This is a genomic window from Spiroplasma litorale (assembly GCF_001267155.1).
Lineage (GTDB): Bacteria > Bacillota_I > Bacilli_A > Mycoplasmatales > Mycoplasmataceae > Spiroplasma_A > Spiroplasma_A litorale.
In genome coordinates this window covers 115,344-230,686 of sequence record NZ_CP012357.1, presented here as the reverse complement: position 1 = coordinate 230,686, position 115,343 = coordinate 115,344, and the positions used below count along the sequence as shown (strand labels likewise).

106 protein-coding genes and 21 tRNA genes (2 of these 127 cut by a window edge) are annotated in these 115,343 nt (G+C 25.7%); 23 read left to right on the top strand and 104 right to left on the bottom strand.

What is annotated here, in order from left to right; all coding sequences use genetic code 4:
- On the bottom strand, nt 1-26 hold the beginning of the coding sequence (gene ftsY / locus SLITO_RS01170) for a signal recognition particle-docking protein FtsY (RefSeq protein WP_075057966.1). 961 nt of this gene lie to the left of the window's left edge; the window shows 26 of its 987 coding nt (coding positions 1-26); it begins with the start codon at nt 24-26; the stop codon falls past the left edge of the window.
- 71 nt (nt 27-97) lie between these two features.
- Here ftsY and SLITO_RS01165 point away from each other — a divergent pair, with 71 nt between their 5' ends.
- The gene (locus SLITO_RS01165; protein ID WP_075057965.1) at nt 98-988 is read left to right on the top strand and encodes a hypothetical protein; all 891 of its coding nucleotides are present in this window, start codon (nt 98-100) and stop codon (nt 986-988) included.
- A 56-nt stretch (nt 989-1,044) separates the two neighbouring features.
- Here the strand turns inward: SLITO_RS01165 and SLITO_RS06200 are convergent, their stop codons facing one another.
- The 7 genes from SLITO_RS06200 to SLITO_RS01130 form a co-directional block, all read right to left on the bottom strand.
- The gene (locus SLITO_RS06200) at nt 1,045-1,149 is read right to left on the bottom strand and encodes an IS3 family transposase (protein ID WP_327196260.1); all 105 of its coding nucleotides are present in this window, start codon (nt 1,147-1,149) and stop codon (nt 1,045-1,047) included.
- 150 nt (nt 1,150-1,299) lie between these two features.
- The gene (locus tag SLITO_RS05795; protein WP_083433327.1) at nt 1,300-1,506 is read right to left on the bottom strand and encodes a hypothetical protein; all 207 of its coding nucleotides are present in this window, start codon (nt 1,504-1,506) and stop codon (nt 1,300-1,302) included.
- Between the two features lie 768 nt (nt 1,507-2,274).
- Nucleotides 2,275-2,961, bottom strand: a complete 687-nt coding sequence (gene phoU / locus SLITO_RS01150) for a phosphate signaling complex protein PhoU (protein ID WP_075057963.1) — start codon at nt 2,959-2,961, stop codon at nt 2,275-2,277.
- 20 nt (nt 2,962-2,981) lie between these two features.
- Complete coding sequence (gene pstB / locus SLITO_RS01145) at nt 2,982-3,749, bottom strand: phosphate ABC transporter ATP-binding protein PstB (protein WP_235443380.1); 768 nt, start codon at nt 3,747-3,749, stop codon at nt 2,982-2,984.
- Nucleotides 3,750-3,882: 133 nt separating this feature from the next.
- A complete protein-coding gene (pstA, locus tag SLITO_RS01140) occupies nt 3,883-5,985 on the bottom strand; it encodes a phosphate ABC transporter permease PstA (RefSeq protein WP_158500613.1) in 2,103 nt (700 codons plus the stop codon).
- A 7-nt stretch (nt 5,986-5,992) separates the two neighbouring features.
- A complete protein-coding gene (ptsS, locus tag SLITO_RS06070) occupies nt 5,993-7,162 on the bottom strand; it encodes a phosphate ABC transporter substrate-binding protein (protein WP_075057961.1) in 1,170 nt (389 codons plus the stop codon).
- A gap of 21 nt (nt 7,163-7,183) precedes the next feature.
- Complete coding sequence (locus tag SLITO_RS01130; protein ID WP_075057960.1) at nt 7,184-10,135, bottom strand: AAA family ATPase; 2,952 nt, start codon at nt 10,133-10,135, stop codon at nt 7,184-7,186.
- A gap of 178 nt (nt 10,136-10,313) precedes the next feature.
- On the opposite strand from SLITO_RS01130, the gene SLITO_RS05790 reads away from it, so the two are divergent.
- From SLITO_RS05790 to SLITO_RS05780, 3 genes are read left to right on the top strand one after another with little or no spacing between them, the layout of a single operon-like run.
- Entirely contained in the window at nt 10,314-10,565 is a 252-nt protein-coding gene (locus tag SLITO_RS05790) for a hypothetical protein (RefSeq protein WP_083433325.1), read from the top strand.
- 8 nt (nt 10,566-10,573) lie between these two features.
- Nucleotides 10,574-10,996, top strand: a complete 423-nt coding sequence (locus SLITO_RS05785) for an IS3 family transposase (protein WP_144416391.1) — start codon at nt 10,574-10,576, stop codon at nt 10,994-10,996.
- A complete protein-coding gene (locus tag SLITO_RS05780; protein ID WP_200901517.1) occupies nt 10,993-11,475 on the top strand; it encodes an IS3 family transposase in 483 nt (160 codons plus the stop codon). Before SLITO_RS05785 ends, SLITO_RS05780 begins: the two co-directional genes overlap by 4 nt.
- A gap of 51 nt (nt 11,476-11,526) precedes the next feature.
- Here the strand turns inward: SLITO_RS05780 and SLITO_RS01120 are convergent, their stop codons facing one another.
- Nucleotides 11,527-12,885 (bottom strand): lipoprotein, encoded by a 1,359-nt coding sequence (locus tag SLITO_RS01120; RefSeq protein ID WP_075057959.1) that lies wholly within the window; start codon nt 12,883-12,885, stop codon nt 11,527-11,529.
- Nucleotides 12,886-12,967: 82 nt separating this feature from the next.
- Nucleotides 12,968-13,423, bottom strand: coding sequence for a hypothetical protein (locus tag SLITO_RS01115; protein ID WP_144416390.1), 456 nt, complete (start codon nt 13,421-13,423; stop codon nt 12,968-12,970).
- A 148-nt stretch (nt 13,424-13,571) separates the two neighbouring features.
- On the opposite strand from SLITO_RS01115, the gene SLITO_RS01110 reads away from it, so the two are divergent.
- The 3 genes from SLITO_RS01110 (at nt 13,572) to SLITO_RS01100 (ending at nt 15,679) form a co-directional block, all read left to right on the top strand.
- Nucleotides 13,572-14,051, top strand: coding sequence for a PfkB family carbohydrate kinase (locus SLITO_RS01110; protein WP_075057957.1), 480 nt, complete (start codon nt 13,572-13,574; stop codon nt 14,049-14,051).
- 5 nt (nt 14,052-14,056) lie between these two features.
- Complete coding sequence (locus SLITO_RS01105; RefSeq protein WP_075057956.1) at nt 14,057-14,296, top strand: hypothetical protein; 240 nt, start codon at nt 14,057-14,059, stop codon at nt 14,294-14,296.
- A 219-nt stretch (nt 14,297-14,515) separates the two neighbouring features.
- Entirely contained in the window at nt 14,516-15,679 is a 1,164-nt protein-coding gene (locus SLITO_RS01100; RefSeq protein ID WP_075057955.1) for an IS3 family transposase, read from the top strand.
- Nucleotides 15,680-15,704: 25 nt separating this feature from the next.
- Here SLITO_RS01100 and rnc read toward each other — a convergent pair whose 3' ends face one another.
- The 6 genes from rnc to SLITO_RS01065 form a co-directional block, all read right to left on the bottom strand.
- The gene (rnc, locus tag SLITO_RS01095; protein ID WP_075057954.1) at nt 15,705-16,397 is read right to left on the bottom strand and encodes a ribonuclease III; all 693 of its coding nucleotides are present in this window, start codon (nt 16,395-16,397) and stop codon (nt 15,705-15,707) included.
- Nucleotides 16,390-17,397, bottom strand: a complete 1,008-nt coding sequence (gene plsX / locus SLITO_RS01090; protein WP_075057953.1) for a phosphate acyltransferase PlsX — start codon at nt 17,395-17,397, stop codon at nt 16,390-16,392. Before plsX ends, rnc begins: the two co-directional genes overlap by 8 nt.
- A gap of 317 nt (nt 17,398-17,714) precedes the next feature.
- Nucleotides 17,715-21,503, bottom strand: a complete 3,789-nt coding sequence (locus SLITO_RS01080; protein WP_075057951.1) for an ABC transporter permease — start codon at nt 21,501-21,503, stop codon at nt 17,715-17,717.
- 24 nt (nt 21,504-21,527) lie between these two features.
- A complete protein-coding gene (gene msrA, locus SLITO_RS01075; protein ID WP_075057950.1) occupies nt 21,528-22,025 on the bottom strand; it encodes a peptide-methionine (S)-S-oxide reductase MsrA in 498 nt (165 codons plus the stop codon).
- Between the two features lie 24 nt (nt 22,026-22,049).
- Complete coding sequence (locus SLITO_RS01070) at nt 22,050-23,693, bottom strand: DAK2 domain-containing protein (RefSeq protein WP_075057949.1); 1,644 nt, start codon at nt 23,691-23,693, stop codon at nt 22,050-22,052.
- Nucleotides 23,694-23,757: 64 nt separating this feature from the next.
- Nucleotides 23,758-24,057, bottom strand: a complete 300-nt coding sequence (locus SLITO_RS01065) for an Asp23/Gls24 family envelope stress response protein (protein WP_083433322.1) — start codon at nt 24,055-24,057, stop codon at nt 23,758-23,760.
- Between the two features lie 211 nt (nt 24,058-24,268).
- Here SLITO_RS01065 and rpmB point away from each other — a divergent pair, with 211 nt between their 5' ends.
- Nucleotides 24,269-24,469, top strand: a complete 201-nt coding sequence (gene rpmB, locus SLITO_RS01060; RefSeq protein WP_075057947.1) for a 50S ribosomal protein L28 — start codon at nt 24,269-24,271, stop codon at nt 24,467-24,469.
- 19 nt (nt 24,470-24,488) lie between these two features.
- Nucleotides 24,489-24,571, top strand: a tRNA-Leu gene (locus tag SLITO_RS01055).
- Between the two features lie 37 nt (nt 24,572-24,608).
- Here the strand turns inward: SLITO_RS01055 and SLITO_RS01050 are convergent.
- Genes SLITO_RS01050 through rsmD form a run of 9 tightly spaced genes read right to left on the bottom strand, consistent with a single transcriptional unit; the run spans nt 24,609 to nt 32,399 of the window.
- Nucleotides 24,609-25,247 carry a motility associated factor glycosyltransferase family protein gene (locus SLITO_RS01050; protein ID WP_083433321.1) on the bottom strand — a complete coding sequence of 213 codons (639 nt, stop codon included), beginning with the start codon at nt 25,245-25,247 and terminating at the stop codon, nt 24,609-24,611.
- A complete protein-coding gene (locus SLITO_RS01045; RefSeq protein ID WP_075057946.1) occupies nt 25,219-25,902 on the bottom strand; it encodes a ribulose-phosphate 3-epimerase in 684 nt (227 codons plus the stop codon). Before SLITO_RS01045 ends, SLITO_RS01050 begins: the two co-directional genes overlap by 29 nt.
- Nucleotides 25,903-25,904: 2 nt before the next feature.
- Complete coding sequence (rsgA, locus tag SLITO_RS01040; RefSeq protein WP_075057945.1) at nt 25,905-26,792, bottom strand: ribosome small subunit-dependent GTPase A; 888 nt, start codon at nt 26,790-26,792, stop codon at nt 25,905-25,907.
- Between the two features lies 1 nt (nt 26,793).
- Nucleotides 26,794-27,807 (bottom strand): serine/threonine protein kinase, encoded by a 1,014-nt coding sequence (locus tag SLITO_RS01035; protein WP_075057944.1) that lies wholly within the window; start codon nt 27,805-27,807, stop codon nt 26,794-26,796.
- Nucleotides 27,808-27,845: 38 nt separating this feature from the next.
- Nucleotides 27,846-28,601 carry a PP2C family protein-serine/threonine phosphatase gene (locus SLITO_RS01030; protein ID WP_075057943.1) on the bottom strand — a complete coding sequence of 252 codons (756 nt, stop codon included), beginning with the start codon at nt 28,599-28,601 and terminating at the stop codon, nt 27,846-27,848.
- Entirely contained in the window at nt 28,591-29,664 is a 1,074-nt protein-coding gene (rlmN, locus tag SLITO_RS01025) for a 23S rRNA (adenine(2503)-C(2))-methyltransferase RlmN (protein WP_075057942.1), read from the bottom strand. Before rlmN ends, SLITO_RS01030 begins: the two co-directional genes overlap by 11 nt.
- A 41-nt stretch (nt 29,665-29,705) precedes the next feature.
- Complete coding sequence (gene rsmB / locus SLITO_RS01020) at nt 29,706-30,968, bottom strand: 16S rRNA (cytosine(967)-C(5))-methyltransferase RsmB (RefSeq protein ID WP_075057941.1); 1,263 nt, start codon at nt 30,966-30,968, stop codon at nt 29,706-29,708.
- 1 nt (nt 30,969) lies between these two features.
- Nucleotides 30,970-31,839 (bottom strand): guanylate kinase, encoded by an 870-nt coding sequence (gene gmk / locus SLITO_RS01015; RefSeq protein ID WP_075057940.1) that lies wholly within the window; start codon nt 31,837-31,839, stop codon nt 30,970-30,972.
- Nucleotides 31,840-31,841: 2 nt separating this feature from the next.
- Complete coding sequence (gene rsmD, locus SLITO_RS01010; protein ID WP_075057939.1) at nt 31,842-32,399, bottom strand: 16S rRNA (guanine(966)-N(2))-methyltransferase RsmD; 558 nt, start codon at nt 32,397-32,399, stop codon at nt 31,842-31,844.
- A 72-nt stretch (nt 32,400-32,471) separates the two neighbouring features.
- Here rsmD and def point away from each other — a divergent pair, with 72 nt between their 5' ends.
- From def to SLITO_RS00985, 5 genes are all read left to right on the top strand, one after another.
- Nucleotides 32,472-33,095, top strand: coding sequence for a peptide deformylase (gene def / locus SLITO_RS01005; RefSeq protein ID WP_407696203.1), 624 nt, complete (start codon nt 32,472-32,474; stop codon nt 33,093-33,095).
- A gap of 160 nt (nt 33,096-33,255) precedes the next feature.
- Entirely contained in the window at nt 33,256-35,037 is a 1,782-nt protein-coding gene (locus tag SLITO_RS01000; protein WP_075057937.1) for a ribonuclease J, read from the top strand.
- 1 nt (nt 35,038) lies between these two features.
- Nucleotides 35,039-36,601, top strand: a complete 1,563-nt coding sequence (locus SLITO_RS00995; protein WP_075057936.1) for an APC family permease — start codon at nt 35,039-35,041, stop codon at nt 36,599-36,601.
- A gap of 72 nt (nt 36,602-36,673) precedes the next feature.
- Entirely contained in the window at nt 36,674-37,681 is a 1,008-nt protein-coding gene (locus SLITO_RS00990) for a hypothetical protein (RefSeq protein WP_075057935.1), read from the top strand.
- 70 nt (nt 37,682-37,751) lie between these two features.
- Nucleotides 37,752-38,681, top strand: a complete 930-nt coding sequence (locus SLITO_RS00985; protein ID WP_075057934.1) for a hypothetical protein — start codon at nt 37,752-37,754, stop codon at nt 38,679-38,681.
- A gap of 150 nt (nt 38,682-38,831) precedes the next feature.
- On the opposite strand, the gene SLITO_RS06240 is transcribed toward SLITO_RS00985, so the two are convergent.
- The 17 genes from SLITO_RS06240 to SLITO_RS00900 all read right to left on the bottom strand — a co-directional run bounded on the left by SLITO_RS06240 (nt 38,832) and on the right by SLITO_RS00900 (nt 60,147).
- The gene (locus SLITO_RS06240) at nt 38,832-38,951 is read right to left on the bottom strand and encodes a hypothetical protein (protein ID WP_158500611.1); all 120 of its coding nucleotides are present in this window, start codon (nt 38,949-38,951) and stop codon (nt 38,832-38,834) included.
- Entirely contained in the window at nt 38,923-39,837 is a 915-nt protein-coding gene (locus tag SLITO_RS00975) for an IS3 family transposase (protein ID WP_075057933.1), read from the bottom strand. The genes SLITO_RS06240 and SLITO_RS00975 overlap by 29 nt, the downstream gene beginning before the upstream one ends.
- A 151-nt stretch (nt 39,838-39,988) precedes the next feature.
- Complete coding sequence (locus tag SLITO_RS00970; protein ID WP_075057932.1) at nt 39,989-40,762, bottom strand: hypothetical protein; 774 nt, start codon at nt 40,760-40,762, stop codon at nt 39,989-39,991.
- 72 nt (nt 40,763-40,834) lie between these two features.
- Nucleotides 40,835-42,442: an ABC transporter ATP-binding protein/permease gene (locus SLITO_RS00965; protein ID WP_075057931.1), complete on the bottom strand. Its 1,608-nt coding sequence runs from the start codon at nt 42,440-42,442 to the stop codon at nt 40,835-40,837.
- Nucleotides 42,443-42,579: 137 nt separating this feature from the next.
- The gene (locus SLITO_RS00960; protein WP_075057930.1) at nt 42,580-43,776 is read right to left on the bottom strand and encodes a phosphoglycerate kinase; all 1,197 of its coding nucleotides are present in this window, start codon (nt 43,774-43,776) and stop codon (nt 42,580-42,582) included.
- Between the two features lie 102 nt (nt 43,777-43,878).
- A complete protein-coding gene (gap, locus tag SLITO_RS00955; protein ID WP_075057929.1) occupies nt 43,879-44,892 on the bottom strand; it encodes a type I glyceraldehyde-3-phosphate dehydrogenase in 1,014 nt (337 codons plus the stop codon).
- A gap of 118 nt (nt 44,893-45,010) precedes the next feature.
- Complete coding sequence (locus SLITO_RS00950; protein WP_075057928.1) at nt 45,011-45,910, bottom strand: DnaA ATPase domain-containing protein; 900 nt, start codon at nt 45,908-45,910, stop codon at nt 45,011-45,013.
- Nucleotides 45,910-47,154 carry a DnaD domain protein gene (locus SLITO_RS00945; RefSeq protein WP_075057927.1) on the bottom strand — a complete coding sequence of 415 codons (1,245 nt, stop codon included), beginning with the start codon at nt 47,152-47,154 and terminating at the stop codon, nt 45,910-45,912. Before SLITO_RS00945 ends, SLITO_RS00950 begins: the two co-directional genes overlap by 1 nt.
- 153 nt (nt 47,155-47,307) lie before the next feature.
- Nucleotides 47,308-48,141: a DNA-formamidopyrimidine glycosylase gene (gene mutM, locus SLITO_RS00940; protein ID WP_075057926.1), complete on the bottom strand. Its 834-nt coding sequence runs from the start codon at nt 48,139-48,141 to the stop codon at nt 47,308-47,310.
- Between the two features lie 11 nt (nt 48,142-48,152).
- Nucleotides 48,153-50,828 carry a DNA polymerase I gene (gene polA / locus SLITO_RS00935; protein ID WP_075057925.1) on the bottom strand — a complete coding sequence of 892 codons (2,676 nt, stop codon included), beginning with the start codon at nt 50,826-50,828 and terminating at the stop codon, nt 48,153-48,155.
- Between the two features lie 9 nt (nt 50,829-50,837).
- The gene (dnaE, locus tag SLITO_RS00930) at nt 50,838-53,834 is read right to left on the bottom strand and encodes a DNA polymerase III subunit alpha (RefSeq protein WP_075057924.1); all 2,997 of its coding nucleotides are present in this window, start codon (nt 53,832-53,834) and stop codon (nt 50,838-50,840) included.
- 193 nt (nt 53,835-54,027) lie between these two features.
- Complete coding sequence (locus SLITO_RS05945; RefSeq protein ID WP_075057923.1) at nt 54,028-55,812, bottom strand: ATP-binding cassette domain-containing protein; 1,785 nt, start codon at nt 55,810-55,812, stop codon at nt 54,028-54,030.
- Nucleotides 55,813-55,859: 47 nt separating this feature from the next.
- Nucleotides 55,860-56,495, bottom strand: coding sequence for a hypothetical protein (locus tag SLITO_RS00920; RefSeq protein ID WP_075057922.1), 636 nt, complete (start codon nt 56,493-56,495; stop codon nt 55,860-55,862).
- Nucleotides 56,496-56,509: 14 nt separating this feature from the next.
- Nucleotides 56,510-56,908 carry a J domain-containing protein gene (locus SLITO_RS00915; RefSeq protein ID WP_075057921.1) on the bottom strand — a complete coding sequence of 133 codons (399 nt, stop codon included), beginning with the start codon at nt 56,906-56,908 and terminating at the stop codon, nt 56,510-56,512.
- Between the two features lie 14 nt (nt 56,909-56,922).
- Nucleotides 56,923-57,207 (bottom strand): hypothetical protein, encoded by a 285-nt coding sequence (locus tag SLITO_RS00910; protein WP_075057920.1) that lies wholly within the window; start codon nt 57,205-57,207, stop codon nt 56,923-56,925.
- The gene (gene thiI / locus SLITO_RS00905; RefSeq protein ID WP_075057919.1) at nt 57,188-58,384 is read right to left on the bottom strand and encodes a tRNA uracil 4-sulfurtransferase ThiI; all 1,197 of its coding nucleotides are present in this window, start codon (nt 58,382-58,384) and stop codon (nt 57,188-57,190) included. The genes SLITO_RS00910 and thiI overlap by 20 nt, the downstream gene beginning before the upstream one ends.
- A gap of 8 nt (nt 58,385-58,392) precedes the next feature.
- Nucleotides 58,393-60,147 (bottom strand): septation ring formation regulator EzrA, encoded by a 1,755-nt coding sequence (locus SLITO_RS00900; protein ID WP_075057918.1) that lies wholly within the window; start codon nt 60,145-60,147, stop codon nt 58,393-58,395.
- 262 nt (nt 60,148-60,409) lie between these two features.
- On the opposite strand from SLITO_RS00900, the gene rpsD reads away from it, so the two are divergent.
- Nucleotides 60,410-61,027 (top strand): 30S ribosomal protein S4, encoded by a 618-nt coding sequence (gene rpsD / locus SLITO_RS00895; protein ID WP_075057917.1) that lies wholly within the window; start codon nt 60,410-60,412, stop codon nt 61,025-61,027.
- Nucleotides 61,028-61,136: 109 nt separating this feature from the next.
- Complete coding sequence (locus SLITO_RS00890) at nt 61,137-62,330, top strand: IS3 family transposase (RefSeq protein ID WP_075057916.1); 1,194 nt, start codon at nt 61,137-61,139, stop codon at nt 62,328-62,330.
- A gap of 6 nt (nt 62,331-62,336) precedes the next feature.
- On the opposite strand, the gene SLITO_RS00885 is transcribed toward SLITO_RS00890, so the two are convergent.
- The 8 genes from SLITO_RS00885 to ytpR form a co-directional block, all read right to left on the bottom strand.
- The gene (locus SLITO_RS00885; RefSeq protein WP_075057915.1) at nt 62,337-63,059 is read right to left on the bottom strand and encodes a hypothetical protein; all 723 of its coding nucleotides are present in this window, start codon (nt 63,057-63,059) and stop codon (nt 62,337-62,339) included.
- A 10-nt stretch (nt 63,060-63,069) separates the two neighbouring features.
- A complete protein-coding gene (gene tyrS / locus SLITO_RS00880; protein ID WP_075057914.1) occupies nt 63,070-64,323 on the bottom strand; it encodes a tyrosine--tRNA ligase in 1,254 nt (417 codons plus the stop codon).
- Between the two features lie 3 nt (nt 64,324-64,326).
- Entirely contained in the window at nt 64,327-64,821 is a 495-nt protein-coding gene (locus tag SLITO_RS00875) for a hypothetical protein (protein WP_075057913.1), read from the bottom strand.
- A gap of 16 nt (nt 64,822-64,837) precedes the next feature.
- Entirely contained in the window at nt 64,838-65,185 is a 348-nt protein-coding gene (locus SLITO_RS00870; RefSeq protein ID WP_075057912.1) for a hypothetical protein, read from the bottom strand.
- 69 nt (nt 65,186-65,254) lie between these two features.
- On the bottom strand, nt 65,255-65,950 hold the full coding sequence (locus SLITO_RS00865; protein ID WP_075057911.1) for a hypothetical protein: 696 nt from the start codon (nt 65,948-65,950) through the stop codon (nt 65,255-65,257).
- Between the two features lie 8 nt (nt 65,951-65,958).
- A complete protein-coding gene (locus SLITO_RS00860) occupies nt 65,959-66,816 on the bottom strand; it encodes a hypothetical protein (RefSeq protein ID WP_075057910.1) in 858 nt (285 codons plus the stop codon).
- Between the two features lie 17 nt (nt 66,817-66,833).
- Nucleotides 66,834-67,889 carry a nicotinate phosphoribosyltransferase gene (locus SLITO_RS00855; RefSeq protein ID WP_075057909.1) on the bottom strand — a complete coding sequence of 352 codons (1,056 nt, stop codon included), beginning with the start codon at nt 67,887-67,889 and terminating at the stop codon, nt 66,834-66,836.
- Entirely contained in the window at nt 67,871-68,452 is a 582-nt protein-coding gene (ytpR, locus tag SLITO_RS00850) for a YtpR family tRNA-binding protein (RefSeq protein ID WP_075057908.1), read from the bottom strand. Before ytpR ends, SLITO_RS00855 begins: the two co-directional genes overlap by 19 nt.
- Before the next feature lie 84 nt (nt 68,453-68,536).
- Between ytpR and SLITO_RS00845 the strand changes: the two genes are divergently transcribed.
- The 3 genes from SLITO_RS00845 to SLITO_RS00835 are packed head-to-tail and all read left to right on the top strand — an operon-like array spanning nt 68,537 to nt 71,098.
- Nucleotides 68,537-69,367, top strand: a complete 831-nt coding sequence (locus tag SLITO_RS00845) for a DegV family protein (protein ID WP_075057907.1) — start codon at nt 68,537-68,539, stop codon at nt 69,365-69,367.
- A 9-nt stretch (nt 69,368-69,376) separates the two neighbouring features.
- Nucleotides 69,377-70,210 carry a DegV family protein gene (locus tag SLITO_RS00840; RefSeq protein ID WP_075057906.1) on the top strand — a complete coding sequence of 278 codons (834 nt, stop codon included), beginning with the start codon at nt 69,377-69,379 and terminating at the stop codon, nt 70,208-70,210.
- A gap of 12 nt (nt 70,211-70,222) precedes the next feature.
- Nucleotides 70,223-71,098 carry a DegV family protein gene (locus SLITO_RS00835; RefSeq protein ID WP_075057905.1) on the top strand — a complete coding sequence of 292 codons (876 nt, stop codon included), beginning with the start codon at nt 70,223-70,225 and terminating at the stop codon, nt 71,096-71,098.
- A gap of 49 nt (nt 71,099-71,147) precedes the next feature.
- On the opposite strand, the gene SLITO_RS00830 is transcribed toward SLITO_RS00835, so the two are convergent.
- The 10 genes from SLITO_RS00830 to coaD form a co-directional block, all read right to left on the bottom strand.
- Nucleotides 71,148-71,223: transfer RNA gene (locus SLITO_RS00830), tRNA-Trp, on the bottom strand.
- Between the two features lie 41 nt (nt 71,224-71,264).
- Nucleotides 71,265-71,340: transfer RNA gene (locus tag SLITO_RS00825), tRNA-Trp, on the bottom strand.
- A gap of 44 nt (nt 71,341-71,384) precedes the next feature.
- Nucleotides 71,385-71,822, bottom strand: coding sequence for a Fur family transcriptional regulator (locus SLITO_RS00820; protein ID WP_075057904.1), 438 nt, complete (start codon nt 71,820-71,822; stop codon nt 71,385-71,387).
- Nucleotides 71,812-72,042, bottom strand: coding sequence for an acyl carrier protein (locus tag SLITO_RS00815; protein ID WP_075057903.1), 231 nt, complete (start codon nt 72,040-72,042; stop codon nt 71,812-71,814). The genes SLITO_RS00820 and SLITO_RS00815 overlap by 11 nt, the downstream gene beginning before the upstream one ends.
- 27 nt (nt 72,043-72,069) lie before the next feature.
- The gene (locus SLITO_RS00810) at nt 72,070-72,492 is read right to left on the bottom strand and encodes a hypothetical protein (RefSeq protein WP_075057902.1); all 423 of its coding nucleotides are present in this window, start codon (nt 72,490-72,492) and stop codon (nt 72,070-72,072) included.
- Nucleotides 72,467-73,633: a hypothetical protein gene (locus SLITO_RS00805; protein ID WP_075057901.1), complete on the bottom strand. Its 1,167-nt coding sequence runs from the start codon at nt 73,631-73,633 to the stop codon at nt 72,467-72,469. Before SLITO_RS00805 ends, SLITO_RS00810 begins: the two co-directional genes overlap by 26 nt.
- A 162-nt stretch (nt 73,634-73,795) precedes the next feature.
- A tRNA-His gene (locus SLITO_RS00800) sits at nt 73,796-73,871 on the bottom strand.
- A gap of 94 nt (nt 73,872-73,965) precedes the next feature.
- Nucleotides 73,966-76,923 (bottom strand): 2-oxo acid dehydrogenase subunit E2, encoded by a 2,958-nt coding sequence (locus SLITO_RS00795; RefSeq protein ID WP_075057900.1) that lies wholly within the window; start codon nt 76,921-76,923, stop codon nt 73,966-73,968.
- A 75-nt stretch (nt 76,924-76,998) separates the two neighbouring features.
- Nucleotides 76,999-78,255 (bottom strand): Pr6Pr family membrane protein, encoded by a 1,257-nt coding sequence (locus tag SLITO_RS00790; RefSeq protein WP_075057899.1) that lies wholly within the window; start codon nt 78,253-78,255, stop codon nt 76,999-77,001.
- A 25-nt stretch (nt 78,256-78,280) separates the two neighbouring features.
- Nucleotides 78,281-78,760 carry a pantetheine-phosphate adenylyltransferase gene (gene coaD, locus SLITO_RS00785; RefSeq protein WP_200901509.1) on the bottom strand — a complete coding sequence of 160 codons (480 nt, stop codon included), beginning with the start codon at nt 78,758-78,760 and terminating at the stop codon, nt 78,281-78,283.
- 34 nt (nt 78,761-78,794) lie between these two features.
- Between coaD and SLITO_RS00780 the strand changes: the two genes are divergently transcribed.
- Nucleotides 78,795-79,550, top strand: a complete 756-nt coding sequence (locus SLITO_RS00780; protein WP_075057898.1) for a type III pantothenate kinase — start codon at nt 78,795-78,797, stop codon at nt 79,548-79,550.
- Nucleotides 79,551-79,578: 28 nt separating this feature from the next.
- Here the strand turns inward: SLITO_RS00780 and SLITO_RS00775 are convergent, their stop codons facing one another.
- The 8 genes from SLITO_RS00775 to SLITO_RS00735 form a co-directional block, all read right to left on the bottom strand.
- Nucleotides 79,579-80,535: an L-lactate dehydrogenase gene (locus SLITO_RS00775; RefSeq protein WP_075057897.1), complete on the bottom strand. Its 957-nt coding sequence runs from the start codon at nt 80,533-80,535 to the stop codon at nt 79,579-79,581.
- A gap of 127 nt (nt 80,536-80,662) precedes the next feature.
- Complete coding sequence (gene rpsI / locus SLITO_RS00770; protein WP_075057896.1) at nt 80,663-81,070, bottom strand: 30S ribosomal protein S9; 408 nt, start codon at nt 81,068-81,070, stop codon at nt 80,663-80,665.
- Nucleotides 81,070-81,525 carry a 50S ribosomal protein L13 gene (rplM, locus tag SLITO_RS00765; RefSeq protein WP_075057895.1) on the bottom strand — a complete coding sequence of 152 codons (456 nt, stop codon included), beginning with the start codon at nt 81,523-81,525 and terminating at the stop codon, nt 81,070-81,072. The genes rpsI and rplM overlap by 1 nt, the downstream gene beginning before the upstream one ends.
- Nucleotides 81,526-81,618: 93 nt before the next feature.
- Nucleotides 81,619-81,927 (bottom strand): HAD hydrolase family protein, encoded by a 309-nt coding sequence (locus SLITO_RS00760; RefSeq protein WP_075057894.1) that lies wholly within the window; start codon nt 81,925-81,927, stop codon nt 81,619-81,621.
- A gap of 20 nt (nt 81,928-81,947) precedes the next feature.
- Nucleotides 81,948-82,409 (bottom strand): HAD hydrolase family protein, encoded by a 462-nt coding sequence (locus SLITO_RS00755; RefSeq protein WP_075057893.1) that lies wholly within the window; start codon nt 82,407-82,409, stop codon nt 81,948-81,950.
- 109 nt (nt 82,410-82,518) lie between these two features.
- A tRNA-Ile gene (locus SLITO_RS00750) sits at nt 82,519-82,595 on the bottom strand.
- A 103-nt stretch (nt 82,596-82,698) separates the two neighbouring features.
- Nucleotides 82,699-84,162: an NCS2 family permease gene (locus SLITO_RS00745; protein ID WP_075057892.1), complete on the bottom strand. Its 1,464-nt coding sequence runs from the start codon at nt 84,160-84,162 to the stop codon at nt 82,699-82,701.
- Nucleotides 84,163-85,092: 930 nt separating this feature from the next.
- On the bottom strand, nt 85,093-85,785 hold the full coding sequence (locus SLITO_RS00735; protein ID WP_075057890.1) for an ATP-binding cassette domain-containing protein: 693 nt from the start codon (nt 85,783-85,785) through the stop codon (nt 85,093-85,095).
- A gap of 55 nt (nt 85,786-85,840) precedes the next feature.
- Here SLITO_RS00735 and SLITO_RS05900 point away from each other — a divergent pair, with 55 nt between their 5' ends.
- Nucleotides 85,841-86,041 (top strand): hypothetical protein, encoded by a 201-nt coding sequence (locus SLITO_RS05900; RefSeq protein WP_144416386.1) that lies wholly within the window; start codon nt 85,841-85,843, stop codon nt 86,039-86,041.
- 517 nt (nt 86,042-86,558) lie between these two features.
- Here the strand turns inward: SLITO_RS05900 and SLITO_RS00725 are convergent.
- A complete protein-coding gene (locus SLITO_RS00725) occupies nt 86,559-87,245 on the bottom strand; it encodes a hypothetical protein (protein WP_075057888.1) in 687 nt (228 codons plus the stop codon).
- Between the two features lie 239 nt (nt 87,246-87,484).
- Here SLITO_RS00725 and SLITO_RS06080 point away from each other — a divergent pair, with 239 nt between their 5' ends.
- Entirely contained in the window at nt 87,485-89,461 is a 1,977-nt protein-coding gene (locus SLITO_RS06080; protein WP_075057887.1) for an ABC transporter ATP-binding protein, read from the top strand.
- Nucleotides 89,462-90,119: 658 nt separating this feature from the next.
- On the opposite strand, the gene SLITO_RS00710 is transcribed toward SLITO_RS06080, so the two are convergent.
- The 28 genes from SLITO_RS00710 to SLITO_RS00580 all read right to left on the bottom strand — a co-directional run bounded on the left by SLITO_RS00710 (nt 90,120) and on the right by SLITO_RS00580 (nt 105,304).
- A tRNA-Phe gene (locus tag SLITO_RS00710) sits at nt 90,120-90,195 on the bottom strand.
- A 3-nt stretch (nt 90,196-90,198) separates the two neighbouring features.
- A tRNA-Asp gene (locus SLITO_RS00705) sits at nt 90,199-90,275 on the bottom strand.
- A gap of 3 nt (nt 90,276-90,278) precedes the next feature.
- Nucleotides 90,279-90,354, bottom strand: a tRNA-Met gene (locus tag SLITO_RS00700).
- Between the two features lie 11 nt (nt 90,355-90,365).
- Nucleotides 90,366-90,458: transfer RNA gene (locus tag SLITO_RS00695), tRNA-Ser, on the bottom strand.
- Between the two features lie 53 nt (nt 90,459-90,511).
- Nucleotides 90,512-90,588: transfer RNA gene (locus SLITO_RS00690), tRNA-Ile, on the bottom strand.
- Between the two features lie 14 nt (nt 90,589-90,602).
- A tRNA-Met gene (locus SLITO_RS00685) sits at nt 90,603-90,679 on the bottom strand.
- 5 nt (nt 90,680-90,684) lie between these two features.
- Nucleotides 90,685-90,760: transfer RNA gene (locus tag SLITO_RS00680), tRNA-Ala, on the bottom strand.
- A 20-nt stretch (nt 90,761-90,780) separates the two neighbouring features.
- A tRNA-Pro gene (locus tag SLITO_RS00675) sits at nt 90,781-90,857 on the bottom strand.
- Nucleotides 90,858-90,903: 46 nt separating this feature from the next.
- A tRNA-Arg gene (locus SLITO_RS00670) sits at nt 90,904-90,980 on the bottom strand.
- A 172-nt stretch (nt 90,981-91,152) separates the two neighbouring features.
- Nucleotides 91,153-91,227: transfer RNA gene (locus SLITO_RS00665), tRNA-Cys, on the bottom strand.
- A gap of 56 nt (nt 91,228-91,283) precedes the next feature.
- Complete coding sequence (gene potCD / locus SLITO_RS00660; protein ID WP_075057885.1) at nt 91,284-94,373, bottom strand: spermidine/putrescine ABC transporter permease/substrate-binding protein; 3,090 nt, start codon at nt 94,371-94,373, stop codon at nt 91,284-91,286.
- Entirely contained in the window at nt 94,340-95,344 is a 1,005-nt protein-coding gene (gene potB, locus SLITO_RS00655) for a spermidine/putrescine ABC transporter permease (RefSeq protein ID WP_083433316.1), read from the bottom strand. The genes potCD and potB overlap by 34 nt, the downstream gene beginning before the upstream one ends.
- Nucleotides 95,337-96,395 carry a spermidine/putrescine ABC transporter ATP-binding protein gene (potA, locus tag SLITO_RS00650; RefSeq protein WP_075057884.1) on the bottom strand — a complete coding sequence of 353 codons (1,059 nt, stop codon included), beginning with the start codon at nt 96,393-96,395 and terminating at the stop codon, nt 95,337-95,339. The genes potB and potA overlap by 8 nt, the downstream gene beginning before the upstream one ends.
- 51 nt (nt 96,396-96,446) lie before the next feature.
- Nucleotides 96,447-96,572, bottom strand: a complete 126-nt coding sequence (locus SLITO_RS06155) for a hypothetical protein (RefSeq protein ID WP_257719730.1) — start codon at nt 96,570-96,572, stop codon at nt 96,447-96,449.
- A gap of 80 nt (nt 96,573-96,652) precedes the next feature.
- Nucleotides 96,653-97,468, bottom strand: coding sequence for a Cof-type HAD-IIB family hydrolase (locus SLITO_RS00645; protein ID WP_075057883.1), 816 nt, complete (start codon nt 97,466-97,468; stop codon nt 96,653-96,655).
- Nucleotide 97,469: 1 nt separating this feature from the next.
- Nucleotides 97,470-97,778: a thioredoxin gene (gene trxA, locus SLITO_RS00640; protein WP_075057882.1), complete on the bottom strand. Its 309-nt coding sequence runs from the start codon at nt 97,776-97,778 to the stop codon at nt 97,470-97,472.
- 2 nt (nt 97,779-97,780) lie between these two features.
- The gene (locus SLITO_RS00635) at nt 97,781-98,629 is read right to left on the bottom strand and encodes an HAD-IIB family hydrolase (RefSeq protein ID WP_075057881.1); all 849 of its coding nucleotides are present in this window, start codon (nt 98,627-98,629) and stop codon (nt 97,781-97,783) included.
- A gap of 19 nt (nt 98,630-98,648) precedes the next feature.
- On the bottom strand, nt 98,649-100,148 hold the full coding sequence (locus SLITO_RS00630) for a uracil-xanthine permease family protein (protein ID WP_075057880.1): 1,500 nt from the start codon (nt 100,146-100,148) through the stop codon (nt 98,649-98,651).
- Nucleotides 100,149-100,245: 97 nt separating this feature from the next.
- Nucleotides 100,246-100,330, bottom strand: a tRNA-Leu gene (locus SLITO_RS00625).
- 5 nt (nt 100,331-100,335) lie between these two features.
- Nucleotides 100,336-100,411: transfer RNA gene (locus SLITO_RS00620), tRNA-Lys, on the bottom strand.
- 46 nt (nt 100,412-100,457) lie between these two features.
- On the bottom strand, nt 100,458-100,832 hold the full coding sequence (locus tag SLITO_RS00615; RefSeq protein ID WP_075057879.1) for a hypothetical protein: 375 nt from the start codon (nt 100,830-100,832) through the stop codon (nt 100,458-100,460).
- Nucleotides 100,833-100,905: 73 nt separating this feature from the next.
- Nucleotides 100,906-100,981: transfer RNA gene (locus tag SLITO_RS00610), tRNA-Thr, on the bottom strand.
- A 9-nt stretch (nt 100,982-100,990) separates the two neighbouring features.
- Nucleotides 100,991-101,066: transfer RNA gene (locus tag SLITO_RS00605), tRNA-Val, on the bottom strand.
- Nucleotides 101,067-101,074: 8 nt separating this feature from the next.
- Nucleotides 101,075-101,150 (bottom strand) — tRNA-Glu (locus SLITO_RS00600).
- Nucleotides 101,151-101,155: 5 nt separating this feature from the next.
- Nucleotides 101,156-101,231, bottom strand: a tRNA-Asn gene (locus SLITO_RS00595).
- Between the two features lie 92 nt (nt 101,232-101,323).
- Nucleotides 101,324-101,743 (bottom strand): hypothetical protein, encoded by a 420-nt coding sequence (locus SLITO_RS00590; protein ID WP_075057878.1) that lies wholly within the window; start codon nt 101,741-101,743, stop codon nt 101,324-101,326.
- A 48-nt stretch (nt 101,744-101,791) separates the two neighbouring features.
- On the bottom strand, nt 101,792-103,639 hold the full coding sequence (locus SLITO_RS00585) for an ABC transporter ATP-binding protein (protein WP_075057877.1): 1,848 nt from the start codon (nt 103,637-103,639) through the stop codon (nt 101,792-101,794).
- A gap of 30 nt (nt 103,640-103,669) precedes the next feature.
- A complete protein-coding gene (locus tag SLITO_RS00580; protein ID WP_075057876.1) occupies nt 103,670-105,304 on the bottom strand; it encodes a TrkH family potassium uptake protein in 1,635 nt (544 codons plus the stop codon).
- A gap of 84 nt (nt 105,305-105,388) precedes the next feature.
- On the opposite strand from SLITO_RS00580, the gene SLITO_RS00575 reads away from it, so the two are divergent.
- Nucleotides 105,389-106,075 carry a potassium channel family protein gene (locus SLITO_RS00575; RefSeq protein ID WP_075057875.1) on the top strand — a complete coding sequence of 229 codons (687 nt, stop codon included), beginning with the start codon at nt 105,389-105,391 and terminating at the stop codon, nt 106,073-106,075.
- 4 nt (nt 106,076-106,079) lie between these two features.
- On the opposite strand, the gene gatB is transcribed toward SLITO_RS00575, so the two are convergent.
- The 7 genes in view from gatB to SLITO_RS00540 are tightly spaced (at most 46 nt apart) and all read right to left on the bottom strand, a layout consistent with a single transcriptional unit that may run on beyond the window.
- Nucleotides 106,080-107,516 (bottom strand): Asp-tRNA(Asn)/Glu-tRNA(Gln) amidotransferase subunit GatB, encoded by a 1,437-nt coding sequence (gene gatB / locus SLITO_RS00570; RefSeq protein ID WP_075057874.1) that lies wholly within the window; start codon nt 107,514-107,516, stop codon nt 106,080-106,082.
- Nucleotides 107,517-108,974 (bottom strand): amidase family protein, encoded by a 1,458-nt coding sequence (locus tag SLITO_RS00565; RefSeq protein ID WP_075057873.1) that lies wholly within the window; start codon nt 108,972-108,974, stop codon nt 107,517-107,519. It lies immediately after the preceding gene.
- On the bottom strand, nt 108,974-109,264 hold the full coding sequence (gatC, locus tag SLITO_RS00560) for an Asp-tRNA(Asn)/Glu-tRNA(Gln) amidotransferase subunit GatC (protein ID WP_075057872.1): 291 nt from the start codon (nt 109,262-109,264) through the stop codon (nt 108,974-108,976). The genes SLITO_RS00565 and gatC overlap by 1 nt, the downstream gene beginning before the upstream one ends.
- Nucleotides 109,254-111,257 (bottom strand): NAD-dependent DNA ligase LigA, encoded by a 2,004-nt coding sequence (gene ligA / locus SLITO_RS00555; protein WP_075057871.1) that lies wholly within the window; start codon nt 111,255-111,257, stop codon nt 109,254-109,256. The genes gatC and ligA overlap by 11 nt, the downstream gene beginning before the upstream one ends.
- Nucleotides 111,258-111,268: 11 nt before the next feature.
- Complete coding sequence (locus SLITO_RS00550) at nt 111,269-112,888, bottom strand: hypothetical protein (protein ID WP_075057870.1); 1,620 nt, start codon at nt 112,886-112,888, stop codon at nt 111,269-111,271.
- Nucleotides 112,889-112,934: 46 nt separating this feature from the next.
- The gene (locus SLITO_RS00545; protein WP_075057869.1) at nt 112,935-114,839 is read right to left on the bottom strand and encodes a hypothetical protein; all 1,905 of its coding nucleotides are present in this window, start codon (nt 114,837-114,839) and stop codon (nt 112,935-112,937) included.
- 32 nt (nt 114,840-114,871) lie between these two features.
- Nucleotides 114,872-115,343, bottom strand: partial view of a pseudouridine synthase gene (locus SLITO_RS00540; protein WP_075057868.1) — the 3' portion only. 428 nt of this gene lie beyond the right edge of the window; 472 of the gene's 900 nt are visible here — the last part of the coding sequence; the start codon falls outside the window, past its right edge; it ends in the stop codon at nt 114,872-114,874.

Below are 115,343 nucleotides of genomic sequence, written 5' to 3'. Positions count from 1 at the left end.
TCTTTTAAATTACTTCAAAATCCCATATTTTTTCACCATTTTCCATATTTAATTGTATAATAAATTTATTAACTAAAAAAATTTATAAGGTGATTTTATGAAAAAAATACTTCAAATGATTTTGGCACTTGGTTTAACAGTTACACCTGCATCAGCAAGCTCTTTCAAAAAAACAAGTGTAAGTTCATCAAAATACTATGACTACATTGAATCATGAAACGAATATCTATATTACAAATTTGATAGTTCAAGTACAGAGGAAAGTTTTGTAAAGAAAAATTTTAAGAGCATAATTACTGAAAATTTTGAAGAAGAAAGCTGGTTTAAAAGCTTTAACAAAGATATTAACATTAAATTTTTATCATATAAAAAAGATAAATTGAAAGTGAGTTTTTTTAATAAAAAAAATTCAAATATTCTTGAAAACGAAATTGCAAAGGAATTTACTTTAGTTTTATATAACTATGACCAAATGAATAAGTTTATTAAAAATACACAAGATTATTTAAAAATGAATCCTATTTATATTGATAAAAACAATTATGTTCAAATGGAAATTGAACATAATATAGAAAATAAATTTAAGGGATTTATTGATTGGTATGGAAATGAGTTATTGTATCTAAATGATATAAATGAATTTTTTGAATTTTTAGATTTTGATGCAATTAATCAAACTTTAGAATTAGATAATAATCTAAAAGCTGATTTTTTATGTAATAGTAATATTAAATTTTATTTTAAAAGAAGATCAATGCAAATAAGAAAAAATATAGATAATAAAATTAATTTTTCAAAAGACTTAGAAGTTATTAAATTTAATATTTCAAATTGATTATCAAAAAAAGTGTATTTAAATAGTTATGATAAGAAAAGCTATGATTTTTTTAATATTGAATCTTTTGACTATAACAAAGGAATAGTGACTTTTTCATTAAATGAAAAATACTTTGATATACCACTTATAATGTCACTAGAAAAAAAATAAATATAATTTAAAAAACTCTTTGTAAATATAAAGTGGGAAAATAAATTCTAGAATTATTATATTTTAACACCAACACTAGTTGGCGTTTTTCAAATTAATCTTTTTTGAATTCTTTCATTGTTGTACCAATTAATATGATCATTTATTTCATTGTAACTCATTTTCTAAGTAGACATATGATTTAAATATTCTCCTTTTAAACAACCAAAGAAATATTCAATTTCTCTATTGTCAAGAGAGTTACCGATTCTACTCATGGATGTTTTACAATTAAGCCTTTTTAATAAGTCTTGAACTTTTACACTTGAATATTAAGTACCATGATCTGAATGCAAGATATAATTAGTTTTATTAATTTTTTTAATTGTGTTTACAACTAATTCAGAATCATTTCTATCTGATAATAACCAAGACTCAATTTTCTTTGTTTTATGACTGATTGCTGCAGAAAGATAAAAATTATTTCCTTTTACTAATCCAGGAATATATGATACATCTGTTGCAATTATATTACCCATTTCAGGGTTAAATTTCTTTTTACTAAGTCCACAAATTTTACACTTGTATTTTTTAACTCCTGGCTTCTTTTTCTTCTTCTTGTTTTAATAAAAAATCCTCATCTTATCATATAATTTCTTAAAGTTTTATCATTGATTGTAATGCCTTATTCACCTAGTAAAATAGCAATTTTTCTACTTCCATAAATAAATTTTGAGTCAATCAATATTTTTCCTCTATTTTTTTAAATAATCCAATTTATAAATTCTTAAAATTTGTTTTTTATAAAAAGAAGTTCTATGGAGTTTTAATATTCTAGACTTAATATTAATATTTAAAGTAATTAAGCCTTTTAATGCATTTTTATCTTTTTTATTTCGTTGAAATTTAATTCAATCTTCAATAATTTCTTTTTTATGTTCCTCATTTAAATCACCGATTATACCAGGTATATCAGAGTCATCTCTTTTTTTCGGTCTGCCTGATCAGCTTTTTCTTAATAAACTTTATACCATAATTATCTAGTAAATTAGCTTTAATTCTTATTCTTTTTTGAATATTATAAGAATATTTTATAAATTTCCCTTTTATTTTTTTGTAATTAATTACCGCCTTTATTATTCCTTCTGTTTTAAATACATTTATTATTTTGACTCATTGTTCAATAGTTAAATTTTTTGACATAAAAAATTCTACACCTATTTCTAGTGTAGAATTTATTTTTCACTATTTAAATTTAAACAGATATTTAATAAATAAGTTAATTTTAGTAATTATAGATATTAAATTTATTTTTTTTCATTTTTCATATTAATGAATTCTTGTAACTCTTCAAATTTACCAGTTCTGATAAAATGTACAGTTTCTTCAATATTTAAAAGTTGTTCACTTGCACGTTCTAAGTTTTTTAATTGTTTAACAATAGTTATTATTTTAACGGCATCTTCTTTATTTTTTGAATTTAATATTTTTTCAGCTAAAGTCTTGTTTATATCATTAAATTCATTTGTCAATTGTTCTTCAACTTCAATTACTTTTTTGTGTTGATCTTCATTAAAGTTTTCCACTAAATTTAATATAATATTGAGCATTTTATTTACAAGATTAAACATTTTAGAAATTTGTTGGAGCTCAATTGTTTCAGGTTTATATTTTAAAGAAAAGTAACAAATATTTTTTGCAACGTCAGCAATTCTTTCGACTTCCCTACAAATTAAAACACCACCAACTGCTAATCTAAGGTCTCCTGCAACCATTTGTTGTTTTGCGATTTTTCATAAAGCCATTCTTGTAAAGTTATTTTGCATATCATTTATTTTAATATCATTATCTATAACTTCTTGAGCTAATTGATAGTTTTTTGTTTTTAATGAATCAAAAGTACTTGCGTATTGCGCTTTTGTAGATTCTATAATTGATAATAAATCTTTTTTTATTATTTCTATATCTCTATCTAATATTTTATTGTATGACATTTGCTTCACTTTCCTTTCTACTATCCAAATCTACCTGAAATGTAGTCCTCTGTCTTTTTATTTTTTGGATTTGTAAATATTTTTTTTGTTTTATCATATTCAATTAACTCACCATTCAAGAAGAACGCTGTATAATCACTAACTCTGGTTGCTTGAGCCATTGAGTGAGTTACTATAACAATTGTAAACTCTTTCTTTAATTTTAATATTAATTCCTCAACTTTTAAAGTGGCAATTGGATCCAATGCACTTGTTGGTTCATCCATCAAAAGTATTTTAGGTTTCATTGCAATTGCCCTAGCAATACATAACCTTTGTTGCTGTCCTCCACTTAAACTTAGAGCTGAGTCTCTTAAATAATCTTTTACGTCATCTCATAAAGCAGCTTTTTTTAACGAGTCTTCAACAATTTGATTTAAAGCAGCCTTATCTTTTACACCTTGGTTTCTTGGTCCAAAAGCTACATTATCATATATAGATATAGGAAATGGGTTTGCTTTTTGAAAAACCATTCCAACATTTGTTCTAAGATTTACAACATCAACTCCCTTTTCATATATTTTTATATTATTAACTTCAATTTGACCTTCTAAATAAATATTATTAACTAAGTCATTCATTCTATTTATAGATCTAATTAAAGTAGATTTACCACACCCAGATGGTCCAATAAATGCAACTACAGTGTTTTGTTTTATATTCATGTTAATATTTTTTAGTGCTTGTTTAGTTCTATTATAATAAAAATTAAAATCATTTATTTTAATTACTTCTTGTCTCTTGCTAATTGGAAGATTCTGAGGAGATTTTGTATATATTTGATCTTCTGAGATTTCTTGAATTTCTTCTTGATTTAAATCTTCATCTATTTTTAGTGTTACTTTTTCATTTGATTTTGGCATATAATAACCTAACCTCCTATTATTTTGAATCAATTCTTTTTTTAGAATCTTTAATTATATCTTTAATAACTTTTTTTCTTATTTTACTATTTTTATAATAAATTCTTATATTTTTAAAATTTATTAACCTTCATAATTTTTTGAATCTTCTTCTAATATTTTTTAATAATCTTTTGAAACCTTTTTTATAATTATATTTAAATATTGAGTTATAAAGTAGAATAAATCTATTTTTAAATGTAATTTTTTTATGAAGTGGATCTAATTTATTACTTATATATCTGCTTAAAAATATAAGACCAAGAACTAATAATATTGTAACAAACGCAATTTGATAAGCAGTTCCTAAAAGTTCAGCAGAACTACCTTCAGATGCTAGCATATAAATTTCAGTTGTTAAAGTTGCTCCAGAAGAAAAGAATCCATCACTTGGCATTCTAACAGCAGTACCCAATGTTAAATATACAGGCGCAGATTCACCAATAATTCTTGAAATCGAAAGGATAATTGTTGTCATAAATCCCTTAAGTGAGTTTGGTATAACAACCTTAAACATAACCCCAGTCTTAGACATTCCTATTCCATAAGCCGCTTCTTTGTATAAAGTTGGTACAGAAGTAATTGAATCTTCAAACGATGTAATCATTGTTGGCATTATAACGATTGTCATTGTTAAACTTGCTGCAAATATAGACATAGGTAAACCAATAGCTGTAACAAATAAACTTAAACCAAAAACTCCGAAAACAATACTTGGAGTTGATGCCAATACATTGATGCTAAATCTAATTACTTTTGCAAATTTACTATCTTTATGTGCATACTCAGCTAAATATAAAGCTATAAATAATGATAAAGGAATTGCAAATATTATTGTTGATATTACCAAAAGTATTGTTGTAAGTAATAATGCAAATATCCCAGACCTTTGTCCTGAAATCTCTAAAAATGAATGATAGTTAAAATTCATAACACCTTTAAAAATTACAGTTAATAATATTCAGGATATAAAACCTATTATTATTGCAGTAGAAGTTATCATAAATGTTTTTAAAGTTAAGCTGTGAGTTTTTTTTCAGAATCTTGATTCTGTATTTGTTTTTACTAAAACATCTAATTTATGTGGATCATAAGAATAATTTTTGTTAAAACCAGTTGTTGCAAATTTTTTATTTTTCTTATGTTTATTATTTTTTCTGTTACCAACATTACCAATTGCGATAATAATTAAATTTATGACTATTACTACAATAAATAACACAAGACCAATTGCATATAAAGATGATTCATGAGTAGAACCATTATTTTCAAGCATTTCTAATCCTATTGTACCTGCTAAAGTTTTAATAGATGAAAATAAAAATCCTAAAAAGCCATCATCTGTGTTTAAACCTCTAGCAGAGTTACCTGCTATTAGTATAACAGCCATTGTCTCACCAATAATTCTTGCAATACCTGTTATAATAGCGGTGATTATTTTTGGAGTAGCTGACACTAGAACAACGCTGTATGTAGTTCTTTCTTTAGTCATACCAAGTGCTAACGAAGCATACTTATGACCTTCAGGAACTGCTTCAATTGCATTAATTGAAAGTGCTATCATTGTTGGCAATGCCATAAATGATAGAGTTAAACTTGCAGTCATCATGTTTGCACCAGTTGGTGCACCCATTTTTACAAACATAGGTCCAATTTGATCGATTGCAAATAATCCAAATACAACTGAAGGAATACCTGCAAGTAATTGTATAAATAATATTACAAATTTTTTAGTTCTCCCTTTTAAATATTCACATATAAATAATGAACTAAAAATTGTTAATGGGATTGCAAATAGCAGCGATATAAATAACATCATTAATGTAGACAATATAATTCTACCTATACCATAACTTGAATCAGTTGATCCGTCTTTTCCAGGAGCTCATTCCCCTGTGAAAATAAATTTAAAGAAAGGGAATTCTTTAAAAAATGTAACTGACTTGTAAAGTATAAATGAAACCAATATTGCTAAAATCAATATTACAATCACAGTCATGAAAATTATTAGATTTTTTGAAGCAACATCAATTTTTTTAAGTTTAGACTTATATTTTTTCATTGTTCTATTTTTATCTTTCATAATTCTCCTAACTTCCTTTATTCTCTTGAAGTTCATTAAATATAATCGATTTAACTAAACCTTCTTTTTTAAAAGGATTACTTTCATCATTAGATAAACTATTCAAGTATTTAAAGAAGTTTATTATGCTATCAAAGTTCGAACCCAAAATATTTGTTATACATATGAAAGGTCTTTTAAAAGTATAACCAGTTTTAGAAATTATAAAATCATCGTTGTTTTCAAAAGTTTTGCTTTCTTTTCATTCTAATGTTAAAGTGTCTAACTCATAGGGTTTATTGCCTTCAGTTAGTGGTGAAGCTAATTTTTTACCATCAATTCCGGCTAACTTAATTCCACTATTAGGATCAATGTTTTGAATAAAACCATTAGAAACATATCCAAAACCAGAAGATAATCTTATTTGCTCTATCATTGCTCCATTTGAGTTAACTACATTTGATGTTGGCATTTTTTTTATTTTAGTAATATCAGAAAAAGCACTTCTTGTACCCGATCCATCTTCTCTTGTATAAGTTGGTATTTTTGCTTCACCTTCTGATGAGTTGTTGTTGTTAAATTCAATTAAATCATTTACATTTTGATAACTATTTAGTAAATCATTTGCAAAATCATGTCATGTTATATTTCCTTGATATAAAATAGATAAAAAGTTTTCATTCTCTTTTCTGTTTGATAATTTAAAGTTAACTAAATCATCAATTGAAATATTATTAATTTTTGTTTTTCAATAACTAGGAGAATTAAAAATTATACCTATTGCATCAATTGCAAATTTTATTGAAAGATATCCATTTGATTTTGAAACTTCTTTCTTTTTAATTTCATTTATATATTCTTCTATTTCTTCATTGCTTTGAACTTCTCTAAATGAATTTTCAACAAAACTATTCCCACTTGTCAAAGTATCTTTTTTTGCATCTTTAGATATAAATCCTGCAGCATACATTCCTTTTTCAACACCACCAACACCAGCTTGGCTACCTGTTGAATTATAAACAAAATCCCCACCAGACTCATACTCACTATATGATTTAGTAGATAGCTGCATGAATGGGTTAACACTTGTACTTCCTCCAATTACAATTGAGTTTTTTGGAGTAACCAAAGTTCATATTCAAAATCCTAACATTATTATTAAAAAAATTACTAGAGAAACACTAATTTTTTTACTCACTTAAATATTCTCCTTTAATAGTTAATTACTATTAGTTATTTTTTTTGCATCAACTAATTTAATTTGTACTATTTTAGTAATACCTTTTTGCTCCATTGTTGCACCAAATAGTTTGTCACAATTTTCCATTGTTCCAATTCTGTGAGTTACAATAATGAATTGTGTATTATTTATAAAAGTCTTAATATATTTTGCAAACCTTTCAACATTGGCTATATCCAAAGGAGCCTCAACTTCATCTAATATAACCAAAGGTATTGGTCTAACTTTTAATATTGAAAACAATACCGAAAGTGCAACCATTGATTTTTCACCACCACTTAATAAATTTAAGTTTGATATTTTTTTTCCTGGTGGTGCTAATTTTAAGTCTATACCTGTGTTAAGAATGTCTTCGGGATTTGTATAAATTATTGAGGCATTGCCTCCCCCAAACAAGGTTGCGAATGTTTCTGGAAGAACTTTATTTACATCAGTAATTATTTTTCTAAATTGGTCAATCATTTGATGATCCATATCAACTATTGCACCTTTTAAATTTTTTATTGACTCATAAATTTCATTAGATTGATTTAAATACATTTCATATCTTGAATTTTCTTCTTCATATTCTTGGATTGAATCAAGATTTATATTACCTAAATTTGTAATTTTTAATCTTAGCTCTTTAATTTTTTCTCTTACTTCTTTTTCGTTGTCTAATTTATTTTCTTTTATTTTTAAAGCATTTTCATAAGTCATATTATAATCTTGAGCAAGATGTGCTTTTGCATTAGTTTCTTTTTCTAATAATAAATTTTTATCAGAGTTAATTGATGAATACTTTTCTTTTAAAACACTTAACATATTTCTATCTTCTTCAAGAGATTTATATAACTCATTTTGTTTTTGGCTTGATTGATCTTTTAATGATCTAATAACATTAATTTCTTTTTCAATTTCTTGTTTTAAATTATTTGATTCAGCAATTTCTTCAATTAATTTTATAATTTGCTCATCAATTGATTTATATTCTATTTCTTCACTACTTAATTCTTTTCCTGTTAAAATCCTAAACTCATCTTTTATTTTTGTTAATTGTTTTTCTAAACTTTCTGATGTTTTTTTAGATGTTGCAATCGATGCTTGAATTTCATTGTGGTGTTCTCTTTGCAAATCAATTTCTTCAGATAGATTTAATATTTGTTTTTCAATTTCTTCTTGATTTATAATTAATTGTTTTTTTTCTTCTTCAAGTTGTTCAATTTTATTAGCATCAAATAAATTCAAATTTTTATTTTTTTTGCTTCCACCAACAACTGCACCATATGGAAGAATCCGTTGGCCATCTAAAGTAATAATATGAAATTTAGAATTTGTAACTTTTGAAAGATTTATTGCATTATCAAAATTATTTACAAACAAATAATTAGACAATAGATAATCAACTATTATTTTGTATTTTTTTTCTATTGAAACAATTTCATTTCCAAAACCTATAAATCCATCTGTATTTTTTATAACAAACTTAAGTTCGTCATTAATATAATTTGCTCTCAGAGTATCCAATGGTAAGAAAGTGGCGTACCCTCCCTTATTAGATTTTAAAAATTCTATTGCATTTTTTATGTTGTTTGTATTTTTTACAATTATATTTTGTAAATTATTTTGTAAAGCTTCAGAGATTGCTAACTCATGTTCCTTTTTAACTTTTATAAAATCAGATACTGTTCCAATAATACCAGGTAGTATATTTTTATTTTCTAAAATATTTTTTACACCATCAAATAAATTATCTAATGAATTTTTTTTAATAATTAAATTTTCTATTAATACCTCTAATTTAGAAATTGTTTTATTTATATGTTCTAATTCATTATTTAATTTATATCTTTTAGAAGACAAATCATCAACTTTTATTTTTTTATCATGCTTTTCATTTAAAAGTTTTGCAAGTCTACTTTCTTCAGAATCAATTTGAACTTCAATTTCTTTTGACTGTGACTTTAAATCTGATATTTTATATTCATTGTCATCGATGCTAGACTTTTCTTTTTTTGATTCTAATGTAATCTTTGCAACTTTTAATTCACTTATTTTTTCAACTATTTTTGTGAAGTCCTTATTAAGTTTAGAAAGCTCTTTCTCATTTTCACCACTAGTTGATCTAAGTTGATTGTATTCTAAAGTACTTTTGCTAATATTTTTTTCTAATATATTAATTTCTGTTTGAATATCAGCTTTTTCTTTAGATAAATCTTCTAGTTTATTTTTGTACAATAAAATGTCATTTAAAAGTACAGAAACCTCAATTTTTTTTAGTTCCTCAAAAGTTTCACTATATTCTTTAGCTTTTAAAGATTGTTTTTGTAGGCTTGGTAACTTTCTTTCAATTTCATTTATAATATCATTTATTCTATCTAAATTTTCTTGAGTTCTTGACAACTTTCTTATTGCTTCTTCTTTTCTCTTTTTGTATCTAGCAACACCAGCTGCTTCATCAAAAAGTTTTCTTCTGTCTTCAGGTTTAGATTCTACAAAATTACTTATTGATCCTTGTGAAATAATTGCAAGACTCGATTTGGTTAAACCAGTTTCTAAAGCGATATCTTGTATATCTTTCAATCTTACTCTTGATTTATTAATGTAATATTCAGATTCTTTACTTGATTTAAAGTATTTTCTAGTAATGGCAACTTCATTAAAATCCAATGAACTAAATGATCTATTTGAGTTATCAAATACAAGAGTTACTTCTGCTAAATTTAAAGCTTTTCTTTCACTACTTCCAGAAAAAACAATGTCTTCCATAGAATCACCACGTAAAGTCTTATAAGATTGTTCTCCTAAAGCTCACATTATGGCATCGTTTATATTTGATTTTCCACTACCATTTGGTCCAACTATTCCAGTCATTGAAAAATCAAAATCAAGTTTAATTTCTTCAGCAAAAGATTTAAAGCCTAAAGCTTCTATTCTTTTTAAAAATATCATTTTTACCTCTTGTATTTGTATATAGCCATCCTATATAACTGGTTTAATTAAAACATAAAAACAGACTTTTTTACAAAAAAAATAAAAAAAATAAACTTGTTATTGAAAATCTAAAATAAAATTGACAGTAAAAAAGTACTTTTATTGTTAAAATTTTATTGAAAGGTGTTCTTTTTATATGGCAAAAGAATGAACAAAAAATGAAAAACTTAATATAATTAATGAATCAAAAAAAATTGGTATTTTAAATACGGCATTAAAGTTTGATATTAGTACTAGCACAATTAAAAGATGAAAATCAGAGGTAAAAGTTAAAGGTGAAGGCGCTCTTGAATGAGGTAGTGGAACACAAGCAAAAGGAAATATCAAAAAATTTAAATCTCATGATTGAATTTTTAAAGAACCTGATGATATGAGCGTGAAGAATTAAGAGAGGCTTTGAAACTGGAACGAGCTTTAAAAAAGCATTTGGCGAAGACGACTAAGGAAAAGTACTTCGCCATTTTTAATGTTAAAAGAATGTTTTCTTTGAAATTATCTTATTTATATTTAAAAGTTTCAAGGTATGGATATTTAAAATGACTTAAAAACGGAAAACCAAAGTATAAAAATTATAATAGAATTTTAGCAATTAAGATAAGATGCCTTTTTTACTTGTTTAAAAAAAGATATGGTTATAATATGATAACTTTATTTTTAAACAAATACTTTAAAGAAAGATTAAACCCTTGAGTTGTTTATAGATATATGAAAACAATGAGTTTAAAAGCAGCAAAGAAAAAGAAAGTTCCAAACTATGATAAATCAGGTCCATTAAGATTTGAAAATCTACTAAATAGAAACTTTAATTCTAAAATTTAAATGAAAAATGAGTAACAGATGTAACTTATATAAAAACTATTAATGGAAATGTTTATCTATCTGTTATAAAAGATTTGTTTAATTCAGAAATTGTTGATTGAAAGTTATCGGTTAGTCCTAATAATAAATTATGTCATACAAATTTAATAAGCGCCATTAAAAAAAGAGGTGCACCAAAGATAATCCACTCAGATCAAGGATCACCATATACAAATGAAACTTGAGAAAGATTATGTAAAAATAATAATATAAATATTTCTATGTCACGAAGAGGAAATTCACCAAATAATGGTGCCTGTGAGTCTTTTTTTGGAACTTTTAAAAATGAATGTATATATACATATAAAGTAAAAGAACTACATCATTCAAATATTTATAAAATTATCTCAGACTATATAGAGTTTTATAATTATGTTAGACCTTTATTAAAACATAAAAAAACTCCATACGAAATTCGTATGGAGAAAGTATCTTTTTAATGTCAATTTTAATTGACAATTTCATATAAGTTTATTTTTTGTTTTTTAAAATTACTCAATTTCAATTACTGTTTTACCGCTTATTTGATAACCACTATATTTATTTAGCGCTGTTGTTTTAAATGAAAGTGTTATTTCGGTATTTTCTTGATTAACACTAAAATCAGCAATTCCTGCAAAATCTTTTTTAAATTGTGCTAAATCTACAGTTCCATCCTTAGCACTACTTGCTTCTGATTCCTGAGATTTTTGTCCAATAAAGAAATATTTTCCTGAATTTGAAACAAATGATTGTCAAAATTCCATTGCATTGTCGACTGTATTTAAATAATCACTTAATGATTCGGCATTAACTTCTTGTTCTTGTGAGAATGGCATATTTATAACCCCTTTAAATTCATCTAAATTAAATTTTCCAATTTTTCCTTCCTCTGGTTTATTGGATTTATTAAATGAAATACTTACTGGGTTTTGATCATAATCACCATTTATTTGTACTCCAATTTTTGCTTGACCTTTTTCTAAGTCATATTCTCTAATTTCTAATTGTTCAAAACTTGAAAGTTTTTCATTTTTACTTTTAAATGCTGTGATTAAATCATTTTCAATTAAATATTTATCATTTACATCTGTGAAAAGTATATCTCCAAGGTTAGTTACATCGTATTGTTCTTTAAATGAAGCATATTGTTTGATTTTTATGTTTACTTCTCCAGTTACATGGAATCCATCAATATCATCTTCATGACCAGGTATTATTGTACCTCTTATTGTAGTGATTTCCTTATTATCTTCTGAAATAATATTACCATCTTTATCTTTATACTCAACTTGGATCATTTTCATTATAGTATCAGCATCGATATCATAATATCCTTTTGCCTTTTCTAAAACAGCTCTTATAAATCTATCTAAATCATTATGTATTTTTTCCCTATTTTTAATATCTGAAACCATTAAATAACCTTCATTAAAAGAGTTTGGTCTAACAAGTTTACCTAAATCTTTATTGTCAATAACTTGTGAGACTAATCCAATGTCAAAAGGTGTTCTTTGAGCATTGCTAACACTATATTCGTAATTTACTTCAACACTTCCACTAAAATTTTTTGAAGTTTCATTTGCTTGTAATTTAGCTTTTTTAATTGTTCATTCTCCACTAAATTTAACATCTTCTTTAGTTAAATTTAAATCCTTATTTTTTGCATTTATTGCCTTCACTATATCATCAACAGTAGGTTTTTCATTAGAACCCTTTATTGATCCAAGATTTTTTTCCTTTACAGCTGTTGCTAAATCTTTTTTGGTGCTACTTTGTTCTCCACCTTCTGAATTACCACAAGAAATTACAGTGGCACTTGATGTTGCAACCATTGAAAAGGCTGCTAAAAAACTTAATAATTTTTTCATAATATATCCCCCTTTTATAAGTATATATATAAACAAAAAAATGTTTTTAAGTTTATAAAATATTTTTATAAACTTAAAAATATTAAATTACTTTTAAAATTTTATATTTTTTAAATTCTTTTTTTTGAGTTTTTTTCATATTGAATATATCATAATTTATATTTTCAACTAATAAATTTAATTCAGAAACAGTCTTTTGTTTTAGTCAGTGCTTCATAAACAACTGTCTAACTTCATAATTATTTCCAAAATTAATTGCTTCATTATAATCTTTAATAAATTTATTTACATATAGATCTATAACCTTATCTAAATAATTGTTTTGCTTATGCACAAATTCCTTGGGAAAACTATCAATCAAAATTAACCCATCAAGGTTCAAACTATTGTAGTCTAAAATATTTTTTCTTAATAAATCATCAATGTAAATGCTTTTATTAATTTTTGTTTCAAAATGATTGAAATTAAAATCCTTTATATTGATATCACATTTTAATTTGTTTTTTTCTTGTCAACATCAATCTGGTAGTAAATACAAAATAAACAACAACCTTTCACTTTTTACATTTATATAATAATATATTTTTTATATTTTTTATAAGAAATAAAAAATAATTTATAAAGTTAAAACATATTTAATAACTTTTATAAATTGTTATAATTGAATATATTTAAATGAAGTAAAAATGAAAATATTAGTTATAGGATCTGCATTATATCAAATTAATCTAAAAGTTAATAACTTGCCTGAACTCGGAGGACAAGTTAGAACAAACCATGAAGAGAAAACAATTGGTGGATGCGCTTATAATGTTGCTAAAATAGTTAAAAAATATAATAATAGTATTGAACTATTTATTCCTATAGGTAACGGAAATATCTCAAAGTTAATAAAAAAAGAAGTCAAAAAGCTTAGAAGTAAATTAGTTTTAAAAGATTGTAAGTCTGATAATGGATATTGTTTAAATTTAATAACTCCAAATGGTGAAAGAACTTTTATAACAAAAAACGGTGTTGAAAATACAATTGAAGAAAAGTGGTTTAAAAAGGTTGATAAAAACTATGATTGTATATATTTTGATGGTTATAAGTTATTAAATGACAAATCAAAGTATTTAATAGATTATCTTAAAAGGAAAAAAATTCAAGAATTTATTTTTCTGTAAGTCCAATGTTTAAAAGTATTAGAGATGAATTTATTAATACTCTATCTGATATAAAACCAATAATGCATATGAACTTTAAAGAAGCAAAAGACTACACCAATCAAAAAGACGTAGAAAGTTGTATTAAAAAATTAAAATTAATAAATAATAATGACATTATTATAACTTTAGGGGGAGATGGGTTTGCATATTACTGTCACAAAGAAAATAGCATAAAATATATAAAATATAATTATGAAAGCTAGTTTTAGACACAACTGGTGCGGGCGATGTTCATTTAGCAACTATAATTTCTCTATATAAAAATAAGTCTAAAAATATAATAGATATTTTAAAAGAAGCAAATAATAATTCTTACAAACATATCTATGATAAAAAATAAATGATTTTGAACATCTAAAATAAAATTGACAGTAAAAAAGTACTTTTATTGTTAAAATTTTATTGAAAGGTGTTCTTTTTATATGGCAAAACAATGAACAAAAAATGAAAAACTTAATATAATTAATGAATCAAAAAAAATTGGTATTTTAAATGCGGCATTAAAGTTTGATATTAGTACTAGCACAATTAAAAGATGAAAATCAGAGGTAAAAGTTAAAGGTGAAGGCGCTCTTGAATGAGGTAGCGGAACACAAGCAAAAGGAAATATCAAAAAATTTAAATCTCATGATTGAATTTTTAAAGAACCTGATGATATGAGCATTGAAGAATTAAGAGAGGCTTTGAAACTGGAACGAGCTTTAAAAAAGCATTTGGCGAAGACAACTAAGGAAAAGTACTTCGCCATTTTTAATGTTAAAAGAATGTTTTCTTTGAAATTATCTTGTTTATATTTAAAAGTTTCAAGGTATGGATATTTAAAATGACTTAAAAACGGAAAACCAAAGTATAAAAATTATAATAGAATTTTAGCAATTAAGATAAGATGCCTTTTTTACTTGTTTAAAAAAAGATATGGTTATAATATGATAACTTTATTTTTAAACAAATACTTTAAAGAAAGATTAAACCCTTGAGTTGTTTATAGATATATGAAAATAATGAGTTTAAAAGCAGTGAAGAAAAAGAAAGTTCCAAACTATGATAAATCAGGTCCATTAAGATTTGAAAATCTACTAAATAGAAACTTTAAATCTAAAAATATAAATGAAAAATGAGTAACAGATGTAACTTATATAAAAACTATTAATGGAAACGTATATCTATCTGTTATAAAGGATTTGTTTAATTCAGAAATTATTGATTGAAAGTTATCGGTTAGTCCTAATAATAAATTATGTCATACAAATTTAATAAGCGCCATTAAAAAAAGAGGTGCACCAAAGATAATCCACTCAGATCAAGGATCACCATATACAAATGAAACTTGAGAAAGATTATGTAAAACTAATAATATAAATATTTCTATGTCACGAAGAGGAAATTCACCAGATAATGGTGCCTGTGAGTCTTTTTTTGGAACTTTTAAAAATGAATGTATATATACATATAAAGTAAAAGAACTACATCATTCAAATATTTATAAAATTATCTCAGACTATATAGAGTTTTATAATTATGTTAGACCTTCATTAAAACATAAAAAAACTCCATACGAAATTCGTATGGAGAAAGTATCTTTTTAATGTCAATTTTAATTGACAATTTCATTTATTTGCTTTTTTTAATTTTTGATAATGCATCTTTAGCGGCAAGTTGTTCTGCTTTTTTTTTGCTTGTGCCTTTTCCAACTCCATAAAGCATATTATCTAAAACTACATTTACAGTAAATAAAATTTGATTATTCTTATCTTTTTCTTGTGATACTAATTTATAAACTAAGTCATTTCTCATTTCAAGTTGAATTAATTCTTGAAGTTCTGATTTATAATCATTTGTTTCTTCAACAAAACTATTTATGCTTATTTCTTTAAATAAAGTATTATTTAGTCAATTATCTACATAATTTTTATCATTATCTAAATAAATTGCAGCAGTCAAAGATTCGAAAACGTCTGACAATATAGAATCTTTGTTATATCCTTCTGATTCAAGTTCTCCAATACCAAGTCTTATAAGATTTCCTAAATTTATAGATCTAGATATTTTTGCAAGCGATTCTTCTCTTACAATTGCACTTCTGATTTTTGTAAGAACTCCTTCATTAGCTTTTGGATATTTTTTAAATAACATTTCACTAACTTTTAATTGTATTATTGCATCTCCTAGAAATTCAAGTCGTTGGTAGTTTCAAGATAGTCTATTTTCATTGGCAAAAGAGTTGTGTGTTAATGCTTCTTCATAAACTTTTTTATTGTTTACTTTAATGTTAAATTTTTCTAAGAAAGCAACTATACTATTCATCTTTTAAAGCTTCTTTCAATTTATTTACAACATCATTTGAAATTGCGTTGTATGTCATTTTTAGAGTAGCATAAAAAGATCTTTTATCACTTGAACCGTGTGACTTAAAAGCAATTTTATTAAGACCTATTAAAAGTGCGCCTGCATGATTTTTGTAATCAAACTTAGCACTAACTTCTTTAAATGCTTTTCTAAGTCTTAATGCAGCAAGTTTTCGAAAAATGTTTTTGGTTAAGGCAGTTTTAATTTCATTTAATAAGTTTTTACCCATACCTTCAGCAGATTTTAAAGCTACATTACCAGTATATCCATCAGTCACAACAACATCAACTATTCCAGAAGTTATGTATCTAGGTTCGATATTACCATAGAAACTAATTTGCTTACTATCACTTAAAACTTTATACGCTTCTCTATGTAATTCAAGACCTTTTGATTTTTCTTCCCCTATATTTAATAAACCAACTAAAGGGTTTTTAATATCATTTACTATTTTTGAATATGCACTGGCCATTAGTGCAAAATTTTTCAAATCTTTTGGTGTGCACTCTAAATTTGCACCAACATCTAATAATAATGTTACTTTATTTTTAATTATGGTTGGAATAACAGGCATAAAAGCAGGTCTATCTACTCCTTCAAGTTCTTTGATTATAAAGTGACAGGCTGCAATATATGGAGCCGTCGCACCACCCGTAGTTACAGCGTCCGCTTTTCCTTCTTTAACTAACTCTATCGCCCTAACCATACTTGAATCTTTTTTGCGTCTAAATTCTAATATACCGTCAGTCATTTCTATAGACTGTGTAGTATTTAAAAATTCAATTCTGTCGGAGCTAAATTTTAACTTAGTTAATGTTTTTTTTATTTCTTCCTCGTTACCAACAAAAATAATTTTTAAGTCTTTTTTTTCTTTTAATAATTGTATAGATGCTTCTAAAGCGGGATTTATGCCATTGTCTGAACCCATTACATCAAAAGCTATTGTTTTAAAATCCATATTTTATCTCCATTATTATTATGGTAATATTATTTGTTAAAAAAAACAATGATAAATCATTGCTTTTTTCTATTTGTTATATTTTGCTTTATTTTCTTTTTGGCGAGAACTTCCCTCAACACAACATGGGCACTGTTTTTCATAGCATACTTGACAACTTATACATTTCATACAACTTTTACATCCATGAAATGACCCACTACAAACTCTACAAGTATAACAATTATGCGCCCCACCAGGGCAACAAACTTCATTTGAACTATTATTTTTATTTAAAGGCATAATCTAAATCTCCTTTAAAATATTTTACATTTTTTTTAAGATACAAGCAATGTTAGGGGTTTTTTTCTTATTTGCATTTTTGCTGCAAATCAACCTATATAAAGTATTGTGCCCAATACAATCGCAGAAACAAAAGGTAATCATATAATTGTTGGGGTGGATACTAGAACTTTGTATTGCGATCATATTACTATTTGTATAATTTTCCAAGTTAGCAACGACATGGAGTAACCGATTAAGAAGCTTATAAATGAGAAAATAATATATTTCCCCATTATTATCCAATTAATTTTTTTATTTGAATACCCCATAGACCTCATAACTGTAATTATATTTATAGCATCATTAATAATTACATTCATTAAAACTATTAATAAAACCGTTAATAAGAATATATCAATTATGATATAAGTTAATAAGGCTTTTTGAACTTCTCCAATAATACTGTTTATTAATTGTTTTAAAATAGGTAGTGTTATAACACCTGGGTTTATAAAGTATTTTTGATCATAGGCACTAATTACATATTCTTTTAAATGATCTGCAATATTTTTAATCGCACCAGGTGGAGCTAAATTTGAGAAGTTAGATATAAACAAGTCTAAGTTTGCAGATAACCAAGGTTTACTATTTGTTGTTGCAAAGGCAAATATTTCTCTTTTATTCCTAAAGGTATCAATTGATTTTTTTATATCGGTTAAATCAATTTGTCCCTCACTAGCAACTTTTGTGCTGTATAGATTATTAAAATATACTTGTTCTTTATTTACATTTGTTGAAATCTTTTTCATAACAGTATCATGATCTAAATAAATTTCTTGCATTAATGTATTGTCAGAGATCACACCAGCTACTTTAATAACTTTTTTGTATTTTGTATTTGCTAAATTAACTTCGAATGAATCTCCAGTATTCACACCTAATATTTTTGAAAGTCTATATGAAATCAAACCATTGAAATAATTATCATTAACTTCTTTTAAACTATTATAACTATTATCACTTATCGAAGAAAAATTGAATATATTTCTTGCATCACCATACTTATTTGTTGTATCAATTAACACAAGTTTAGAATCAGAAGAATCTACATCTGGGTTGCCGTCAACATAAAAAGGTATTGTAAATGATAATGACTCTTCGTTTTTATCATACAAAACTTTATTTGCAGCAATGAAAGGATTTATATCATCACTTACAGCAAATGTAGTTAATCATTCTTTTAAAACTGAACTAATTGCAACTTTGCTTTGTTCCCCTAAATTTGGATCTTTATTACCAAAATCTCCTCCAGTTTTTTTAGCTAAATCTTTAAATTTGCTTAAGTCATTACAATCTTCAGTATAATTTGGTAAAGAAACACATACATACTTTGCAATATCGTTAGTATATATACCGGTGTTTTTACTATTTTCAATTGGTTTGATACTTAAAACATTTTTTTTATTCATTATTTTATTATCAATAATATTCTTTACATTTTCTACGCTTGGGTCTTTCAATAATTCTAAAATTGTTTCATCGATTCAACTTTTGATATCTATTTTGTCTTCATCTGTGTCTAAAGGATACATTAAAAATGCAAAGTTACTTATAAGTCATGAATATTTTTTGTAAATCTCATTTGAATTTTTTATAGCATCATTTCTAAAATCTGAAACTTTATTTATTAAAGTACTAATTTTATTAGAATAATTTATATTTTCACTTATATAGTTTTCTAAACCATTTGATACATCATCATATGATATTTTATAATCAGGTTTTACATTGTTTCTCATTAAACCTTTATCAGTATATTTTACATTATTAATAGAATTATATTGATAAAAGTGATTTACATTTTTAGAATAAATATTATAACCCGATTCAAACATATTTTTTAGTACAGGTGTAGCTCTTAATTCCATAGTAAATAAAAATGCACTAATACCAAATAATGAAACAATTAAAGCAAACTTCCCTTTATTATCACTTACAAATGCACTTTGTAACCGGAAATTAAAATTTTTGTTATATTTTTTAGAACTACTTAAAATAATATAATTAATTAAAGTGAATATTAGGGTCGGGAAAAATATTATTTGCAATGTTATTAATAAGTAATTTTTTTTATTTCTTCTTGTTTGTTGTTGGATTAAACTTAATGCATTTACATTTAAAACTCTATAAATAATAAAATAAGCAAATAAAGAAAAAAGCAATGGCACAAGAATAAAAAGAACAAACAAAAATACATAATCATGATAAATACTATCAAAATCAATTGTTACCGTTGATTTAAATTGTTTTTCAGCAGAATCAATTTGAAACGGAATTGATAATAAATAACCAACTATGAAAGAAAAACTCATTGAGACAAAATTTTTCAATGCAAAAATCCAAGTCAATTGACTTGTCTTATAACCAAGTGCTTTGAAAACACCCAATTGATTTCTTGTATTATTTATTTCTTTTTTTAATATAAATATTACAAAACTAAATCCAAGCACAAAAAGTATTAATCCAATTACCAAATAAATGTAAGTCATTATAAATAAATTTGTTAAAGCATTTATGTTTTTGTGTTGATCAAAAGCTCTAAAAGAATAAACACCTGGGTAAAATAAAGAATTATTTTCTCAATCATCTTCACTGCCTTTAATTTTAGAGGATAAAATATCATTAATGTTATAATCTTTATCAATTAAATTTACATAGTTTTCAAAATAAAATAAAAACATTTTATTTGTCTGCGAACTGTAAGTATAGTTATTTGTGGCAAACATTTTTTTAAATGTGTAACTATCATCGCTTTCATAAAAAAAACTGTTTTTTACATAAACTTGAACGTAGTTTTCAATAGATGATCTAAGTTGAGAATATCTTGTTGGAGAAATTGTAGAATATTTAGACCCAATACCAACTATTTTGAATTTTTTATTCTTAATATAAATACTGTCATTTATGTTTTTTTTGTAAAGTTTTGCATATCTATCATTTACAATTACTTCATCGTTTGCTACTGGGAGTCTGCTGTTTTTATCAGAGAAAACAATGTTATTTTCTCTTTGGTCATCATATTCTAAACTCGTAGCAGAAGTTATTAAATATTGATAATATTCATTTTCTGTATTTTCTTTAGGTTCATTATAGACAATATTCATAAATGTCAAATAGTTAATTTTATCATTATTTATAGAATTCAAAATACTGTGTACAACATAGTCTTCTAAACTTCTTGTTGTTCATCCATTTATATTTAATCATTTTCCTTCATCTGTAAATATTTCTTTGATTTTTATTGGTTCTATATTGCTTCCGTCTGCAATGGTTAAAGTTTTATCGTTTCCCATAAACAAAAAAGAGTCAATTAAATTTCTTGCGAAATCTACTCTAGCTGATTGTGTAAATTCATTAACACAATCTTCATTTGCTTCTCCTTCTGATACATCTTCACAGAAAGTTTTTGCATCATTTTTTTTAACATATTCAGTATATTCATCAATTTTTTCAATTGCAGTTTTTGAAAATACCCCTTCATTCGGGAGGTTTATTTTTATTAAATTTTGACTGTTTTCTACAATTATGTCTTTATTCTCGTCTTTATAATTTATTAAATAATTATCAATAAAATCATTAGTGAAAGCGGGTATATTTTGTCTTTGTTGATCTCAAACATTAGTATTATTTTTAATGTTGTTTGTTTTAATTGTCATTTGCAAAGGAATTGCTAACATTCCAACAACAAGCATTGTAAACATAGTTAAAAATACTATAATACCAATAGTTTCAACTCATAATTTAAGGAATAATTTGAAATAAGATTTTGATATATTTCTCATTTTTATTCTTCTTTCATAAAAAAATTAGTCATTGTTGGCTTTACTTAAATCTATATGACAATATCCAGTTGGATTTTTATCAAGATATTTTTGATGATACTCTTCAGCCTTTATATACACTTTTAATGTATCAACCCTAGTTTTTATCACACTATCATATGAAGATTGTATATTTTTTATTACACTAAAAATAGAATTTTCAAAAGTTTTTTTATCTTTCTCTAAGTAAAAGATTGAAGATTGGTATTGTGTCCCAATATCATTACCTTGTCTATTTTCAATTGTTGGGTCTATAATTTCAAAAAATTTATTCAGTATTTTTTCTAAAGTTATTTTAGTTTCGTCAAATCATATTTTGCAAACTTCAATAAACCCAGTATTTCCTCTACAAACTTGTTCATAAGTTACATTGTCAAGTACTCCATTTACATAACCAACTTCTGTTTTTACAATACCATTAATTTTGTCAAAAAAGGCCTGAGTTCCTCAAAAGCACCCCGCCCCTAATATTATTTCTTTCATATTTAAACATCCTTTTTTATTTTATTATTCAATACCAATTATAAATAGGTAAACTTCTTGCCCACCTTCTATTAATTCATATTCTACATCATAATTTTCATCTAAAAATTTTCTTAAATTACTAATATCTTTAAAAGTTGCGTCAGCGCCTGTAAAAATTGTTAATATTTCAGTTTTTGAACTAATATTCTTAGATAATACTTTTACAATGACTTCATTAAGACTATCTGCTGCACAAAAAACTTTTCTATTAACAGAAGACATAAATTGGTTTTCTTTAATATCAACATTATCAATTTTTGAATCCCTTGCAGCTTTATTAATTGATATAGATGTAACATTTTTTAGAACTTTCGCAATTGCAGATTCATTTTTTTTAATACTTTCATCAGGGTCAAGATTTAAATATGCTGTAATTCCCTCAGGTATAGTAGTTGTTTCTATAACAACTACTTTAGAAAGTTTTTCAAGATCTTTTGCTTGTTTTGCAGCAAGAAGAACATTTGCGTCATTAGGAAAAATATAAACTACTTTAGCATCAACTCGTTCTATCGCCTCAAGAAAATCATTTGTTGAAGGATTCATTTTAGGACCTCCATCAATTACATAATCAATACTTAGTTGTTCTTTAAAATAGTCGGCAATTCCTTTTGATCTTGAGACTGAAATTGTTGCAATTTCATTTTTTAATAGTCTTTTTCTATCAACTTCTTTAATTACAGAATCTTTTTTACCTGCAGCTGTAGTATGTTTTTCGGCTTGCAAGTTCATATTTTCAACTTTAATAGATTTAAATTCTCCATATTGTTGCATATATGTTAATACTTGTCCTGGCATTAAAGCATGAGTATGAACTTTTAATATATCACTATCTGTTACAGCAACAATAGAAGTGTTTCCGTAACCTTCAAGAGTACTTCTAACAACATCTACATTTAAATTATCAATATAATCATCCATTAAATTTACTATACACTCAGTACAATAACCAAACTCATCAATGTTATCATATTCAATATTATTTCCTGTATTTTCTTCAAGTTTTTTTAGCCTTTGAATTATTTTACCTAATCGAACATATTGTTCCATGCCCTCAAAAAACTTAACAAGACCATATCCACCACTATCAACTACACCAACTTCTTTAAGAACAGGTAATAAATCTGGTGTTTTATCAAGTGATTTTTTAGAAGCTTCAATTACTTTTTTTCAGAACTCTTTTTGATCTAAATTATCATCTAAAGAGTCTAAAGACTCACTAGTTTCTCTTATTACAGTTAATATAGTACCTTCTACAGGTTTCATAACAGCACTATACGAAACTTCTTTTGCCATTTTAAAAGCTATTTTTCAAGATTTTGCAGTTAAACTATCATCTTCCTTTAGTCCATTTGCGAAGCCTTTTACTATTTGTGAAAAAATAACTCCTGAGTTTCCTCTTGCACCCATTATAAGCCCTCTTGAAAATTTAGACATAAGTTCTCAAGCGCTTTTATAATTTCCGTCTTCGATTTCTTGTAAACCGTTTGTACAAGTTAAGTTCATATTTGTTCCTGTATCACCATCAGGAACTGGAAACACATTTAATTTATCAATTTTAGGGTAGTTATTATAAACGTTATTAACTCCACTAGTAATCATACTTTTTAAAAACTGCAATTGCTTCATAATTTCCACTTTCTATTTATACATTTTAATATAAAAAAAATAATTTTAATTAATACAAAGTAAATTATTTTAAATCATCAACTATAACATCAACTATAAAATTTTGTTTGAATTCATGAACTCTTTCAAGTTCATACTTCAGCCTTGATTGGACTTCTGTTAATACATCTTTTATATTTACACCATTAAATAAAACTAAATGTAACTTTATCTTATATATGCTTTCGAATTTTGAAATTTCTACTGCATTAGAAACATCGTCTGTTGAAATATCATATGAATCAATTAAATAATTCGCAAAAGAAGATATTCCAGGAATTGTATATATTGTATTTTTAATTGTTTCAATTATTTTACTTTCCAAAAATATCGCTCCCTATTTTTTGATTCTATTAGTATTTATAAATAAAACGTCAAATATATTCTACAAATTTATTTTACCCCAATAAGAATTATATTAAAATAAAATTTATATGTTTTTTCAAATTATTATATTAAATTTATTAATTAATGTATAATTATATTGCTCGTAAAATTATAAATCTATTATTAAAATAAAATTTGAGGTGATTAAAATGGCAAGAAAAGATTCATTAACAGGTAAAGGTCCAATGTTTAGTAATTCAAGATCTCATGCTATGAACGCAAATAAAAGAACATGAAACCTAAATCTACAAAAAGTTAAACTTATTGATGAAAACGGAAAACTTATTACAACAAAAGTTTCTGCAAGAACTTTAAGAACTTTGAAAAAAAATAGTCAATTAGTTAAATAATTTTTAATTATTTATATTTGCCCTCTTGGCGGAATTGGTAGACGCAGCAGACTCAAAATCTGCCGAGAAATCATGTCGGTTCGAGTCCGACAGAGGGCACCAGTTATTGATAACAAAAACCTAGATATTTCTAGGTTTTTTATTTTGTAAAAATAATAATAACTTCTTCATTTGTAATAATTTCTGGATTAAGTTGATTTATTAGTTCATTTGAAAAACCAACTGTTTTATGTTTTTCAAACAACATTTCTTCAACACAATATTTCATGTTTTTAATTGTAATGATTGAGTTTTTTAATGGAAATAAAGAGACGTATTTAAATGAATCATATCTAAAGTATTCTAATACATTTCTTCCTTTTTTTAGTTTAAACGCTAATGAAAAATCATTAATTATTTTAACATTATAATACTCAACCAATTCAATAATTGACAAGTTAAAATCCATTCTTTTAGTTGGTTTTAACACTATTGATATATCATTAATATTATATTTATTTATAACATGTTGTATTGCTGCAACACCATCAAGAAAATCTTTTTCTTCATTTAACTTAACAAAGTTTTTTACATTATCTCTTATATGTTGAATTTCTTTTTTAGTAACACTATCAAAATCAGAAATTGCATCATCAATTAATATTGATTTATGAATTAAATCTAAACATCCTCTTTCAACACCAACTATATAATGTGATTTTTCAAATACTTTCAAATTTAAATCATTTTCACAACAAACGATTAAAGCCTTATTTTTCAATTTGATTCACTCTTTCAAACAATTCCTCTTGTGTAATATTTTTATTTACTAAGTAACTACCTGCAACTAAAATATCAACACCTGCTTCTTTAGCAATTTTATATGTTTCTTGATTTATTCCACCATCAATTTCAATTGTATAGCTATAGTTATTTTTGTTTTTAATATTTTTTAAATCTTTGATTTTTATAATCACATCTTCAATAAATTTTTGCCCTCCAAAACCAGGTTGGACACTCATTACTAGAATATTATCGAGGATTTTAAAGTATTTTTCTATTCTTTCAATACTTGTATTTGGGTTAATGGCCAATGAAAAATTAATTCTATTTTTTAAACAAAAATTTTGCACTTCATTAATTTGAGAATCATTTAGAGACTCGATATGAAAAGTAAATTGTTTTACATTATTTAGCATAAATGAATTTAAATAATCATTTATATTTCATTTTTCATCTATTCTTACCATAAAGTGAATATCAATATTGAAATCATAAAAATTTGTAATATCTGATAGTATTTTTGGTCCAAAAGATAAATTAGGTACAAAATTATAGTCCATTACATCATAGTGGATTCATTTAATGTTTGCTTTTCATAATTTATCTAGTTCTAATTTTAAATTTAAAAAATCAGCTGTTAGTATGCTTGCTGCTGCTATAGTTTTTTTCATAACTACCCCTTTTTAATTGAAGCTCTTAATTCATTTATCACTTTAACATAATCATCATATATAAATTTAGGAATCTTAGAATCTTCAACTTGTCTAAACACTTCACAATTAGGAGTATTTATATGCACACAGTTATTAAACTTGCATTTATTACTGTATTGAGAAAATATCCTAATACCACTTACTAACTCTAATACATCTATATTTTTAAATTCAAATGATGAAAATCCTGGTGTATCAGCTATTAAACCATTGTTATATTGAAATAACTCATTTTTAGTTGTTGTGTGTTTACCTCTATTTAAAGACTTAGATATTTCTTGAGTTTTTTCAAATAAATTTGGTATTAAATTATTTAAAGTAGTTGATTTACCTGCACCTGTTTGACCTGTAAATACAGATACTTTTTTTTCTACCACTTCTTCAAGTTTATTAAAATTTTCATCGACTTTATTTACATTACTTATAAATATTGTCTTATATTTTAATTTTGAATACTCAACTGCTTTAATATAATCTAAATCTTTTTTATTTAAGAGATCAGTTTTAGTAAAAAGCAGAACAGGTTCAATATTTAAGGATTCTATGAAAAATAAGTACTTATTCAAAGTGAATGTATTAAGATTTGGTTCTCTCAATGATGTTACAATTATTGCTTGATCAATATTTGCAATTTTAGGTCTATATAACTCATTTCGTCTTTTTTTTATATTTTTAATCAAACCCTGCTGTAAGACCTCATCAATTATTTCAAAGTCTACGTAATCTCCTGTTATTGGTGTTTTTTTGTTATGTCTTAGAATTCCTTTTGAGTTACAAACGTATATATCATTATTAAAAAAAACATACACAAATTCACTTAATATTTTTAATACTATTCCTGATTGCATATTAAACAAATACTAAGACAATAACGAATGCAATTATAGATAAAAGTATTACAAATGATAATGCAAATGAAAATCTATTTTTGGCAATTAATGGTAATTTACTGTAAAAAGTTCCTACATTAAATTTTCTAGCCTTATCTCCTGCCATTAAAAAAACTTTTTTATGATAAGTGTATTGCTTAACTAAATCAGTTTGTTTTACTTTTAAAAGGTCCCTTTTAACTTCAGAAGCACTTTGATATCTATATTGTGGTTCTTTTTCAATCATCTTAAGTATTATATTTTCAAGACTCTGAGGAATAGCTGGGTTTATCAATCTCGGAAAGGTTGGAGCTTCTCTTAAATGTTTACCAGCTATTTTTTTTGCTTCTTTACCGACAAATGGCGCAATTCCAGTACTAAATTCATATAACATTATTCCTAACGAGTATATATCACTCTGTGGAGTTGGTTTTTGAGCAGCAATAATTTCTGGTGGCATATATTTTGGAGTTCCAATAGCTTTTTCAACTTCTGTATCATAACCTTCCATAACAGAAATTCCAAAATCGGCAAGCTTAACTTGACCGCTTTTAGTTAGCAAAACATTATCAGGTTTAATATCCCTGTGAATTATTCCCAAATTATGAGCATCTTCTAACGCATCACAAAGTTTTGAAAAGTAATATTTAATTTCTGATAAAGTCATTGCTCCAAATTGGCGATATTTGTCTTTTAAAGTTCCTCCATCAACATTTTCAAGAATTATAAGCCATTCGCTTCCTGATTGAATAACATCAAAAAGTTTGACTACATATGGATTCATTCCTAATTTAGCAAAAGCTTCTTTTTCGATTTCAAATCGCTCTTGTCCAACAGGTTTTATAACAATTTCTGGAGCTATTACTTTAACTGCAACTATTGTTCTGGTGTATGCATCAATAGCTTTATAAACTGATGCCATTCCACCCTTACCTAGTTTTTCAATAATTTCATATCTATCTGCTAAAAGTTCACCAGTTTCGTAATCTCTCATTATTGCTCCTTTTTAATATAATAGCAAAAAAATGGATTCTACTCCACTTCTATTATTAGTATAGTTAAATTATCAGTCGATACATTTTCTTTAGCGTCTTCAATTATATAAAAAGCTTTATCTTTTAATTTAATTTTTTTGTTTGCTAAAGTTGATGCTGTAAGTTCATTATCCATATAATCATGAATACCATCAGTGGTTAAAAAATAAGTACCACTTATATCTTCTATGAAGTATGTATCAATTCTTAATGTTTTTTGTGGCCCTAAAGCACTTGTTAAAACTTTTCAAAATGTAACTTCATTGACTTCACTATAAAGACCTGACATTTTCATATCATTTCTTTCTGCTTCAGGTGTTGAATTTCACAAATTTTGATCTTGTGTTATTTGGTGAATATCTTCTCCAACTAATTTATAAGTTCTAGAGTCACCAATGTTCACTACGAAACCTCCAATTGAAGTAAATAATATTGCAGTTAGTGTGGTTCCCATATCTTTAGTTTCGAAATGCTCATTTGAATATTCAACCATTTCATTTAAAATTTCACTTACGCTATTTCTTAATCATCTATTAATATCTTTTTGATTTAATCCATTAAAATCTTGTTCTTTGAATAGTTTTATAAATTTTTCAACTGCAATTTTTGATGCAACTTCACCGTGAGCATGTCCACCCATTCCATCACAAACTATTCCGAAAGCATTACCATTATTTTCTACAAATCCTACATAGTCCTGATTTAGTTTTCTGTAGTTACCAATTTCTGATAACATTGTATGTTTAAATTTCATTCTTTAAGATTCCTTCTCTTTTTGCTCTAAGTTGACCACAAGCTGCATTAATATCAATACCAAATTCTTTTCTCAATATTGCATTTACATTTAATTTTTTTAACACTTGAAAAAATTGACTTATTTTTGTTGATCTTTTAAATGGATTTTCTTCAACCTCGTTGTATGGAATTAAATTTACATAACCGTTGATACCTTTTACAAGTTTTGCTAATTCAATTGCATTTTGCTCTGAATCATTTATCCCCTCGATTAAAATATATTCAAAAGTAATTCTTCTGTTAGTTTTATTAACATAATATTTAACTGCATCAATTAGTTTTTCAATTGGGTACGCTTTATTAATAGGCATAAGTTTATTTCTTATTTCGTTATTTGGAGCGTGCAATGATATTGCTAAATTTACTTGACTATTTAAATTCGCGAAATCAATTATTTTAGGAACTACACCACAAGTTGAAATAGTTATATGTCTAGCACCAATTTTATAACCATTTCCATTATTGACTATATTTACAAAATCTCAAACATTTTTAAAATTATCAAATGGTTCGCCAATCCCCATAACCACAATATGACTTACTCTTGCCTTTGGATTATCAGGGTCATCTATATATTTATCTTTTAAAATTTTATTAATAGTAAGTATTTGAAGTACCATTTCATAAGTTTCTAAATTTCTTTCGGTTTTTATAAGACCAGATGCACAAAAAGTACAAGACATTTTGCAACCAACTTGAGTGGTAACACAAACTGATTGACCGTATTTTTGTGGCATCAATACTGTTTCAATTGTTTTTTTATCGTCTAACATAAAAAGCAATTTTATTGTACCGTCATTTGATTCTTCAGAAACCAATAAATTAAGTTCATTAATTTCAAAATTTTCCTTTAAAAACGTTTTAAGTTCTTTACTTAAATTTGTCATTAAATCAAAATCTAAAATATTTTTAACATAAAGTCAATTAAATATTTGTTTTGCAGAAAACTTTTTAAAGTTATTTTTTTCAAGGAAGATTTCTAAATTTTCTAATGTGTAATTAAAGATACTATTTTTTTTCATGTTAACTCCATTTCTAATTATACCATATATAGTGATTTTAATTAAACACTACTCTTAATTAACTTACATATGTAAAAACCATTAGTATTGTATTCAAAACCAAAATATTGTTTTTCATAAACTTTTTTCATTTTTTTATGTTTCTTTAAAAACTCATCAATTTGAAATTCGTTTTCATTTTTATTAATTGTACAAGTTGAATAAACAATTGCTCCACCCTTAGATAATAAACTATATGCTTTTTCTAGTAGTTTTTTTTGTAAATTATAAAGTTTTTGAATATCATCATTAGTACTTTTTCTTAATCTTATCTCTGGCTTATTTTTGATCACCCCATATCCAGTGCACGGAGCATCCAATAGTATGTAGTCAAATTTTGTTTTGGTTTTATAATCAACTGCATCAATATAATTTATATTTATATTTAAAATACCAAGATTTTCTAAATTATTTTGTATTATATTTTTTTTATTTTCATTAATTTCAATAGCTGTAATATCTGCTTCTTGATTAACTAATTGACTTAAATAACTTAATTTACCACCAGGCGCACAACACATATCAAGTATTTTAGAATTCTTTTCTGGATTTAAAATTTCACACGCCAATCCACTTAATGGGTCTTGTATATAAACAAAACCTTTTTTTAATAAATCAGTTTCAAATAAGTTAGAGCTAACAATAAAAAAGTTGTTAGAAATTTCTAATTCTTCTATTTTTAAAACATCATTATAATTATTTATAAAATTTTCTTTGCTTATTTTCAATGTATTTAATCTTACATATAAATTTGATTCTTTATTAACATATTCAATTCATTTTTTTGCAATATCAATTGAGTATTGTTTAGATATTTGATCGAAGAGTCAATATGGGATACCTTCTTTTAAAGGGGCGACATTTTTTTTATTTTTAATATTTACTTTTCAATATTCTTTATTTTGAAGTTTTCTAAGAACTGCATTAACAAATGAAGATAAATTATGATCAACTTTTTTTGATAATTCAACAGCTTCATTTATTACATAATAAGCTTTAGAATTTAAAAAAACTAATTGAAACAATGCCATTCAAATAATTATTTTTATTTTATTATTTTTTATTTCTTTTTTTAAAACTTTATTCGTTACATATTCTAAGTAAAGCTTATATTGAATAACTCCATAAACTAATTTAAAAATAAAAAAAATATCATTTTTTGATATACTCATATTATTTTTTATATTATTTAATTGTTTATTTGCAAACAAATTATTAAATATTACATTGTCTAAAATATTTAACGATATAAATCTTGGATTCATTTTATTCCTGCTCTATTGTAAAAAAATTAAAGTCTAACATAAATTTTTCTGCGTATGATTTTACTTTGTTGAAATTCTCTAAACTTTTTAATTCTTCGTGTGCTAATACAAATTTATATATTTTTTCAGTTAAAAAATTGATTAAATATTCTAAAAAATTAAAACTTTTAATATCTTTAAAGTTATCTAAATGTATAACATTGTCTTTTCAATTGTCAACCAAAAACATATATTGGTCTGTAATGATTTTTTTAACATCTTCATTTAGTTTATAATATTTACTTGTTTTTCAATCTTTTTCAAGTGTATCTTCTTTTGTTAATACTTCTTTAACTTTTTCAACCGCATCTTCAACACTATCAATTGTAATTACATACTGATATTTATGTTTTAGAGGTATCTCTAATAATGCCTTGTCTAATCTTTGTTTTATAACTTCTTCATTTTCAGTTCCGCGATTGCGTAATCTATTTTCTAGTTGTTTTAAATTGGGTGGCATTAAAAAAATTGAAACCAATTTACTTGATTCTTCTTTTTTTAATATTTGAGTGGCACCAGTTACTTCAATTTCTAAAACAACGTTTTCACCATTTTCAATTTTGTCGTATAAATACTTCCTAGGAGTTCCATAAAAGTTACCAATAAATTCAGCATATTCAATTAATTCATCATGTTCAATTGCATCCTTGAAAGTGCTTCTGTCTACAAAAAAATAGTTTACTCCATCAACTTCTCCTGGTCTGGCCGCTCTTGTTGTCATTGATATTGATTGTGTAAGATTTAATGAATTATCTTTTGCTAATTCCTTATTAATTGTTCCTTTTCCAACACCTGATGGACCAGATAAAATAATTATTTTTCCTTTTTTCATTTCTATTCCTCTAACCTAATAATATATAAATGCTTATTCTTATAAAATTTATATTTTAAACACACGTAACCTAATAGTAAATTTTTTTCTAAAATTTCTTTAGACTCTATTATTAATATACCATAATTATTGATTATTTTTACCTTACTAATGTACTCAAAAAAATCTTTATAATAGCCAACTTCTTTAAATGGTGGATCTAGAAAAAGTAAATCTATTTTTATATTGTTTTCCAACATATATTTTAAAGCGTCTTTAAAATCTAAATTCAATATTGTAAAATCTTCTTTACCTATCTTTTCAAGATTTGAGTTTAATACTTTAATTGCATCTTTGTTATGTTCATTAAAATAAACATGTTTTACCCCTCTTGATATTGCTTCAATTCCAAGAGCCCCACTTCCAGCAAATAAATCTAAACAAATTTTTTCATTATATATAAAATAATTATTTAATACATTGAAAATGTCCTCTTTAACTCTTGTTAATGTTGGTCTTGTATTCAAACCTTCAAGAACATTTAGTTTTCGCCCTTTAAATTTACCACTAATAACCTTCATAAAACCTCTTTTTACTCTAAGAAATTAAATTTATTATATAATTATTTTTGAGGTATTTATATGAAATTAGATTTAGAAAAGGATCTTTTGCAAAAAGAGATTCCCACTAACAAATGACTTTGGAAAGATAATCAACCTGAGGTCATAAGAAACACATCATTAGATGTAAAATTACCATTAAGTTCAGAAGATGAAAATACAATGCACCGTTTAATTGATTTTGTAAGATACAGTCAAGACCCAATTTTAAATAACAAACAAAAAGAAGATCATTTAAGACCTGCAGTTGGTTTGGCTGCACCACAAATTGGTGTAAATAAGAATATGTTTTTTGCAAGATTTGAGTGAACAAAAAAGAAAAAATCTGAAGAGCATCAAGATAGTAAAGATAATGCTGAAGAATATGCAATTATAAATGGAAAAATTATTGCAAAAAGCAATCAAATTGCTTGTCTTGATGGCGGTGAAGGTTGTCTTAGCGTTGATAAAGATTACAAAGGTTTAGTTCCAAGAAGTTATAAAATTCAGGTGACAGGTTATGATTGATTAACAAAAAAAGAAGTAAACCTTACTTTAAGGGGTTACAAAGCAATTGTATTTCAACATGAATTGGATCATAATAATGGTAAGTTGTTTTATGATTGAATTAATAAAAAACAACCTTTTTACTCAGAAGATGATTGATTTTTAATATAATTGAAATAAATTTTATACTACGGTATAAATTTTTTTTTGTAAAATTATGTATTTTAAAAAAAATAAATAGTAATATTTTTGTTATAATATTTTCAAATGTTCTTCTATGATAATTTAATTAACAGATAATATAAATTTAATAATTTGAAAGGAATAAAAAATGGAAAATAACGATAAGAATAATTTATTAAGTGAATTAGAAAAAAAAATAATAGTAAAAAAACTAGAGGATAATGAAAATCCAGAAAGAAAAAAATTAGATTACTCAGAACTACCAACTAAAGTATATGCATTAGGTGGACTTGAAGAAGTTGGGAAAAATACATATTGTATAGAACATGATGATGAAATTATAATTTTAGACGCAGGGGTTAAATTTCCAGATAATACCCAATTAGGTATTACTGCAGTTATACCTGATTTTAGTCATCTTGTTGAAAATAATGAAAAAGTAAAAGCTTTATTTATAACTCATGGTCATGAAGATCACATTGGTGGTATTCCATATCTTTTACAACAAGTTGATGTTCCTGTAATATATGCACCAGAATTAGCTGCTGCTTTAATCAGAGATAGATTAAAAGAATTTAAATTACAAAATAAAACAGTTGTTAGAGAGTATGTCGAAAATGATGTATATTCAACAAAACACTTTAAACTTGAATTTGCAGCAGTAAATCATTCAATTCCTGACGCATTTGGTATTTATATAGAGACTCCAAATGGAGCTATTTTTTCTACTGGAGACTATAAATTTGACTGAACACCACTAGGACATAACGCAAATATTCAAAGACTTTCTAAATGAGGGAACGAAGGAATTCAATTGCTAATGGCTGACTCTACTAATGCAGAGGTTGAAGGTTATACTATTGGAGAGAAAAAGATTATTCAAAATATTGATGTTCATTTTTTAAAAGCCAAAGGCAGAATTATAATTGCTTCTTTTGCTTCAAATGTTCATAGATTACAACACATCATTGAATTAGCTAATAAATATAGTAGAAGAATAATTGTCATAGGTAGAAGTATTGAAAGAATCATTAAAATAATTAGACAAATTGGGCATTTAAATATTAATGACAAAATGTTTATAAAACCTAACGAAATTGATAATTATCCAAAAAACCAAATTATGATTTTATGTACTGGTAGTCAAGGTGAACCAATGGCTGCGCTTTCACGAATTTCAAGAATGGAACACCAAACCATAAAAATTATTCCTGGCGACACAGTAATAATGTCTTCTTCTCCTATTCCAGGTAATAGAGCAGATGTTGAAAACGTAGTCAACAATTTAACTAAAATTGGAGCCATCGTTATTGAAAATAGCGGTGAAAATAAAATACATACTTCAGGACACGCAAGTCAAGAAGAACAAAAAATTTTATTCACATTATTAAAACCAAAATTCTTTATGCCTATGCATGGAGAATATCGGATGCTAAAAACCCATGGAGAAACTGCAAATTCAGTCAATGTTAAAAAAGATAATGTTTTTGTAGTTGCAAATGGGGATCAAATCTTACTTCATAATGGTGTTGCAGAACTTGGAAAAAGAGTTCCTGCTGATGCTATTTTTATTGATGGTAAAGATATGACAGGTAAAGCAAGTAATGTTATTAGAGAAAGAAATATTTTAAGTCATGATGGTCTTATGGCTGTAATTATTTCTATTGACTCACAAACTAACAAATTATCATCACAACCTCGAATTGTTTCAAGAGGTAGTTTTTATGTTAGAGAAAGTGGAAATGTTATTGCTGAGGCAATAAATATTGTTACCAATGCTGTTTTGAGCGTATTAAATTCTTCAAAACCAACATTTGGTGCTATAAAAAATTCTATAAAAGAGTCTCTTTCACCTTTTATATTTAGATGTAAAAGAAGAAATCCTTTAATAATACCTGTCATATTAAATAGGAAGGTAGAAATTAAATAGAATGAAAACGAAAAAAGAGCAGTTAGGTTTGCTCTCTTTAATATGAATGGGCGTTAGTTTTATCGCTGGAATTACATTTACAGCAAGTTTTGCTGGTGTAGTCACAAATACAAATGATGAAGGACAAAATGTAGGAGTTGGTATCCATATACTTTGAATTTTTGTTCTTGAAGGAATTGTTGCTTTTATGTGTGCATGGGCATTTGCAAAACTTGTAAAGCAACACCCTCAAGCAAATGGTGGTGCAAGTCAATATGTTAGAACTGCATTTGGTAAGTTTTGAGGATTACTAATGGGAATAATCAACTATTCAGTTATTCCTCTTATTGGTATGGGTTTAATCGTATCAATGGTAAGGCAAAATTTTGATGGTGGAGATAACAACCTTGTTGGTTATGACAAGAACAATCAAATAAACCCTTGAGGTTCATGAGGTCCTTGAGGAAGTTTATACTTGGATTTAATTGCATTTGGTTTATATATGTTTGCAGCTACCATAATTTTCTTTGGAATTAAAAAATATAAATATGTTTCTATAATAATTGGATATATGACATGAGGAATAACTATACTAATTATGATCTTTGGACTGGTGGCAGGATTTACAAGTGAATCTTCAGGGCTAGACCAATATGTAAATAATTCTTCGTTTGGTTTTTCGTCATTTAGTAAAACTTTTACAACATGCTTCTTTGCCTTTGCGGGTATTGAAACTTTTATTACAACAGGAAAAAACATAAAGAATAGAAGCAAAAATATGCCAATTGCAATAATTATTATAATGATTGCAACTACAGTTTTTTATATATTGTTTAGCTTAATAATTATGTTTGCTGTTAATGCACCATTCAGTGGGAATCCAAATCTTCAAATATTTAAAAAATTTGATAGTGACTTTTTAAAAAAATTTGGTCCTTGGCTTATAATTGTATGTACCGTTTTAATGAGATTTAATTCATCATTACAAGTTACAATGTTTGGAGGTTCAACCCTTGAACCTTTAGCTAGTCAAAGATTTATTTCTAAATTATTTAAAAAAGAAAACAAAGAAAATGTCCCAATTGCAGGTGTATTAACTACAATTATTATAATAATGGTTACTGGATTCTTATTTTTATTTATACCAGACATAGTTCAGGGTATCGCAAAAAAACCATCACCCTTTAATTATGGAACAATTGCCAATTCAGCTTCAATATTGCTGCTATTAATCTATTATATGGTTATACCTACAGCATTAGTTCAAGGCTTTAGAAAGAAAATAAAAATAAAAGTTTGAGAATACATTGGTTGAATTTTAACAATGATTCTATTAACATTTTTCTTTGTGATGTACTTCATTGATTTAATAAATGGATTTATGAAAACAGATGATATACAATCAATTCTATCAAGTACATTCCAACTATTATATTTAGTGATTGTTTTTGTAACTGCAATATTATTATATTTTGTTTATCATAAAAAATTGCTTATAAAAATTAAATCAAATAACGAGGAAATGAAAATACTTAATGATTATGAATCAGTATTTAAAATAATAGAAATTCCAAATAACATTTAAAACGCTTAGGCGTTTTTTTATTAATAAATATAGTAAAATTATAAATAATGTAATGTTTAAGAGGATGTATGTATGAAAAAAATTATGTTAGTTGCTTCAACATTTGGTTTTGCATCTGGAGCTGTTTTAGGATATATAAATATAGATAAAGCAAAAGAGGAAGAACCCCCAGTTTCAGAGAAAGATGAATATATAGATTACTTATATAACTTTGCAAACATAAATTTTGATAACTTAAAATGAGAAACTAACGGTGTTATAACAAGCGCTGAAATCAAAGATAATAAATTCTCAGAGAGCATTAAAAATAATGCTTTTGCAGATATTTTTAAAAAAGTGAACGAATATAAAACAACCAGTTTTAAAATTGATTCTGTTGAAACAACATTTAAAAACGAAACTAAAAGCATCGGCAAAACTAGTGTTGATAATTTAAATTTATTTATACCAAACATTGAAAAAGATATTAATAAAATTACTGAAGTTGAACAAATTATAAAAATTGAAAAACATACAAATTTTATATATGGTGATTTATATTATTTAAATATTACTTTAAATGTTAAATATGTTGATCCAAAAGATCCATCTACTGTTAAAGAAATTAACGGAATTAGGATGTATGGTATTGAATCATATAAAGAATTCAAAAATCTAAACGATATTAAAAAACCATTTAAAAATAGGTTTTATATTAAAATATATTATGTTGTAGATATTACTCATACAGATGATAAATTCGAATCAGATATAACATTTAAAGCAAATTTACAATATATGAATGTTTTAGTGTTTAAATTAAATATAGATGATGAAAAATATCAATCTAAAATTATAAGTTACATTCATAAAAAACTTAATATAGAAGCACCAAAAAGCTTGGAAAAAATAGGTAGAGATGAAAACATGGATAAAGAGACAGTTTTCGAGGCAGTTTTAGATAACGGTAAATATAAACCAGGTAAAGTTTATAAAAACGATCATATTTTAAAAAATGGTTATTTCTATGCAAAAATGACTTCACCAAAAGAAGTCCTTGGCGAGTTTTTAATTTTAATCAATTTTGAGGAAAGTAAATAACATTTTTGTTTTTATATAAAAAGAATTTTTATATAAAAAAATGATATCATTACCTTAGGAGGTGAAATTTATGGTACGACCAGGAAGATCAATTGGTTCTCTTAGATTCTTTTTATTTCTTGCAAATATTTTTGGTTTAATTGTGGCCGCTATTGGTTTAGGAGCTTTAATATATGTAGCTCAGTCAATATTTAGAAATGGGATTACTAGTAATGAACAACTACAATTATTAGCTGATGGGCTAGACCCTCAATACATACCTGTATTATTCGCATTCCTTGGATATTTAGCTGTGGGAAATGTATTCTATTGTTCATACATTATTAATTTTTTAAGAAAATCAGATGATGATACATTAATAAATAATAGATGAATTTTAGCTTTATTCTCATTATCAGTGGGAGGTATATTAACTCCAATGATATTGGCACAAATGCCAAATACAGAGGTGAGATCAACAATTGATCCAAAGTTTACTATATCTAAAGGATATGGAATTAATGCAATATTAGTTTCAGTAACAGGCATTTCTTTCTACCTTATTTTTAATAAGGCAATGAATATGTCAATGGACCTTGAATCAGTAACAAACCAAGTTGTATATATTGTGTTTATATTGATTGCATTTTGAGGAATAATTAACTGTTCATTATTTGCAGGACCAGGCGCTAAAGCAATATGAGACAAAAGAGGAGCAGGTTACAAATTAATGAACTTTGTTGCAATTATTAACATTATTTACGCAACAATTATATTAATAATACAAATAATCTTATCTATTCTTTCAATAATCTCAATAATTAGTGACTTATTTGATAGAAAAAGTGGTGCAGGATTCTTGAATGCTTTATTGGCACCTTTGAGAATTGCAATGCAATTGTTTATTATATTTACAATATGACAAACAATTAAAGGAATATGATCAAAAAGTGGCTCATTTGAATATGGTGTTTACACAAATTTATCTGAAAAACAAAAAAATTACGAAATGAGAAACTAATATTAATATAAAAAAACCGATTTATCTGAAATTGTCAATTAAAATTGACATTAAAAAGATACTTTCTCCATACGAATTTAGTATGGAGTTTTTTTATGCTTTAGACAAGGTATAACGTAATTATAAAACTCTATATAGTCTGAGATAATTTTATAAATATTTGAGTGATGTAGTTTTTTTTACTTTATATGTATATATACATTCATTTTTAAAAGTTCCAAAAAAAGTCTCACATGCACCATTATCTAGGGAGTTCCCTCTTCTTGACATAGAAATATTTATTATTATTTTTACATAATCTTTCTCAAGTTTCATTTGTGTATGGCGCTCCCTGATCTGAATGAATTATTTTTGGAGCATCTCTTTTTTTAATAGAACTTATTAAATTTGTATGACATAATTTATTATTAGGACTAACCGATAACTTTCAATCAACAATTTCAGAATTAAACAAATCTTTTATAACAGATAGATAAACATTTCCATTAATAGTTTTTATATAAGTTACATCTTTTACTCATTTTTCATTTATATTTTTAGAATTAAAGTTTCTATTTAATAAATTTTCAAATCTTAATGGACCTGATTTATCATAGTTTGGAACTTTCTTTTTCTTCACTGCTTTTAAACTCATTATTTTCATATATCTATAAACAACTCAAGGGTCTCATCTTTCTTTAAAGTATTTGTTTAAAAATAAAGTTATCATATTATAACCATATCTTTTTTTAAACAAGTAAAAAAGGCATCTTATCTTAATTGCTAAAATTCTATTATAATTTTTATACTTTGGTTTTCCGTTTTTAAGTCATTTTAAATATCCATACCTTGAAACTTTTAAATATAAACAAGATAATTTCAAAGAAAACATTCTTTTAACATTAAAAATGGCAAAGTACTTTTCCTTAGTCGTCTTCGCCAAATGCTTTTTTAAAGCTCGTTCCAGTTTCAAAGCCTCTCTTAATTCTTCAACGCTCATATCATCAGGTTCTTTAAAAATTCAATTATGAGATTTAAATTTTTTAATATTTCCTTTTGCTTGTGTTCCGCTACCTCATTCAAGGGCTCTTTCATCTTTAACTTTTAACTCTGATTTTCATCTTTTAATTGTGCTAGTACTAATATCAAACTTTAATGCCGCATTTAAAATAGCCATTTTTTTGATTCATTAATTATATTAAGTTTTTCGTTTTTTGTTCATTGTTTTGCCACATAAAAAGAACACCTTTCAATAAAATTTTAACAATAAAAGTACTTTTTTACAGTCAATTTTATTTTAGATGTTCAATTTAACGGTTTTTTTTATATTAAGAAACAAAGATCACATTATCATTAATTGAAGGTTTTATAATTATTAAGTTTTCATTTATTAGTTTAGCGTTAATAATAAAATAATTACAAAATATTATCTTTGATTTACTTTCTACATTATAAATATACGTAACCCCTTCATCCCTATAGGAAATAAGTATATTTTTTTTATTTATATAAAATATTTTTTTAAAACAAAACGAATTATCAATTTCATATAAAAATGTTAGATCCTCAGAATATACAACAATATTTTCATTTTCTTTTTGAACAATAAAAATATTATTAAATGGTATTATATTTACAAAATCAAAATCAAATTTCTTGTTTTCATTATAAAAATAAATACTATTATTTTTTTTAAAAATATAGTCATTTTTAAATTTTGTATAAAATAAACAATCAATTATGTTTTTATTATCACTATCTTCATAAAGAGGTTTTGTATAGATTTTTTTATCATCATCAAGGAAGGTAACATATTGAACATTGTTTAGTAAAAATATGTTTTGTATAAAAAGTTGATTATTTAAAAAAATATCTATATCACTATTTGCGCCTTGTACACCATTATATTCATATGGATTTGGGTTGGATAAAAAATATCTTTCAATATCTGATTTAATTTTTAAATTTTCATATAATGTTTTCAGTTTTATTCTACCTATAAAGTTTTTTTTATTAAATTGACTATTTGTTAAATAAAGATATTCACTATCTACAAAAAAATTTTTAATTCATTCTGTGTTATCAATTTTTCTAAACTTCATAATTTCTCCATATAAATTATTTATCCTTTTTAATGTTAACACTATAAATTACTAAAAAGCAAATACTTTAAATTAAGATTCTCATTTTAATTTAAATGACCCTACAGTTATATAAATTAATACTAAACTTATTGAAACAACTAAATATATTATTATTTCACTATTAAATTCAAATTTTCCTGCTCACGCATTATTAAATGGTTCCATACAATATTTAAATGCATTTAAATATGTTGCGTATTTTAAAATATCACTTGACATTATAAAATCTATTGGCATAAATGATCCACCTAAAAATGCTAATGGTAAATAAATAATATTAGAAACCGCTATATAAACAGTTGTTGATTTAAATATGCTTGCAAGCATTAAACCTAATGAAATTGATGACACTAAAATAATAAACAAGAAAGGTAATGACTCTAACGCTTGATAGGGAGTTGAGATATTTTTTCAACCATACTCTCCACCAAACATAATTCCAGCTCATAATAGTGTTCAAAAAAATCCTGCTATCATAAATAATATACCCATTGTAACTACTGATAAGATAAAAAATAATGGTTTAATATTGGTTGCTCCAATTCTTTTCATCAACACGCTATTTTTAAAATCAAGAATTGTTTGTGGGATAATGAATATTCCAGCAGAAATTATTTGCATAATAGCTATAGAACCAATCAAGTTATGCAATAATGTATATTCTTTCATTTCTGGTCCACCACCAAGTGTTTGACCTTTAAAAGCAAATCCTTCTAAAAATAATAAAATTATAGGAAATGCAAATAAAAAGAACGGAGTTGCAAAGCCTTTATAATAATATTTCATCAACAATACAACTAAGGGTATATTTTTCCCCTTGTTATTTGCTTTATTTATTATTCTATCAAATCTGTTTTTTTTGTTTTTATTATCATTTTCTTTTGCTTCTTTTTTTAAATCTTCAACTTTTTCTTCTTTAAATTTCTTTCAAGTATAGCTATGAACAGATCCGTGTTCTTTAACTATGTCTTCTACTTTTCCAGAATCATGAATTTCACCATTATGAATATAAATATATTTATTACATAGTTCTTCAATTTCACTCATCATATGTGTTACTAAAATTAATGATTTATTTTTTTGAACAACATTTTCTTTAATATAATCGAATATTTCGCTTCTTACCTCAATGTCTAAACCTGTAGAAACTTCATCTAAAATAACTAAATCAGGGTTGTGTATTAAACTTAGCAGAATGTTAACTCTTTGTTGTTGTCCTCCACTTAAACTAACTAAAAATTTATTTTTAAAACTTTCAATTTGATAAGTTCGTAAAATTTTTGTAAGTTCACTTTCAGTCATTTCAATATTAAATGTTTGCAAGTAGTATTTAATCATATCCAAAACTGTTATACCCATTGGGTATTTTGAATCTTGAAATTGTAGTCCTATTATCAGACCATCTTTTCTAATAACTTCTCCAGTTGAAGGTTTCCTTATGTTACCTATTATTTCACTTAGGGTTGATTTACCTCCACCATTTGCACCAATAACACCAATTCTATCGCCAGGGTTAATTTCTAGATTAATATTTTTTAATGCTATTTTTGATTTATATTTTTTTGATACGTTTACTAATTTTACTAGTGAGTCATTTTTTTCTGAATCTTTTTTTATTCTATTGTTAATTGTACTCATATTTACTCCTCATTACTTTATTTTATAAAATATGCTTTTAAAAATTATAATTATAAAAACAAAAACTTCCCATTGAAAAAGAAAGGAAGTTTTTGTTTTTATAAGTAAATATTACATTGGTAAGTTTTAAGTAGTTTTTATTTATTTTTAATTATGTCTACTCCTGGTAAAACTTTACCTTCCATATATTCAAGAGATGCACCACCACCAGTTGAAATATGTGTAAATTTATCTTTATAACCAAGTTGTATTGCAGCTGCAGCAGAATCTCCACCACCAATTAAAGTAAATGCACCATCTAAATTTGCAATAGCTTCACAAACACCAACAGTACCGTTTTTAAAGTTTTCAAACTCAAAAACACCCATCGGACCGTTTCAAGCAACTGTTTTAGCATCTTTAAGTATACTTTGGAATAAATCAATTGATTTTGGACCAATATCTAGCCCCATTTGATCTTCAGGAAGATCCAAACCAGCAAAACTTGGTTTTGAATCCTTAAATTCGTTATTTGTTGCTGAATCTACTGGTAATACAATTTTACCTTCTGCTTTATCTAAATAACTTTTTGCAAGATCAATTTTATCTTCTTCACAAAGTGATTTACCTATTGAATGTCCTTGTGCTTTGAAGAATGTAAATGCCATTCCTCCACCAATTATAATTTTATCTGCTTTTTTAAGTAGGTTATCAATTACTCCAATTTTATCTGAAACTTTTGCTCCACCAATAATTGCAACAAAAGGGTGTTCAGGTTTATCAATACCTTTTGATAACATTTCTAATTCTTTTTGAACTAAAAATCCTACACAACTTTCAGATATATTTGATGCTATACCTACGTTTGAAGCATGTTTTCTATGTGCGGTACCAAATGCATCATTTACAAAAACATCTCCTAAACTTGCTCAATACTTTCCTAATTCTTCATTATTTTTTGATTCGAATTTAACAACTTCATTATTCTTAACATCTTCAAATCTTGTATTTTCAAATAATAGAACTTCTCCTTCTTTAAGGTTTTTAATAGAAGTTTCTAATTCTGTTCCTCTTGTTTGGTTAACAAATAACACTTTTTTTCCTAAAATTTCTTCTAATTTTTTTGAAATTGGTTGAAGAGATTTTTTTGATTTGTCAGCCTCTTCTTTTATTCTGCTTAAATGTGAAAATAAAACAATTTTTGCGTTGTTTTCTATTAAATAATTAATAGTTGGTAAAGCCGCTCTAATTCTGTTATCATCTGTAATTATTCCGTCTTTAATAGGAACATTAAAATCAACTCTAACTAAAACTGTTTTACCGTTAACATTTACATCATTTAATGTTTTTTTCATTATAAAAGTTCCTTTCTAAATATAATTAACAAAAAACATATTTCTCTTAACCATAAAATAAAGGATTATTTAGTTTAAAAGAAATATGCAGTTTTTTGTTAATTATAAAGATAACATGTATTTTATTGTACGGATAAATTGTGATGTAAATGAGTTTTCATTATCATATCATGAGAACACTTTAACCATTTGTTTACCATCAACAGTCATAACTTTTGTTAATGTTGCATCAAAAATTGATCCATATCTTGATGAAATAACATCTTGTGAAACTATTGGTTTTGTACAATATTGCATTGCTAATGCTAAGTCAGCATCTTTTTTAACTGCGTCTTCTACTGCGCTATTGATTGATTCAACTGTTACTTCTTTTCCTAATTCTAAAGTTAGGTCAACTATTGAACCAGTAATAACTGGCACACGAAGTGCTAAACCATCTAATTTACCTTTTAAGTTTGGTAATACTTTACCAACTGCTGCTGCTGCTCCAGTTTTACTTGGAACAATATTTCAAGCAGCTGCACGTCCACGACGTAAATCACTATGTGGTAAATCTAATAATCTTTGATCATTAGTTACAGCATGAATTGTATTCATTAAACCTTTTACTATACCAAATTTTTCATCTAATACTTTTGCTACGGGTGACATACAGTTTGTTGTACATGAAGCTGCAGAAACTATTAAATCGTCAGGAGTAATTTCTTTGTGGTTAACTCCAAATACCACTGTTTTTAATTCACCAGTTGCTGGTGCTGAAATTATAACTTTTTTTGCTCCAGCATCTATATGAGCTTGTGATTTTTCTTTAGAAACATAAAATCCAGTACATTCTATTACCAAATCAATTCCTAGTTTTTTTCAAGGAAGTTGTGAAGCGTCTTTTTCAGCAAGAATTGAAATTTCTTTACCGTCAACTACAATAGCCCCCTCTTTTGATGAAATTTTACCAGACATAAATTGACCATGTGCTGAGTCAAACTCCAATAAGTAAGCAAGTGTATCTGCACTTGTTAAGTCATTTATAGCTACTATTTCTATATCTTTTAATTCAAATAATTGTCTAAATGCTAGACGTCCTATTCTACCAAATCCATTAATCGCAATTTTTTTCATTGTTTTAATTTCCTTTCACTATCTAATTTTACACCCTATTTTAAAGAGATTAAATTAGATATATAATATATTTTTTCTATATATTTTATTTTATAAATTTATATTGGAAAAAATTCTATTAATATCTTTTGTTTGACCCTTTGATGTTAACAGCATAAGCAGAACCCTTTATTCTTTCTGTAAATCTAAGTGTTTTTATTTTGTCGAAACTTTTTTGATCACTTGTTTTAAGTTTTTGATTTAAGTAGTTATCTTCAAGTTCTTTTATAGAAAAATTAGAACTAAAATGAGTGGTAAGTTTATTTTCCATCCTGTAGTTTAATATTCCAAATAATAATTCATCTCTACTTCAATCACTAACAACTTCTCCACCAATGTCATCAAGAATTAGAACATCTACATCACAGCATTTATCAAAAAAATTATTTCTCTCATTTGCAAAAGTATTATTAAAAGTATCTTTAATAATTTTAATTAGTTTATTTACTGATACAAAAATTACTTTTTTATCTAATCCCGCCATTGTATTGGCGACCAGTTTTAATAAATAGGTCTTACCTACACCTGGTGCACCGTGAAGATAAAAACCTTTCCAATCAGAAGTGTCAATTGTTTTTTTAAATTTTTCTAAAAAATTTAATACTGTTAGGTTTTTTGGAGTTTCATTAATTGTTTTAACATAATCACCTAAAGTTATTCTTATGCTTTTTTTATCATAATCACAATATAAAATATTTTCATCAAATTTATAAAATTTGTTTTCATAAAGTCAATGATTACATTTTTTACTAGTAATGTAAAATATCTTATTTTTATATATTAATTTTTGTTGAACACCTTTCATTAGTTGTTTACAATTGACTAAAGGTTCATTACTTTTACAAAAAACATAATCTTTCAAAAAAGAACTAATAACTTTTGAGTTTTTAATAAGCGTTTCATCTGTAATATTGTATTTATTAATTAAACTTATCATATCTGGATTTTTTTTTATATCTTCAATAGAATTTACATCCATTATAGGTCGCCTCATGCTTTTATATCTAATTTAACATCATTTTCAACATTTACTTCATAAGTTTTTTTATTTTTTGCTTCTGATCAACCATTATCATTTGAAAATTTTACTTTTGAGTTTTTTGAGTTTTTGTGTGCATTAATTAAATATTCCATAGCCATATCTGCAGTTTTAATTGAGTTTTCGTTCAATGATTTTGCAATTTTAAATATATAATTTGTTACTATTAGTTTCTCATTTTTTAGAAATGAAAACTCAATTAGGCAATTTATTACACTATCTCTAAGTTTGTAATTCATTGATAAATCTTTTAATAGGTTTTTTTGATCATCATTCAAAGTTTTCAAACCTAACAAAGCTTTTAAATATAGATTTGGTTTAATTGTTTCCATTTCTTTAATTTTAAGATTTTTTTGTCTATTCATGTGCTCTTTACCATCGAATTGAGCAATATTTTGATTTTTAAAAAGATTGTTTTTTATAGATTCTGCTAAAGCAAATATTCTATTTTTATCACCTTTTGTTATTACATTTTTATCAATTTTTGAAAATAAAGATATAAAATCCTCTACTCTAAATTTATAAAGTAAATATAACTCGTTAAATCATTTTTTCGCAAGATCTAAACTTATTTCAAAAACAAAATTTCTTTTTTTTATTTCATCAACAATTTTTTTAAAATCTTCTTCAATAAATAAACAATTTTTAGAAGGTTTAGGTTTCAAATGAGAAACTTCATTTATATTTTTATTATTTAAAATAGAACTAAAAACATCATTAAATGATGAAGAAATGTCCACACAACCATTATCTTGATATAAAGTTTTATTATCATCACGGAAAATATATCTAATAATTTCATAATCAGTTTTTCCAATTTTATTAAATAAACATGAGTTAAATGCTTCGCTATCAAAAAAATTAATTGGTTCTAAAGGTGAGTACAGATTAAACATATAAAACTCTTTTTTATAGTTAATCAATGTTTTTAAAAGTCCAACAGCTTCTAATTTTTTAATATTTTCAAAATATTGTTCCTCAGAAAGACTAGTTAAGTTAAATATTCTAAGCATATTAAAATTGTAGTTCTTTAACTCCTTGGCTATTAAACCTTCTTCAAGCAAAGTTTTATATATTGTAATTGCCTGTATACCTACTATAGGTTGATAAAGGTAAGTTAATATCTTTGAACTAGGTCTATCAATTATGTCATTTAAACTAACTATATATTTATAAAGATTCAAGATTGTTATCCTCCGCTTAATACAATTTAATATTATGTTTATAACTCTATAAAATAAATACATTTAATATATTTTAAGAAATACCTATAAATTTGTTTATAACTTTAACAATTATCATTAGATATTAACAATCTTATTTGAGTTATCCACATATTAATACTTTATTTGACAATATTCACAATAGTATGTACCCCTACCATTAACCTTTATCTTAAAAATTTTATTTGAACAATTAAAGCAATTTTCGCCCTTCCTTAGATGAACCTTCAGCTCATTTTGAAACTTACCTGAAATTCCGTGACCTGCTTTATAGGTACTTATTGTAGATCCTCCTAGTTCAATTGCTCTTTTCAATATTTTTTTGCTTGAATTATATATACAAATATAATTGTCTATACTTAAATTATTAGCTTTATTTTCTGGGTGTATTTTTGAATCAAATAAAATTTCATCTGCGTATATATTCCCAATACCCGATATTTTAGTCTGGTCTAATAACACTGTTTTAATATATTTATTTGATTTACTCATTGCATTACTAAAATATAGACCATTAACTTCTTTTACAAAAGGTTCAGGTCCTAATTTTTTTATTGGTTCTTTAAATTTATAAAATTGCTTTTCTTCTAAATTGATTGTTCCAAACTTACGTGTGTCATGATATACCAACATATAATCATTATCTAAATAAAATATCAATTCTATATGTTTTTGATTTATTAATTCCAAATTATTTATATAATATCATTTGCCTTCCATTCTTAAATGACTAATCAAAACATCTACACCTATATCAAAGATTATATATTTACCAATTCTATTAACTTCATTTATAATCTTGTTGCTTACTCTTTTTTTAAAATCTTCTAATGATATTTCTGTTTTAATAAGTTTTGGATATACAACATCAATGCTAACAATTTTTTTATTTCGCGCATTTTTATTAAGAATTGAAACAACGGTTTCAACTTCTGGTAATTCTGGCATATTTATAACCTCTATTTTAATTCTAATCAGTTTTTACCGACGCTATAATTTACATCTAAACTAACTCTCGAAGACCTATTGTGATTATAATTTTTAAGTATATATTCATATGCTTGTTTCATATTATCTTCAATTATTGGGATTGCTTTTTCAACATCATTTTTTTTAATTTTAAATATAATTTCATCATGAATTTGTGCAACCATAAATATATTTTTGCTTTTAAAAATATCATTAATATTTATCATTGCAACTTTTAATATGTCTGCAGCTGTTCCTTGTATAACGGCATTTACAGCAGCTCTCTCACCAAACTGTCTAACCATAAAATTTGTGCTTTGTAATTCGTAAATATATCTACGTCTACTTGCCAGAGTTACTACATAACTAAATTGTTTTGCAAACTCAATTGTACTTTTTTTAAACTCTAAAATTTCTGGAAACGAGTTATAGTAACTTTCTATATATTCTTTTGCTTTTTTAACGGTTATATTTAAATCCTTAGAAAGTCCAAAATCACTTAATCCATACAAAATACCAAAATTAAAAGTTTTAGCTATTCTTCTTTCATCTTTGGTTACTTGGCGATCTTCAATTCCAAATATTTTTTTCGCAGCTTCTTCATGTATATCTTTGTTATTTTCAAAAGAGTTTATTAAACTTTTTACGTTTGCGACATCAGCAAGAACTCTTAGTTCAATTTGTGAATAGTCAAAACTTAAAAATGTGTAGCCTTCTTCACAAACAAATATTTTTCTAAACTCTCTTTGTATTTCATCACGTATTGAAATATTTTGAATATTTGGATAAATAGAACTTAATCTACCTGTTGTTGTAAGCGTTTGATTAAATATAGTATGTATTTTTTTGTCTGCATATATATATTTTTCAAAACCTTTTAAATATGTTGAATATAGTTTTTGTAGCTTTCTAAGTAGCAAAATTTTACTTATTGTTGGGTTTATATCAACAAGTTTCTCAAGCGTTTCTTTATCTGTGCTTCCTTTATTAGAGTTAGGTAGTTTTAGTTTATCATACAATAATTCTTTAAGCTGTTTAGGGGAATTAATATTAAAGTCTAAATCAATAAAATCTTTAAAGTCAATTTTTACATCTTCTTCAAGAATATTAATTTGTTCTATTATATTTTTGGTTTGTAGTTTTAACTCATTTGTATCAATAAGCACACCTTCAATTTCCATTTCTATTAAAACCTTAGCAAACTTAAGTTCCATGTCACTATATAAGAAATATTGGTTTGAAGCATTTAACTTATCAAACACTTCTTTTTTAAGGTCTTTTATTAAAATTGATTTTTCAATTATATATTCTTCTTTATCTTTATCATTTATATTTTTTGTTTTTTTTGCTCCTTTTCCAAATATTTCTTCAAAAGTTTTTAATTCGTATTCAGGTTTTAAGAATATCAGATGCGAATCAAAATTCGATTTTATTGAAGAGTTTAGAACATATGTAGCAAGCATCATATCATATTCAAAATTTTCTAAATTTACATTATAACCCATGTTTTTTAATGTAATTATAGTTTTTTTAATATCATATGTATCAAATTTTTTATTTAACAAAAAACTTTGGAATTCATTATCAACTGCATTTTCATTTCAATTAAATATATTAACTTCTTTTTGACCTAAATTTTTGAAGTAAAAAGTACCTTTATCATTTGAAATTGCAATACCAACAACATCTGGTATTTGATAGTTATCGTTTAATATTTCAATATATATTGAATTTAATTCACATTCATAACTTTGATTTCATACATCAATTATTTTGTATGAACTAAGATTTTTAGAAGGTTCTATGTTTTGACAATATTTTTTTACCAAAGATAACATTTCATATTTTTGAAAAAAAGGTTTTAGTTTTTCATAATCAATTTTTGTATCATCAAAACAAAAATCCATTTTTACATCTATATAAATTGTTGCAATTTCTTTAGATAAAAAAGCATCTTCTTTACCATTAATAAGTTTTTCTTTTTTTGCACCTTTAATTTCTTCAATGTTTTTATATATATTTTCTATTGAGTTATATATATTTAGTAGTTCTTTAGCTGTTTTTTCACCAATTCCTTGCACACCTTTTATGTTATCTGATTGGTCTCCTCTTAGTCCTTTATAATCGGCAACCTGTTCAGGTTCTATACCTCATTTTTCATTTAGCTTGTACCTATCATATATTAGTATGTCACTAGTACCTGTTTGTGGTGAAAGAACGAATGTTTTTTCTGAAATTAATTGGTACATATCTTGGTCGCTTGTAAGAATATGAATCAGATTATCATTTTCTAACTCTAATTTTTTAGAAATTGTCCCTAATATATCATCAGCTTCATAGTTATCAATTTCATATCACTTTATATTTGCACTGCTTAAAAATTCCCTTACTATTGGAAATTGTAAAACTAACTCCTGAGGAGTTTTTTGTCTTCCATCTTTATAAGAAGGTAACTTTTCATGTCTAAATGTTTTTTTACCTTTATCAAAAGCAACTATGATTGAATCATAATTAAATTTTGTATTTATGTTAAAAAGCATATTGATAAAAGAAAAAACTGCATTTGTAGGAGTTCCTGAAGTTGTTGTTAAAGTTACCCTTCCAAAAGAACTATAAAATGCTCTGAATAATAATGAATTACCGTCAACTAATAAATATTTTTTCATAAACAAACCTTAAACTTTCTTAATTTCTTTTTTAATATCGATTAAACTAAAAGTGATGTTATCTTTGTAATATTGAGATTTAATCAAAAATATATAGTAACCTGATTTTTGAATTCTATCTTTTATATCATTGTAAATACTTGAAAATATTGTTAAATCTATTTTTCCGGTTTCATCACTGCAAGATAAAAAACACATTTCTTTGTCATTTTTATCTTTTTTTATTTGAATAATATCAACATAAACTAAAATATTTACTTGCATATCAGGCAGTTCCAAGGCATTTATTTTAGTTAATTTATCTATATTTTTAATTTTTTTTCTTAATTCAATTATCGGATGAGACGACACATAGAAACCAATATATTCTTTTTCGTATTCTAATAAATCTTCTTTATCATCTTTAAAATTTGGTAACAATATTTCTATATCATTATTTTTTAAATTATCAATTACTCTTAAGAGATTAAAAATTTGATCTTTAAATAAAATAAGACTTTTTCTACTTATTTGAAAATTATCAAAAGCACCAGCATATGCAAGCGCCAAATATTTTTGCTCAGTTAATGTTGTTTTGTACAAAGTGGTTAAAAGTTTTAAAAGATTATTAAAAACAAACTTATCTTTAATAAATATTTCTTTAAGTTTTTTTAAAAACTCTGGTCCTATATATTTTATCACCCCAAGAGGCATAAATATATTGTTAGCTTTAGAAAAATAAATATGATTAGGATTTTTTATGCTTGGAGCAATTATATTGTAATTATATTTTTTAAGTTCTTGAATGTATTGACTTGTTTTATTTTCATTTCGTATTACACCATTCAATAATGAACAATAAAAATCAGCCTTGTAATGAGTTTTTAAAAATGCCATTCAATAACTTATTATTGAGTATGCAATTGCATGTGACTTATTAAAACCATAATCTGCAAATTTTTCAATATAATTTCATAGGTCAATTGAATCCTTTTGAGAATAACCATTTTCTTCAGCTTTTTTGATAAAAATATCTTTTTCACTTCTTATTAAATCAAAGTTTTTCTTACTTATAGCCCTTCTAATTATGTCTGCTTGATTATATGAAAGGCTAGCAACTTTTTTAAATATTTCTAAAACTTGTTCTTGATATACTATGATTCCATAAGTAGGTTCTAATATGTTTTTTATACTTTCATTTATGTATGTTGTTTTTACAACTTTATTTTTTCTATTTAATAGTAAATCAATATTGTCTTGTGGACCTGGTCTAAATAGAGCACTTGTAATTGCTATTTCCTCAATAGAACTTATTTTCATTCTTTTTACTAAATCTGTCATTCCATTTGATTCTAGTTGAAAAATTCCTGAGGTTTCACCATTTTGCAGGGTTTGAAATGTCATTTCATCATATAAATTTATATCTTCCAGATTAAATTTAATTTTATTGTTTTTTTCAATATTTTTAATTACTTCTTGTATAATCGTTAAATTTCTTAAGCCTAAAATATCAGTTTTGATAAGTCCGATCTTTTCTAAGTAGTTCATACCATATTGTGTTTGTAAAATACCATTTATACCAACTTTTAATGGAACGACTTTATATAATTCTTCGTCACAAAAAACTACACCTGCAGCGTGTGTACCAGATTGTCTTGGTAAACCAATTATTTTTTTAGATATACTAAAAATTTTTGGGTACATCTTACTGAATTTAGTAAGAGTTATATTTTCATTAACTGCTTTTTCTAGATCAAATAAATTATTTGGACTTACATTTTTAGACATTTCATTAATATCACTAACTGGGATTCCAAAAATTCTACCACAATCTCTTAGGGCATTTTTTATACCAATTGTTTGAAATGTAGATATTGTTGCAAAGTGATATTTTTTATATTTATTAAATAGATATTCCACTATTTCTTCTCTTCTATCGTCTTGAAAATCTATGTCTATATCTGGCAATGTAACTCTATCTATATTTAAAAACCTTTCAAATATTAAATTATATTTAATTGGGTCTATCTTTGTAATTTCAAGTAAAAAAGAAACTAAACTACCAGCGGCGGAACCTCTTCCTGGTCCATGTAAAATGTTATTTTCTTTTGCATAAATAACAAAATCATTTACAACAAGAAAATAATCAGAAAATCCCATTTTGAATATTGTTTCTAATTCTTTTTCTAATCTTTTTTTATATATGTTTTTGTCACTTATATTATTTTTTATAACGTATTCTTCTAATTTATTTTCACAAATAAATTTTAAGTAAGAATCAGATGGCATTTTTAAACTATTTGGGTACTTTAAAAAATGTATTTTGTTATCATAAACAACATCATCAATAACATTATCTATAATATATTGAATATTACTATTATGGATATCAATATCAATATCGTTTGATATTTTTTCAATATCTAAATAAAACTTATCATTATCGATATTTAATTCATCATAGTTTATGCCTTCATTAATTGATTTAAGAGCCTTGTAACTATCAAAATCTTCTTTGTATAAGTAGTTTATCTTACTTGTAAAAATTGATCTATTATCTTTAAAACTAGTATTTTTAGAACTTAATGAATAAAAAATATTATTTTCCTCTAATTTTAATTTTATTAACAAATAATATTTAGCTTGTTTTATTATAGGGTCAAATATTCAAAAAATATCATTTGAAATAAATTCTTCAATTTGTTCAAAATCCATTTTTATATTATTTTCTAAATTTTCTTGTATTTTTGTACAAAGACTAATTACTTTTTTATAGCCATTATTATTTTTGCAATATAAGTACACATCAGCGCCATCAAGTTCAAAATTTAAGCCAATTATAGGTTTAATGTTTTTTGAATTGCATTCTTCAAAAAACTCCAAAGCACCAAACATAATATTTTTGTCTGCATAAAATGCTGTTTTGATATTATTTTCCACTAAGAAATTGATATAATCTTTTATTTTTATAGTTGAATCTAAAAAGTTATAGCAAGTCTGCACTCCTAAAATATTACAATATTTCATTTATTTACCTCATATAATATTTTACAATACAAATAAAAAAAACTAACCACTTTATTTGGTTAGTCAATAAGCATATCTTAAAATCAACAATCTTTTATCTATAGTTTTGATGCGTTAGCAAAGTATTTGCTAACAACTCTATTATAATATAAAAAAATTATAAATTTCAAACTTTTTATAAAAATTGTTTATTTTATAATGGTAGGTCTTTTTTTCTAAAAATAAAGTAACCTGATGTATATAAAGATATCGATATAATACCCATTACAAAATATTGTCCAAGGTAGCTTTTAATTTCACTTTTACTTTGAAAACTTGGATTATATAGTGAGTTTAATGTTAAATATTTAAAAAAACTTACTGAGTCATCAATTTGTGAAATAAAGTAAAATATATAAAACAATATTGCTATCCCACCAGCGGCTGATAGAGAATATGCTGATTTATTGAAGTAACAGCTTGAAATAAAACTAATTGATGAGATCATTACTAATAATAAATATAAACCAATAAAATATATTGTTATTAATGATAAATCTACACTTGCAACATGACCAGTTAGAGTAATTCCTAATAATGTTGTTAAGTAGACAATTAAACAACTTAATGTTATAAAAGCAAGGAATGTGAACATTTTACTTAAAATAATACTTTTTCTAGATTGGTTAGTTGTTAATAAATTTACTAAAGTTCCTTTTTCCACTTCACTTGCAATTAATCCATTACCAGAGATTAATATATATATAAGTAGTAGCATATAAACAATACCAGTGGTGCTTGCGACCATTTTAACTACCATATTACTTATTAAAATATTTCATGTTGTTTTACCTGATTCTATTTGCGATGAAATTGAAGGGTTTGTTAATAAAACAGCAAATGCGATCAAAATCATTAAGACAGGTACAAAAGTCATAAAAGTTCATAGTCATATTGATTTTCTAGAAGTATCTCTTAATAATTCTAGAGATACTTTGCAATTTTTACTTGTTCTTTTTTTAGGTTTATACGTATTGTTTATTTTAACAACATCTTTTGTTATTTCATTTTTATAATATTTCATAAAGTATTGTTCTAAATTTAGGGGATGCTCTTTAATAAATGAAATTTCATTTTTAGATAATAAAGATATAAATTTATTAATGTTTTCGTTTTTTATTAGTACAAAAATAGAGTTTTTTTCGACATCTATAATTTCTCAGTTAGGAGAATTGATTGTTTCATAATTTATATTATTTTTAAAACATACTTCATATTTTTTTTCATCATTATATTGTATGTCTTTAATATTAATTGTAGAAATTATTTTTCCTCTCTTAATTATAGATACATAATCACAGGTTTTTTCAATCTCTGAAAAAATATGTGAAGATAGTATTATTGCTTTTCCTTCATCTTTAGATTTTTTAACTAGTTTTATAAATTTATCTTGCATTAAAGGGTCTAGCCCTGTTGTTGGTTCATCTAAAACAATAATATCTGGATTGTGCATTCAAGCAATTATTAATGCTACTTTTTGCTTCATCCCCTTAGACATTTTTTTAATTTTCATATTTGGATTGAATTCTCAATACTCAATATATTTTTTTACAATTTCTCAATCATCCATATTTCTAAGTTTGAATATTTGTTTTAATAACTCAATTCCTGTCATATGTATTGGAAATGCAATTTCTCCAGGTACATAACCTAATTTTCTTTGTATTTTATGTGAGTCAGTTCATGAGTCGTAAGATACCAACTGTTCTATTGAAGGTTTTTTTGTATCTTTGATGTCATATTGCAATAGTGAATTACCACTATCTGCTTTCATAAATCCTAATAAAATTCTTAAAGTTGTTGATTTTCCAGCACCATTTGGACCTAAATATCCAAAAACTTTACCATACTCTACTTCAAAATTCACATCAAATATACCATAACCACTTTTAAATTTTTTATTTAAACTTTTAACTTCAATTGCGACATTTTTTTCCATAATTAAACTTTTCCTTTCTAAATAAGTATGTAAAAAAAGTTTAAATATTAAAAACTGTCCTCATATGAAATTAATTTAACTTTATTTAATTTTGATATTTTAAATTTATATATAAAATAAGATTCTTTAACAAAGTGCTTAAATATAAAGTATTTCGTTAATAGTTTTATAATTTGTGCGATTTTAATTGTAAGCTTTTTAAAAAAAATTAAAAACAGAATAAAATTAAATGCATAGAATTTAGTTATTTCAATTTTAATATTATCTATTCTGTGTTTCATAATGACAAAGTTTTTTTTATTTACTTCAAGACATATAAATCATAATATTGAAATTAATATTGAAATTGAATTAAACAATACGTATGGATCAAAATAAATTATGTTACTTGGAAAAATTAGTGTTAAAAAGAAGATATTTACTAAAAAGTATAATCTATCATTTTTTAAGTTTTTATTTTTGATTTCATTATAATTTTGTTCTATCATTGCTTTTTGTCTTATAATGATACACTTTCAAAAATTAAATCTAATAATTAAATAGATTGCATATAAAGACAAACTCAAAAATACTTGAATAAATGTATAAATAAATTCAAGTTTTAAATGAGATAAAAATGATAGAAAAATGGCAACTAAAATTAAGATAGTTGTTTTTCTAATATTTTTGTTTTTATATTTCATAAACTCACCTATTTTTAATTACTCTTATGACTCATTATGGTGTCATAAGCATTATTGATTTGAGTCATTTTTGCTTGTGCTTCTAGATTACCTTTATTTTTATCTGGATGGTATTTTTTTGCTAATTCTATATATTTCTTTTTGACAACTGTAAGTGAAGCATTTTTATCTAAACCTAAAACTTTATAAGCTTCATCAAGTTGAGAAGGTTTTTGGAAAGTATCATTATAATTTGATTCTTGTTGATTAGTATGTGAATAATCTTCATAAGAGTTATGTTGACTTGATGAAGGGCCTTCATTTACGTTTTTTGCACGTCTTTTTCTTGAACCCATCCCAAACAAAGTATCAATAAGAAAAACAATAAAAATAAAGTAAAATAATTTACCAATTATTCTAAGTAGTTCGTCCATACTAAAATCACCTCTTATTTAATTACAAGAATTACTACCAATATTGTTAGCAGCAATAATATTATTATTATATAACCAAAAACCTTATAAACAATAAAGTTTTTTTTATTTCTTTTTTTAAGAGCTAAATCTTTATCATCATCTATATCTGCGGTTTCTACAGTTTTTTGAATTGATAGAAAATCGTCTTTATATTCTTCAGCTGTTAAATTACCTTCATTTACAATATTATCACTATTTATGACATTTCCTTTATAAACACCATACTTACTAGAGTTTTTAATTTTCTTTTTTTTCACTTAATTCACCATCTTTCCAAAAATAAGTTGATATTTTCTTTTCGATTGTATAATCAATCAATTCATCCAATAACAAATCTTTTTCCAAATCTTCGGCTACAAAAATTTTTGGTTTAGTTACTGGGTTTTTTGGTACATACAACGAGCATACATCATCGAAGGGCAAAATAGAAGTTTCGTAGGTGTCTATTTTTTTTGATATATCTATGATTTCTTCTTTGTCCATTGTGATTAAAGGTCTTAAAATTGGTAAAGTCGAAACAGAGTTAATTGTATTAATTGACTCAATGGTTTGACTTGCAACTTGTCCTAATGATTCTCCAGTTATTAAACATTTAATTCTTTTTCTTAAACAAATTTTATTTGCTAATTTTATAAAAATTCTTCTCATTAAAGTAATTCTATAAGACTCTTCTTTTATATGCATTAATTCTTTAAGAATATCTCCAAAATCACATACTAATAACTCAAAATCATTAGTATTATATCTTTGTAATTTCTTAGATAATTGAAACACTTTATCCAACGCTTTTTTGCTTGTATGTGGAGGCGTCATGAAGTGTATGTAAGAAACCGATAGACCCCTTTTCATTGCTAAATAACTTGCAACAGGTGAATCAATTCCTCCACTTAACAAAGATAGACCTTTGCCGCTAATTCCAACAGGTAATCCTTTTGAACAGTTAATTCTATCAACAAATATTTGAGTACCCGTATTTTTTATTACTACGTTAATTTGACTATTTGGTTTTTTAACATCAACTTTTAAATGATTTGTATTAGATAAAATATTTGAAGCAATTTTGATTTTTAGTTCCTGTGATCCAATCTTAAAGCTTTTATCTACTCTTTTAACCTCTATTTTAAAAGTTCCTTCAGTTAATTTATTTGCTACTTCTAATGTTTTTGCAAGTATATCTTGTTCGTTATTACTGACAATTTCTACAATTGAAATTGAATAGATTCCAAATATATTTTCTAAAATATTTATTACTAAATTTAAGAAATTTTCATCTGACAATTCAATAACTAAGCTTTTAGTGTCTTTTTTAAAAGTTAATAACTCCTTATAATCTTTCAATTTTATTTTTATATTTCTAATCAATTTATTAATAAACATTTGTTTATTATTTCCCTTTAAAGTTAATTCACCATATCGTATTAATATATTTATCATTTTTTTCCTTATCTTAATTTATTTTTTTTAATTGTACCCATTACTTTTAAAGAATAACCAATTAGTTGCTCTAAATTTCTACTTTTAAATAGATTTTCACAATCATAAATTACTTTTTCTATATTAGGTACTATTCCAACATATCTTTCTAAGTATATAATGATTTCTTGTGATATATAGTCTAAAAAAATAGAATCATTTAAATCTGTTATTAAGACTGTTACATCTTTTAAAATACTATCAACTTCTTTTTTTACATATTCTCTTTCTTCATTAGTTTTTATTTTTGATATATAAGTTTTAGTGTATTTAGAGATTTGGGTGAAGTAATCTTGTATAGGCGTAACAAATTTTTCTAGTTCTAATATAGATTTATATTGTCTAATTTTTACATTACATTGATTTAAGCAAGACTTTATGAAAATAACTTGATTAACTATTGAATCAGTATTAACACTTTTACGACCAAGTGCTTTGATTGATTTTTCCAAGGCTTCTATATCATTAACAGAATCCCTCATAACATCTAGTAATTTATTTTTAAGATCCACAAAATTTAAAGAGCCCCCTTTACTTGATGCAATATCTACTTCAGAAAATATTAAATCAGCTCTTGATTTAGTACTGTGAAAATTTTTCTTTACAATTTCAAACTCCATTTTATCTGGAGATGGCGTTTTAGAGAACGGTTCATATTCTTGAAATTTTTTATCAACAGCATAAACAGCATTAGAAATAGCATGGAATATTTCTCTTATATTATCAATTTTGGTTTCAAAAAATGTTTTAATGTTATCTTCTTCTTCAAATATAACTTTAAATTCATTAATTTTATTAAATATTTGGTTAAGCCATTTATAAGCTTTTTTATATTGAAGTTTTAAAAGTTCATTATTAATTTTTACTCTTGATTTATCAATCTCAAACTCTAATTCTGAATATTTATTTGCATTAGCTTTTAATTTACCTTTATTTTGACCAAAAGTTACATACTTATTTTTTAAGTCAATCATATGTTGAGGTATCACATTTTGTATTGTTGAAATAATGTAGGGGATTGAATCCAATAACTCAATTAAAAAAATTAATGCTTGATCAATTTTTAATAAAGTCTCTCAACTCTCTTTATATTTACCTATGTCCAAATTGTAATAAAAATCTTCAAATAGTTCTTCGATTGATTCAATAGTATTAGATAGTTTACCATCATTTATTTTTATATCTTTAAATGTAGTCATTATTACTTCATCTTTTAAAGATTTAAATAAATCTTTTTGGAATGTTAAAGTATCTCTTTGAATAAATTCCATTTGCAAGGCATTCATTATTTCAATATAAACAAGATGAACATTTTTATTAACATTTATTAATCTGTTATAAATTTCATTATATAGTTTAATATTTTTTAAGTTTGGACTTGTAGTTTTTTTGTTTTCTAAAAGATTTCAGAAATCCACAAATATTTTAAGAAACTCTTTTTCATAAAGTATCTCGTATTTTGTTCTTCAAATCATAAACTCATTTTCAAAGTTACCTGTTTCTTCGAATATTTTAGCAACTCTTTCAACTCTATACTTTAAAGGTGATTTTTTTATATCATCTATTAAATCAATTGATTTTGCTATCAACTGCATAATTTTTTTATATATCGTTATGATTATCAAAAAAATTAACAAAGTAATAATACATGCAATAAACAATGAAAAAAAAATAACATTGCTATTTTTATTAAAAATATTATTTATTTCCCATGAATATAACATATTAACCCCTATATTTAAACCATTTTTATTATATCATAATTAAATAAAGCAAAATTCTTCATAAATTTATGCAAATTAAAATTTATTAATATAATATTTATAATTTATTATATAATCATTTATGGTTAGTCTGCAAATAAACATATTAAAATAATTAGTCTATAAAACATTTAGTAACCTTTGCAGAATTAAGGTGAATATAGACTTCCTTTAATAGAGTTTATCTTTGTAAATGATTTTCCGCATAATATAAGGAGAAAAAATGTCAAGATATAGAGGATCAATATTTAAAAAATCAAGAAGATATGGTTTTTCAGTTTTAGAAACTGGGAAAGAATTTTCAAAAGGTAAAAAACGTGTTACTGCACCTGGTCAACATGGTTCAAGAAGAACTAAATTATCAGGTTATGGACAACAATTACAAGAAAAACAAAAAGTTAAATTTATGTATGGTGTTACTGAAAGACAATTCAGAAACACATATGCAAAAGCAAAAAAAATAACTGGAATTACTGGGACTAATTTCTTAAGATTATTAGAATCAAGATTAGACAATATTGTTTATAGAATGGGACTTGCCCAAACTAGACAAGGTGCTAGACAACTTGTAGCTCATGGTCATATTTTGGTTAATGGTAAAAAGCTAGATATTCCTTCATACACAGTACAAGTTGGAGAAATTATATCTGTAAAAGATAAAATGAAAAAAAATGAAAAAATAGTTGAAGCAATAGCTTCAAATGCTTCAACAGTAGATTTTGTTAAATTTGATAAAGCAAAATTAGAAGGAAAGTTTGATAGATTACCTGAACGTAATGAATTGAACCAAGAAATAAACGAAGCATTAATTGTTGAATGATACAACAGATTAATTAAATAATCAAAGTCTTTAATTCTGATTAACATCTTTAATATGAACATCTAAAATAAAATTGACAGTAAAAAAGTACTTTTATTGTTAAAATTTTATTGAAAGGTGTTCTTTTTATATGGCAAAACAATGAACAAAAAATGAAAAACTTAATATAATTAATGAATCAAAAAAAATTGGTATTTTAAATGCGGCATTGAAGTTTGATATTAGTACTAGCACAATTAAAAGATGAAAATCAGAGGTAAAAGTTAAAGGTGAAGGCGCTCTTGAATGAGGTAGCGGAACACAAGCAAAAGGAAATATCAAAAAATTTAAATCTCATGATTGAATTTTTAAAGAACCTGATGATATGAGCATTGAAGAATTAAGAGAGGCTTTGAAACTGGAACGAGCTTTAAAAAAGCATTTGGCGAAGACAACTAAGGAAAAGTACTTCGCCATTTTTAATGTTAAAAGAATGTTTTCTTTGAAATTATCTTGTTTATATTTAAAAGTTTCAAGGTATGGATATTTAAAATGACTTAAAAACGGAAAACCAAAGTATAAAAATTATAATAGAATTTTAGCAATTAAGATAAGATGCCTTTTTTACTTGTTTAAAAAAAGATATGGTTATAATATGATAACTTTATTTTTAAACAAATACTTTAAAGAAAGATTAAACCCTTGAGTTGTTTATAGATATATGAAAATAATGAGTTTAAAAGCAGCAAAGAAAAAGAAAGTTCCAAACTATGATAAATCAGGTCCATTAAGATTTGAAAATCTACTAAATAGAAACTTTAAATCTAAAAATATAAATGAAAAATGAGTAACAGATGTAACTTATATAAAAACTATTAATGGAAACGTATATCTATCTGTTATAAAGGATTTGTTTAATTCAGAAATTATTGATTGAAAGTTATCGGTTAGTCCTAATAATAAATTATGTCATACAAATTTAATAAGCGCCATTAAAAAAAGAGGTGCACCAAAGATAATCCACTCAGATCAAGGATCACCATATACAAATGAAACTTGAGAAAGATTATGTAAAACTAATAATATAAATATTTCTATGTCACGAAGAGGAAATTCACCAGATAATGGTGCTTGTGAGTCTTTTTTTGGAACTTTTAAAAATGAATGTATATATACATATAAAGTAAAAGAACTACATCATTCAAATATTTATAAAATTATCTCAGACTATATAGAGTTTTATAATTATGTTAGACCTTTATTAAAACATAAAAAAAACTCCATACGAAATTCGTATGGAGAAAGTATCTTTTTAATGTCAATTTTAATTGACAATTTCATTTAAGGTATTTTAAGCTTTTATTGCTGTGGGAACATATAGTTTATCTTTAATTGCATTTGTTAACAATTCTATAGTTATAATAAGATTTACAAAATCAGCATTTACAACTGAAATTTTTACAAAGTCATGAATTCAATCATATTCATCTACCAATATACTATAATCTATAAAATAATCCAATTTTAAAACTTGATCTTGTTTTAAAAGCAATTCACTTGATAACTTAACTATTACATCTAAATCCTCAGATGTTGCAATTTTTTTTAAAATATCATTAAGTTCAACATATATTTTATCTTTTTTTAATCTATCTGTAATTATAGAAAAATCTTTAATTAAGCTTTGTGCTGACAAATTTATTTTTTTGATTGCAAATTTCTCATTAAAATTTACAGCATTTTTTTCTTTTTGGAAACCCAATTCTTCAAACTCATGATATAAAGACTTTAATTTTTTAATTCCTGATGTTGCAGATATTAAATTCATTTCAACTTTTGCAAAGTTTTTAAGATCACAATTTTTATGAGTAAGAGTCTCTTGGTTTATTTGTCTATAATTATTTAGTTTATCAACTATTTTATCAACTTCATCAATGTTTTCTACATAATTTTTTGAAGAGTCCATATTTATTTTTATACTTTCGTTATTTAAAGACAAACCTTTAAAACACTCATTATTCAAATAGCTTATAAAATCTTCTAAAGTTACCACTACTAATTGTTTGATATCCATATTTGTCCCCCTAATTAGTTAATTCAACAACATAGTATTTTTTCTTACCTTTTTTAACAAGTATAAATCTATCTACTGTGAAGTATCGTTTATCAATTATTGAATTATCTTCAATGAACTTATTTTCAAAATTTATTGATAAAGCATTATCATTTATCAGTTCTCTTCCTTCTCTTTTAGAAGTAATTATTTTTGCTGAAATAAGAAAATCTAAAACTTTTAAATCGCTTTCAACTTTTATAATATCAAAAGTTTTGATCAAAGACAACAAATATTCTTTATTCAAATTTTTTAAATCTCCACTAAATAAAGCATCAGAAATTTTTAATGCTTTTTTATATCCTTCATCACCATGAACAAAACTTGTAACTTCTTGTGCGAGTTTTTTTTGTGCAATTCTTTTAAAAGGTTCTTTTTTATGAACTTCCATTATATTTTGGATTTCATCAACCTCTAATGTTGTTAAATAGTTTAAAAGTATTTCACAATCTTCGTCATCTTGATTTAAAAAAAATTGATACAATTCATATTCACTTGTTTTGTTTTTATCTAACCATACTGTGCCAGATTCTGTTTTTCCAAATTTAACTCCATCTTTTTTTGTGAGTAGGTTCATTGTAACTCCACAAGCTTTCGAGTTTAAATTTCCATAAATACTTGAAATGTAATCAGTACCACTTGTAATATTACCTCATTGATCAGAACCTCCAATTTGGACATTACAGTCATGATTTTTATATAAATAAAAAAAGTCATATGCTTGTAACATTGTATAACTAAACTCAGTAATACTTAAACCTTTTTCTATTCTTGATGATATATTCTCTTTTGATAATAAGTTGGCCAAATTAAAATGCTTACCTATATCTCTTAAAAAATCAATTAATGATAATTTATTGAGTCAGTCAGCATTGTTTAATATTTCAACATTTGGTAATAGATTTTTTAATTGTTTTTTGATTGATATAATGTTGTTATTTACAACAGATAACTCTAATAATACCCTTTCTTGACTTTTAAAACTAGGATCACCAATCATAGCGGTTGCTCCTCCAATTAATGCGATTGATTTAAAACCATTATTAGAGAACCTCTTTAAATTTAATATTTGTATTAAGTGACCTACATGCAAAGAATCTGCTGTAGGGTCAAAACCACAATAAACAGCATTATTATTTTTTTGAGAATCTAAAAGCTTATTTTCATTAGTAATTTGCTTTAGTAGTTTTCTGTTTTTTAATTCTTCAATAATGTTGCTTTTCATAAGCTATTTCTCCTTAGTAGTTTTCTTTTTCTTAGAATCTTCAACTTCAATTACATCTTCGCTCATACTTATAGAAACATCTTTAACTTTTGCATAAGCAACATCAGCACGATCAATAACATCAACTGCAATTGTTGCCAAGTCCTTAGCTATAAGCTGTGCATTTTTTGATTTTGCTAAATCCATACCAATTTTGACGCTTGTTTTACCGATTTTTTGAAGTGCCTTGTAAGCAAGCTCTTTTGTTTTTGCATCATCTAGTTCGTCACTAGCATTTCTAATGTTTGAAAGTTTCATTTCAATAGAAGCGACCACTTCATCATTTTCTTCTCCTTGGCTTTTTTCTCAAGCTTCCTCAAGTGATGCAATAAATTTTTTTATTTGTGGTCTATATTTTTTTAAATATTCAACAAAATCTTTTCTAACTTCTATTCCTCTTTTGGGTGCTAGCATCATCCCTAAAAACATTCATGTAGAAATTTTAAATAACTTAAACATATATTTTTATCCTTTACTAATCTTCTGAGTTTGCAAAATCTTTAAGTTTATCAACTAACTTATAAAATACGTCTTTATTTTTTGTTGCTACTTTAACTCATGATTTTACATTTCTTTTTGCAAAAGCATCAAAAATATCTAGATAATTTGTAACCTTAGCAATTGTGTCAACTGTTGCATTCATCATTTCTGATTTATAAGTTAAATCTTCAAAAAAATAATCAACTTTTCTAGCTGCAATACCCACTTTTCTAAGAGTGATAATTGAATACAACGAAAGAACTATAGCTAATGCTAAAAGTATAATTATAAGTATATTTTGTGTTATTTCAATATTAGATGCTAAAATGTATAATGATTTCATATGATTTCTCCGTTACATATTAAAATTATACAATACTTATGGCAAAATATTATATATTTAAGATGCCTTTTAATTGTCTTCTTCTTCCTCTAAACCTAATCTTTCTTTTCATCCTGAAGGTCCTCTTTTAGGTCCTTTTTTTTCTTCAACATAATTTTGATCGGCCCAATTCATTGTGTTATTTTTTTTCATAATAAGTAATTTTCTGGCTCTTTCTGTTTCGGCATTATATGCTCTTTTATATATAAATTTTCTTCTTTCTTTTAAAGGTAAATTAGGGTTTTTTAATACCAAAGTGTTAATTCCATCTTCAATTTCTTCCATTTTTTTTAGGTAATTATCATGCAACTCAAGAGTACTTTCAACTTCTTCAATATCAAAATTATCAGTTTTAATTAATGATGATAATTTTTTTGAACTTTTTGTTATTAGTTTTTCAACTTTATTTCTTTCTTTAGCAAGTTGTTTTTCAAATCTTTCTTCATTTTTTTCTTTTTCTTTAAACTCATTTTTAACTAATGTAATTGTGTGTTCAATCTCTTTTTTTTGATCTTTACTAAAAGGAAGGGTTTTTTTCTTTCTTGGAGTAATTAATTTTTGTACTTGAATGTCAAGAAGTTCATTTTTATTTTTGGGGTTTTTTCTAGATGGAACAAAATAACTATCTTTAATATTTTCATCTATACCCATAAGTTCATTACTTTTTTTTACTTCTTCTAATCTTTTTTTAGCAAGTTCTTCTATTTTAATGTCTTTTTTACTCATAAAATCACCTACTTATCATTTTTTTTAGATTTTCTTCTTGGTTTTATTAATAAACTTTTTTCTTTTTTACGCAATAAAGAGTTAAACTCATTAATTTTATCTTTTAAAAACTCTTCTCTTGTAACATCACTATCAAATTCCATTGTTCTAATATCTTCAATAGTTTGATTTAATTCATCTTCTAAAATTCTTTCTTTTTTTATTTTTAATTGTTCTAATTTATCTTTTACTTCATTTTCTAAACTTGAAAATTTATTCACAGTTTTAGAAATGGGGGTTTTAAAAGAAAACTTATTGCGGTTTATATAATCATTTACATTTTTTCCGTCTATTCTATTTTTAGATATTTCAGATAATCTTTTAACTCTATCAAGTTCTGACTCTAAAACAACAGTAGCATTTTTTTCGTGGTATTTTTTTGCTCTATCAGAATAAGAAACGGTTTGCTCTTTAATTTTTTTAATATCAGTATAGACACTTTCGTCAATAGCACCAGTTCTTCTAAGTTCTTCAATTTTTTGAAGTTTTGCAATTACTGGATCATTTTCCATAACTTGATTTTGAATGTCTTGAGATTTTTTTAATGCACTGTTAATAATAGAACCTAATGGACCTTCAACTTTTTTAGGGTTATTTTTTCTTAAATTTGCTTTTAATTCTGATAACTTATCAATTTTTATTTGAGCATCATCTTTGGGCAAATCTTCTAATTTTGATTTTTTACTTTGGTCCTTGTCTGCAAAAACAGGTTCCATATTAAGAATTGGGTCGTCATTAAATGTTCAATGATTTGGCACTCTTTCTTCTTCAAGTTTTGCATACTCGCTTTTGTCTAATTTACTTTGCTTTTTTTTAAAAATAGCCATATTTACCTCTATTCTTATTAATATTTTATACTTTTAAGTCTTAAAGATTCTACAAATTTTCGACCATATTTAGATTGCTCCTTCTGATTAACTTTTACAACATCACCAGTAAATGTAATTTTATTTTTTGTTAGAGCTTCTCCAACACCATATATATCAACACAAGCATTATTTTTTTCAAAATATTTAATTTTATTTTCGTCAAAACCCGAAGATACAATGATTTTTACATTTTTAAACCCATTTTTATCTAGCTTTTCTCTTAACATGTTAACAAGAATTATATTAACTCCTTTGATGTTTTCCTCATTAATATCCAAATTTTCTAATGATTTATCAATTAAATTTTGTGCAGTATCAATTCTTACTGCATATAATTTATCCCCTAGGCTATTACACAATTTTATACTATCTTCTATAACGTCGTTGTTATAATCAACAAGAGCAATTAATTTATTTTCAGGGAAATTTTTTAAATATGCATTAGCAGCATCAACAACATTACCATCAAATGCAGCAATTAAAGAATGAGGCATAGTACCCCTTAAGTCATAGTCTATGTCTAAGTATTCAAAAGATGCGGGTGTGACAAGGTTTTTAAGTCCGCCAACATAAGATGAATAACCATCAATTTGTTGATTTAAATAAAAATCCATTCTATCATTCATATTAATTACAACTTTGTTATTTGCTGCTACTGCTATTTTGTATGCGTTATTTGCAACCGTTGTAGCTCTAGATAAAATCCCATCAATAATTCCTTCTAAATGACAAAATTGCTCATATTTTCCAGTTAATCTCAATACAGGTTCGAGTGGCTCTATGATTTCTCCTTCTTCTAGATATTCAAATAAAACATTTTTAACATTCGCTTTTTCTAATAGATCTTTAACTATTCTACTTCCACAAAAAAATACACCTTCACGTCTTTGAAATCATTGCATGGTAAATATGGTATCTTTTTTTTCGTTGTTAATTATTTTCCTTGTTTTTACAAAATAATCTGCTGTATAGTAATCTTTATATATTCTTTTATCTAAATTAAAAATAGGTTTTATATTATTAGTTTTCATATTGAATTACCCACCTCTTTTTCATCAATATTTAATTCGATAATTCCATTATTATTTATTTTATCACTTATTATATTTAATTCTTTTTTTGAACATAGCATTCCGAAAGATTCGAAACCATTAATTTTTCCTTTATTAATTTGTAGACCATTTGGTAATCAAGAACCTTCTGTTGCAAGCACAGTTAATAAACCCTCTTTTACATTTTTAGCACCACAAATTATTTGGATATTGTTTTTGCCATCAAAAACTTCACACTTTGATAAGTGTGTGTTTGGAATTTTGTCTACTTTTAAAACCTTTGCAACTATGAATTGATCTTCTATTTTATCAAATATACCATTTTTATTTAAAATCTCAATCAAATGTTTTTTCAATAAATCATTTTCTAAATTATTTTCATTAATATTTAAATTTAATTTATACACATTAAAGCCAACTAGTTCTTCATCATTAAAAAGACATACAACATCATCTTTTCTAACAAGTTTATTTACCAATGCATTTTTTAAAGTTATTGCAAGACAATCAAAGTTTTTTATGTAATTTAAAAATATTTTCATTTTTTATATTTAACCTTTCATTTATTTGGAATAATTATAAATCAATTATATAATATAAAAAGATTTTTAAATAAAGGAGAAAATATGAAAATTGCAGTACTTATTGATTCATCAAGCGGTATAAAAAATCTTAGTTCCTATAAAAATCTTTTTTTGGTTCCTTTGATGATTACAAAAGAAGATGGCGAGCAACTAGCAGATGATGAAAACTTTGGAATAGAAGAGTTTTACGAATTACACAAACAACAATTATTAAAAACATCACAATCAATTCCAGGTTTAATGTTAGAAAAATGAGACGAGTTATTAAAAGATTATGATGCGGTTATTTGCTTGTTAATTTCTAAAGGATTATCTGGTCAATATAATACTTTTAAAATGTTTAGTTCTGAAGAAAATTATAAAAATAAAATATTTGTAGCAGATACAAATGGAGTTAGTATTCTTTTAAAAAGGCAAGTAGAATTTGTTTTTAAACTTATTGAAGAAGGCAATGACGCTAACACTATTGTTGATAGGTTGGAGGAAATAAGTTCTAACTTATTAGGTTATATTATACCAAAAAGTCTAAGTCAACTTGTGCGTGGCGGAAGAATAAGTAAAGCAGCAGCTGGTTTGGCAAAAATACTTAAAATTACACCAATTTTAAAATATGATGGGACAATTGACAAGGAATCAAAGACAAGGACTTTTAAAAAAGCAGTATCTTATTCACTTGACTTAATTAGAAAAAAATATAAGGATCAGTTGCAATTAGATGTTTCTTGCTCAAGAAGTGATCAAGAAACAACCGATTTAGTTAAGCAACTTATTATAGAAAAGGGATTCGAAATTGGGATATGAGAAGATATGCCAAATGTTATAACTTGCCACACTGGAGAAGAAACATTTGCATTTATTCCGAATTTGTTTTAGGTAAAATATATGAAAATAGCAATATTAATAGATTCAGCAACCGGGATTAAAAACACCCAAGATTATGAAGACTTATATTTAGCGCCATTAATGATTACAAGAGAAAACGGTCAACAAATTGCAGATGACGAATCATTCTCACAAGAAGAATTTTATGAATTATATCACCAAGAAATGTTGAGAACTTCTCAAACCACACCAGGAGATATGTTGACAATTTGAGACAAACTTTTAAAAGATTATGACCAAGTTTTGTGCTTATTATTATCAAAAGGTTTATCAGGACAATTTTCAACTTGCCGAATGTTATCAGAAAATGATGAATATAAAAATAAAGTTTTTGTAGCGGACACAAATGGAGTGAGCATTGTTTTAAAAAGACAACTTTTATATGCAATGGAATTAAAAAAAAGCGGTAAAAATGCAAAAGATATCCAAGATATAATAGAAAAAGAAAATGAGGACTTTGATGTATTTATAGTTCCTAAAAAACTAGATCAACTTGTGCGTGGCGGAAGAATAAGTAAGGCAGCAGCTGGTTTGGCAAAAATACTTAAAATTACACCAATTTTAAAATATGATGGGACAATTGACAAGGAATCAAAGACAAGGACTTTTAAAAAAGCAATTGAAACATCACTAGATCTACTTAGAAAAAAACACCCAGGGATTAATTTATTAGACGTATCTTTTTCAAGATGTAGTGATGAAACATTAGAGATGGTAAAAGAAATAATTAAATCATCAAATTATAATGTAGGTTTTTTTGATGAAATTCCTAACACCATTACATGCCATACTGGTTTAGAAACTTTTGCCCTTGGTGTGTGAAAGAAAAAATAGGAGGTTAGATATATGAAAATTGGTATATTATTAGATAGCTCATCAGCATATGTTAATGGAGAATTTAACTCAAAACTTATTGATGTTCTGCCATTGCATTTAATTGTAAATGATGAAAGTGATTTTTTAGAAACTGACGAATCAATTAAAAACAATAATCTTTCAGAAGAAGTAAAATCAGATAAGAGAAAGTCAACTTCTCAAGCTTCCCCTGGAGAATTAATGATTAAATATGATGAAATGTTAAAGAAATATGATCATATAATACATATTTCAATTCCAGAAAATCTATCAAGCATGATGCAAACAGCATTTTTAGTTACAAGTGAATCACCATATAAAGGTAATGTAACTGTAATAAAACATAGCATGGCTGCAAACGCTTTGAAATACCTTGCATTAAAGTTTGAGGAAATGATTAATAACGGAATAACTGATCTTAGCCTTTTTCAAAAAGAGGCTGAGCTAATGGAAAATAATGCTTTTTTAGCCTTAGTTCCAAGTAATTTACAAACACTTGCAAGAGGCGGAAGAGCCAAAATGGTCATTTTTAAATTATTAAAAATTGTTAAGGCTAAGGTTTCAATCCAGTGAGGTAAAAAACCTAAAAAAATTGGTATAAGCAGAACTTATGGATCATTAATTGAAAAAACAATCTCAGCAATAACAAAAGAATTCAAAGATGAATTCAAGCTATTTTTGCTTTATAGAGAAGAAGTAAGCAAAAAAATAACAAGCACAGTAATCGATTATTTAAAAAGTAATAAAATTGAATATAGTAAAGAAAATTTATCGCTAGTTTTCCCTTGACATGCTGGATCCGATACAATTGCACTCATAGCTATTAAAAAAGACTTATTACCAAAGTCAGTAATGGATGAAAAATAAAAAAACATTATATAAATATAAATTTATATAATGTTTTTTTTATCAACATTGGCAGGGGTAGCAGGACTTGAACCCACGACACTCGGATTTGGAGTCCGATGTTCTACCAACTGAACTATACCCCTATTATAAATAAAAAAACCCTTGCGGGTTGTAATATCAACATTGGCAGGGGTAGCAGGACTTGAACCCACGACACTCGGATTTGAAGTCCGATGTTCTACCAACTGAACTATACCCCTATTAACACCAAATAATTATATCATTTTTGGTGCTTTATTTTCTGCTAATTTATTTTTTTGCAATTTTCACATATTGTGTGTAAATCAATTTTATAATGAATTAAATTTAAATTTTTATTTTCTAAATAATCTTCAAAAAGTTTTTGAGTGGTTTTGTTTAAACTTACATCTTCAATATCAATGATCTTTCCACAATTGTCACAACACAGATGTATTAATTGTTGAGAAATGACTTCATATGTTATTTGTTTACCATCAAGAGAGTTCGTGAAAAGCAAATGTAACTCTAAAAATAAGTCAATATTATTATAAATTGACATAACATTTACTGAACCTAAATCTTTTTGAACAAAATCAATTATTTCAGATATTGTGAAATGTTTTTTTGTTACAATTGCTTTCAACATAGACAATCTAACATCAGTTAGTTTGATTTTTTTAGACTTGAACAAATTTACATATTTTTCAATATTAGCTTTCATTTTTTAGTTTTTCAATTACTTTTAATATATCATCAACTGTTTTTATTGTAACCAAATCATCGTCTGGAACAGTTATTTCAAGTTTGTTTTCTAAGCTAACAATCATATCCATTAAATCTAAAGAGTCTAGTTCCATATCTTTAAATGCCGACTCTTTCGTAATACTTCCTTTTGCCCCTTTTTTAATAAGAGCTTTTTTTATTTCTTCAAAATAATTCATATAATCACCATATTCTATTATATATTATTATAAAGTAAATAATCAACTATATAAAGTTTCTCCAGCTGTATAAAAAACATTTACATTTTTTATATTTTTTTTATCATCTATTGAAAATTTTAAGTTAATATTTTGGCTTTTAGGACCTAATTTATTAAATTTTTGTAAAAAGAAATATTTAAAATTATCCATTTCAAAACTTACAGCTCCGTCATGATATTTTAATATATAGATATTTTGATCTATATTGAAAGATATTTCCAAATTATTGCTAGCGAAGTCTTTCTTTGGTTCTGGTTTATTATTTGGATTAGTGACTTCTGGGGTTGCCTTAACTTCATTTTTGTTATTTGTTAACAAAAAATAAATAAAAGTAGAAAAAGTCGAAACTATAAAAAATACAATTAATAAAGAAAAAAATATCTTAACAAACCTCTTCTTCGTTTTCATTTATATAATTTATTGCTCCTTCCTTATTTTTATTTGTAAACTTATTGAATATAGATAAATCAATTAAGTAATTGTAGTTATAATTAAATAATTTATTTACATTAGAACTACTTGTTAATGTTTTATAAATATTAAGACCTTTATATAAATAGTTAATTTGAAATTTTAAACCATTATATGTTATTTTTTTATTAAATATTAAATCACCTTTATGTAATGGATTATAAACAATACCCTTTTCACACCAATCTCCTTTGCAATCTTCAACAATATTTTCAGGATATTTGAAACTGGTTTTATTTGCTAACGATAAACTAAAACTATTATTTAATGTGGATATATTTTCATCAAATTTTTTAATATTATAAAACTTATTAAAATCTTTGTTTGAAATTATTTCACTCTCAACTGTTGCTACATCAGAAGAGTTAATTCTTTTTAAATAATTTTCTAAAAAGGAAAATGTTTTTTCACCGAATAAATCTTTTAAATTATTTTCATAGTTTTTTTTATATACAGAATTAAAATAAAAGTCTTGATCGATTAAGTTGTATTGTTTTTGATTATGCTGAAAATGCAAATCTTCCTGAACTAATTCCATATAATTATTTTCATGCCCATAAGAAAGAGTATTATTTAAAAAAGCAGTTACTTTATTGTAAATTGTTATATTTTTTTCAAAATCATTTAAAACAATATTATTTAAAGAGCTAATTAAGTTAATTGTAATTTTTCCAGAATTACTTAAATTTAAATTAGTAAACCAATTAGAGTGAGCACTAATTTCAAAAGAAAGAATTATTTGATCTAATCCTTCTAAATATTTAGTTGGTATATTTAACTCCAAAAACTGAACATCAGCAATGTAGTTAAGTTTTTCAAATTTTGTATGATTAATTATAAAACTATTAAATTTAAAAACCGGTTCATTATTATCATTTTTCAATTCCATAAAACCATTTAAAGTGTTTAAATAAAGTTTAAATTCCAAAGCAACTATTGCTAATGGATTAAAGTTACCCATATGTTTATAATATTCGAATGCAACTTCTCTTTTTAAATTAGGTCTTATAAATAATTTATAATAACTTTCTTTATTAACAAAAAATACTTGATTTATAAAAATTACATCAAAAGTCATTTTGTTATCATCTTTATTTGAAATATTGATATGATTTATTAAATCACTTTCATTTTCTCTAATTTCTTGATTATTAAATTCTATTTCAAAAATATTATCACCCCATTTATTAATATCGACAAAAAAAACTTATTTAAAATAAGTTTTTTTAATTTCTTTAAATGGGGCGTACAAAGGGAATTGAACCCTCGAATGCCGGAACCACAACCCGGTGCGTTAACCACTTCGCCATGTACGCCATAAAATAAGACAATTATTATTATACTAAAAATATTAGCATTAGCAATATTTAAATAATAATTGTTTTATTAAATAGATAAAAATTTTATATATTACGTAACTGTAAGCATTTCAGGTTTTTCAAGTATTTGTTTAACCCTTGCCATAAATCTACCTGCCTCAGCAGCATCAATTATTCTTTGATCAACAGTTAAGCTCATATTCATAATTGCTTTAATGGCCAACTTTTCATTATCTACAACAACTGGTTTTTTTACAATTTTACCAACACCAATTACTGCAGCATTCGGATAAAAGATTGTTGGCGTAGCTTGTAATGCACCAATGTTACCGTAGTTAGCAATTGTAATCGTGCTACCTTCTGACTCATAATCGTTTATAAAACCTTTTCTTAATCTTTGAGTAATTTCTCTAATGTCAATTGCAACTTCTTTAATTGTTAGTTTTTCAACAAACTTTAAAACCGGAATAATTAATCCTTCACTTGTCTCGGTTGCCAAACCAATATTATGATATTTTTTTATAACTAATTCATTTGTTTCTGGGTCATAGCTTGAATTTAATTTTGGATAATCTCTCAAGGCTATGGATATTGTTTTTGCAATAAATGCAATTGTTGTAAATTTAACAGTTGATTGAGTTTGTCTCAAAACATGTTTAAGTTTTAATATAGAGCTCATATCTATGTCAGTTGAAATAGTTAAAGGTGGTATATAATTTTGGCTAAGTATCATTGATTTAACAGCAGTATTTCTGTTTTCGTTGACTTTAGTTCTTTCTACATACTCATTATTTTGTGCATTTTCATAATTAATATATCCAATTGTGTTAGAAGGTTTGTCTTTTTCAAAATTAACAACTTTAAGTTCTTCTTTTAATTTTTCAGCATCTTGTTTTAATTTTGCTATTTCAAGATCGTGAATATTTTCTGTTGCAACTTTAGAAGTAAATTGTTTTATTTCATCTTTTATAACAGATTTAATATCATCAATATTTGTATCTTTTTTTGGATTTAAATTTTGCATCATGTTTTGCATTAACATATATTGCATCATTTGACCAAACAAATCATTTGTACCATTAAAATTTGATTGCTGATTTAATCTTGTGGTTGCAGAGTTTAATTGATTTTGTTGTTCTAAAGTACTTTTTAACTCTGCAATTTCTTTTTGCAAATAAGTAATAGCTTTAGAAGCTGTTTTTTCATCAGCTTGCTTTTTAAACTCTCTCCCTTGTTTTTGAAGTTCTTTTTCTAAATCTATTTGGCTATCGATTGTATTATCATAATTTAAATTATAAGAGTTTTGTTGTGGTTGGTTATTATTATTATTATTATTATTATTATTATTTTGATAATTATTATAATCAACCGGGTTTTGATTAGGAACGTTTTGTTGTGGTTGATTACTTATATTATCTTGATAATTATTGTAACTTTGATACTGCATAGGAGTTTGATTTTGATGATTGTTTCTTTGTTGATCGGTCTTAATATATTTATTATCTGGAAGCGATGTGAATTCTTGTTGATTTTGGTCTCCTCCGGATTCGATATATTTCATTTCATCTTTATAAGCAGTATAAAGATTTGAAGCTCTTAGTCAACCTTCAAACTCTTTTTTACCATTTGGTGTGTCCATGTATCTAACGTACTCAACTTTACCTGTTACTGGATTTTGAAATGGAACTTGTCTTGTGAATTCTTTTGGCAGTCCTGTATCTTTAATCGCTTTTGAAAAAGCCATTCTTTCCTCATTTAAACCTTTTTCAACAGCTTCTCTTCTCATGTTAATTATGTTTCTTTCATCTCTATCTTTAATTAAATTTCATCTTTTTCTATTATCATATAAACTAGAAAGTTTAGATTCTGCATATGTTTTTTGGCCCTTTGAATTCAATTCACCCACCAATTGATTCGGGTCTTTTTGAGGTAAAACAGCACCACCGTATTTAGATAATGAATTTGCATCAATTACAAGTGGCTCTTGATCTTCTACATACCCTCCATATGAAATGCCAAAATCGCCATCTTCTGATGACCTTTGTCTCATATATGTACTATCAGTTGATACATTCATAGTTTTGTCATATTTATTATTTTGAAAGTTATTGTTTCCCATACTAGTTTGTCTTTGGTTATCAATTATGGCATTTTCTTTTGTAGCAACAATGTCATTTTCTAAAACCGAAGGATCTCCTCCTGCCGCATTTAATTTTTCAATTCTTGATTTTATTATGTTTCTCATTATTAAAGGTCTACCCTTTTCATCTAATTTAGACATTGCATTAAGTTGATTAGTATTATCTTCAACTTCTTTAAAATCGTTTTCTTCTAACAATTTTTCTTTACGTGCTTGTATTATTTGTCTAAACTTACTAACTCCGGTTAAATCATCTTTTGCAAATAAATTATTATTTTGGCCTGCCCCATTAACTAAATCAGTATTAGATATTTTAAGTAACTCTTCTTTTGGCAAGTCTCCCATTAATTTTTGTTGAGGAGCATTTTTAATAGAGTTTCTTATATTCTCACGCATTTGGGCAAATCTATCTTTATTACTTGCTGAGGTTCCCATATTTTGAATATCCTTTTCTTCAATTTGTTCCATTTTTTCTTGTGTATCTTTTATGTCTTCAGATGTTGTTGAAAATGGCGTGATCGCTTGGTTGTATCTATTATACATAACAGCTCCAGAAAATGAATCAGCATCACTTTCCGCATCTAAAAGTCTTTCTTCTGCAACTTCTGGAATTTTAATATCATCACCATCAAATTCCGAGTTACTTTTTTTAATACTTTTAGTTTTTATTTTTTGTATTTCTTTTTCACCAATTGCAATGTTAGCTAATATACTACCGTTTTTTACAGGGCTTCCTAGTTTAATGGTTTTGGTAATCATTCCATTATAATTAGATTTAATTTTGACCTCACTGCCATCTTCTAATTTGATAAGAGCAAAATCTTCACCAAAAGAAGTATGGTTACCTTGAAATAATCAATCTTTTAAAATACCTTTTAAAGGCAAATTTCGTGCTCTTAGATGGACCATTATTGCACCCCTTTGGTTTTACATTATATTTCACCATATATTATATAAAAAAATAAAGGCCAAGTAAAACCTCTATTAGTCAACATATTTAGACCTTGATATTATTATACCTTTTTTTACTAGCTTTTTAAACCTCTCAGCCTCTCTAAGATTATCTTTTATGATCATCCTATCTTTAAAACCAACTTCTTGAATTAATTTCTTAATATATTTTTTATAATCTTTTTTATGTTGGTCTTTTCTTTTTTTATAACCTATAAATAATTTTTTTTCTAAGTTTAAAATATTATTATATTTTTTTATAGCTTCAATTCTTTCGTGTTTTGGAAGTGATTTAACATTTTTTTTAAATGATCTATTTTTACTGATATTAGTTAAAATTAATACTCTTAGCATTTTTATAGAATCTTTACGAATTTGTCTAATTTTTGCTTTTTTAATATCATGTTCTTTTTTTGAAATTAAATTTCCATTTATATCATGTCAATTATAAAACTTAATATTATTTATTTTTAAATATAAAAACTGAAATGAAGTTATTAAAAATATTACACTTAGGATACCAGCTAAAAAAAATAATACTATAACTCAATATGGCTGATTCATATTTGTACTGTGAACAACTCCATTAGAAGATAACTCGTATCTATTTAAGTTTAAAAATCAATAAGGATATCACATTTGTGTATCATAATAAATAGACTTATCAATAACTCCATTACTATTAGTTCATAAGTTACTTCAAATTCAATGATTTGAGTTACTATATATATCATTATAGAATGTAGGAGAATATAGTTTAAATCTATAATGTCCTCTTAACATAACAAAAAACAAATAAAGTGCTGGGTATGTACAAGTTACTGGAAAATTAAATTTTAAATGTTTTTTATAAGATATATAATCATTACCACAAGATAATATAAAATAAGCAATCATAATTAATGGTATTATTAAGTGCAAAATAATTGTTGAAATTCAATTTTGAAGATCTGTTTCACCACCAGTTTGACCAGGGGCTGCTATTCCTAATCAAAATACAACCATTGTTAAAGTTATATATACTGTTATTGCAAGTTCAACACCAAAACTCAGTCTACTGTTACATATTTGTTTATATAAAATTGCAAGAACTAAATAACCAACAACAATGTAATTTGATTGTGTAGTAAAAAACGAAAAATATATGTCTATTCTATCATATAAAGGAATACCATACATATTTTCTTTTGGACTATACATTTGTAAAAGCATATCAAAAATTAAAAATGAAACTAAAGAAATTAGTAAAATAATTTTAATAGAGAGTTCTAAGTTTTTATTAATTTTCATTATATACCTACTTTATTCGTTAAATTTACTTTTGGTTTTTATAAAACTCTATTTCTTTTATAATTGATGAAGATAGTTGTCTTTTATCCATATCAGATACAAGCAAAATTGTTTCAATATCACTACTTAAAGTTCTATTTGCATCAATGTAATCAACTTCGTTTTTAAAAGTTTCTATATCTCTAACTCCTCTAACAATAAATTTAATATTCATTTCTTTAGCAAAGTCAATTGTTAGTAATTTATCGTTAGTGACAATTTCAATATTTGATAAATCTTTTGTCATTTCTTTAATTTTCTCAATTCTAGATTTTAAATCTGGGCTTATATTTTTATTAATATTTTTAGTTATAACTATATAAATAAAATCAAAAATATTTAAAGCCTTTACCAAAATGTTTAAGTGACCATTATGAAAAGGGTCAAAGCTACCAGGGTACATAGCAACTTTATTTTTTTTATCATACATATTAGTTATTTTATATTTTTTTTTAATAAAATTCATAAATATGGTAATATTTTTAAAAAAGGGGATAAAAATGGATTATCTATTTATTGATGCTGGCAATACAACTGTTGATTTTAGAATATATAATACTAATAATGATCAAATAATAAAAATAATTCGTCCATTAACCCAAGATGAATACTATAAAAATGTACAAAACCTAGATGAGTTTTTTATTAAAAAAAACGTTATTTTTAGCAAGATAATCTATTCTTCTGTAGTACCAGAATGAAGTTTAATTATTAATGAGTTATCTCAATTGCGCAATGTTGAAATTACAAATATAAAAGAAATCAACCTTCATGATTTAAATAAATTTAAAATTGATAAATTTGAAATACTTGGGGGAGATTTTGTAGCAAATTACTATGGTGGTGTCGGTTTTTATAATGAAAAAAACCTAATTATTGTTTCATTGGGAACAGCGTCAACAATTTCAATTATAAAAGATTCAAATTTTATTGGTACAGTTATATCACCAGGACTAGAAACTTCTCTTAATGGTTTAATTTCTAAAGCTGCACTTCTTAAAAATTTCAAATATGAAAAAGCTAAAATAAAAATTGGAACAAATACTATTGACGCAATTTCGATTGGTATATACAATATGCATTACCTTATGATAAAAAGCTACGTAAATTTATTATCAAATGAATATAAAATTAATAAAATTATATTCACTGGTGGGTATTCAAAAAATTTTATAGAAGAAATTAATAGTGATAATTATGTTTATGATGAAGAGTTAATTTTTAAAGGTCTAAAATATATAATTAACAAATCATAATAAAAACGCAACATTTGTTGCGTTTTTATTATTCTTTAATTGCTTTTTCTGCAGTTTTGAATGTTTCTTTAATTGTATTTGCTGAATCATTTAATTTTTTTAATTCTTCTGAACTAATTTCTCAATCTAGGATTTTTGTAATCCCTTTTGCTCCAAGTGAACAAGGAACACTAACATAAGTATCTTTAATTCCATATTCACCATTTAAGTAAGCCCCAACCATAAGCATTTTGTTTTCATTTTTTAAAATTGATTTAACAATTCTACATAAACATGCTCCAATACCATAAAATGTTGCACGTTTTTTTTCAATAATTTTATAAGCCATGTGAACTGCTTCTTCTTTTAATTCATCTAATTCTTTTTGAGTTATTTTTTTCTCATTAATATATTGATTAATTGATTTACCTAAAATTGTAGCTTTACTTCATAAAGCAACAGATGAATCTCCATGTTCTCCTGCTAGAACTGCATTTACTTCTTTTGTATTTACATCAAATTTTTCTGATAACAATCTTTTTAATCTTGATGAATCTAATGTAGTTCCAGATGAAATTACTGAGTTTGATGGAAATCCTGTAACAACCCTATATACATTTGTAAGTACGTCTACTGGGTTTGAAGCAATAACTGTAACTCCGCTAAATCCTGATTTTTTAATTTCTAATGCAATACTTTTCATAATTTTTGAGTTATCTGCAACCATGTCAAGTCTTGTTTCTCCTGGTTTTTGTGGTCTACCAGCAGTAATAACAATTACATCAGCATCTTTACAATCGCTATAATCTCCAGCTTTTACACTATGAAAATAATGAGGAACCACTGCTTGTGTATCGTGTAGGTCCATTTCATTTCCTTCTGCAAGTTCTTTAAACACATCGATTAATATGTAATCTTCTGCCAATCCTTGGTTAATTGCGCTGTATACGAAACTGGTCCCAACAGCTCCACATCCAACTAAAACTATTTTTTTACTTTTAATCATATAATTCACTCTCCTTATTCCTTACATATAATTATATACTCTTTTAATTTTAATATAAAAAATGCCTCAATTGGCATTTAAAAAAGTATATTTAAATTTAATTGATATAGTTTTATTTTTATTAATACTAACGTTTTGAAAATTGCGGTGCACGACGTGCTCCATAAAGTCCATATTTTTTACGTTCTTTTACACGTGCATCTCTAGTTAATAACCCTTTTGCTCTTAAATCAGTTTTATAATCTTTACTTGCATCTAATAATGCTCTTGCAATCCCAAGTCTTGCAGCACCAGCTTGTCCTGTAAATCCTCCACCTTTAACTTTAACTTTAATTGAGAAGTCTTCTTTTGTTCCAGTTGCTACAAGAGGTTGTTCCATATCCTGAACTAATGTAGCATATGGGAAGAATTCAAGTGCTGGTTTTCCATTAACAACAATATCACCATTACCTGGTGTAAGTACAACTTGAGCTACTGAAGATTTTCTTCTACCAGTACCTCTATAAGAAATAGTAGTTTTTTTAGTTGCAGCCATTAATTGTTAACTCCTTTTTTTGTATTAATTACAAGTACTTCTGGTTTTTGAGCCTCGTGTGGGTGTTCAGTTCCAGCATAAACATGCAATGCACGATATTGACTAGATCCTTGAACTGTTTTAGGCAACATAAGTCTTACGGCTCTTTCCACAATTCTTTCTGGAAACAATTTTCTTTGTGTTTCAACGTTTCTAGCTTTCAATCCACCTGGGTGAAATGAGTGACTATAGTATTTTTTATCTTTTTCTTTATTACCAGATAAAATTACTTTATCAGCATTAATAACAATAACATGATCTCCATTATTAATATGTGGTGTAAAACTTGGTTTATGTTTACCTCTTAAAATTTTTGCAATTTCAGTAGATAAACGACCTAGTGTTTGTTCACTTGCATCTACTACATATCATTTTTTTGCGATATCAGCTGTTTTAATAAGTGTAGTTTGTTTCATGTGCTCTTTCTCCTTCGCTTCCGGGGCTTGTGAGTAAGCAAATATATTATATATTATTTAACTCAAAATTGACAAGTATTTTTTTAAGTATAATTAATATTTTATATAATTTGCAATCTCTGATACTTCATCAATGGTTTTATTTGCAGCAGATAAAGCAAGTTTAGATCCAGTTTTTATTGCAAATGTGTTATCAAATTGAGATAGCATCTCATAATCATTATCACCAGTAATAACAATATCTTCATTCTTAATTTTTAATTTACTTTGTAAAAATCTAATACCCTTCGCTTTTGATACTTCCTCATTCATTATTTCAATAATGTATGGCGCGGTTTGGACTAATTTTATACCTTTAATATTTTTAAATAACTCTTTTATTTCTTCAAATTCAGAACTCAATCCATATATAGAAACATTGTTTAATCAATATTTGTGATAACTTCATCAATATAATCATTAAAAATATCTTTAACGTTAAATCAATTTTTTCAAATAAAATTTTCTTGATACTTTTCTAATCCGACTTCAATTCCAGCTAATATTTTACAATTTAATGTGTCTGATATTTTAATTCCAAATCTTTTATGTAGTTTTTTTAAACCATTATAAATAACTTCTCTCTCACTCATTGGAATAGTTTTATTATATAAAATCTCATTATCTTTTATAATTGCAGCCCCATTATTTATAATAAAATAACTCAACCCTAAATCTAAGTATTCAATACATTTTTTTAAGTCATCAACACTTCTACCAGTTGTTATTATAAGTTGATTTTTCTTTACTCAACTTTTAATAAATTCTTGTGTATTAATATTAATTTTATATTCATCTTTTTTTAAAGTAAGTGTTCCATCGTAATCACTAAATCATCACTTCATACTTCATTTCTCCAAACTTATAATGTTTAATTACACTTTAATAATAACAACTAATATACTAATAGTTATAAAATAAAAAAATCGCACAATGTGCGATAAATTTCATAAATGGTCGGAACAAGTGGACTTGAACCACCGACCTCACCCTTATCAGGGGTGCGCTCTAACCAGCTGAGCTATGCTCCGATATTTCGTAAATGAAAACAATAAGATTATAAACAAAAAAAAAGCAAGTAGCAACATTTTTTTAAAATTAATAAAAAAAACATTGAACTTGCTAAAATTAACATTAATATATAAAGGCTAAGGCTATAAAATAAGCAATAAATACAATATCCAAAATTCACACAGTTGGAGATACTTTTTTAGTATTTTTTGTAGCAATACACCCAACAGTATATGAAATCATTCCAACAGCAATTCCGTTTGCAATTGAGTATGTTGTAATCATAAATATTAAAGAAAAGAAAGCACCAATTCCAATTTCGGGTTTTTTTCAATCGATATCTGTAATTGATTTAATCATTATAGTTCCAATAAAAACTGTTGCAGCTCCACTTATACATCCTGGAATCATTTTAAATATTGGAAATAATGCCAAACTTAGTAAGAATAGAAGTGATGTTATAATGGTTGAAAATCCTGTTCTGGCACCTTGTGATATACCTACGCAACTCTCAACGTATGCAGACATATGACTAACTCCCATAACAGACCCCACAACTGTAGAACCTGCATCAATTACTAATGATTTATTTGAAAGATCATCTTCTCTTTCCATTATTTTGTTTGATTCTATATTTATTGTTTTTAAAGTTCCTGTGGCATCAAAAAAATTTAGTATTACAAAAATAAATATAGATATATAAATAATTGGTTTATTTCAAATATCAACATTACCAAACTCTGAGTATGAGTTTTTAATATTACTAATAAAGCCATCAAATTCGTCGTAACTTCAGCCATTTCAAATTGATTCTTTAAAAGAAGTTTTTATAGCATTATCATCAACTGTATTCGCTAAAATTATTGTTAAAATAAATCCGCCAAGCATCATAACAGCAACAGGAGCAATAAATTTTTTATAAAATAAAATTATTGACCCAAATAAAACTAACATACCGATTATTATACCTGGGTAGTATACTTTAAAATCAGATAGTTTTGCAATTGGAACTCCATTAGATTTATCAAATCAACCAATGCTTGTTAAACCAACATATGCAATAAAAAATCCTATACCAACACCAAAAGCCAAGTGCATAGAATGAGGTATGCATTTTATTAGCATTGATCTCAGCTTTGTAATTGATATAATTGTAAAAATAACTGAAGATATTAAAGTGGCTATTAATGCACCTTCATAACCAATTCCACCACTTTTTGCAATATTGTATGAAAACATTGCATTCAAACCCATACTTGGAGCTACACCAACTGGTAAGTTTGCAAACAAACCCATAATCATAGTACAAATAAATGTTGATAAAGCAGTCGCAACAAAAACTCCACCGCTGTTCATAACTGAATCAACATTATGAATACTTGGTGCCTCCCCTAGAATTCCAGGTTCAACAGATAATATATACACCATAGCAAGAAAAGTACTTATCCCACCAATTATCTCTTTTTTAAATGTAGCTTTAAAATAATCGAACTTGAAGTATCTTGGTATTACACTTCTTTTTTTGTTAACAATCTCGTCTTTAGTTCTTTCAATTTTAAAATCATCATTTTTTTTCAAATTTTTCATTAAACCTCCGAAATAAAATAGACTTAGTTATTCAAATACCAAGTCTAATCAGATTGTAATTAATAGATGTTTCAGATATTTATAGTGCTAATAGTGTTGAATAGGTTCAACGTAGAAACACTTACCCTTTATGTAAGTATATAAAAGCAACTACTAACTACTAAATAATTATAATATATATGATTATATTTTTTAAAAATTTAATAGAAATTTGCTTACATTATATAAACTTAAACTGAATTTTTAGTATTTATTTTTATAATAAAATAATTACTTAATAAAATTGGAATAGTTGACACTAATAATACATAGTATTGTAATCAATTACTACTAAATCAATAATCACATTTATATACACTTGATAAACGAAGTATTTGAATAATAGAATAATACTCATTAATAATTTCAAATAGTATGTTGTATAAAGTTAAAGATAAAATATAGTACAAGAAAACATACATACTTTTTTCAAATAGTATTACAGAAAATAAGATTCCCAAAACTACAAGAAAATAAGAAAAAAATGCCTTCACCACTAATGAATACAATAATATAAAAATGTTTATATATTCTCTTGAAAAAATTCTTAATATCAAAGAAAGTACAAAATAATAAATTATTAGTATGATCAAATGAAATATTATTTGCATTAAAATAAATTGATTTAAGTTTTTTTTATTTATTTTAGTAAATAATAAAACTTGGTATTTATTTCTTTTATAATATCAAATAGTCTCTGAAAAAAATATAATTGATATTTCGAAAAAAATAATAAATGAAAATATATTAAATGCAAAATCATATCATCCTAATAATTTTGAATTATAAAATATAAATGTTATAGAATAAATTATGCTTCCAAATATTAAAAAGGACAATGTACATTTTAGGTTTTTTAACTCTAGGTATTTAAAAACTGTTAGAAATAATTTAATCATTTATTTCTTCGCCATATACTTCATAAAAAATATTTTTAACATTTGTTTTTTCATTTATTTCTACATCTAATTTAATTGTATTATCTTTTATAATTATTAATCTGTCAAAAAATGTTGTTATTTCTTCAATTAAATGAGTGCAATATATTATAGTTTTTTGTTTTAGGTTTTCATAAATATAATTTAAAGTCTTTTCTCTAATGATTGCATCAAGACCATTTGTAGGCTCATCAAAGATGTAATAATCATTATCATAACTAAGAGCTAAGCAAAGTTTAACTTTCTGAATCATACCAGTAGAAAGAGATTTAAAATATTTTTTTTCCTTTAAATTAATTTTTAATAATTTAGAAATATAATCTAATTTGTTGTTTTCATCATTTTTAAGTTTTTTATATAAATTTACAATTGTTTTTACTTTAGAAAAACTTGGGAATATGTTTTCACTAGAAACATATCCTATATTATTTAAGTTAAATTTATTGTCCTTATTTGAAACTTCCTTAATAAGTACTTCTCCCTTATAATATTTTGAAAATCCAAGAGTAATTTTTAACAAAGTAGTTTTACCACTACCATTAGGACCAATTATAGCAACCTTCTCATTATCTTTTATTTCTAAGTTAAAATTTTTGATACCTGTATTAACGGAATACATTAACGAAACATTTTTGTATACTATCATATTAACCACCTTTTAATAATAAATTTTTTGTACTAGTTTTATTGAAATAAAAGTTGTGAAAAATATTGTTAAAAAAGATAAAAAAATTGGTATTAAAAAACTATATTTTTTATCTTTTATAAAGGTGACCTTTATTGCAATAAATGGATTAAAATATCTAAATCAATCAAAAAATATAGTTAAAAACATTGTGCCAAAAGTTCATATTATTAACAAAAAAATAAAAGAAATTATTTGATTATTAAATTTATTATAACCCAATAAAATAAATAAAATTGCAAACATGGAGGTTGATGTAGAAAATAAAATTGCTGATAATAAAATAATAAAATTTAAATTTAAATATGAAATAATTGGAAATTTTAAAAAAAATTGAAGCAAAATTAAATATAAAGTATTAATTATAAAAATTGAAACATTAAATATAAAAATTGAGAGTAAATTAAATATAAAAAGGTTTTTTTTAGTAAGTGATGTTAACAAAAATAACTGGAATTTGTTATTTTTTATACTAAATACAAATAAAATATGAAAAAACAATAAATACATTAATATATAGGAAAATGTATTTATTGCCAATACTCCAATATAATAATTATCAATACTTTTAATTTCTCCATTTTTAAAAGATAATGTTAACCCCATTTCTCCAATAAAAATTATAATTAATCCAATAAAATAAAAAAATGAGAATTTGGATCAATTATAAAATAGTATATATAAAAATTGATGTATTTTATTCATAATTACTTAAATTAATTATGCATATGCATCTAATTAGAAGCAATATATAAAGGTACTATTATCTGAAAAAATATATATACGCCATATTGGTTTTTGTTTGCCATTTTAATAGCATAACCTAATGCTGCTAAAAATACTCCAGCTACAGTAGCTACTTGACCTATAGAAGGAATTAATGATAATATTGATGTCAACAAAGATAAGTTGTCAACCAATTCAGATATTACATTTGTCAAATAATTATTAAAATGTAATTTTCATCCCCCAGCCCAATATCAGTGAGATTCAACTCACGCTTCGCATTTGCTGAAATCAATGTCATTATCAGGAAAACTTACATTTTTAATTAAAGATAAATTTAAATAAATTTTATCATTAAAGCTAAATTCATTATTTTCATAACTTATAAATCCCAATTTATACATTCAATCTATAGTTTTAAGTAAATCATTTTTATCAATTGTTTCAAAATATTTAAAATCATTTAAACTAAGTTTTTCAAAATCAATATTTATCAAACCATCACTTAAGTACAATGAGTTTTTCAATATTATTTCTGATTGTTTATCATCTTGTTTTTCATTGAAATTTAATTCCTGTATTTTATTGTTTTTAATTGAATTTATATTGTTATCTAAATTTTTTGATGCTACAAAGTTTGAAGCTGTCATTGAAGTGATGCTTATAAATCCAAATATACTTAATAATTTTTTCATATAACCTCATTGAGTTAGAAATATATTTTAACTACACTTTTATAATAACATATATTTTCTATTTATAAATATAATTGATTAAAATATTTTGTATTAATTATATTTAATATTTAGTTTATCAATTAATTTAGTTTTGTTTAAAGTTAAGTCAAAATTTTAAATATTTATATCTTAATGTAATAAAAAAATGATAATTAAGTTTATAGGTTTATAATATTTTTAATAGTCAGGAGTTTAAAATGGAAAAAAATGTTAAATTTGGTAAAAAAGATAACCTAACAAAACATGTTTTTATAGCCTTAAAAAGAAGATGAATACTTTCTACAATTTTATTCATTTTAACTATTTTTATGGCTTTAACACTTGTTGCAAATATTGAAGCTATTAAGTTTATTACATCATTACTTGTATCTAAAAGCATACTAGATTCAACAGATGATATGGATAAGTTGATTGATATTTTTAAAAAACAAATAAAGAGTGAAGCAGAAAAACAACTATTCGAATATTACATAAGAAGCTTTTTAGAAAATGGATTTGATAAGAAACAATTGATAAATGATTTAATCCATGGCTTTTTTTATGATTATATAGAGTACGACGGAAATGAAGTGCTTGCAAATTTCTGGGGTATGAAAGTAAACCTTTTTAGTTTAGCATTTTTCATGATTGGTGATATTTTAGTTGTTGTTGGAATTTCATATTTAGGATTTGTAATTTCTTCATATATAAGCGAATCATATGAAACTCATCTAAAAAGAAGTTTAATGAATAAACTAATTGATCAAGATATGCACTTCTTTAATGAAAATAAGATTGGTCAAATTGCGGGTGTTTTTGTAAAAGATGTACATATTATTACAAAAAACATTAAAGAAGGTCCCTTCATTTATTCATTATCTTGTACTTCGATTGTATTTTCAGCAATTGAAATGTTTTTACTAAATTGAAAATTAGCGCTGTCAGTTTTTGGGCTTCTAGCAATCTGTGGTGTGTTGGTTGTTATATTTGCTTTTAGCACAAACATATTTACTAAAAAAATTGACAAGTATTCAAAAGATATCGATAATAAGACAAGTGAAAAGATTTATACAATTAGACTTATTAAATCAACTGGGTCTTTTGATATGGAAAAAGATAATTACAAAAAACAAACAAAAAATGTTGATAAAAAAAATAAAATAAAAAGTTATTTATCTGAAATACCTTCAACAATAATTTTAGGAGGTATCGGGTCTTTTGCAATGGCATCAGTAATATTTGGGGTGTTTTTATTTTATAACAACTCACAAACTCTTATAAGTATAATTTCAGCATTCACAACAGGTGTTGTGGTAATGACATTACCTTTATTGCAACTACGTCAAGTTATATATGATGTACCATCTTGTAAAATTGCAGCAGATAATATAAGTCACATATTAGATCAAGATATTACAATAAACAAAAATGAGAAAGAAATTTTTAAAGAAAAATTTAACTCTGCAACTTTTAAAAATATTAGTTTTTCATATCCAGACTCTGATAAACTTCTTTTTGAAGATTTAAACATAAATTTTGAAAAAGGCAAAAGATATGCTTTTGTTGGCCCTACTGGTAGTGGAAAATCTACAATAGCAAAATTAATGTTGAGGTTTTATGATCCTAAAAAAGGAGAAGTGGTAATTAATAATAAATATAATTTAAAATCATTAAATTTAAAATCATGGCTTGATAAAATTGGTTATGTTGATCAAGAACCACAAATATTAAGCGGGACAATTTATGATAATGTTAAATACGGTTTAGAAGGAATTACTAATGAACAAATTATTGATGCTTGTAAAAAAGCTAAACTTCATAATTTAATTGAAAGTTGACCAGATGGATATGAGACCGTTTTATTTGAAAGAGGAAGTCAACTTTCTGGTGGTCAAAAACAGAGATTAGTTATTGCAAGACTAATATTAAAAGACCCTGAAATACTAATACTAGATGAAGCTACAAGTGCTCTTGATAATATTGTTGAAAGAGAAATTCAAAAAGAATTAGAAAAACTAATGGTTGACAGAACAACAATTTCAATTGCTCATAGGTTATCAACAATAGAGAGTTTTGATGTAATTTATGTCATTGAACCAAATGTGGGTATTGTGCAAAAAGGAACTTATTCTGAGTTAATTAAACAAGATGGATTGTTTAAATCATTATACAATGCTACTGAACATAAAAAATAACATGTATTGCATGTTATTTTTTATTTTTCATTTTAAAAAGTTGTTTCCTTGCTTATAATAAATAGTATTTTCTTTGGTTTTTCAAAATGAGTTAAATATATTTCAAACTCATTTAAAGATATATTTTAATTTATATGTTATTTTGTTTATATAGTAATAGAAAAACTTTATTTTTATAAAATTGAAGTAATTTTTAATTAATATTCTTGTAATTGTTATAAGATTTAATGCAATATAAATAAATGGTGAAACTATATAAAGAGCATTTAAAAAGTTATAATATAGTTCTTTTGTATAGGTAAGTTTCATTAAAAAGTAATTTTTATTTATCAGTGGTTTTAACGAAACTAAAGTAACTATAAAAGACGAAACTATTATTAAAAAGGAATTAATTAAAAAATACATTCAAAATCCAAAAAGAAATTCATAATTATAATTATAAAAAAACACAATGTCTAATATACCTGATATAAAGACAAGTACTAAAAATTTTTCTTTTTGTTTATAAATACTTTTGTAAATTGATTTAATAATCTTTTTGTTTATCATATTAAATATTATTCTAGACTATTTTTTAAGTTTTTTTATTTTTTAATTAAATATAAAAATATTTTATTAAAAAATAAAAAAAGCACTTTAAAGTGCGGAATTTCATTCATGGTGGTTTCGGACGGAATTGAACCGCCGACACGTTGAGCTTCAGTCAACTGCTCTACCAACTGAGCTACGAAACCTAATGGCGACCCCAACGGGACTCGAACCCGTGATCTCCTCCGTGACAGGGAGGCGCGATAACCAACTTCGCTATGGGGCCAAATGGTTGCGGGGGCAGGACTTGAACCTACGGCCTTCGGGTTATGAGCCCGACGAGCTACCAACTGCTCCACCCCGCGATATGAAATAATGGCGGAAGATGAGGGATTCGAACCCCCGCTCGGGTTTCCCCGACTCTCGGTTTTCAAGACCGACCCCTTCAGCCAGACTTGGGTAATCTTCCATGATAAATTTCAAATTTGTAACCTATAGCAATTTTATCTAGAGCCAAAATTATGGTGGACCTTATTGGACTCGAACCAATGACCATCCGGTTATGAGCCGGATGCTCTAACCAACTGAGCTAAAGGTCCAAAAATAATATATATGGTAGCGGGGAAGAGACTTGAACTCTTGACCTCCCGGGTATGAGCCGAGCGCTCTAACCAGCTGAGCTACCCCGCCATATATGGTGGACCCGAACGGGATCGAACCGTCGACCCCCTGCGTGCAAGGCAGGTGCTCTCCCAGCTGAGCTACGGGCCCATATAAAACAAAATATATAATGGTCGGGAAGACAGGATTCGAACCTGCGACCCTTCGGTCCCAAACCGAATGCTCTACCAAGCTGAGCCACTTCCCGATATGTGAATATTACAATTCTATATTATAATATTCGATTTCCATAATGGCGCGCCTTAAGGGACTCGAACCCCTAACCTTTTGATCCGTAGTCAAACGATCTATCCAATTGATCTAAAGGCGCATTATTAACAAAACCAAGTTTATTATAATATAGTTTTCAATATTTTTGACAATTAATTTAAAATTGACAATTATTATTATAACAAGAATTTTATTAAATATAATACTTTTTTTATAATAAGTTAAAAATTATTTTAAATAAAAAAAGGACATATAAGTCCTAAATTTCAATTTGGAGGTACCAGTCGGAGTCGAACCGACGATCAGGGAGTTGCAGTCCCATGCCTTAGCCTCTTGGCTATGGTACCATTACAAAAATGATTATACAAAAATATAATCATTTATTAAACATTATTTAAAATATTTAATGTTTTGTAGAGATAATTTGATTAAATTTATCAACTAGATAGTTATCCCATTTTTTATCAAATCCAAAAGGTTTTGCATTTTGTGTAATAGGTTCATATCATTGGGTTCAAGGATCTCCTCAACCTTCTTTATTTTCGTCATTACCGATAATTTCATCTTTTAATTCTTCTGACAATACTGCCGCTGTGGCTTCTTCTACTTGTTTCTTTTGAATATCATAATCATTCATATAATTAATGAATTTATATGATAACTCTAAATTTTTATTTGTTTTACTAAATACAAGATTATCACTTCAAACATTTGTTCCTTCTTTAAAGTCATCATGCTTAAATTGTGGAGTAGCAGAAAGAGTAGTGTAAACTCACTCATCTTCTTCATCGATTTTATTAATTGTTGCTTGCTCATCACTACTTGTATCATCGTCATCATCGTCAGAACTAAAATCAGGTGCTGTTGCTCAAATTAAATCACCATTATAAATTACTGCGATGTCATAGTTTTTTGCATGAACTGCGTCCATTATGTTATCACCGTATAGTCCAACATTTGAGTGATTTAATAATTTAGATATCTCAACTGCTGCTGCATCGATTTTTTCTTCTTTTTGTGCGGAGTTTTGTTTTTCGCTTTCTTCTGTTGAATTAACGTCAACTAATCCGTACATTTTTTCAAATGCATACATGAAAACATTTTTTGGGTCTTCATTTAGTTTTAAATCAAAACCTGCATCAGCAGCTTCTCAAAGAATATTTCAAGATAATTTTTCAGGATTAATTTCTCATTTAAAAGGATCTTCTTCTTCATTGGAATTCAAAAATAAGTCCCTTTCTTTCATAAAGTTTATAAGTTCTGTTCTAGGATTACCATCATCAGTACCTATGTTGAATGCCATTCTTACATCTCCTCAAAATCAATTTACTGAGTAGTCAAGAATGCTTTCATCTACATTTATTTTTGTTTTATCTAAAATATTTTGAAGACCATCCATAATTGTATATGCTGTTACACCATTTGAATCTTTATAGTCTTTTTGTTCAATTGATTCAAATTGACATGCACCTTTTTCTTCAACACCTGGTTTATTAACTTTTTTTATACAATTATAATCAATTTTTTGAAGTTTGTCTTCCTCAGCTAGTTTTTTAACCATATACTCACTCGGAACCATTATGTCGTAGTCAAATGTGTAAGTTTTATTGTAAAGGCTTTCATTTGAATCATATTGTTGGTAGTTAATTTTAATACCTTCTTGTTTTTCAAATCCTTCAATAACACCCGGAGCAATATAACTACCTCAGTTACCAATAATAAGATCATATGAGTTATTAAGAATATATGCTGTTGTAAATAATGAGAATGCCGCTAAAACACTTGTTGACATAAGAATTTTTCTTCAGTTTCTTTTAATCCATATATTATTTTTAACAACAACTTCTTCACTAATTACTTCAGGGAAGTATTTTTCTTTTTTATTAGAAACTTTGTTTTCAAGTCTATCAAGTTTTAATTGAGTAGTTTCAATAAGACTTGTATATTTATTTATTTTATTTTCTATAAGTTGTTCTTTTTTAATAGATAAGTTATTTGATGATTCTTTTGTATCAAATCGATGTCCAAAAGAAACTATTTTTTTAACTTTTCTTTTTCAAACTTGTAGGTCATTATATTTTGAAAGCATTCTATTTTCAATTTTGTTTTTTAACTCTCCAAGTTTATCAATTGTTTGCTTTAATTTATAATTATTTTTTCCTTCTTTTAAAATAATAATTTGTGCATTTAATTCATTGATTTTAGCATTGTATCAATCTGTTAATTTTTTATTAGGATTTTTTTCCTTAGATAAGTCTTCTTTATAAATTTCAATATCTTTTTGTAATTGCTCAATAGCTTTTTGGGATTCGATTTTTTGTTCTTGAATCAAATCTACTTTTTGTTGAAATTTTACAATTTTTTTATCTATACTTTGTATTAATAAATCAAAATTTTGAATTTTTTTATTTTTGTTTTTACTAATAATTTGTTCTTTTTTAGCTTCGTATTTAGCTAATACGGATTGCGCTTTTCTATCACTATTTATTTTTTCTAAAAGTATTTCTTTTTTTCATTCTAGTTTACTTATTTTTGTATTAAGATTTTTATTACTTAATCTTTTATACTGTAATTGTAAAAATTTATATTTAAATCAGTAAAACAAATTCAAACTTACTATTATTTGAGATTTTGTTTCTATACATTTTTTGTAATATATAATTTTTTTCTCTAGATTGCTTTTTTCTTTTAATTTATATGTTCCATTTTTAATTTTTAATTTATTTTCTTTTATGCTTTGAGTAGTAATTTGTATAGCATTTCAAATAAGAATAATCAAAACAATAGTGACAACTAAAATTGTTCCAAATGCATTTATATAAGGAGTAATTTTTTTAGCGGTATATATAAATGTAGAAACGTTAGTTTGATCACCACCAGTAAAGTATGAAATGATAAAGTCGTCGAAACTCATAGCAAAAGAAATTGCAGTAGCTGTTATTATTGATGGTAAAAGAATTGGCAATATTACTTTAAAGAATGTTTGTCTTTGAGTTCCACCCAAATCTCTTGAAGCATCAATAAGGTTTTTATCAATTCTATTCATAAATGGTAAAACTGTAACTATAACGTAAGGAACGTTAAATGAAACGTGCGCTGCAATTAATGTTACAATTCCAAATTTAATTCCTGCTAAAACAAATATAATCATAAGACTTACAGCAGTAATTACGTCAGCATTGATAAGTGGTATATTTGCGACTCTAACCCATCTGTTTGCAGTTCTTTTTCTTATTCTTGTTAAACCATAACATGCCATAACACCAATTATTATTGATATAACAGTTGATATCATCGCTACAAATAATGAAACTGTTATTGATTTAATGAATGGTGAATATTCAATTAAATACTTATATCACTTAAAACTAAAATCAGTAAAATCATCTACATTTCTACCACTATTAAATGATAAAAAAATCATTGTTGCAATAGGAACATAGATAATCAACATTATTATTAGGAAATAACAGGATTTGATGAGCTTTTTCATTTTTTTGACCCCCTTACTTCAAATCGATTAGATATTAATTTCATAATACCCATAATCATCAACAATAATATAGCAAGTACAACAGCAACTGCTGCTCCATAACCAAAATCAGTACCTCTAAAGAAATAATTTTCTATTATGTTTGTTATTAAGTTTATTTTTCCATCACCCATATATCTAACAACAAGAAGTGATGTTGCTGCTTGGACAATAACAAGTGTGAACCCAGCAAAAACTCCTGGTAGAGATGCTCTAAAAGTGGTATGAAAAAAGGCTTTTATTTTACTTGCTTTTAAATCAAGGGCTGCATAATAATATGTACTATCTTGATTTTCTAACCCATTATAAATTGGAGCAATAGCAAATGGCAAGAACATGTAAACCATTCCGATTACAATAGCAATTGGTGTTCCAATTATTGAAGTTGATAGTATCATAAAAACACTTCTAAGTCCTAATATTTTCAATATCATTGAAATTCAAATTGGCAACGTAACAAGTACTCACATATTTTTTGCCAACAATTTATTTTTTAATTGAGACATTATAAGTGCCACTGGATAAGCTATTATAATTGTTATTACACTTGCTCCAAATGCATATAATAGTGAAAGTCCAAGCACTAGCATAATAGAACCTGTTGTGAATAATTTGAAAAAGTTTTTTAAACTTATAGAAAATTTAACACTGTCATTTGTGGGTTCTACAATTGCAAAAATTATGATACCTATAAGTGGTAATATTACCAAAATGCTCATTACAACAATAAAAGGTAATAGTACGGGTCAAACTTTTGATTTTAATGATTTTACAACTTTGAAATTACCTATTTTTTCTCTGAAACTTTGCTTTGGAGCTTCTGGTTCAGGTTCGGTAAATTCCATTTCTATATTTTCAATTTCATTCAACTCATTTTGTAGTTCAGTATTTTCTGATTTTAAAATATCGTCTTTATGTGGAATGCTATTCATCTATTTCTTTTCACATAACGTGTAAATCATCAGGTGCTCATTTAACCGATATTTTTTTATCAAAATCATGAAATTGAGTTGTGTGTGCTTTAAAAATTCTATTTAAACATTTTATTGTTATTTCATAATGAACTCCCTTAAATATAATATTTTCAACAATTCCGTCAAAATATCCTTTTCCAGGTTCATCAATTACTACATCTTCAGGTCTTATAACTATATCAATATTTTTTTGATTTTCGCCAAAACCTTTATCAGTACATTCAAATTCTTTTTGATCGAATTTTACTTTTTGATCCTTAATAAATTCTCCATCTTCAATAATGTTTGAAGAACCAATAAATTTTGCGACTCATCTATTTTCAGGTTCATTATATATTGCTTCTGGTGTACCAATTTGTTGGATTGCTCCGTCATTTATTACAACTATTCTGTCACTTAAAGTTAAGGCTTCTTCTTGATCATGAGTAACTAATATAAAAGTAATTCCGACCTCTTCTTGAAGTTCTTTTAATTCATCTTGCATTCTTTTTCTTAAATGAACATCTAATGCTGACATTGGTTCATCAAGTAATAGAATTCTAGGTTTTAATATAAGCGCTCTTGCAATGGCAACCCTTTGTTTTTGACCACCACTTAATTCATGAACCCTTTTATTTTCTAGACCTTCTAATGAAAATTTTTTAATATAATGCATAACTTCTTTAGTAACAAGACTTTCTTTAGTCTTTTTAATTCTAAGTCCATAGGCTATATTGTCATATACATCATAGTGAGGAAATAAAGCATAATTTTGAAAAATTGTATTTATTTGTCTTTTATTACTTGGAATTGGGGTCAAATCTTTACCTTCAAATAAAATTTGTCCTGATTCTTGTTTTTCTCTACCACCAATTATATTTAAGGTAGTAGACTTACCACACCCAGATGGGCCTAACAATGTAATAAATTCTCCTTCTTTGACATTAAAACTCACACCTTTTAAAACAACTTTACCATCGTAACTTTTAGTTAAATCACGAATTTCTAAAATATTTTTTTTGTCTTTCATAGTGAATTCTCCTCTATTTATTAAATTGTATGCGCGTAATTTGATAACTCATTACGCCATTAGGGAGAGAGTTTCTGTTTCTAGTACTATTTCATATCATTCAACACGAGTAATAACAACATCAAATCATTCTGCTATTAAATATTGTTTTATATTAATAACTTCTTTTAATTTCATAATGTTATTTCCTCCTAAATAATTTGCTTGAATAATAATATAACAAAAACAAAAAATATACAAACATAAGTTTTAATTTACTATATGTTTAATATACTTTTTAAAAAATATTCAATTCCATCTTTTGTATTCTTCTTGGTTTTATAGCTTGCATGACGAAGAACTTCTTTATGAGCGTTACCCATTGCAACTCCATATTTTACTCAACTCAATAGTTCTTTATCATTATCACCATCTCCAAAAAATACTATTTCCTCTTTATTAATTTTTTCTAATTCAGCTAGTTTTTTTATTGCACATACCTTATTAACATCTTTGGGAGATATTTCAATCCTTTTTGATTTATTACTGTAACTTCAATCATAAATTCTGAAAGATTTTTTTTGGAGTATTTGTTTTATTTTTTTAATTGCAGCGGGTTTTCCGTTACCAATAATTTTATAAGAAATGTTTTTTGTTTCATTATCATAAACAACGGGTTTTCTTTTAGAAACTTTACCTAAAATGAATGTAAAAAGTGATTTCTTAACAACGTATGCGGTCTCGTTATTTTTATCATAACTAAAACAATTTAGTTTGATCTTTTTTGATTCATCGTAAATATAATTAAATTCTTCTTCGCTAAAAGTTTTCTCATAAATCACATTTAAGTTTTTATTTTCATATTTATAAAGAGCGCCTCCATTTAAGCAAACTAAATAATCATTGTTCACATCAGATTCAATAATTCGAGAGATTTCTTCTGTACGATAAAAATGTCTACCTGTTGCTAGACATATTTTTATATTTTTTGCTCTTGCCATTTTAAGTATATCTAAAGTTTTTTTAGACACCTTATGACCTTTTCCCAATAAAGTTCCATCAATATCCATGACAATAAGTTTTACATTGTGCATATTATTTAATAAAATCTAGTAAAACATCTTTAGACATAAATCCTGTGTTTTCTTTATCCAAATTACCATCCTTAAATGATATTACAGTTGGTATTGAACGAACTCCGTATTTATTAGCTACTTCTGATGCTTCATCAACATTAACTTTTATAAATTGAGTGTCTTTGACTTCACTTGAAACTTGTTCAAAGATTGGTGCTAACATTTTACAAGGACCACACCATTCTGCATAAAAATCTACTACTACTGATTTATTTGATTTTAATAATTTATCTAATTCTTCTATTGTTTTAACATGTAATAATTCCATAATTATTTCTCCTTTAAAATTTCTTTTTCAATAAAATGAGCTACCCCATCTTCGTTATTGCTTTTTGTTATTGCAAATGCAATTTCTTTTAACTCATCGATTGAGTTTTCTAATGCAATTGGATAATCAACTGACTTTAAAAGTGGTATATCATTATATCCATCTCCAAATGCAAATGTTGTTGTTTCATTTTTATCTAAACCTAAATAGTTTAATATTTCTATTACAATAGAACCTTTATTAACATTTTTTGATGCTAATTCATAAACCCTATTCGTATATTTTATTATATCAATTTGATCTAATAAAAAATCAAATTCTTCTAAAAACTTTTCTTTGTTTTTTTCCGCATACTCTTCATTTAAAATGAAAGTCATATGCGAAACGTTTTTTTCTATATCTTCAAATTTATTTATTATTTTGTAATCTACATTCATGACTTTTGCTCAATAATTTGAATTTTCTCCAAAACCATAAACATAACAAGTGTCACCTGCAAAATAATGAACTTTGTATTCTCCAATCTTACCATAAGTCATATCAAAGATTTTTTTTAATAATTCTTTGCTAATGTGTTTATCAATAATAAATTTATTTTTAGAAAAATCATATACTTGGCTCCCATTATTAGCAACCACAATTCCTTTGTGTTTATCTAAACCTAAATATATTGCTTGTTGGTTAACTGCATCTTTTGTAATTCTTGCAGTAACTGGAACAAAGTAAATATTTTTTTCGTATAGTCTATTAATTAGATTTTTTAACCTATCACTAAACTCATGGTTATCTAAAAGTGCAGTACCATCCAAATCAGAAAAAATTACAATGTTTTTTTTCAATTTTATTTCCATGCTACCCAACCTTTCTTTATTAATCTTTTTTATTTTTATTATTTGAACTACTTTTGCTTTTGCTCTTGTCTTTTGTTATTTTTTCATTTTTCCTATTTTCAATTGGTTTTAAATCTTTATTTAGTTTAGATTTAAAAAGTGTTTTAAAACCAAGATTATCTTGATTTGGCAATAGTAAGTTTGAAAATATTCCAACAAATGTTGCTAAAAATAATCCAGTAATATTAAAAGAATCACCTATTTTAATAGTACTGTTTGTCAAAGACATTCCAATACCTATTGATAAAATTAATGATATTACAATTATATTCTTAGCATTTTTAAAGTCAATCTTTGCATCAACTAATATTTTTATTCCATTAGAACTAATCATTCCAAATAAAACAATGCTTATAGCTCCCATAACTGGTAATGGTATCATCATAATAATTTGATTAATAGGAGCTATGAAACTCATGATAATAGCAAAAATTGCTGCAAGTCCAGTAACTCAAACACTTGCCACTTTCGTAATTGAAACTACACTTGTATTTTCTGAGTAAGTTGCGTTTGCAGGACCACCAATCAAACCTGCCATAGACATTGCAACTCCATCAGCCATTAGTGTGCGACTTAGTCCTGGGTCTTTTATAAAATCTTTATTTGTCATTGAGCCAATATTAATATGATCACCTAAATGTTCAGTCATTGTAACTAAAGCTATTGGAACTATTCCAACTAATGCAGGTCCAATATTTGATGGTTCAACATCTCAAATTTTTTTAAAACTTGGATATCATTGTCAATTACTTACATTTGTAATTAAATCTGTATTGATTAAATTATATCCTAGTGGTTTGAATGCAAAATGAAAAATGATAGATACTAGATATCCAAACAATAGTGCTATTAATATAGGAATTACTTTTAAAAATGATTTAGCTTTTAGCATAAATATTGCTGCAACAACAAAGGTTATAAAAGCAATTAATAACGCAAGTCATTGAGGATAGTACAGGCCTTCACTAGGTTCATTTGAGGTTCATATTATCCCAGCGTTTGTTAAAGCACTTGAAACAGCACTAAGTCCAATTACAATGACAATGGGACCAATTACAATAGGTGCAAAAGATTTTTTTATTCACTTAACCCCAGTTCAATGTATAATAAATCCAAAAATTATATACACTATACCGACCATGAAAACACCAATAAAAATTGCATTTCCTCATCCATAATCTTTGAATCCTAATCCTAAAACACTCATATATGCAAAACTACTACCTAGATATATTGGCACTTTTGCTGCAGTAAAAGCAATATATATAAGAGTTCCAAACCCGCTACAAAACAAAGCCATTGATATGTTAATAACTGTAACATCTGCAGTTTTATTAATTACAAGAGGCACAAGAACAGTTGCACCAAACATTGCAAAAACGTGTTGTAAAGATAACAAAATTCATTGATATACACTTTTAGGTCTCTCTCTTGGTTGAAGTACAATTGTATTTGTATTTGTTTCTAAATTATTGTCCATAGTTCCTCCTTATTTCCATATCTAATTCATATTAACATATTAATAAAAGAATTTAAACAATAAAAAAACGCATCATAAGATGCGTAAATTTCAAGTATGGTCCGGGATAAGGGACTTGAACCCCCACGTGTTACCACGCCAGATCCTAAGTCTGGTGCGTCTGCCAATTCCGCCAATCCCGGGTGGATGGTGTCCCGTATAAGATTCGAACTTATGACCCACTGGTTAAAAGCCAGTTGCTCTACCGGCTGAGCTAACGAGACAAAATCAACAAAATAATAATATCATTATTTAGAGATATTTTTTACATTAATAATAATTTTCTTTATTTTTATGTATATATATAGAACCAATGATTATAAGAACAATACCTAATGCAAAATTTGGTATTCCATAATATCAAGAAATTGTTAAAAATGAAAACAAAGAAATTATGCCATAAGATATACACAGTATAGAAGAAACATATGCTGAGTTTTTTGTTTTTTTTAAAGTTAAGACAAATATTGCAATTAAAAAACCAAATAAAAATAAACAATATAATACGACTCAAATATATTGGGTTGATTTATAACTATCTAAAATTTTTTTATTTGTAATGCCAATAAGAGACAGTGTTAGAACTTGTAATATAAAAGCTGCACAAACCACTACCAATAATGGTATTTTTAAATTTTTTTTCATTATTTACCTCTATATTATCTTACTAAAAAAATATAAAAAAAAACAACTATTTAAGTTGAATTAATTTCAGAGCTGGTGCTGATGATAGGACTTGAACCTACAACCTACTGATTACAAGTCAGTTGCTCTGCCAATTGAGCCACATCAGCATAAAAAAATGGTGGAGTGTAACGGACTTGAACCGCTGACCGCCTGCTTGTAAGGCAGATGCTCTCCCAACTGAGCTAACACTCCTTTTTAAATGGTAGCCTATACGGGGTTCGAACCCGTGTGTGCACGGATGAAAACCGTGTGTGTTAACCACTTCACCAATAGGCCATAAATGGCGGCTTTTGCAGGACTCGAACCTGCGACCAACCGGTTAACAGCCGGTTGCTCTACCAACTGAGCTAAAAAGCCATAGTAAATGCTACCTATTCATAATAGCATATTAAAAATAAAAAAAGCAAGTATTTTTTATATTTTTTTATAATATATACTCGCTAATAAAACTATTCATTTGTAATGTCAGGGCTATCCATTGATATTGGTTCGTTTGTTTCCCCGTAATTACCGCACAAAATTAATATTCCTCCAATTAACCCGGAAAATATTATTGAAACAACACCTGCAGCAGTTTTACTGCTTGCAGTTCCTTTTAATATTTTTGCACATAATACTAATGTTGGGATTTGAAGTGCTGCTAACGCTAAAAGAAATATAGCTGCAATTACTGAGACAATTGCAACCGCTGTACCGGCAGCTGCTCCAACTCCTAGATCATTTGAGTTTTGTGAACTTGTTGGCGTAGTTGTTCCTGAAACTGCAGTTAATATAAACAACAAAGTTAATCCAACAAATGTTATCATTGCTATTGCTGCACCTATAATTGATACTATGCAGCCTGCTTTACATAAATTATCTGGTTTCATATTTAAGTACCTTTCCTAAACTTAATAATAATACCAAAAAAAATTCCATTAGTCTATAAGCCCAGCTTTATATAAATTTTGGAAGTGACCTTCTTTATCTCTAAGTTCTTCAAAAGTCCCTCTTTGAACAATACCTTTTCCATTAGCACCTAAAACAATTATTTCATCAACATTTTTTATTGTAGATAGTCTATGTGCAATAGTGACTGTAGTTCTACCTTTCATTAATGTATTTAATTTTTCTTGAATTTCTCTTTCCACAATATTATCAAGAGCACTTGTAGCTTCATCTAGAATTAAAAGTTGTGGGTTTTTTAAAAACATTCTCGCGATAACCAGTCTTTGCTTTTGACCACCACTAAGCATAAACCCACGCTCTCCTAGTATTGTTTCGTATTTATCAGGTCACGACATTACTAAATCATGTAATTCTGCCTTTTTACAAGCCGATATAATTTCTGCTTTAGAAACATTAAAACTACCATAAGTTACATTTTCATATACATCGCCATATAAAATTTGAGGATCTTGTTCAACATAACCAACATGTTTTAAATAACTTGATAAATTAGCATCTTTTAAATTTATATTTTTATTTATTATTATAGATCCAGAAGTAGGGTCGTAAAATCTTAATAATAATTTTGCAATAGTTGATTTACCACTACCAGTTTCACCAACAAACGCATAGCTTTTTGATTCTTTAAATGTAAAATCAAACTTTGGCAATATTAATTTTGATGGTTTTTCAGGATATGCAAATTCAATACCTTTAAATAAAATATCTCCTTCAATTTTTTCAATGACTTCACCATCAAAATAATGATGATTCATAATTGATTTTGCCTTTATAGTATCATTTACTCTTTCTGAAGCAACAGAAGCATACACTAAACCAAATAGCGCATTCATAACTTGAAATAATGGACTAACCATCATACTCTCTGCTAATTGAAATGGAGCAAAAGTGTATTTAAAAAATAGCAGGCCTTCTTCTGGAGTTGAAAACATCCCATAAACAAGCATAGCTGCAATTATAGAAAAGAATTTTAATACAAATATTCCACCTCACATGGTTGTTAGCATCAAAGCTTGATTATGACCAACAGCTTTTGATTTTTTATAATATTCTTTATGAACATCTATAAATCTCTTTGTTTCATAATTTTCTGTACCTGCAGATTTGATAAGCCTTACTGTTGCAACTCTATCAGTAACGTCACCATTAATTGAAGTTATTATTTCTCTTACTTTTAAAACTTTTTTTCTTGTAGCAAAAAAACATAATCCCATAAGAATCATACATACAGCAAATATTAAAAGTGTTATTAAACCCAATTTTCATGTAAAAACAAACATTAAAGCAGATGATGCTGCTATTTCAAAAATTGAGAGTCCTATTTGTAACGGCACTTGTACTGCTTGATCACCAACAGTTTGAGTATCTGAAACAACTTTTGTTAATATTTCCCCTATTTTTTTATTTGAATAATATGAAATGTCTTGTCTAACTAAGTTTTCTAAACATCTATTTCTTAAACTAATTTCAATTTTCCTACCAATTATATATGCAACATAATCATAATAAAATGAAACAATACAATATATAACTACATCAGCTAATGATACATAAATTAAATTAATTCAACTAATTCCTCAAAAAGCAAGAACTCCATCAGGTGCATCATCAACAAAAGGAAGTCCTTGTTTTTCTGATAGTTCTTTTGTTATTGCCTTAGTCATTTGATATGTTAAAATTGGCAACAACAATGAACAACTTACAATGATTAAACAAAAAATTAACATTATTAATGTTAGTTTTCATTCTTGTTTATAATAATAAAATAAAATTTTTAAAAATGGTCCTTTGGAACTCGACTTTGTCCTTATTTCCATAATAATTATCTCCTTGCTAAATATAATAAATTATCCGATTACAACTTCTTCTTCAATATATGTAAAACTTTGTTTGTTTTTTGGTTTTACAAAAGCTAATAAAGTATTTGAAATTCCTAATTGTCCAATAAACATAGTGATTATAAGTGTAAATTTACTTAATGTACCCATATTTATAGCTTGTTCTGTTGAAAATGGTGAGAAACCAACCGTTCCAAATGCACTTGATACATAAATAATTACTTTAATTAATAAATCATTTTGACCGACATGATCAGACTCTGTTGATAGAGCTTTATTACTGTCTAAGTATACAATAAAGACCGCTAAAACAACTATTGTAATTGATAGTATAACAACAGCAAAGGCTCTTTTAACAATATCATCTGGTATTTTTCTTTTAAAAGCTTCAACAGTTTTTTTGTTTCTAACTATTGACCATATAGCCAATAGAGTAATTGCAAACGTTGTTGTTCTAATACCACCAGCAGTTGAAGAAGGAGCAGATCCAATAAACATCCATATTGACATTATTATTTTGCTTCCTGCAGTGAAATTATTTATATCAACTGTTGCAAATCCAGCATTACGACAAGATGAAACATTGAATAGTAAATCCATTATTCATATGTATGCTGGTTTTCATTTGCCAGATGGATCTGGGACCCATTCTTGACTTACGACTTCTTTTCCATTAACCAAATTTGAATTAAATTTGTATGTACCAGCTTGAAGTATTTGACTGTTATCTGTTGTAAATAACTCAGTTAAAAATACTAGAATAGGTCCTAACAAAAATAATAATAAATAAAATACAAAGTTTAATTTTGTAAACAATGAGAATTTAGCAGTTGTGCCTTCAGCTCTTGCTTTAATTTTTCTTTTTATGTCATGGTAAGTTGGATAACCCAATCCTCCAATAACTCATTGGCACATAAATGTAACCTGTAAAAGGTATGCATGAGAATTCCCTTGATTGTATGGTAATAAAGAGTTCCCACTTATTATATCAAAACCTGCATTATTTGTCGCACTAATTGAGTGAAAAATAGAACTTCACAACGATTTTCCAAAATCATGATATGAACTTGAAACTGAACTTTTATCTTGTATTGCACTTGTATCTACTTGATTAAAATAAAATGCAAAAAATAAGAAAAAAGCACCAATAATTTCTAATCATAACAAAAATATAAAGGCATCTTTTATCATTTCAACTGTACTTGATAATGTACTATTCCCTCTTTCAGATTGCGCAATGCTTTGATCTTCTAGTGAAACTTTTTTACCCAACAAAGCAAGCAAAACTATTTTTATTGTTAGTATACCAATACCACCAATTTGGCACATAATTATAATCAATACTTGACCAATAAAAGAATAACTAGTATTAGTTTGAACCATTGTAATACCTGTGTCAGAAATTGCACTTGACGCAGTAAAAACGCCAACTAAAAGTTTTCAATAGTTTTTTTCATCTTTAATAACACCAGGTATTGAAAGTAAAAAACCTCCTATTAAAATAGATAAGGCATACCATATTATTATTCTTCCTGTAATTCTAGAAAAAGGCCATCAATTTTTTAATTTCTTAAAGACTTTATCAATTTTTTTAGTATCTTTATTTTTAGATGGTCTATTTTCTTTTTTAATAAGCTTGCTCATTATAACCTCTAACTTATATTATATTAAATTATACAATAAAGTGTCAAAGAGTTGTATAATTAGTAGAGTTATGAGGAGGTAAATATGGCAAGGAAAAAAAGTTTTGCAATACTTGGTGCAAACTATTTTGGTTTGTCTGTAGCACAGGCCTTAGATGAAAAAAAACAACTTATTAAAATATTTGATTATAATGAGGAAAAATTAAATAAACATATTAATGAATTTGATAGCGTTGAGGGAGTTATTTTAGACACAACAAATAAAATGGCTCTCGAAAAAAACGGAATAGTTCAATTTGATGGGATAATAGTGTGTTTTGGTTCAAATATGGAATCAAGTATTCTTACAGTTCTAAACCTTATTGATTTAGAAGTTGAAAACATTATAGTAAGAGCTAGAGATGAAAAACATAAAAGAATTTTAATTGCACTAGGTTTAGATGAGGATATGGTTGTTATACCTGATGTTATGAGTGCAAGAATGGTTGCAACAAAAACATTATTCGATATTGAAAGTGAAGTTCAAAGCACTGATGGAGAGTTTGTATTTACAAGTATAGAAGTAACCAATCAAGAAGTTATTAATAAAAAAATCTTTGATGTAGGTTTAAACCCAAACAAAGATTTTAATATTGTTCAAATTAAAAGAAATGGGAAAATTGTAATACCAGATGAATATACAGCATTAAAAGAAAATGATATTGTTGTTGTGTTTGCTAGAAATAATGTAGTAAATGATCTAGCGCTTAAAATTAAAGGTGGAGAAGTTTAAAAATTTATTTAATGTTTTTTAATTTTAAACTTATTATTTCCATAGAAACTTTAGGGTTTACATTTCCACCAGTAATTTTCATTAATTCACCCATTATTGTTTTTTCAACTCTTTCTGGACGATTTAAATAATTTTCCTGTATAAGAGTTTTATTTTTGTCTATTATTGGTTCAAGTAATTTAACTATTTCAGATTTATCTGAAATTAATTTTCAGTTATTTTTATCAATCAATTCTTTTACGTTAGTCAAATTTTCAAAACAAATAGGAATAATTGATTTCACGTGTTTAGAAGATATGATTCCTTCATCAAGTAAATTAATTATTTCAACTATATTTTTTGGTAATAACTGAGATTGATTAATTGATATATTGTCTTTATTTAATAAGGATTTAATATCGCTAGTAATATAATTTAAAACTTTTTTAGGATTAGCTCCTAAAGTCACACATTCTTCAAAAAATTTAGTTAAGTAATAATCATTTAATAAAAAATTTGTATCTTCGATTGAAAAATTATACTCATTAACAAATCTTAATCTTTTTACATTTGCTAATTCAGGTGAATTATTTATTACATCATTTATTCAACTATCTTCTAATATAATTGGAAAAATGTTTGGTTCTCTAAAATATTTATAATCTATTGCGTCAGTTTTTTTTCTCATTAAAACTGTTTCTTGTATATTTTCATCAAATCTTCTTGTTTCTTGTTCAACTAACTTGTTATTAAGAAGTAATTCACTTTGTCTTTTTATTTCAAAGTCAATTGCTTTTTTAACATTACCTAGGGAGTTAAGATTTTTAATTTCTACTTTATTTCCAAAACCTTCATAACCGAATGGTCTTAACGAAATATTTACATCACACCTAAATGATCCTTCATTCATTTTTACATCGCTTACATTTAAAAATAGTAAAGTCTCTCTTAACTTTGATATATAACTTATTACATCTTCTGAATTTTTCAAAACTGGTTTAGATACTATTTCAACTAAACCAACACCACATCTATTATAGTCTATGTAAGTTTTTCCATCTTTATGGATTTGTTTTGCAGTGTCTTCTTCAATGTGTAGTCTTTCAATCTCTATAAATTTTTTCCCGTTACTATTTTCAATTTCAATTTTACCTTCTTTTCCAATTGGGTGGAATTGTTGAGTAATTTGAAAACCTTTTGGTAAATCTGAATAAAAATAACTTTTTCTATCAAATCTTAAAATTTTGTTAATTTTCATTTTTAATGCATTACATGCAAGTACTGCAAGTTCAACACCTTTTTTATTTACTGAAGGTAGTGCACCTGGATATCCTAAATCAATTTCATTTACCATTGTATTTTGATGTAAACCATAAGTAACAGGAGCATCACTGAACATTTTTGTTTTTGTTTTTAATTCAACATGGTTTTCAATACCAATAATTATTTCAAAATTTGTCATTTAATTCTCCTTATTAAAATTACTTTTAATTATTTTTTCTAAGTATATTGTTATAGATAGCAAATTATCATCGGTAAATGGTTTAGAATTAATGTTTATTCCGATTGGCATATTAGTTTTATTGTCTTTTATAAAAGGCAAAGTTATTGAAGGCATACCATTTAAATTTGCAAGAATTAATAAGTCTTGTAGAAATGCAGAATCACCATCATATCTTTCTTCAATGTCAGTACCATAAACTTCATTAATTAATGGAGCTTCTTTAAGTGATGGCGGAAGAATTAATATATCACAATCTTCATATATTTTATTAAGTTCTTCTACAACTAGTCTTCTAACTTTTTTTGATTTAGCTAATAATAGTTCTTGGTTTTCTTTACGTAATTGATAACTACCTAATAAAAATCTTCTCTTTACTGTATCACCAAATGAGTAGGTTCTAGTTTTTTTTATAATATCTTCATAGTCGTTTCCTTCTTGTCTAAAACCAAAATTAATACCATCTAGATTTGAACTTGTGGAAACTCCTTCAGCAAAAGAAATCATCATATACATTGCAGGAATTGCATCTAATAAATTTTTATTAAAAGAAACCATTTCAACTATATGCCCATCTTTTTTTAATATATCAAATAGTTTTAAATAAGCTTCCTTTAAATTTTCAGATAAATAATCTCAAACTTGTTTTATAAATACAAACTTGTTTTTTTGGACTTTTTTTTCTAGTACTTTTAAATAATCTTTTTCATTATTTATTGATGTTGAATCTTTTTTGTCATATTTAATAAAAACATCTGCAAGATATACTAAATCTTCTGCAAAGTTTGTAAAAAATCCTACGTGATCTAAACTTGGAGCATATGGAATTACTCCATATCTTGAAATTGATCCGTAAGTTGGTTTATAACCATATATACCTGCATAACTAGCAGGCTTACGAATTGAATCACCTGTGTCAGTTCCAATAGCAAAAGGCACCAACCCTTTACAAACTGAGTAAGCACTTCCGCTTGAGCTACCACCAATTATTCTTTTTTCATCTATTGGATTTTTAACTATCCCATTAAATGAGAATAGCCCTGTACCACCCATTCCAAGTTCGTCTAATGCAGATTTTCCTATTTGTATTGCTTGTTGTTTTTTTAATAATTCAGTAATAGTTGCATCATATGGAGGAACATAATCTTTTAATAATTTTGATCCAGCAGTTGTTAATACGCCTTTTGTTGAAACATTATCTTTGTTTACATAAGGTATCCCTGATAAAAATTTATTTTTTTCAATCATAATATTTTCAGAAATATTTAATGCTTCTTTGTCGGTAAAAGTAATAAGAAAATTTTTATCTTTTTCTTTTGATATATTATCAATAACATTTTTTATTACATCTTTTACATTCGCTTCTTTATTAATGTATTTTTTATGTAAGTCTGAAATTGAAGTTTTTTTAAAATTCATTACCCCACCACCTTCTTGATAATCACATAATCATCTTCAACTTCAGGAGCGTTAGATAATAAATCTTCTTTTGAAATTGTTCTTGTTTCATCATCATTTCGTAAATATGAATTATTAATTTCAAAACAGTAATGTAGCTGTTGTACACCATCAGTATTTATATTTAATACTTTTTCAAATTTTGAAAGAATTTCATTTTCAAACTTTAAAATCTTATTTAATTCTTCATCAGTTAAATCTAACATTACATCATTTTCTAGACTTTTCAATATATCAAAATTAATTTTCATTATTTCCCTCCAACATTTGCAAAAACTCCAATTCATTAATTATATTAACTTGCAAATCTTTTGCTTTATCTAATTTGCTTCCAGCATCATCACCCGCAAGTAAAAAATTAGTTATTTTACTTATTGAGTTTAACACTTTTCCTCCGTTAATTTCAATTAACTCCACAAAATTATTTCTAGGTTTACTTAAAGTACCAGTTATAACAAAACTTTTATCTTTAATATTTTTATTCTCTTTAACTATTTGCTTCAAAGAGTTCATATTTATTCCAAGTTCAGAAAGTTTTTGAATTAAAATAATGTTGCTGTCAATTTTTTTTCAATCTTGAATTGATTTTGCGACCTTTGGTCCAACGTCATGAATAGACTCAATCTCAGTGATATCTGCCGACATAAGTGTTTGTATACTTTTAAATTTGTCTAACAATAACTTTGAAGTTTTACTTCCTACATATCTGATTCCAAGTCCAAACAATAATTTACTTGCATCATTTTTTTTACTTTCTTCAATTGCATTTATTAAATTACTAAAAGATTTTTCACCAGTTTTTTCAAGACTTAATATTTCATTTTTTTTAGATTTTAAATTATATATATCAGTTACATTATTAATTATTTTATTTTCGTATAATTTTTCAATTATTTTAATACTCATGCCTTCAATATTCATTGCTCCTCTTGAAACAAAATGTTCCAAACTTTTAATAATTTTTCTTTCGCAATTAAAGTTTATGCAATATTGATCTACTTCATCACTAAATATTTCTAAATCAGATCCGCAAGCAGGGCATTGTTCAATTTTTTCTCAAGTTTTTAGATTTGAATAAATTTCATCATTAACAACTTCAATTATTTCTGGTATTATGTCACCAGCTTTTTTTACCTTTACATTTGCACCAACTCTAATTTTTTTTGTAAAAATATATTCTGCATTATGTAAAGTGGCAGCTTGAACAGTTGTGCCCGCAAGACTTACTGGCTCTAAAATTGCGTTGTAAGTTATTTTTCCAGTTCTTCCAACTGTTGCAAATATTTCTTTTAAGTTTGTTATTTTAACTTCCGCTGGGTATTTATATGCAGTTGCTCATTTAGGAAACTTAGATGTATATCCTATATCATCATAATATTTAAATTCATTTACTTTGACTACTGCACCATCAATTTCATAATCTAAATCTTGTCTTACGCTTTCAATGTAACTAATATGTTTTATAACTTCATTTATATTTTTACATAATTTCCCAAGAGGGTTAACTTTAAAACCAATATTTTTTATATAGTCTAGAGAGTCAGAATGGGTTTTAATCTTTTCACGATTTAAATAATAATATAAAAAAACATCTAACTTTCTTGAAGCAACAATTTTAGAGTTTAATTGTCTTAAAGTACCAGCAGCAGCATTTCTTGGATTTGCAAATAACTCTTCATTATTTTTTTTTCGTTCATCATTTATTCTTTGAAACTCTTTTTTTGATAAAAAAACTTCTCCTCTAACTTCAAAATAATCTTCTTTATCATTTATTGAAAGCGGCAAACTTCTAATTGTTTTTATATTAAATGTAACATCTTCACCTTGAATTCCATTACCCCTAGTAACACCTTTTATAAATATTCCATTTTGATAGATTAAAGATATTGATAGTCCATCAATTTTAGGTTCTACAAAGTACGTATAGTTTTCATTTATTGTTTCTTTTTTAATTGTTTTATCAAAATCATATAGATCATTATCATTAAATGCATTGTCTAAACTCAACATAGGAAATTTATGATTATATTTTTCAAAGTTTTCTGAAATTTGTCCACCAACTCTTTGAGTTGGAGAGTCAGCGGTAATAAGTTCTGGATATTCTAACTCTAATTGCTTTAACTCATTTAATTTAAAATCGTATTCTGAGTCTTCAACAATTGGATCATCTAAAACATAATATGCATATTCTCATGATTTTAACAATTCTTTTATTTGATTTATTTTATTTTTAATATTTTGCATACACACCTCAATTAAAATGTTATTCTACTATATTTTTTAATAACTATTATAGAATCTTTTTTATTTTTCAATTCTTCAATTTTATTTACTATATATATGGGTGTTGAATTCATCAATACAGTGAATAAACAAATCATAACAATTCCTCTAAGGGCTGTTACTTTTGGATAAATTAAACTTAATAGTTTCACAACAACCGGATTATAAAATGTTAAATAACAAATTAAGAGTAGGTCTATTAAATTTATTAATATATTTGATTTAATTTTTTTTCTAAATACAACCCAAACAACAGACCCAATTATTGTTAATAAAGATAAAACAACAGTTGTTCAATATCTAATTTTAAAATTTATGATAAATGAAGTTCATACATATAAAAAATTAAGATCGTTATCTTCTTGATTCATAAATCCTTTATTTATACTTAAAATTAAAGCGATTGAGAAAGTTAAAAATCACACTGGCACAAATAAAATTGTAAATAAAGATTTTTCTTCCACAAATAATTCAAATTTATGTGTTACGCTATATTTTTTGCTCATTATTGATGCAAGTATTATTAAAAAAATAATGAAAGCCATAAATATTGCAAACTGTAAATAAAGTTCTGACACCAAGTTATAAAAAGCAATATTTGTAATTGGAAATATGGCGAGCTTTAAAATATCTTTTGTAAAGTTTGCTTTATATTTTTTTTGAATAATAAATAAAAATGCGTATAACAAGAAAAGAACATGATAAGAATTAGTTCAAGAAAAGGAAGTATACCCTCCCATAATCAAACCAATGAATAATGGTAAAAACCTTTCCCGGTTATTAAAACTTGTATACCTAATTATTAAAACTGTTGAATATATTATTAAGTTTGCAAATGTAACTTCCCCATTTCAAAAATCATAATCAACAACTTTAGTTAAAAATCTGCTCCCAACAGTTAATAATAAACACATTATATAAATAGAGAATTTTGATTTTTTATAAGTAACTGTTGAAAATGAGTCAACAATAGTGAAGAAAATTGCGGCAGTTAAAAATCCATCAAGAACAAAAAGAAAAGGTTTTAAAAACATTTCATATTCATAAGCATTTAGTCCCAAAATAATAATTAAAGATAACTGAAAAGTAAATCATCCTTGAAAAGCTTTAAACTCAAGAAAGTTAAAAAGCGTTGAGTTCGAAAAAAATGATACCGGGTTATCTTTTAGTCAGTCTAATATTGATAAAGTACTTTTATGTCTTAAAAAGTTTTTGTCTGCAGGAGCATTATACAAATAATAATTCAAACCTACAAAAATTATTACTACAACTAAAAAAAACAAAAGTTCTAACTTTAAAAAACTTGTATCTAATCAAAATCTAATAAATATAAAACAAAATAATAAATATAAAATATTAATTGCCATAATAAAGTAAATAAAAAAAACGTATGGCAAAACTGATATTAACTGTAAAGGAAATGTAAGGATCGATATATATGTAAAGTAAGAAAAAAACCCCATCGCAATTGCTGTAAAACTATTTTTTATTTTTAATTTAAAAAATTCTGAGAATATTAACCCAGATGTATAAAACATAAATATAAATAATGATAGTAGCCCTAAAGCTGCAACGAGTATAGTTGAATTCATATTTTCACCAATTTAATTATAACATTTCAACAAATGTACTAATATTTTAATTTCCTTTAATTGTATATATTGGTTCAACAACAGCATCTTCTTCAATATTTTCATCAGATAGTGCTAAATTATTTAGGGTGACTGTTTCTTCAACATTCATCATTACTTGATTTATTTTACTGCTATTATCTACAATGTCTTCGATTTTTACTCCATACTCTTTTAATCTTTGTTTTCTTTCTTCTCTAACTTTATTTGAAAGTAACCTATTAACTATTGGTAAATTTTTAAATATACCATTCATAATTAATGGATTAAAGAAATATGCAAATAGGACAAGAGATATTGCAGATAAAAATAATGTTGCAAAAAATAAACCTATTAAATTTATTATGTGTGAATCATGATTTGTATTATTTTCAATACTAAATGTTCTATTTAAAATAAATATATTTGATAACGCAAAACAAACAGATGGAACAACAAGAATTAAAAAATTGTTTAACACATATTTTTTTCTTGAGTTATATGTAACATATCTATATACATAGACTCAAAGATATGAATATCTAACAACTGTAAAAACTAATTTTAAAATATACATTGTTAATATTCCATAAACTAAATAATTTTCATTCCCTACTTTTGCATAAACCATAATAAAAGTAAATAAGGGCACAATAAAAATATATGCTAATCCAAGATAATTTTGAAATCTAGAAACTTCTGAGTATCTTCCTTTAGCTTGTATTAATGTCATTTGTGCATCAGACATAATTATAAGAGAAGTAATTGCGCCATATATTAATGAAAAGAATGGTGAATAAAACATAAATTTTAATGCATTTGCATTTGCAAGCTCATTTAACAAATTAGATAAAGATTTTTGAGCTAGATCTCCATATAAAGAACTTACAAAGTATGGTGATAAAATTGTCATATTAATAAATGTAAATGCCGCTATCAAATATGTATAAAGTTCATACTTTATATAACTTTCTCAATTTATTCTTCCTCTTTTTGTAACAAGCACTACAAAAAATTCTCTAAATGAGATAATGAAGTTAGTCATAATCAGTCTAGTATTTACAGCAACAACCAAATATAAAGAGAGTGTTGATGAAACTTGAAGACCTAAAATTAATGATGCGATTATTATATCTGTGTTTAAAAGTATTGAGGTTCCCAAAGTTGAAAATGATATTTTCTTTTTAGTGGACAGCAATTTGAAACTATTGAAATCTTTGTAGTACTTTAATCACAGATATTTTTTTCTAGCATAAAAGAAAATTAAAAATCCCTTAATTGGAGAATATAACAATATTGGTATAAATGATATTACTGGGTTTATATTATCAATTGATAGTAAATAAAAGAATAAACCATTTACAAGTATATCAACAAATAATATAACAACTCTTCTGACTGAGTTTTTGTTGTCTGCTAATATTATAGTTTCATAGACTGTAAAAAAATAACATGTAATAAAATTTTTAAAGCCAAATATTAGTGATATTATTACTAGTTCAAAATAAGTTGCTTTTGAGTCACCCAATAATGATATTCCAATATTTTTTCAACTATCTGCATTTAAAAAACTTCCATTTGAAGATACTCCTGCATAAAGTGGGTAAGCCAAACATATTAAAGAAACCAAAATTATATCAGATCAAGCAGCTCTTTTAAAGTTCTTTTTAGTTGTTGAATAAATTTCATTTGCAGTAATTCAATCATTATTAACAAGGGGTTTTACCATTAGTATTATAGCAGCTATACCTAATGCGCTTTCTGATGTAGATATTAAAGCAGAAAAAGATCCAACAAGTCTTACAAACCCGTTAAATTCTGTTCCAAACTTTTGAAGTATTCAATACATTGTAAGAAACTGAACAATAGCGTTGAATAACGAAATTGTAGTACCAATGAAAGCACTAATAATACCTTGTCTCGTAGAAAGCACTTTAACCCCCCTTTGTTTTTTTTATTTTATCATTAAAAACTAAGTTTTGAAGTAATTGTAATACCATTTAAATAAGTTAGGTGCTCTTCAAAATCGTTAAACGAAACCTCATATGATATCAATCCAAACCCTCAATCTTTTTGACTTTTGGCTCCATATTTAAAATCGTTTATGACTGGCGATTTATAATATTCACAAAATGCTCTTATTTGATGTTTTCTACCGGTTTCAATTTGAATTTTATAAATATTTTGCGAATCATCTATATTTTCAACAAACTGCTCTATTGTTTTATTATTGAAATTTTTTGTTTCTTTTATATTAAAGAATGACTTTTTATTGTCATTATCATAATATATAAAACCTTTGATTTGTCCAGTTGGTAAATTATTTTGTTCGGTTTTTGCAAGATATATTTTTTTTATCTTATTTTTATTATTAATGTTATTTACAAAATAAGTTAGCGTGCTTTTATTTTTTGCATAAATAACTATGCCTTTTGTT